Annotated in this window: 121 protein-coding genes, 2 tRNA genes and 1 pseudogene (2 of these 124 cut by a window edge); 70 read left to right on the top strand and 54 right to left on the bottom strand. The window is 68.8% G+C overall.

What is annotated here, in order from left to right; genetic code table 11:
• Positions 1-6: the 5' end (the start) of a ribulose-1-phosphate aldolase gene (locus HWV07_RS02155; RefSeq protein WP_178332722.1), read on the bottom strand. The gene continues 627 nt to the left of window position 1, outside the view; only the first 6 of its 633 coding nucleotides appear in the window; it begins with the start codon at positions 4-6; the stop codon falls past the left edge of the window.
• Entirely contained in the window at positions 3-704 is a 702-nt protein-coding gene (locus HWV07_RS02150) for a ribulose-1,5-bisphosphate 5-phosphatase (RefSeq protein WP_178332721.1), read from the bottom strand. The genes HWV07_RS02155 and HWV07_RS02150 overlap by 4 nt, the downstream gene beginning before the upstream one ends.
• 118 nt (positions 705-822) lie before the next feature.
• Between HWV07_RS02150 and HWV07_RS02145 the strand changes: the two genes are divergently transcribed.
• Positions 823-1,365, top strand: a complete 543-nt coding sequence (locus tag HWV07_RS02145; RefSeq protein WP_178332720.1) for a DUF8173 domain-containing protein — start codon at positions 823-825, stop codon at positions 1,363-1,365.
• Here HWV07_RS02145 and HWV07_RS02140 read toward each other — a convergent pair.
• The gene (locus tag HWV07_RS02140; protein ID WP_178332719.1) at positions 1,362-1,913 is read right to left on the bottom strand and encodes a hypothetical protein; all 552 of its coding nucleotides are present in this window, start codon (positions 1,911-1,913) and stop codon (positions 1,362-1,364) included. The two genes, HWV07_RS02145 and HWV07_RS02140, sit on opposite strands and share 4 nt — an antisense overlap.
• A gap of 89 nt (positions 1,914-2,002) precedes the next feature.
• Between HWV07_RS02140 and HWV07_RS02135 the strand changes: the two genes are divergently transcribed.
• Positions 2,003-4,666: an AAA domain-containing protein gene (locus HWV07_RS02135; RefSeq protein ID WP_178332718.1), complete on the top strand. Its 2,664-nt coding sequence runs from the start codon at positions 2,003-2,005 to the stop codon at positions 4,664-4,666.
• A 139-nt stretch (positions 4,667-4,805) separates the two neighbouring features.
• Here HWV07_RS02135 and HWV07_RS02130 read toward each other — a convergent pair whose 3' ends face one another.
• Together HWV07_RS02130 and HWV07_RS02125 are read right to left on the bottom strand one after the other, a co-directional pair.
• Positions 4,806-5,696 (bottom strand): beta-keto acid cleavage family enzyme, encoded by an 891-nt coding sequence (locus HWV07_RS02130; RefSeq protein ID WP_178332717.1) that lies wholly within the window; start codon positions 5,694-5,696, stop codon positions 4,806-4,808.
• A 29-nt stretch (positions 5,697-5,725) separates the two neighbouring features.
• Complete coding sequence (locus HWV07_RS02125; RefSeq protein ID WP_178332716.1) at positions 5,726-6,547, bottom strand: enoyl-CoA hydratase/isomerase family protein; 822 nt, start codon at positions 6,545-6,547, stop codon at positions 5,726-5,728.
• Positions 6,548-6,696: 149 nt separating this feature from the next.
• Here HWV07_RS02125 and HWV07_RS02120 point away from each other — a divergent pair, with 149 nt between their 5' ends.
• Positions 6,697-8,481 (top strand): acyl-CoA dehydrogenase family protein, encoded by a 1,785-nt coding sequence (locus HWV07_RS02120; protein ID WP_178332715.1) that lies wholly within the window; start codon positions 6,697-6,699, stop codon positions 8,479-8,481.
• 74 nt (positions 8,482-8,555) lie between these two features.
• Here the strand turns inward: HWV07_RS02120 and HWV07_RS19880 are convergent, their stop codons facing one another.
• A complete protein-coding gene (locus HWV07_RS19880; RefSeq protein ID WP_281362326.1) occupies positions 8,556-8,681 on the bottom strand; it encodes a hypothetical protein in 126 nt (41 codons plus the stop codon).
• Between the two features lie 189 nt (positions 8,682-8,870).
• Between HWV07_RS19880 and HWV07_RS02115 the strand changes: the two genes are divergently transcribed.
• From HWV07_RS02115 to HWV07_RS02100, 4 genes are all read left to right on the top strand, one after another.
• The gene (locus tag HWV07_RS02115) at positions 8,871-9,281 is read left to right on the top strand and encodes a nuclear transport factor 2 family protein (RefSeq protein WP_178332714.1); all 411 of its coding nucleotides are present in this window, start codon (positions 8,871-8,873) and stop codon (positions 9,279-9,281) included.
• Positions 9,281-9,517 carry a hypothetical protein gene (locus HWV07_RS02110; protein ID WP_178332713.1) on the top strand — a complete coding sequence of 79 codons (237 nt, stop codon included), beginning with the start codon at positions 9,281-9,283 and terminating at the stop codon, positions 9,515-9,517. The genes HWV07_RS02115 and HWV07_RS02110 overlap by 1 nt, the downstream gene beginning before the upstream one ends.
• A 66-nt stretch (positions 9,518-9,583) precedes the next feature.
• Positions 9,584-10,750: a thiolase C-terminal domain-containing protein gene (locus HWV07_RS02105; protein ID WP_178332712.1), complete on the top strand. Its 1,167-nt coding sequence runs from the start codon at positions 9,584-9,586 to the stop codon at positions 10,748-10,750.
• Positions 10,747-11,115, top strand: a complete 369-nt coding sequence (locus tag HWV07_RS02100; protein ID WP_178332711.1) for a Zn-ribbon domain-containing OB-fold protein — start codon at positions 10,747-10,749, stop codon at positions 11,113-11,115. The genes HWV07_RS02105 and HWV07_RS02100 overlap by 4 nt, the downstream gene beginning before the upstream one ends.
• Position 11,116: 1 nt before the next feature.
• Here HWV07_RS02100 and HWV07_RS02095 read toward each other — a convergent pair whose 3' ends face one another.
• Entirely contained in the window at positions 11,117-11,425 is a 309-nt protein-coding gene (locus tag HWV07_RS02095; RefSeq protein WP_178332710.1) for a zinc ribbon domain-containing protein, read from the bottom strand.
• Positions 11,426-11,513: 88 nt separating this feature from the next.
• Positions 11,514-12,455: a zinc-dependent metalloprotease gene (locus HWV07_RS02090; RefSeq protein ID WP_178332709.1), complete on the bottom strand. Its 942-nt coding sequence runs from the start codon at positions 12,453-12,455 to the stop codon at positions 11,514-11,516.
• 91 nt (positions 12,456-12,546) lie between these two features.
• Between HWV07_RS02090 and HWV07_RS02085 the strand changes: the two genes are divergently transcribed.
• Complete coding sequence (locus HWV07_RS02085; protein WP_178332708.1) at positions 12,547-12,744, top strand: hypothetical protein; 198 nt, start codon at positions 12,547-12,549, stop codon at positions 12,742-12,744.
• Positions 12,741-13,583 carry a beta-keto acid cleavage family enzyme gene (locus HWV07_RS02080; RefSeq protein WP_178332707.1) on the top strand — a complete coding sequence of 281 codons (843 nt, stop codon included), beginning with the start codon at positions 12,741-12,743 and terminating at the stop codon, positions 13,581-13,583. Before HWV07_RS02085 ends, HWV07_RS02080 begins: the two co-directional genes overlap by 4 nt.
• A gap of 96 nt (positions 13,584-13,679) precedes the next feature.
• On the opposite strand, the gene HWV07_RS02075 is transcribed toward HWV07_RS02080, so the two are convergent.
• Positions 13,680-13,943 carry a hypothetical protein gene (locus HWV07_RS02075; RefSeq protein WP_178332706.1) on the bottom strand — a complete coding sequence of 88 codons (264 nt, stop codon included), beginning with the start codon at positions 13,941-13,943 and terminating at the stop codon, positions 13,680-13,682.
• 120 nt (positions 13,944-14,063) lie between these two features.
• Here HWV07_RS02075 and HWV07_RS02070 point away from each other — a divergent pair, with 120 nt between their 5' ends.
• The 4 genes from HWV07_RS02070 (at position 14,064) to purF (ending at position 17,224) form a co-directional block, all read left to right on the top strand.
• Positions 14,064-15,128, top strand: a complete 1,065-nt coding sequence (locus HWV07_RS02070) for a M20/M25/M40 family metallo-hydrolase (protein ID WP_178332705.1) — start codon at positions 14,064-14,066, stop codon at positions 15,126-15,128.
• Between the two features lie 44 nt (positions 15,129-15,172).
• On the top strand, positions 15,173-15,358 hold the full coding sequence (locus HWV07_RS02065) for an LSM domain-containing protein (protein ID WP_178332704.1): 186 nt from the start codon (positions 15,173-15,175) through the stop codon (positions 15,356-15,358).
• A complete protein-coding gene (locus HWV07_RS02060) occupies positions 15,355-15,528 on the top strand; it encodes a 50S ribosomal protein L37e (protein WP_178332703.1) in 174 nt (57 codons plus the stop codon). The genes HWV07_RS02065 and HWV07_RS02060 overlap by 4 nt, the downstream gene beginning before the upstream one ends.
• Positions 15,529-15,748: 220 nt before the next feature.
• Positions 15,749-17,224, top strand: a complete 1,476-nt coding sequence (purF, locus tag HWV07_RS02055; protein ID WP_178332702.1) for an amidophosphoribosyltransferase — start codon at positions 15,749-15,751, stop codon at positions 17,222-17,224.
• 90 nt (positions 17,225-17,314) lie between these two features.
• On the opposite strand, the gene HWV07_RS02050 is transcribed toward purF, so the two are convergent.
• Together HWV07_RS02050 and HWV07_RS02045 are read right to left on the bottom strand one after the other, a co-directional pair.
• Positions 17,315-17,512 carry a XapX domain-containing protein gene (locus HWV07_RS02050; RefSeq protein ID WP_178332701.1) on the bottom strand — a complete coding sequence of 66 codons (198 nt, stop codon included), beginning with the start codon at positions 17,510-17,512 and terminating at the stop codon, positions 17,315-17,317.
• A gap of 46 nt (positions 17,513-17,558) precedes the next feature.
• Complete coding sequence (locus tag HWV07_RS02045) at positions 17,559-18,233, bottom strand: hypothetical protein (protein ID WP_178332700.1); 675 nt, start codon at positions 18,231-18,233, stop codon at positions 17,559-17,561.
• A 162-nt stretch (positions 18,234-18,395) separates the two neighbouring features.
• Here HWV07_RS02045 and HWV07_RS02040 point away from each other — a divergent pair, with 162 nt between their 5' ends.
• On the top strand, positions 18,396-18,983 hold the full coding sequence (locus HWV07_RS02040; protein WP_178332699.1) for a DNA-3-methyladenine glycosylase family protein: 588 nt from the start codon (positions 18,396-18,398) through the stop codon (positions 18,981-18,983).
• Positions 18,984-18,987: 4 nt separating this feature from the next.
• Here HWV07_RS02040 and cysE read toward each other — a convergent pair whose 3' ends face one another.
• From cysE to HWV07_RS02025, 3 genes are all read right to left on the bottom strand, one after another.
• A complete protein-coding gene (gene cysE, locus HWV07_RS02035) occupies positions 18,988-19,545 on the bottom strand; it encodes a serine O-acetyltransferase (protein WP_178332698.1) in 558 nt (185 codons plus the stop codon).
• A 243-nt stretch (positions 19,546-19,788) separates the two neighbouring features.
• Entirely contained in the window at positions 19,789-21,747 is a 1,959-nt protein-coding gene (locus HWV07_RS02030; protein ID WP_178332697.1) for an AMP-dependent synthetase/ligase, read from the bottom strand.
• Positions 21,748-22,012: 265 nt separating this feature from the next.
• Entirely contained in the window at positions 22,013-22,402 is a 390-nt protein-coding gene (locus HWV07_RS02025) for an Hsp20/alpha crystallin family protein (protein ID WP_246279810.1), read from the bottom strand.
• 173 nt (positions 22,403-22,575) lie between these two features.
• Here HWV07_RS02025 and HWV07_RS02020 point away from each other — a divergent pair, with 173 nt between their 5' ends.
• Both HWV07_RS02020 and HWV07_RS02015 read left to right on the top strand, forming a co-directional pair.
• The gene (locus HWV07_RS02020; RefSeq protein WP_246279809.1) at positions 22,576-23,190 is read left to right on the top strand and encodes a protein sorting system archaetidylserine decarboxylase; all 615 of its coding nucleotides are present in this window, start codon (positions 22,576-22,578) and stop codon (positions 23,188-23,190) included.
• A gap of 108 nt (positions 23,191-23,298) precedes the next feature.
• The gene (locus tag HWV07_RS02015) at positions 23,299-23,472 is read left to right on the top strand and encodes a hypothetical protein (protein ID WP_178332695.1); all 174 of its coding nucleotides are present in this window, start codon (positions 23,299-23,301) and stop codon (positions 23,470-23,472) included.
• 632 nt (positions 23,473-24,104) lie between these two features.
• On the opposite strand, the gene HWV07_RS02010 is transcribed toward HWV07_RS02015, so the two are convergent.
• Positions 24,105-24,179: transfer RNA gene (locus HWV07_RS02010), tRNA-Glu, on the bottom strand.
• A 104-nt stretch (positions 24,180-24,283) separates the two neighbouring features.
• The gene (locus HWV07_RS02005) at positions 24,284-25,252 is read right to left on the bottom strand and encodes a ferritin family protein (RefSeq protein ID WP_178332694.1); all 969 of its coding nucleotides are present in this window, start codon (positions 25,250-25,252) and stop codon (positions 24,284-24,286) included.
• Between the two features lie 158 nt (positions 25,253-25,410).
• Between HWV07_RS02005 and HWV07_RS02000 the strand changes: the two genes are divergently transcribed.
• Positions 25,411-26,469: an NAD(P)/FAD-dependent oxidoreductase gene (locus HWV07_RS02000; RefSeq protein ID WP_178332693.1), complete on the top strand. Its 1,059-nt coding sequence runs from the start codon at positions 25,411-25,413 to the stop codon at positions 26,467-26,469.
• Positions 26,470-26,537: 68 nt separating this feature from the next.
• Positions 26,538-26,822 (top strand): DUF7545 family protein, encoded by a 285-nt coding sequence (locus HWV07_RS01995; RefSeq protein ID WP_178332692.1) that lies wholly within the window; start codon positions 26,538-26,540, stop codon positions 26,820-26,822.
• Positions 26,823-26,867: 45 nt separating this feature from the next.
• Here the strand turns inward: HWV07_RS01995 and HWV07_RS01990 are convergent, their stop codons facing one another.
• On the bottom strand, positions 26,868-27,527 hold the full coding sequence (locus tag HWV07_RS01990; protein ID WP_178332691.1) for a 2,5-diamino-6-(ribosylamino)-4(3H)-pyrimidinone 5'-phosphate reductase: 660 nt from the start codon (positions 27,525-27,527) through the stop codon (positions 26,868-26,870).
• A gap of 162 nt (positions 27,528-27,689) precedes the next feature.
• On the opposite strand from HWV07_RS01990, the gene HWV07_RS01985 reads away from it, so the two are divergent.
• The 3 genes from HWV07_RS01985 (at position 27,690) to HWV07_RS01975 (ending at position 30,057) form a co-directional block, all read left to right on the top strand.
• Positions 27,690-28,517, top strand: coding sequence for a manganese catalase family protein (locus HWV07_RS01985; RefSeq protein WP_178332690.1), 828 nt, complete (start codon positions 27,690-27,692; stop codon positions 28,515-28,517).
• Positions 28,507-29,265, top strand: a complete 759-nt coding sequence (locus HWV07_RS01980) for a hypothetical protein (RefSeq protein ID WP_178332689.1) — start codon at positions 28,507-28,509, stop codon at positions 29,263-29,265. Before HWV07_RS01985 ends, HWV07_RS01980 begins: the two co-directional genes overlap by 11 nt.
• Before the next feature lie 111 nt (positions 29,266-29,376).
• Positions 29,377-30,057, top strand: coding sequence for a halocyanin domain-containing protein (locus HWV07_RS01975; protein WP_178332688.1), 681 nt, complete (start codon positions 29,377-29,379; stop codon positions 30,055-30,057).
• A 6-nt stretch (positions 30,058-30,063) separates the two neighbouring features.
• On the opposite strand, the gene HWV07_RS01970 is transcribed toward HWV07_RS01975, so the two are convergent.
• Entirely contained in the window at positions 30,064-30,543 is a 480-nt protein-coding gene (locus tag HWV07_RS01970) for a DUF309 domain-containing protein (protein WP_178332687.1), read from the bottom strand.
• Between the two features lie 38 nt (positions 30,544-30,581).
• A complete protein-coding gene (locus HWV07_RS01965; protein WP_178332686.1) occupies positions 30,582-31,031 on the bottom strand; it encodes a hypothetical protein in 450 nt (149 codons plus the stop codon).
• Positions 31,032-31,183: 152 nt separating this feature from the next.
• Here HWV07_RS01965 and HWV07_RS01960 point away from each other — a divergent pair, with 152 nt between their 5' ends.
• Entirely contained in the window at positions 31,184-31,795 is a 612-nt protein-coding gene (locus HWV07_RS01960) for a GNAT family N-acetyltransferase (protein ID WP_178332685.1), read from the top strand.
• A 71-nt stretch (positions 31,796-31,866) separates the two neighbouring features.
• A tRNA-Leu gene (locus HWV07_RS01955) sits at positions 31,867-31,950 on the top strand.
• A 192-nt stretch (positions 31,951-32,142) separates the two neighbouring features.
• Here HWV07_RS01955 and HWV07_RS01950 read toward each other — a convergent pair.
• Positions 32,143-32,451, bottom strand: a complete 309-nt coding sequence (locus tag HWV07_RS01950) for a DUF3006 domain-containing protein (protein WP_178332684.1) — start codon at positions 32,449-32,451, stop codon at positions 32,143-32,145.
• Between the two features lie 51 nt (positions 32,452-32,502).
• Positions 32,503-32,763, bottom strand: a complete 261-nt coding sequence (locus HWV07_RS01945; protein WP_178332683.1) for a DUF8072 family protein — start codon at positions 32,761-32,763, stop codon at positions 32,503-32,505.
• Between the two features lie 65 nt (positions 32,764-32,828).
• Between HWV07_RS01945 and HWV07_RS01940 the strand changes: the two genes are divergently transcribed.
• The 3 genes from HWV07_RS01940 (at position 32,829) to HWV07_RS01930 (ending at position 35,148) form a co-directional block, all read left to right on the top strand.
• Complete coding sequence (locus HWV07_RS01940) at positions 32,829-33,614, top strand: inositol monophosphatase family protein (RefSeq protein ID WP_178332682.1); 786 nt, start codon at positions 32,829-32,831, stop codon at positions 33,612-33,614.
• A 66-nt stretch (positions 33,615-33,680) separates the two neighbouring features.
• Positions 33,681-34,826: a DUF63 family protein gene (locus HWV07_RS01935; RefSeq protein ID WP_178332681.1), complete on the top strand. Its 1,146-nt coding sequence runs from the start codon at positions 33,681-33,683 to the stop codon at positions 34,824-34,826.
• 70 nt (positions 34,827-34,896) lie between these two features.
• The gene (locus HWV07_RS01930) at positions 34,897-35,148 is read left to right on the top strand and encodes an MTH865 family protein (protein WP_178332680.1); all 252 of its coding nucleotides are present in this window, start codon (positions 34,897-34,899) and stop codon (positions 35,146-35,148) included.
• Between the two features lie 68 nt (positions 35,149-35,216).
• Here HWV07_RS01930 and HWV07_RS01925 read toward each other — a convergent pair whose 3' ends face one another.
• Positions 35,217-36,476 carry a cation:proton antiporter gene (locus HWV07_RS01925; protein WP_178332679.1) on the bottom strand — a complete coding sequence of 420 codons (1,260 nt, stop codon included), beginning with the start codon at positions 36,474-36,476 and terminating at the stop codon, positions 35,217-35,219.
• Between the two features lie 94 nt (positions 36,477-36,570).
• On the opposite strand from HWV07_RS01925, the gene HWV07_RS01920 reads away from it, so the two are divergent.
• Positions 36,571-37,167, top strand: coding sequence for a DUF8159 domain-containing protein (locus HWV07_RS01920; protein WP_178332678.1), 597 nt, complete (start codon positions 36,571-36,573; stop codon positions 37,165-37,167).
• Positions 37,168-37,212: 45 nt separating this feature from the next.
• On the opposite strand, the gene HWV07_RS01915 is transcribed toward HWV07_RS01920, so the two are convergent.
• Together HWV07_RS01915 and HWV07_RS01910 are read right to left on the bottom strand one after the other, a co-directional pair.
• Positions 37,213-38,886, bottom strand: a complete 1,674-nt coding sequence (locus tag HWV07_RS01915; protein WP_246279808.1) for a class I adenylate-forming enzyme family protein — start codon at positions 38,884-38,886, stop codon at positions 37,213-37,215.
• Positions 38,887-38,987: 101 nt separating this feature from the next.
• Entirely contained in the window at positions 38,988-39,470 is a 483-nt protein-coding gene (locus HWV07_RS01910) for a metal-dependent hydrolase (RefSeq protein ID WP_178332677.1), read from the bottom strand.
• A gap of 97 nt (positions 39,471-39,567) precedes the next feature.
• On the opposite strand from HWV07_RS01910, the gene HWV07_RS01905 reads away from it, so the two are divergent.
• The 3 genes from HWV07_RS01905 to HWV07_RS01895 all read left to right on the top strand — a co-directional run bounded on the left by HWV07_RS01905 (position 39,568) and on the right by HWV07_RS01895 (position 41,500).
• Entirely contained in the window at positions 39,568-40,143 is a 576-nt protein-coding gene (locus tag HWV07_RS01905) for a peroxidase-related enzyme (RefSeq protein ID WP_178332676.1), read from the top strand.
• 166 nt (positions 40,144-40,309) lie between these two features.
• Positions 40,310-40,483: a hypothetical protein gene (locus HWV07_RS01900; RefSeq protein ID WP_178332675.1), complete on the top strand. Its 174-nt coding sequence runs from the start codon at positions 40,310-40,312 to the stop codon at positions 40,481-40,483.
• Between the two features lie 165 nt (positions 40,484-40,648).
• The gene (locus HWV07_RS01895; protein WP_178332674.1) at positions 40,649-41,500 is read left to right on the top strand and encodes a M14 family metallopeptidase; all 852 of its coding nucleotides are present in this window, start codon (positions 40,649-40,651) and stop codon (positions 41,498-41,500) included.
• Between the two features lie 6 nt (positions 41,501-41,506).
• On the opposite strand, the gene HWV07_RS01890 is transcribed toward HWV07_RS01895, so the two are convergent.
• The 3 genes from HWV07_RS01890 to HWV07_RS01880 all read right to left on the bottom strand — a co-directional run bounded on the left by HWV07_RS01890 (position 41,507) and on the right by HWV07_RS01880 (position 43,242).
• Entirely contained in the window at positions 41,507-42,277 is a 771-nt protein-coding gene (locus tag HWV07_RS01890) for an SDR family NAD(P)-dependent oxidoreductase (RefSeq protein WP_178332673.1), read from the bottom strand.
• A 37-nt stretch (positions 42,278-42,314) separates the two neighbouring features.
• Positions 42,315-42,764: a UPF0179 family protein gene (locus HWV07_RS01885; protein WP_178332672.1), complete on the bottom strand. Its 450-nt coding sequence runs from the start codon at positions 42,762-42,764 to the stop codon at positions 42,315-42,317.
• A gap of 85 nt (positions 42,765-42,849) precedes the next feature.
• The gene (locus tag HWV07_RS01880) at positions 42,850-43,242 is read right to left on the bottom strand and encodes a DUF5820 family protein (RefSeq protein ID WP_178332671.1); all 393 of its coding nucleotides are present in this window, start codon (positions 43,240-43,242) and stop codon (positions 42,850-42,852) included.
• Positions 43,243-43,603: 361 nt separating this feature from the next.
• Between HWV07_RS01880 and HWV07_RS01875 the strand changes: the two genes are divergently transcribed.
• The 8 genes from HWV07_RS01875 (at position 43,604) to HWV07_RS01840 (ending at position 53,541) form a co-directional block, all read left to right on the top strand.
• Positions 43,604-45,679: a PrkA family serine protein kinase gene (locus tag HWV07_RS01875; RefSeq protein ID WP_211694203.1), complete on the top strand. Its 2,076-nt coding sequence runs from the start codon at positions 43,604-43,606 to the stop codon at positions 45,677-45,679.
• Complete coding sequence (locus HWV07_RS01870) at positions 45,676-47,955, top strand: PrkA family serine protein kinase (protein WP_178332670.1); 2,280 nt, start codon at positions 45,676-45,678, stop codon at positions 47,953-47,955. The genes HWV07_RS01875 and HWV07_RS01870 overlap by 4 nt, the downstream gene beginning before the upstream one ends.
• Positions 47,946-49,274, top strand: a complete 1,329-nt coding sequence (locus HWV07_RS01865; RefSeq protein ID WP_178332669.1) for a YeaH/YhbH family protein — start codon at positions 47,946-47,948, stop codon at positions 49,272-49,274. Before HWV07_RS01870 ends, HWV07_RS01865 begins: the two co-directional genes overlap by 10 nt.
• Entirely contained in the window at positions 49,271-51,256 is a 1,986-nt protein-coding gene (locus HWV07_RS01860; protein ID WP_178332668.1) for a SpoVR family protein, read from the top strand. Before HWV07_RS01865 ends, HWV07_RS01860 begins: the two co-directional genes overlap by 4 nt.
• A gap of 57 nt (positions 51,257-51,313) precedes the next feature.
• Positions 51,314-51,862 (top strand): DUF7344 domain-containing protein, encoded by a 549-nt coding sequence (locus tag HWV07_RS01855; protein ID WP_178332667.1) that lies wholly within the window; start codon positions 51,314-51,316, stop codon positions 51,860-51,862.
• Complete coding sequence (locus HWV07_RS01850) at positions 51,859-52,251, top strand: secondary thiamine-phosphate synthase enzyme YjbQ (protein ID WP_178332666.1); 393 nt, start codon at positions 51,859-51,861, stop codon at positions 52,249-52,251. Before HWV07_RS01855 ends, HWV07_RS01850 begins: the two co-directional genes overlap by 4 nt.
• A gap of 129 nt (positions 52,252-52,380) precedes the next feature.
• Positions 52,381-53,034 (top strand): helix-turn-helix domain-containing protein, encoded by a 654-nt coding sequence (locus HWV07_RS01845; RefSeq protein WP_178332665.1) that lies wholly within the window; start codon positions 52,381-52,383, stop codon positions 53,032-53,034.
• Positions 53,035-53,205: 171 nt separating this feature from the next.
• The gene (locus HWV07_RS01840) at positions 53,206-53,541 is read left to right on the top strand and encodes a DUF7344 domain-containing protein (RefSeq protein ID WP_178332664.1); all 336 of its coding nucleotides are present in this window, start codon (positions 53,206-53,208) and stop codon (positions 53,539-53,541) included.
• Positions 53,542-53,626: 85 nt separating this feature from the next.
• Here HWV07_RS01840 and HWV07_RS01835 read toward each other — a convergent pair whose 3' ends face one another.
• Positions 53,627-55,324 (bottom strand): acyl-CoA carboxylase subunit beta, encoded by a 1,698-nt coding sequence (locus tag HWV07_RS01835; protein ID WP_178332663.1) that lies wholly within the window; start codon positions 55,322-55,324, stop codon positions 53,627-53,629.
• Positions 55,325-55,493: 169 nt separating this feature from the next.
• On the opposite strand from HWV07_RS01835, the gene HWV07_RS01830 reads away from it, so the two are divergent.
• Together HWV07_RS01830 and HWV07_RS01825 are read left to right on the top strand one after the other, a co-directional pair.
• Positions 55,494-56,660, top strand: coding sequence for an acyl-CoA dehydrogenase family protein (locus tag HWV07_RS01830; protein ID WP_178332662.1), 1,167 nt, complete (start codon positions 55,494-55,496; stop codon positions 56,658-56,660).
• A 102-nt stretch (positions 56,661-56,762) separates the two neighbouring features.
• Positions 56,763-57,053, top strand: a complete 291-nt coding sequence (locus HWV07_RS01825; protein WP_178332661.1) for a DUF5779 family protein — start codon at positions 56,763-56,765, stop codon at positions 57,051-57,053.
• 63 nt (positions 57,054-57,116) lie between these two features.
• On the opposite strand, the gene HWV07_RS01820 is transcribed toward HWV07_RS01825, so the two are convergent.
• Positions 57,117-57,815, bottom strand: coding sequence for a VOC family protein (locus HWV07_RS01820; RefSeq protein WP_178332660.1), 699 nt, complete (start codon positions 57,813-57,815; stop codon positions 57,117-57,119).
• Between the two features lie 100 nt (positions 57,816-57,915).
• On the opposite strand from HWV07_RS01820, the gene HWV07_RS01815 reads away from it, so the two are divergent.
• Both HWV07_RS01815 and HWV07_RS01810 read left to right on the top strand, forming a co-directional pair.
• Positions 57,916-58,584, top strand: a complete 669-nt coding sequence (locus tag HWV07_RS01815; protein WP_178332659.1) for a hypothetical protein — start codon at positions 57,916-57,918, stop codon at positions 58,582-58,584.
• A gap of 936 nt (positions 58,585-59,520) precedes the next feature.
• Positions 59,521-60,759: a hypothetical protein gene (locus HWV07_RS01810; RefSeq protein WP_178332658.1), complete on the top strand. Its 1,239-nt coding sequence runs from the start codon at positions 59,521-59,523 to the stop codon at positions 60,757-60,759.
• Positions 60,760-60,818: 59 nt separating this feature from the next.
• On the opposite strand, the gene HWV07_RS01805 is transcribed toward HWV07_RS01810, so the two are convergent.
• A complete protein-coding gene (locus tag HWV07_RS01805; RefSeq protein WP_178332657.1) occupies positions 60,819-60,971 on the bottom strand; it encodes a DUF7503 family protein in 153 nt (50 codons plus the stop codon).
• A gap of 133 nt (positions 60,972-61,104) precedes the next feature.
• Between HWV07_RS01805 and HWV07_RS01800 the strand changes: the two genes are divergently transcribed.
• On the top strand, positions 61,105-61,515 hold the full coding sequence (locus HWV07_RS01800) for a JAB/MPN domain protein-containing protein (protein WP_178332656.1): 411 nt from the start codon (positions 61,105-61,107) through the stop codon (positions 61,513-61,515).
• A gap of 13 nt (positions 61,516-61,528) precedes the next feature.
• Here the strand turns inward: HWV07_RS01800 and HWV07_RS01795 are convergent, their stop codons facing one another.
• A complete protein-coding gene (locus HWV07_RS01795) occupies positions 61,529-61,738 on the bottom strand; it encodes a ribbon-helix-helix domain-containing protein (RefSeq protein WP_178332655.1) in 210 nt (69 codons plus the stop codon).
• A gap of 101 nt (positions 61,739-61,839) precedes the next feature.
• On the opposite strand from HWV07_RS01795, the gene HWV07_RS01790 reads away from it, so the two are divergent.
• The gene (locus HWV07_RS01790; protein WP_178332654.1) at positions 61,840-62,169 is read left to right on the top strand and encodes a DUF5789 family protein; all 330 of its coding nucleotides are present in this window, start codon (positions 61,840-61,842) and stop codon (positions 62,167-62,169) included.
• Between the two features lie 39 nt (positions 62,170-62,208).
• Here the strand turns inward: HWV07_RS01790 and aglJ are convergent, their stop codons facing one another.
• The gene (gene aglJ, locus HWV07_RS01785) at positions 62,209-63,144 is read right to left on the bottom strand and encodes an S-layer glycoprotein N-glycosyltransferase AglJ (protein WP_178332653.1); all 936 of its coding nucleotides are present in this window, start codon (positions 63,142-63,144) and stop codon (positions 62,209-62,211) included.
• A 108-nt stretch (positions 63,145-63,252) separates the two neighbouring features.
• On the opposite strand from aglJ, the gene HWV07_RS01780 reads away from it, so the two are divergent.
• The 6 genes from HWV07_RS01780 to HWV07_RS01755 all read left to right on the top strand — a co-directional run bounded on the left by HWV07_RS01780 (position 63,253) and on the right by HWV07_RS01755 (position 69,313).
• Positions 63,253-66,147 carry an oligosaccharyl transferase, archaeosortase A system-associated gene (locus tag HWV07_RS01780; RefSeq protein WP_178332652.1) on the top strand — a complete coding sequence of 965 codons (2,895 nt, stop codon included), beginning with the start codon at positions 63,253-63,255 and terminating at the stop codon, positions 66,145-66,147.
• Entirely contained in the window at positions 66,147-67,082 is a 936-nt protein-coding gene (locus HWV07_RS01775) for a DUF368 domain-containing protein (RefSeq protein ID WP_178332651.1), read from the top strand. Before HWV07_RS01780 ends, HWV07_RS01775 begins: the two co-directional genes overlap by 1 nt.
• 26 nt (positions 67,083-67,108) lie before the next feature.
• Positions 67,109-67,717: a rhomboid family intramembrane serine protease gene (locus tag HWV07_RS01770; RefSeq protein ID WP_178332650.1), complete on the top strand. Its 609-nt coding sequence runs from the start codon at positions 67,109-67,111 to the stop codon at positions 67,715-67,717.
• A gap of 2 nt (positions 67,718-67,719) precedes the next feature.
• Positions 67,720-67,944: a DUF8028 family protein gene (locus HWV07_RS01765; protein WP_178332649.1), complete on the top strand. Its 225-nt coding sequence runs from the start codon at positions 67,720-67,722 to the stop codon at positions 67,942-67,944.
• An 84-nt stretch (positions 67,945-68,028) separates the two neighbouring features.
• A complete protein-coding gene (locus HWV07_RS01760; protein ID WP_178332648.1) occupies positions 68,029-68,724 on the top strand; it encodes an RNase P subunit p30 family protein in 696 nt (231 codons plus the stop codon).
• Positions 68,708-69,313 (top strand): class I SAM-dependent methyltransferase, encoded by a 606-nt coding sequence (locus HWV07_RS01755; RefSeq protein ID WP_178332647.1) that lies wholly within the window; start codon positions 68,708-68,710, stop codon positions 69,311-69,313. The genes HWV07_RS01760 and HWV07_RS01755 overlap by 17 nt, the downstream gene beginning before the upstream one ends.
• Positions 69,314-69,479: 166 nt before the next feature.
• Here HWV07_RS01755 and HWV07_RS01750 read toward each other — a convergent pair whose 3' ends face one another.
• A complete protein-coding gene (locus HWV07_RS01750) occupies positions 69,480-69,866 on the bottom strand; it encodes a HEPN domain-containing protein (protein ID WP_178332646.1) in 387 nt (128 codons plus the stop codon).
• 89 nt (positions 69,867-69,955) lie between these two features.
• Between HWV07_RS01750 and HWV07_RS01745 the strand changes: the two genes are divergently transcribed.
• The 6 genes from HWV07_RS01745 to HWV07_RS01720 all read left to right on the top strand — a co-directional run bounded on the left by HWV07_RS01745 (position 69,956) and on the right by HWV07_RS01720 (position 76,742).
• Positions 69,956-70,441, top strand: coding sequence for an Rpp14/Pop5 family protein (locus HWV07_RS01745; RefSeq protein ID WP_178335960.1), 486 nt, complete (start codon positions 69,956-69,958; stop codon positions 70,439-70,441).
• 2 nt (positions 70,442-70,443) lie between these two features.
• Entirely contained in the window at positions 70,444-71,214 is a 771-nt protein-coding gene (psmA, locus tag HWV07_RS01740; protein WP_178332645.1) for an archaeal proteasome endopeptidase complex subunit alpha, read from the top strand.
• Positions 71,215-71,379: 165 nt separating this feature from the next.
• The gene (locus tag HWV07_RS01735; protein WP_178332644.1) at positions 71,380-74,250 is read left to right on the top strand and encodes a S8 family serine peptidase; all 2,871 of its coding nucleotides are present in this window, start codon (positions 71,380-71,382) and stop codon (positions 74,248-74,250) included.
• Positions 74,251-74,349: 99 nt separating this feature from the next.
• Complete coding sequence (locus HWV07_RS01730) at positions 74,350-75,075, top strand: ribosome assembly factor SBDS (protein WP_178332643.1); 726 nt, start codon at positions 74,350-74,352, stop codon at positions 75,073-75,075.
• Positions 75,076-75,178: 103 nt separating this feature from the next.
• Positions 75,179-76,486 carry a GTPase HflX gene (gene hflX, locus HWV07_RS01725; RefSeq protein ID WP_178332642.1) on the top strand — a complete coding sequence of 436 codons (1,308 nt, stop codon included), beginning with the start codon at positions 75,179-75,181 and terminating at the stop codon, positions 76,484-76,486.
• Between the two features lie 91 nt (positions 76,487-76,577).
• Positions 76,578-76,742 carry a hypothetical protein gene (locus HWV07_RS01720; protein ID WP_178332641.1) on the top strand — a complete coding sequence of 55 codons (165 nt, stop codon included), beginning with the start codon at positions 76,578-76,580 and terminating at the stop codon, positions 76,740-76,742.
• A 60-nt stretch (positions 76,743-76,802) separates the two neighbouring features.
• On the opposite strand, the gene moaC is transcribed toward HWV07_RS01720, so the two are convergent.
• The 9 genes and pseudogenes from moaC to HWV07_RS01680 all read right to left on the bottom strand — a co-directional run bounded on the left by moaC (position 76,803) and on the right by HWV07_RS01680 (position 85,142).
• Positions 76,803-77,285, bottom strand: coding sequence for a cyclic pyranopterin monophosphate synthase MoaC (gene moaC / locus HWV07_RS01715; RefSeq protein WP_178332640.1), 483 nt, complete (start codon positions 77,283-77,285; stop codon positions 76,803-76,805).
• 58 nt (positions 77,286-77,343) lie between these two features.
• Positions 77,344-79,392: a bacterio-opsin activator domain-containing protein gene (locus HWV07_RS01710; protein ID WP_178332639.1), complete on the bottom strand. Its 2,049-nt coding sequence runs from the start codon at positions 79,390-79,392 to the stop codon at positions 77,344-77,346.
• Positions 79,389-79,841: a response regulator gene (locus tag HWV07_RS01705; RefSeq protein ID WP_178332638.1), complete on the bottom strand. Its 453-nt coding sequence runs from the start codon at positions 79,839-79,841 to the stop codon at positions 79,389-79,391. The genes HWV07_RS01710 and HWV07_RS01705 overlap by 4 nt, the downstream gene beginning before the upstream one ends.
• Positions 79,834-81,645 (bottom strand): PAS domain-containing protein, encoded by a 1,812-nt coding sequence (locus tag HWV07_RS01700; protein WP_425487812.1) that lies wholly within the window; start codon positions 81,643-81,645, stop codon positions 79,834-79,836. The genes HWV07_RS01705 and HWV07_RS01700 overlap by 8 nt, the downstream gene beginning before the upstream one ends.
• Positions 81,646-81,774: 129 nt before the next feature.
• Positions 81,775-82,083: pseudogene (locus HWV07_RS20055) on the bottom strand (hypothetical protein); the annotation flags it as partial.
• A 90-nt stretch (positions 82,084-82,173) separates the two neighbouring features.
• Positions 82,174-83,610, bottom strand: a complete 1,437-nt coding sequence (locus HWV07_RS01695) for an NAD(P)H-hydrate dehydratase (RefSeq protein WP_178332636.1) — start codon at positions 83,608-83,610, stop codon at positions 82,174-82,176.
• A 54-nt stretch (positions 83,611-83,664) separates the two neighbouring features.
• Positions 83,665-83,943 carry an acylphosphatase gene (locus tag HWV07_RS01690; RefSeq protein ID WP_178332635.1) on the bottom strand — a complete coding sequence of 93 codons (279 nt, stop codon included), beginning with the start codon at positions 83,941-83,943 and terminating at the stop codon, positions 83,665-83,667.
• A gap of 68 nt (positions 83,944-84,011) precedes the next feature.
• Positions 84,012-84,152 carry a hypothetical protein gene (locus HWV07_RS01685; protein ID WP_178332634.1) on the bottom strand — a complete coding sequence of 47 codons (141 nt, stop codon included), beginning with the start codon at positions 84,150-84,152 and terminating at the stop codon, positions 84,012-84,014.
• A gap of 69 nt (positions 84,153-84,221) precedes the next feature.
• Positions 84,222-85,142: a DNA-3-methyladenine glycosylase family protein gene (locus HWV07_RS01680; RefSeq protein ID WP_178332633.1), complete on the bottom strand. Its 921-nt coding sequence runs from the start codon at positions 85,140-85,142 to the stop codon at positions 84,222-84,224.
• A 111-nt stretch (positions 85,143-85,253) separates the two neighbouring features.
• Here HWV07_RS01680 and HWV07_RS01675 point away from each other — a divergent pair, with 111 nt between their 5' ends.
• The gene (locus HWV07_RS01675) at positions 85,254-85,730 is read left to right on the top strand and encodes a DUF555 domain-containing protein (protein ID WP_178332632.1); all 477 of its coding nucleotides are present in this window, start codon (positions 85,254-85,256) and stop codon (positions 85,728-85,730) included.
• Positions 85,731-85,784: 54 nt separating this feature from the next.
• Here HWV07_RS01675 and HWV07_RS01670 read toward each other — a convergent pair whose 3' ends face one another.
• Positions 85,785-86,021 (bottom strand): UPF0058 family protein, encoded by a 237-nt coding sequence (locus HWV07_RS01670; protein WP_178332631.1) that lies wholly within the window; start codon positions 86,019-86,021, stop codon positions 85,785-85,787.
• A gap of 165 nt (positions 86,022-86,186) precedes the next feature.
• Here HWV07_RS01670 and HWV07_RS01665 point away from each other — a divergent pair, with 165 nt between their 5' ends.
• Positions 86,187-86,591, top strand: coding sequence for a translation initiation factor IF-2 subunit beta (locus HWV07_RS01665; RefSeq protein ID WP_178332630.1), 405 nt, complete (start codon positions 86,187-86,189; stop codon positions 86,589-86,591).
• On the opposite strand, the gene HWV07_RS01660 is transcribed toward HWV07_RS01665, so the two are convergent.
• The 6 genes from HWV07_RS01660 to HWV07_RS01635 form a co-directional block, all read right to left on the bottom strand.
• Positions 86,592-86,765, bottom strand: a complete 174-nt coding sequence (locus HWV07_RS01660; RefSeq protein WP_178332629.1) for a DUF7836 family putative zinc-binding protein — start codon at positions 86,763-86,765, stop codon at positions 86,592-86,594.
• A 156-nt stretch (positions 86,766-86,921) separates the two neighbouring features.
• On the bottom strand, positions 86,922-87,905 hold the full coding sequence (locus tag HWV07_RS01655; protein ID WP_178332628.1) for a transcription initiation factor IIB: 984 nt from the start codon (positions 87,903-87,905) through the stop codon (positions 86,922-86,924).
• Positions 87,906-88,231: 326 nt separating this feature from the next.
• On the bottom strand, positions 88,232-88,537 hold the full coding sequence (locus HWV07_RS01650) for a DUF8036 family membrane protein (protein ID WP_246279807.1): 306 nt from the start codon (positions 88,535-88,537) through the stop codon (positions 88,232-88,234).
• A gap of 56 nt (positions 88,538-88,593) precedes the next feature.
• Positions 88,594-88,869, bottom strand: a complete 276-nt coding sequence (locus HWV07_RS01645) for an ArsR/SmtB family transcription factor (protein WP_178332627.1) — start codon at positions 88,867-88,869, stop codon at positions 88,594-88,596.
• A 49-nt stretch (positions 88,870-88,918) separates the two neighbouring features.
• Complete coding sequence (locus tag HWV07_RS01640; RefSeq protein ID WP_178332626.1) at positions 88,919-89,203, bottom strand: DUF357 domain-containing protein; 285 nt, start codon at positions 89,201-89,203, stop codon at positions 88,919-88,921.
• A 219-nt stretch (positions 89,204-89,422) separates the two neighbouring features.
• A complete protein-coding gene (locus tag HWV07_RS01635; RefSeq protein ID WP_178332625.1) occupies positions 89,423-90,577 on the bottom strand; it encodes an acyl-CoA dehydrogenase family protein in 1,155 nt (384 codons plus the stop codon).
• A 131-nt stretch (positions 90,578-90,708) separates the two neighbouring features.
• Between HWV07_RS01635 and HWV07_RS01630 the strand changes: the two genes are divergently transcribed.
• Together HWV07_RS01630 and HWV07_RS01625 are read left to right on the top strand one after the other, a co-directional pair.
• A complete protein-coding gene (locus tag HWV07_RS01630) occupies positions 90,709-92,676 on the top strand; it encodes a 3-hydroxyacyl-CoA dehydrogenase/enoyl-CoA hydratase family protein (RefSeq protein WP_178332624.1) in 1,968 nt (655 codons plus the stop codon).
• An 85-nt stretch (positions 92,677-92,761) separates the two neighbouring features.
• On the top strand, positions 92,762-93,028 hold the full coding sequence (locus tag HWV07_RS01625) for a hypothetical protein (RefSeq protein ID WP_178332623.1): 267 nt from the start codon (positions 92,762-92,764) through the stop codon (positions 93,026-93,028).
• On the opposite strand, the gene HWV07_RS01620 is transcribed toward HWV07_RS01625, so the two are convergent.
• Positions 93,025-94,206, bottom strand: a complete 1,182-nt coding sequence (locus HWV07_RS01620) for an AI-2E family transporter (protein ID WP_178332622.1) — start codon at positions 94,204-94,206, stop codon at positions 93,025-93,027. The genes HWV07_RS01625 and HWV07_RS01620 overlap by 4 nt on opposite strands.
• Positions 94,207-94,282: 76 nt before the next feature.
• On the opposite strand from HWV07_RS01620, the gene HWV07_RS01615 reads away from it, so the two are divergent.
• The 4 genes from HWV07_RS01615 to HWV07_RS01600 all read left to right on the top strand — a co-directional run bounded on the left by HWV07_RS01615 (position 94,283) and on the right by HWV07_RS01600 (position 98,165).
• The gene (locus HWV07_RS01615; RefSeq protein WP_178332621.1) at positions 94,283-95,548 is read left to right on the top strand and encodes an MgtC/SapB family protein; all 1,266 of its coding nucleotides are present in this window, start codon (positions 94,283-94,285) and stop codon (positions 95,546-95,548) included.
• A 64-nt stretch (positions 95,549-95,612) separates the two neighbouring features.
• A complete protein-coding gene (locus HWV07_RS01610; RefSeq protein WP_178332620.1) occupies positions 95,613-96,947 on the top strand; it encodes a class-III pyridoxal-phosphate-dependent aminotransferase in 1,335 nt (444 codons plus the stop codon).
• 68 nt (positions 96,948-97,015) lie between these two features.
• Entirely contained in the window at positions 97,016-97,219 is a 204-nt protein-coding gene (locus tag HWV07_RS01605; RefSeq protein WP_178332619.1) for a hypothetical protein, read from the top strand.
• A gap of 109 nt (positions 97,220-97,328) precedes the next feature.
• A complete protein-coding gene (locus tag HWV07_RS01600; RefSeq protein ID WP_178332618.1) occupies positions 97,329-98,165 on the top strand; it encodes a DUF4399 domain-containing protein in 837 nt (278 codons plus the stop codon).
• Positions 98,166-98,198: 33 nt separating this feature from the next.
• Here the strand turns inward: HWV07_RS01600 and HWV07_RS01595 are convergent, their stop codons facing one another.
• Genes HWV07_RS01595 through tenA form a run of 3 tightly spaced genes read right to left on the bottom strand, consistent with a single transcriptional unit; the run spans position 98,199 to position 99,985 of the window.
• Positions 98,199-98,534 (bottom strand): ribbon-helix-helix protein, encoded by a 336-nt coding sequence (locus HWV07_RS01595; protein ID WP_178332617.1) that lies wholly within the window; start codon positions 98,532-98,534, stop codon positions 98,199-98,201.
• A 51-nt stretch (positions 98,535-98,585) separates the two neighbouring features.
• Positions 98,586-99,323 (bottom strand): TenA family protein, encoded by a 738-nt coding sequence (locus HWV07_RS01590; RefSeq protein ID WP_178332616.1) that lies wholly within the window; start codon positions 99,321-99,323, stop codon positions 98,586-98,588.
• Positions 99,320-99,985 carry a thiaminase II gene (gene tenA / locus HWV07_RS01585; protein ID WP_178332615.1) on the bottom strand — a complete coding sequence of 222 codons (666 nt, stop codon included), beginning with the start codon at positions 99,983-99,985 and terminating at the stop codon, positions 99,320-99,322. The genes HWV07_RS01590 and tenA overlap by 4 nt, the downstream gene beginning before the upstream one ends.
• Before the next feature lie 104 nt (positions 99,986-100,089).
• Here tenA and HWV07_RS01580 point away from each other — a divergent pair, with 104 nt between their 5' ends.
• Positions 100,090-101,055, top strand: coding sequence for an A/G-specific adenine glycosylase (locus HWV07_RS01580; RefSeq protein WP_178332614.1), 966 nt, complete (start codon positions 100,090-100,092; stop codon positions 101,053-101,055).
• A gap of 93 nt (positions 101,056-101,148) precedes the next feature.
• Entirely contained in the window at positions 101,149-101,736 is a 588-nt protein-coding gene (locus tag HWV07_RS01575; RefSeq protein WP_178332613.1) for an NADPH-dependent FMN reductase, read from the top strand.
• Here the strand turns inward: HWV07_RS01575 and HWV07_RS01570 are convergent.
• Positions 101,733-102,623 (bottom strand): type IV pilin domain-containing protein, encoded by an 891-nt coding sequence (locus tag HWV07_RS01570; RefSeq protein WP_178332612.1) that lies wholly within the window; start codon positions 102,621-102,623, stop codon positions 101,733-101,735. The genes HWV07_RS01575 and HWV07_RS01570 overlap by 4 nt on opposite strands.
• Before the next feature lie 93 nt (positions 102,624-102,716).
• Between HWV07_RS01570 and HWV07_RS01565 the strand changes: the two genes are divergently transcribed.
• The 4 genes from HWV07_RS01565 to glmU all read left to right on the top strand — a co-directional run.
• The gene (locus tag HWV07_RS01565; protein WP_178332611.1) at positions 102,717-103,352 is read left to right on the top strand and encodes a YIP1 family protein; all 636 of its coding nucleotides are present in this window, start codon (positions 102,717-102,719) and stop codon (positions 103,350-103,352) included.
• Between the two features lie 42 nt (positions 103,353-103,394).
• On the top strand, positions 103,395-105,566 hold the full coding sequence (locus HWV07_RS01560) for an OB-fold nucleic acid binding domain-containing protein (RefSeq protein WP_178332610.1): 2,172 nt from the start codon (positions 103,395-103,397) through the stop codon (positions 105,564-105,566).
• A 107-nt stretch (positions 105,567-105,673) separates the two neighbouring features.
• Positions 105,674-107,017, top strand: coding sequence for a RimK family alpha-L-glutamate ligase (locus HWV07_RS01555; protein WP_178332609.1), 1,344 nt, complete (start codon positions 105,674-105,676; stop codon positions 107,015-107,017).
• Positions 107,018-107,119: 102 nt separating this feature from the next.
• A protein-coding gene (glmU, locus tag HWV07_RS01550) for a bifunctional sugar-1-phosphate nucleotidylyltransferase/acetyltransferase (protein WP_178332608.1) crosses the window boundary here: on the top strand, positions 107,120-108,287 show its 5' portion. Its footprint extends 17 nt past the window's final position; 1,168 of the gene's 1,185 nt are visible here — the first part of the coding sequence; its start codon is at positions 107,120-107,122; the stop codon falls past the right edge of the window.

Here is a 108,287-nt window from a genome sequence, read left to right as displayed (position 1 = left end):
CCTCACAACGCCACCTCCAAGACGTCCGCCAGCGAGTCGACCTGGTGGTCCGGGACGTGTTCCGGAGGCGCCTCCTCGTCGACCGAGCCGTTGAACAGGACCGTCTCCAGTCCCACCGCGTTCGCGCCAGCGACGTCGCTCTCGGGCTTGTCGCCGACCATCACCGCGTCGGCGGGTCGGCACCCCAACCGCGAGAGCGGCAGCGAGAACATCACCGACCCGGGTTTCTCGCGGCCGGCCTCCTCGGAGGTGACGATCGCGTCGACCGCGTCGTCGATTCCGAGCTCGCGGAGCTTCCGCAACTGCAGACTGGTCGTGAGGTTGGTCGCGATACCGATTGAGACGCCCGCCTCCGAGAGGGATTTCAGAGTCTCCTGGAGGCCCTGGAACGGTTCCATCGCCTCGACGTAGGCGTCCCAGAACGCTTCGCCCAAGGCCAGGGCGTCCGCGGGGGCCGGCCGTCCCAGGTGGTCTCGCAGGCCATGCTTGAAGTAGAGCGTTCGACTGTGAGAGGCCGCCGTCTCTGCGGTGTCGCGCTTCGTCTCGCGACGGCCCCGCTGGTAGAGGGACTCGAACGCCTCGCGGTCGAGGTCGTAGCCCCGGTCGCGGGCCTCCTCGAAGGCCCCGCGTTTGCCCGCCTCGCGGCAGGGCGGGTAGGGATACAGCGTGTCGTCGAGGTCGAACAGCACGGCGTCGACGGTCATGGTCTGGCGTACGAACAGGAGGGGTATAAGTCGCCGTGTCGATCTAGCAGTGAGGCCGCACCGCCCCCGATCGCTCCGCGACTCCTGGTTATACGTCGGCCGCGGGAGAACGGCCACCGTGATCGAGATACTCACCACCGTCGACCCCGCTGTCGTCCTCCAGATGACGCCCGATCCCGGCGGGGGGATGGGTCCAGGCCCCGTACCGGGCGAAAACCCCGTCACCCAGGTTCTCGGAAGCGCGGTCAGCGCGTTCCTGACGACGCTCGTCGTCGGCGCGATACTGATCGCGGTCGCCGAATCCTACACCGAGGCTCGCATGGCCGATGTCCTGGAAGATCCCGTCGAATCGTTCCTCTACGGGCTGGTCTGTCTCGTGTTCCTGATCCTGGCGATCATCGTCCTCGCCTTCACCGGTATCGGCCTCGTCGTGGCCATCCCGCTGCTGCTTGTCTTGTTCCTCGTGTTGGTTATCGGCGCGTCCATCGCCTTCCTCGCCATCGGCGACCGACTGGTCGGCCACGACGACGGGTGGCTGAAGCCCCTCGTCGTCGGCGCGGCAATCAATGGCGCCCTCGCGCTGACCGGCATCGGCGGCCTCGTCTCCTTCGCCGTCGGCGCCGCCGGCTTCGGCGCGGTGCTGAAGCAGTACCTCGGCTAGTGGAACCCGCGGTCGACGTCGCTCTCCTCGACGAGGTCGTCGAGTTCCTTCGTCAGGAGCTCCTCGGCCTCCTCGAAGGTCTCCGAGAGGTTCTCGAGGCCCTCCGGCCGGTCGTACATGTCGTACTCCATCGGCCCGTGTGCCGGGCTGTCGAGGGCGTCCATCACGTCCTCGAAGAGCGCGTCGCCCGTTGTCGGCGCCTCGGCGTGCGTCTCGATGACGGTCTCGAGCTGTTTGGCGCGCTCCTTCGCCTCGTCCTCGTCCTCGAAGCCGTCGTTGACGCCGAAGCGGCCGCCGCTGTCCTCGCCGGGGAACAGTGGGTCCAGCTCGTCGTCGATCTTCCGGGCGACCCGGGCGCCGACGCCCTGGACTTCGAAGGGGTTCTTCGCGTACGTCTTCAGCTGGTAGACGCCGACCGAGGGGTGGCCCAGGAACATGTCCTCGCCCACGCCGCCGCGGCGGTCGCCCGCGACGGCCCGCCAGCCGCCCGCGTCGGCGTCCGATTCGACGACGTCCTCGAGGATGTCCTGCCAGTCGCGTACGCGCATTGCTACTCCGCTCTCTTCGGCGGACGGGAAAGAACCTGTCGGCCTCCGACGACCGATAGCGTTTTTCCGTCGAGGGCGCACTGGCAGATGTGAACCTGAGGGGCCCGGTCGTCGAAGCGCGCGACCCCCGGACCGTCGAGACGAGCCGTGGGACGTCCGAACTCGCCGAGGTGCTGCTCCGCCCTGAGCGCGGCGCGAGGGAGCCGGTCCAGGTGACGCTGTGGGGGAAGTGGACCGGGACCGCCGACCTGCTGGAGGAGGAGATGGACCTCCTCGTGACAGACGTCGAGGAGCGGGAGTTCCGCGGCGAGACGCAGTACACGACGACCGGCGACTCCGCCGTCGTCGTCGAACCGGACTTCCTCGTCGACGTGACCGACATCCGGGGGTGGGTGCAGTGCCCCCGCGTCTACTACCTGAACAAGCTCACCGGCGTCCCGCTGAAGTACCCGGTCGTCAAGGGGACCGTCGTCCACGAGGTGTTCGGCGACCTGCTCCGGGGCCGCGACCTCGAAGACAGCATCGAGGAGCGCGTCGCCGAAGCCGCCCTCGACATCGGCCTCCTGGGGGAGACCGCCGACTCGGTGGCCGACGACGTCCGGCAGAACGCCGCCGCCATCGAGGGGTGGCTCCAGCAGGGCATCCTCGACGACGACGCCGACTCCTGGCGCTCCGAGCAGACGCTCATCTCCGAGCGCTTCGGCATCAAGGGCCGCGCCGACGCCGTCCGCCGCGGGATGCCGGTCGAACTCAAGACCGGCAAGAACACCACCCGCGACCCCCGCTTCCAGGACAAGGTGCAGGCGGCCTGCTACGCGCTCCTCCTGGCCGACAGCGTCGCCGACGCGCCCGACACGGGCACCCTCCTCTACACCAAGAACACCGCGCTGGACCGCAGCGAGGCCTCCGGCGACCTCTCGCCCGCGAAGGAGTTCTCCATCGGCGGGGGCTTCCTGAAATTCGTCCTCAGGCAGCGCAACGAGATCGCGGCCGCCGAGTTCGATATGGCGGTGCCGACCGGCTACGAGGCCGACGCGAAGTGCGAGTACTGCTTCGAACAGGACACCTGCATGGTGGTCGCCGGTCGCCTCGACCAGGAGTCGAAGGCCGGCCAGATCGGCGAGTCGCTCCCGAAAGCGGAGCGGGACTACTTCGAGCGCTTCTACCGCGCCATCGAGGAGGAGCGCCGCGAGGTCCACCGCGAGTACCGGAAGCTCTGGGAGCAGTCCGCCGAGGAGCGGGCCGACGACGACCGCGCGCTGCTCGACCTGGAACCGCTCGACCGCGAGCCGGTCTCCGGCGGTCGGTGGCGGCTCCGCGCCCGCCGGACCTCCGAGGCCGTCTCGAAGATCCGAGAGGGCGACCGGGTCCTCGCCAGCGACGGTCACCCGACCCGAGGCACCGCCGAACTCGCGACCGTCGAGGAACTCGGCGAGGAGATTGTCGTCACCGCCGACGAGCCGTTCGACCTCCGGCGGCTCGACGTCTACCCCTCCGAGATCGGGGTCGACCGACAGCTCAACGGTCTGCACGACGCCATCCTCCGCGGCGACCCCGACCGGAAGGACGTCCTCTTCGGCCGCCGCGACCCCGAGTTCTCCGGGCCCCGGGAGACCTACATCGACAACAACGACGCTCAGGACGAGGCCGTCAACGCCGCCGTCCGGGCCGACGACTTTGCGCTCGTCCACGGCCCGCCCGGTACCGGGAAGACCTACACCCTCGCGCGGACCGTCCGCGCGCTGGTCGACGACGGCGAGCGCGTCCTGCTGTCGGCGTTCACCAACCGCGCGGTCGACAACGCGGTCGAGGCCCTCGAGGAGCAGGGCTTCACCGACGTCGTCCGCTGGGGGTCGGAGAACGGCGTCCGCGACGACATGCAGCAGTACCGGATGCAGCGCTCCGGCGACCCCCGGGAGCGCGCCGCCGAACTGCAGGACGCACAGGTCGTCGCCGCCACGACGGCCGCCTGCGGCTCCCGCGCGCTGAAACAGCAGCAGTTCGACGTCGCGGTCGTCGACGAGGCCGGCCAGCTGACCGAGCCGGGGACCTTCCTCGCCGCCAACCTCGCCCACCGGTTCGTCCTGGTCGGCGACCACGAGCAGCTCCCGCCGGTCGTCCGCGCGGAGAACGACCTCAAGGAGTCGCTGTTCGAGCGCCTCATCGAGACGTACCCCGAGGCTGGCGTCATGCTCGACCGCCAGTACCGCATGAGCCAGCGGGTCCAGTACTTCTCCAGCCGGGAGTTCTACGGCGGCGAGTTGCGCCCTGCGACCGGAGAGGTGGCCGCCCAGCGTCTCTCGGACCTGCCGGGCGTCAACGCCGACGCGTTACCGCCGGAACTGCGGGACCCAGTCTCCTTCGTCGACCCCGGCGGCGCGGCCGACGGGAACACCAACCCGATCGAGGCCGACCGGGTCGCGGGGATAGTCCAGTCGTTCCTCGACGCGGGCGTCGACCGCGAGGACATCGGCGTCATCGCGCCGTTCCGCGCCCAGGTGGCCCAGATCTCGCGACGGCTCCCCGACGTCACCGTCGACACCGTCGACCGGTTCCAGGGCTCCTCGAAGGAGGTGATCGTCATCTCGTTCGTGGCGACCGACGACCTCGGGAGTCCCATCTTCGAAGACTACCGGCGGGTGAACGTCGCGCTTACGCGCGCGAAGAAGGCGCTTGTCCTGGTGGGCGACGAAGGGGCGCTCCGGAGCGTGCCGTTCTACGAGCGGATGCTGGAGTGGGCGGACGGGAGCTAGCTGGATTAGCATCCGCGCGACCGTAGGGAGCACGGTTCTACGGCGGCGAACAGCGGGAGCCGCCGGGGAGTTTTCCCCAAGTTTTTGTGAAGAGCGGTTCCGCACCTCCGGCGCGGAACCCGAGGAGTAAAAAGTGGGTTTAGAGATGCGGCGCGTCGATCTCCATGATCTCGGCGGCCTCCTCGGGCGTGGCGGGCTCGCGGCCGACGTTGCGGGTCATCTCGGCGGCCTTGGCGACGAGTTCGGGGTTCGTCGACATCTCGCCGTTCGGGAGGTAGAAGTTGTCCTCCAGGCCGACGCGGACGTTGCCGCCCATAGCGAGGGCGGCCGAAACGAGCTGCCACTGCTCGCGGGAGATACCGATGACCTGCCAGTTGGCGCTGTCGGGGAGCTGGCGGACCTGGTGGGCGAGGTTCTCGATCGTCGGCGGGATGCCGCCGAGGACGCCCATCACCAGCGAGAAGTTGATGGGGTGTTCGAGGTCGCCGGACTTGACGAACGGCCGGATGTTCCCGATGTGGCCGGTGTCGAAGCACTCGAGTTCGGGCTTGACGCCCGAGCCGTTCATCGCCGTCAGGAACTCGCGGATCTCGTTGAACGGGTTGTCGAACACCATGTCGAAGACGAAGTCGTCGCGGCTCTCGCTGTACTTCGCGTAGTTCATCGAGCCCATGTTCAGCGCGGCGATGTCGGGCTGGACCTCCTCGACGTACTCGACGCGCGTCTCGACGGGTTCGTGGAGCGCGCCCGTCGAGAAGTTGATCAGGATGTCGGTGCGTTCGCGGACTTCGTCGTAGATCTCCTGGTAGATCTCGGTGTCGAAGGTCGGCGAGCCGTTCTCGGTGCGGGCGTGGATGTGCGCGATCGCGGCGCCGTTCTCGCGGGCCGCGGCGGCGTCCTCGGCGATCTCCTCGGGGGTGTACGGGATCGCCTCGCACTGGTCGCGGGTGGTGAGCGCGCCGGTGAGCGCCGCGCTGACGATCGCCTTCTCGGGGTCGTTGCCTTTGACGGATTCTTGTTCGATGGTCATCGGTGGGTGGTGTGGGGATAGTCGTCGGGTCAGTCGTCGGTGTCGGGTCGGCCCTTCCAGTCGGGTTCGGAGTCGGTGAGGAAGGAGTTGAACCCCTCCTCGGCGTCGTCGCTCATCGCGAGCATCGTCACCATCTCGCGCATGTAGTCGAGCGCCTCGGAGAAGCCCATCTCCCGCTGGTTGTAGAAGGACTCCTTGCCGATCTCGATCATGAACGACGAGGGGCCGGCGAGGTCGTCGACCAGCGAGTCCAGTTCGGCGTCGAACTCCTCCGGCGGGACGAGATCGGTCGTGAAGCCGATGTCGTGGGCCTCCCGGGCGTCGATGTGCTCGCCGGTGAACAGCAACTTCAGCGCCTGCTTCTCGTTGACCGTCCGCATGATGGGGACGAGCGCCTGCGCGGGGAAGATGCCGATGTCGACCTCCGGCGTCCCGAAGGTGGCCTCCTCGCTGGCGACGATGACGTCGCAGGCCGCGGCGAGGCCCATCCCGCCGGCGAGGCAGTAGCCCTCGACGGCGGCGACGGTGAGGGCGGCGGTGTCGACGGCGGTCTCGATGAGGTCCTTCATGCCGGCGAAGCCCTCGCGGTAGGCCTGCGAGCCCTGGCCGACTGCGCTGGCCATCGACTTGATGTCGCCGCCGGCGCAGAAGGTGCCCTCGGCGCCCCGGATCACGACGACCCGGGCCGGCCCGTCGTCGGCGTACTCGAGGACGCCGAGGAGCCCCTCGATGACGTTCTCGTTCAGGGCGTTGCGGTCCTCGGCCCGGTCGATCGTCGCCCGGACCACGAGGTCGTCGGCGGCGACCTCGACGTCCAGGTCCTCGTTGGAGAGTTCCTCGCTCGTAGCCATCCTGCCTGTGGCATGTGGGGGCATTCCTATCATGATTTCGGACGGTCGGAAACGAACAATTAGTTTAACCGTGAAATTGGGAACCGGAGTTCAACCGACCGATCCCGGCGGACGGAGATTTATGCTACCGCATCCCAAACCCCCAGGACATGTCGACCGACCCGATAGACTACGGGCAACTGGACGAGGGCCGGGACTGCAACTACTGGGAACTCGACCCGACCCTCCGGTTCGAGGCCCGACGCGTCTACCCGGACGACGAGTACGAGTGGGCCGAGGACGTCCTCTCGGAGTTCGGCGAAGTCCTCGGCCACCGGATGGCCGACACCGCCGACCGGATCGACGAGGAGGGCCACGAACTGAAGTCCTTCGACAAGTACGGCGACCGGCTCAACGGGGTCCGGTACCACCCGTTCGTCGAGGAGCAGGAGCGGATCGCCTACGAGGAGTTCGGCATCACTCACGACGCCTTCCACGCGCCGCCGGGCCGCGACGAACCGGTCGGGCTGAGCCACGTCCTGATGATGCAGACGCTGCTCTCCTACGTCGACGGCGGGTTCTGCTGTCCGGTCTCGATGACCACCGGTGCGGCCATCGTCCTCGAGAAGTTCGACGACGGCGACCTAGCGGAGTACTTCGAGGGGCTGACGTCACGCGACCTGGAGGAGCACATCGAGGGCGCGATGTTCCTGACCGAGGAGCAGGGCGGCTCCGACGTCGGCGCCAACGAGGTCCGGGCCGAGCGGACCGGCGAAGACGGCGTCTACGAGCTCTACGGCGAGAAGTGGTTCTGCTCGAACATCGACGCGGAGGGAGCCCTTGCGCTCGCCCGCACCCCCGACGCCCCGGAGGGCGTCGAGGGCCTGTCGCTGTTCCTCGTCCCGCGGACGAAGCCCGACGGGGAGGTCAACGAGTCGCACTTCCGCCGTCTGAAGGACAAGCTCGGCACCATCTCGGTCCCCACCGGCGAGATCGAGTTCCAGGGCGCCGAGGCGTACCTCGTCGGCGAGGAGGGCGAGGGCTTCAAGTATATGGCCGAGATGATGAACTTCGAGCGGCTGACCAACGCCACCGGCGCCATCGGCATCATGGGCCGGGCGCTGCTGGAGGCGAAGGTCCGCGCCGCCAACCGCGAGGCCTTCGGGAGCGCCCTCGAGGAGAAACCGCTGATGCGCCGCGACCTCGTCGACATGGCCGTCGACTACGAGGCCGCGAGCGTCTTCACCTTCGAGGGCGCCCGGTTGCTCGACGAACGGGAACGGACAGACGCAAAATCGGGCGACGACGCCTACCAGTTGATGCGGCTGTTCGTCCCGGTCGCGAAGTACAAGACCGCCCGCATGGCCGTCGAGACGACCTCCTACGCGATGGAGGTCCTCGGCGGCAACGGCTACGTCCGCGAGCACACCACCGAGCGCCTCCTCCGCGACGCGCAGGTCCTCCCCATCTGGGAGGGCCCCTCGAACATCCTCGCCCTCGACACCCTCCGGGCGCTGAATCGCGAGAACGCCCACGAGGCGTTGCTCCCCTACGTCCAGGAGAAGCTCGACGGCGTCGAGCACCCGCTGCTGGAGGACCTGGCGGACGAGGTCGAATCGGCGTTCCTCGAACTCCAGAACGCCCTCGGGACGCTGGCGACCGAGGACGGCGACTACGCGCAGTACCACGCCAAGCGGCTCTCGGACCTCATCTTCGACGTGGTCACGGCGGCGCTCCTGCTGGCGGAAGCCCAGTCCCAGATCGACGAGGCCGGGAACGGTCGGAAGGCGATGGTCGCCAAGCGGTTCGTCCAGACCCGGTTCGGGACGGAGGACGCCTACGGCGTCACCTCCGGCGAACGGTTCGGGATGGAGGACGACGCGTTCGCCGCCATCGCTCACCACGCCGCTGTCGACCCCGAGTCGCTGGTGGAGACGGCGCCGGCCGACGACTGACGGTCACGCCTTCCCCGACGTGCTGCAGCCGTCGCTCGCGGTTTCGCGAGAAGGTGCAGAAAGCCTGGAGAGCTTCAGAGCCGGTGGCTGAATACGGTCTCCTCGAGGGCCTCGTCCACGAGCGAGGACGGCGTGGACTCGTCCGTCTTGATCGGAACCATCGGCGCACCGGTGTTGGTCTCGTCGGTGTAGCGGGTCATCGTGGGTGGCGCGCTCTCGCGCTGTATCGGACGAAACCGGCGGAGGAGTATAAACCTAATGAACTATAATGTTAAAATTCCTCTTTCTCCTTAAGGTGGTCTAGTCGAGGACGTATTTCGGGTCCGACCAGCGGTCAGGTCCGGTCTCGATTCCAGTACCGGTAAGTCCGCCCGCGCCGAAGCCGGGACATGGACGCCGAATCGACGGTGCGCGCGTACTACGAAGCGCTCCGGGCGGGCGAACCGCTGTCCCCGTTCTTCGCCCGCGAGGAGTCGACCGTCAAGTTCGGCATCGGCGAGCGGCTGACCGGGTACGACGAGATCGAGTCGGGGCTCCGCGAGCAGACCGAGACGACCGAGGGATGGACCGTCGAGAGCGACCGACTGGTCGTCACCGAGCGAGCTGACCACGCCTGGTTCGCCGACGACGTGTTCATGGCCTGGAACGACACCGAACGGGGCATCCGCTACGAGTTCGAGACGCGCTGGAGCGGGACGCTGGAGCGCCGCGAGGACGCAGCCGATACCGACGGCGCGTCGACGCCCGACACGGACTGGCGCTTCGTCGGGATGCACGTCTCCACGGAGGGTGGGACCTGATGGTCGACCCCGTCACGGACGAGGACCGCGAGCGGACGATGCTGTACGTGAAGGTCGGGCTCACGCTGCTGGTCGGGCTCTCCGCCGGGCTCATCGCCTCGCAGGGCGACGGCTCCATCGAGGTCGTCGGCGGTGCCGTCCTCGCCGGACTGGTCCTCGGCGCCGTCCTCGCCTGGTACCTCGTGCCGGACGCGTCGGCCGTCTCGCCGGCCTCGAGGCGTCGCTACCGCAAGTAGTTCCGGGTCCGGCGGACGCAGTACCGGTTCCGTTTTCGTTATAAGCGCCAGGACCCACGTGTCTGTATGGCACGCGCAGCCGTCGTCGGCGCCGACATGACGGAGTTCGGCGTCCACGACCGATCCCTACAGGAGCTGTTCGGCGAGGCCGCCCTCGGCGCGTTCGCCGACGCCGGCGTCGAACCCTCGGCGGTCGACGCCTTCTACTTCGGCAACGCGATGGGCGGACAGACCGAGAACGACACCCACCTCGGGCCGAAACTCGCCTCCCACGTCGGCATCGCCGGCGTCCCGGTCCAGCGCTTCGAGGACGCCTGCGCCACCTCGGCCAACGCGTTCAAGAACGCCGTCGAGGCCGTCGAGGCGGGCATCCACGACGTCGTCCTCGTCGGCGGCGTCGAGCGGTGCACCCCCGAGACCGGCAAGGACACCGCGGAGATGACCCGCATCTTCGCCTCGGCCTCCCACCGGCAGTACGAGCAGCCGACGGGCCTCACCTTCCCGGGCGTCTTCGCGCTGTTCACCAAGCGGCACATGCACGAGTACGGGACGACCGAGGAGCAGCTCGCCGAGGTCGCCGTCAAGAACCACGGCAACGGCGCGCTGAATCCCAACGCGCACTTCGGGAAGGAGACGACCGTCGAGGAGGCCCTGGAGGGGCCGGTCGTCGCCGACCCGTTCCGCCTGATGGACTGCTGTCCGTTCTCCGACGGCGCGAGCGCGGTGGTCGTCGTCAGCGACGACGCGGCCGACTCCTACGACGAGCCGGTCGACGTCGGCGGCGTCGGCCACGCGACGGACGTGGTCCCCATCTGCGACAAGGAGACGCCGCACGTCACGCAGGCCGCCCGGGACGCGGCCTCCCAGGCCTACGACCAGGCCGGGACCTCGGCCGACGAGATGGACTTCGCCGAGGTCCACGACTGCTTCACCGGCGCGGAGATCCTCGCCAGCGAGGCCATCGGCTTCGTCGAGGACGGCCAGGGCGGCGCCGCCGCCGAGGAGGGCGTCACTGCCCGCGACGGCGAGCGGCCCATCAACCCCTCCGGCGGGCTGAAGGCGAAGGGCCACCCCATCGGCGCGACCGGGACCGGACAGATCGTCGAACTCGCGGAGCACCTCCGCGGGGACGCGGGCGAACGGCAGATCGAGGGCGCAGAGCGCGCCGTCGCGCACAACCTCGGCGGGGACGCCGCCACGACCGTCGTCACCGTCATGGAGGCACGAGAATGAGCGAGACACTGACCCACGGCGAGTGGAACCGCGCGGTACAGGAGGGCGAACTGCTCGGGCAGCACTGTGAGGAGTGCGACCACACCCAGGGGACGCCGAAGGCGGCCTGCCCCTACTGCGGGTCGACGGACCTCGAGACCGTCGAGCTGCCGACCGAGGGGGAGGTCTACACGGAGACGACCATCAACGTCCCGCCGGAGGGCATCGACGAGCGCGGCTACCAGGTCGCCGTCGTCCAGGTCGGCGACGCCCGGGTGATGGGCCGGCTCGTCGACCAGGAGATAGACATCGGCGACCGGGTTGTCCTCAGCGGCTTCGACGAGGACGACCAGGGCAACGCCACGCCGCGGTTCGAGGCGCAGTAACTCAGCTGCCGAGCCGCCCCGCGGCGACCTCGGCGGACGCGCGCTGTTTTCCGCTCAGGTCCGCGACGCAGCGACGGCAGAACTGGTAGCTCGGGTCGTTGGGAGCGCCGCAGGTGGGACAGGACACCGAGTCGTCCGGCACCTCCGGGGGTTCGTCCGTTTGCTGGACCGCTCGCTCGTCTGCACTCGCCTCGCGCTCGAGGAGCCGACCGTCCCCCGAGTGGGCCACCCGGTAGACGTAGGCGGCGACGACCGCGTGGAGGACGACCAGCAGGAGGGCGACCGCCGCGACGAAGGCGAGCGATTCCATGGTCAACGTGCATCTACGGGCCGACGGTACTTAGAGGTTCGTCGGCCGACCGGCTCCGGAGTCGGCCGGCAGTCCCGGCCGACCGCACTCACACCCGGGCCAGCCACTTCGCGGGGTCGTCCAGTTCCTCGTCGGTCGGGAGGTTCTTCGGGTCCTCCCAGACGACCGCCGCGCCGGCGACCCCTCGGGCGTCGGCGACCGCGTCGAAGAACGCCTTGCCGCGCTCGTACTGCTCGCGTTTCATGCCGAAACCGAGCAGCTTCCGGATGAGCTGGGAGACCGGGCCGACGTTCTGGCGGCGGGCGTCGAGCTTCTCGCGGAGGTCCTCGTACTCCTGGTCGAACGCCCGGTCCATGACCAGCTCGGCGTACCCCTCGACGGCCGTCATGGTGACGTTGAGCTCCTCGAGCGCACTCCGGTCGAAGCGTCCCGAGGCGAGCTTCGAGACCGCTTCCTCCATCGAGTCCTCGAGGTGGGGGCCGAGCCACGGCGCGGCGCCGAACTCGGCGGCGTGGGCGACCTCGTGGAAGGCGATCCAGCGGCGGAACCGGTCGCGGTCGACGTCCAGCGTCCCCGCGACCTTCTCGATGTTGGGGTGGACGAAGTAGAGCTCGTGGTCGGCGTCGCCGAGGAGGATGGGGTCGTACTGCCCGAGGACGTTGTTCGCGAGGAACCCGAGCGTCACCGCCATCGAGCCGGTGTTGGCGGCGCGGGCCAGCGACGGGGAGAAGCTGGCCTTCTCCTCGATGGGCGCCAGCAGGCGCTCGAACGTGGTGACGTTGGCGTCGATCCAGTGGTGTCGGTTCTGCACCTGGACGCGGTCCGGCAGGTCGAAGTCGACGCCGCCGGCCTCGCGGATGCCGTCGCGGGCGTCGGCGACGTCGTCGGCGTACCGTTGCTGCTCGGCCTCGGAGAGGGTCAGGTCCCCCGGGTCGGTCGCGGCGCGGGCGGCGGTGCCGACGGCGCTCCAGTCGACGGCCCCGTCGCCCTCGGCGTCGGCGACGGCGCGGACGGCGCGAAAGAGACTCACGGTCCCCCTTACCAACCACGCGACAAAGGCCTTCCGGGTGGTAACACCGCCGTCCGCGAACGGTTATGTGCCTGCCGGCCCTCTCTCCGACGTGACCTGCCCCTACCTGGAGTACCGCGAGGAGAGCGACGGGACGGCCTTCGAGACCGAACGGGCCTACTGCACCGCCGTCGAGTCGTTCGTCCAGCCGATGCGGGCGGACATCTGCAACGACCGGTACGACCTCGAGCACTCGACCGACTGCGAGTACTACCTCGCAGCCGAGGGGGAGCGAGAGCCGACGGAATGAGCTACCAGACGTACCTCGACGCCGAGCCGGTGATGATCACGGCGGCGCTCACCGGCGGCGTCCACGGCAAGGAGGCCAGCCCCCACCTCCCGGAGACGCCCGAGGAGGTCGCCGAAGCTGCGGCCGCCTGCGAGGCGGCCGGCGCCGCCATCGTCCACCTCCACGCCCGCCGCGAGAACGGCGAACGCGCCTTCTCCCGGGAGCGGTTTCAGGAACTGACCGAGGCGGTCCGCGACCGGACCGACCTCGTCGTCCAGCACTCGACCGGGGGGACCGGGGCCCCGGACGACCTGCGCCACGAGCCCCTCCGGACCGATCCCGCGCCGGACATGGCCTCCCTGGATATGGGTCCCCTGAACCGCTATCAGCACCTCACCTCCGAGAACACCCGTGGGCTGGTCGAGTCCCTCGCCGAGGAGATGCTGGACCGGGGCATCAAGCCCGAGATGGAGCTGTTCAACGGCGGCCACGTCAACGAGGTCTACGAGCTGCTCGAGCGCCGTCCCGGCCTGCTGGAGGAGCCCCTCTACGCGACACTTATCTTCGGCGGCGGCACGACGGAGCGACCGACGCCCGACAACTTCCGGCGGCTGATCGACCTGCTCCCGGACGGAACGCTGTTCAACACGCTCGGGTTCGGGCAGCACCAGCTCCCGTTCGCCGCGATGGCGATCGTCTTCGGCGGCCACGTCCGCGTGGGCCTGGAGGACAACCGCTACTTCCGGCGGGGCGAGCTCGCGACGAACGAGCAACTCGTCGAACGGGCGGCGACGCTCGCGGAGACGCTGGAACGTCCGGTGGCCTCACCGGACGAGGCCCGGGACATCCTGGGTATCTGAGTAATCCGATCGGTCGGCTCGAGTCGTAGCCGTCGCTGGGGATTCGATCACCAGCGAAAATCGTTCATCCGGAGACGGTTCCACAGCGCCGGTCGATCAGGCCTTCACGTCGGCGACCTCGAACTCCTCGCCCTCCGGGTCCTCGCCGCCGCCCGCGACCTTCTTGCGGACGACGAACGCCACGGCGGCGAGGAAGACAAGGCCGACCAGTGCGCCGACGAGCTTCCCCTTCGACGAGGACGATTCCGGCTCCGGCGGCTCGTCGCTCGCGGCGACCTCCTTCCGGCCGCTGCTGAACGGCGCGTTCGCGGTCAGGCTCGAATCGTCGAGGTGCAGCTCGAGGAACGTGATGTCCACCATGTCTGGACGTTCGCGGGTCAGCCACTTATAGCATGGCACGGCACTTGCACCCCGGCGAGCGGACTCGTGTTCTCGACGGCGGCCGGGACGTTCTTGTGCGACCCGACCCCGGTTCGACCCATGGACGACGACCAACGGCGGTTCCTCGACGACCTGCTGTCGACGGCGACGCCCTCCGGCTTCGAGACGGCCGGCCAGCGCGTCTGGCTCGACTACGTCGACGAGTTCGCCGACGAGACCCGCGTCGACGCCTACGGCAACGCCGTCGCGGTCCACGAGGGCGACCCCGACGCCCCCTCCGTCGCGGTGACCGGCCACTGCGACGAGATCGGCCTGATGGTCCGGGATATCACCGACGACGGCTTCCTGAAGCTCTCGAGCATCGGCGGGTCGGACCGGACGGTCACGCGCGGGCAGAACGTCCACGTCCACACGGACGACGGCGTCGTCGACGGCGTCATCGGCCAGGTGGCCATCCACCTGCGGGACGCGACGACGGACGAGTACGCCGACATCAACGAGCAGTACGTCGACGTCGGCGCCGAGGACGGCGACGAGGCCCGGGAGCTCGTCGACGTCGGCGATCCGATCACCTTCGACACCGAGGTTCGCGACCTCCGGGGCGACCGCGTGGCCGCCCGCGGGATGGACAACCGCGTCGGGATCTGGACGGCCGCCGAGGCGTTCCGTCGGGCGGCCGAGAGCGACCCCGCCGCGACCGTCTACGCCGTCTCGACGGTCCAGGAGGAGGTCGGGCTGAAGGGGGCGAAGATGGTCGGGTTCGACCTCGAACCCGACGTCGCGGTGGCCGTCGACGTCACGCACGCGACCGACCACCCGGAGGGGCCGGGCGACAAGGGCAGCGGGATCGAACTCGGCGAGGGAGCGGTCGTCTCGCGGGGGAGCGCGAACCACCCCGAGCTCGTGGCCCTCGCCAGGGACGCCGCGGCGGACGACGACGCCGACGTGCAACTGCAGGCCACCGGGAGCTTCACCGGCACCGACGCCGACGCCTTCTACACGACTCGGGGTGGCATCCCCTCGCTGAACGTCGCTATCCCGAACCGGTACATGCACACCCCCGTGGAAGTGGTCGACCTCGCCGACCTCGAGTCGGCGGCGGCGCTGCTGGCCGGCGTCGCCGCGAGGAGCGCGGAGGCGGCGCCCTTCGGCGTCGATATCTGACGACGGTCGGTGCGTTTATACTGCCGGCGCGTGCGACTTTCGGTATGACAGACCGACCCCTCGACGTGCTCGAAGAGACGCTCGGCGACGAGGTGAGCGTCACGCTCAAGGGCGGCGAGATGTACGACGGCGTCCTCGCGGGCTACGACCAGCACATGAACCTCGTCCTCGAGGAGGGCGACAACGTAACGATTATCCGCGGCGACAACGTCGTCTCGATACAACCATGACTGGAGCCGGGACCCCGAGCCAGGGCAAGAAGAACAAGACGACGCACGTCAAGTGCCGACGCTGCGGCGAGAAGTCCTACCACAAGCAGAACAAGGTCTGTGCGTCCTGCGGCTTCGGCAAGACCGCCAAGCGCCGCGACTACGCCTGGCAGTCGAAGCAGAACGAGTAATCACCGTTCTTCTCGCGCAGTTTCTCGAATCCCGACACGGCCGGTAGCCGCTGCTGTCCTCTCCGTTCGACGCCCTCCACGGCGATTCTGACCGGTCACCTCTCGGGATAGGGAGGCGACGGATCCGATTGCGCACGAACGTGCATATACACGTCCGTGCTTGTGGCCCGAGCACACACGATGGAGTGGGTTTTTACCGCTGGACGACTGACCCACATCCATGCCAGACGGCCGGCACCCGGAGGGGCCGACGGAGAAATGCGGCGTCGTGGGCGTCTCGCTGGACGACCGCGACGCGGCGCGACCACTGTACTACGCGCTGTACGCGCTCCAGCACCGGGGCCAGGAGTCCGCGGGGATCGTCACCCACGACGGCTTCCAGCAACACAGCCACGTCGAGATGGGGCTGGTCGGGGACGCCTTCGAGGAGGGGGACCTCGACGGCCTCACCGGCGCCACCGGCATCGGGCACGTCCGCTACCCGACCGCCGGCAGCGTCGACTCCTCCTGCGCCCAGCCGTTCTCGGTGTCGTTCAAGTCCGGCTCGCTCGGCCTGAGCCACAACGGCAACCTCGTCAACGCCGACGAGGTCCGCGAGGAGCTCGCCGCCAGCGGCCACGCCTTCACCAGCGACGGCGACACCGAGGTCATCGCCCACGACCTCGCGCGGAACCTCCTCGAGGCCGACCTCATCCGCGCCGTCAAGCGCACGATGGGCCGCATCCACGGCTCCTACTCGCTGACCATCACCCACGACGACACCGTCCTCGGAGTACGCGACCCCGAGGGCAACCGCCCGCTCTGCATCGGGGAACTCGAGGACGGCTACATGCTCGCCTCCGAGTCCGCCGCCATCGACGTCCTCGACGGCGACCTCGTCCGGGACGTGAAACCCGGCGAGCTCGTCGTCCTCGACGACGACGGCGCCGGCTTCGACTCCTACCAGCTCGTCGAACCCGAGAACACCGCCCACTGCTTCTTCGAGCACGTCTACTTCGCCCGCCCGGACTCGCGCATCGACGAGAACCTCGTCTACGACGTCCGCCGCGAACTCGGCCGCAAGCTCTGGGACGAGTCGGGCGTCGACAGCGACGTCGTCCTCCCCGTCCCGGACTCCGGCCGGGCGTTCGCCTCCGGCTACGCCGAGGCAGCGCAGGACGACGGCGCCGACGTCGAGTTCGCCGAGGGACTGATGAAGAACCGCTACGTCGGCCGCACGTTCATCATGCCGACCCAGGACGCCCGCGAACGGGCCGTCCGACTCAAGCTCAACCCCATCAAGGACGTCGTCGAGGGCAAGACCGTCACCGTCATCGACGACTCCATCGTCCGCGGCACCACCTCCACCCAGCTCGTCCAGCTGCTGAAGGACGTCGGCGCCGAGGAAGTGCACATGCGCATCGGCGCCCCCGCCATCGTCGCCCCCTGCTACATGGGCATCGACATGGCCTCCCGCGAGGAGCTCATCGCCGCCGGCCGCGACGTCGAGGAGATCCGCGCGGAGATCGAGGCCGACTCCCTGGCGTACCTCTCCATCGACGCCGTCGCCGACGCCCTCGGCGAGACGCGGGCCGACCTCTGTCTCGGCTGCGTCACCGGCGAGTACCCCTACGACATCGAGGGCGAGGCCACCGACCGCGACGTAGCCCGTCCCGATATCGAGGGTGCCCAGGCTGGCCTGGCAGGCGACGACTAGCCACGTTCTGCACGCGAAGATGGGTGGCGCTGGAGGCGAGACACCGCTCGCTGCGCTCGCACGGATGCTTCGTTCGTTCTCCCTCGAAGGCTACAATCCCAGTGCGCCGAGCAGGTCGAAGCCGACGTCCAGATACTCGACCACCTTGAAGCCGAGGTAGATGCCGACGATTCCGAGGAGGCCGGCGACGGTCGGGGGCGCGGGGATGGGGACGCCGACGTACGCGAAGACGGCGCCGGCGACGAACCCGGTCAGAAGCGCCAGGACCGCGATGCTCACGTCTGTCATGTCGGAAGGGCCGAGTGGCTGGGACAAAGGGGTTGTGCCGGGAGCGTCAGCGCTCCTCGTCGCCCATCATCCGCCGGTGGTAGGCGCGCTCCCAGGTCCGGAACGACCGGTACTCCTGGATGCCGTCCTCGCCGTCGCCGTGGACGATGATGGGGAACGCGTAGCGGATGACGGCCACGAACACGGAGACGTTCACGAGGAAGTAGCCGAACGCTGCGGAGACGAGGTCGGCCTCCATCGACGGCGGCGCGACGGCGACGCCGAGGATCGACACCGCGTACAGCAGCAGCGACAGGACCCCGAGGATGACGAAGAACCCGAGGTAGCCGAGGCGCTGGGCGTTGTGGTGGATGCGGTGGGCCGCCGGCGTGTCGCCGTCGCGGAGCCAGTTCTCCCAGGAGAGCACCGGGCCCTCCAGGTGCTCGTTGATCTTGTTCTCGAGGTGCGAGAGGTACCGCCCGGCGCGCATCATCCGGCTCTGCTCGACGATCCACAGCGCGATGGAGATGGTGACGACCGGCGGCAGTGTCGCGATGATGAGCTCGAACGTCGGGTCCTCTTCGGTGAGCTGCGGGAGCACGCCGCTGAACTGCAGCCCGTAGATGACGGCCACCACGACGGCGCCGCTGAGGATGACGCGGTTCTGGAACTGGATGCTCTGGAGGATCTCCGAGCGGAGCTCCTCGTGCATCCGCAGCATGACCTCGACCTCGTCGTCCATGGCCGTCCCTGCGAGCTGAGGGGATTAACGCTTTCGGACTGGATTCTTCTGGATGGTAGTTAGCTAGAACGGAGTATCGGCCGGCCGCTGTCTCCCCTCCCTCGAAGCGCCGGGACCGAGACGCTTTCCCCCGTACGGTCCCTTGGTTCTTCCAGCACAGCAATGATGGAGGAAGCCGAGTCCGTCCTGCGGAACGACCCCGTGATGGCCGAACTCGTCGACACCTACGACCCCTACACCGAGCGGAACTGGGGCGAGTACGAACGGCTCTGCGTCTCGATCATCAACCAGCAGCTGTCGACGGCGAGCGCGGCGGCCGTCCGGGGGCGCGTCTTCGACCTCCTCGGAGAGGTGACGCCGGAGACCGTCCTCGCCGCTGACGAGGCGGCACTCCGGGAGGCCGGGCTCTCGGCCTCGAAGGTCGAGTACCTCCGGAACGCCGCCCGCGCGTTCCAGGAACGAGACTACACCAGAGAGGGGCTGGCCGACCTCACCGACGAGGAGGTGGTGGACATCCTCACCGAGATCCGGGGCGTCGGCGAGTGGACCGCCCACATGTACCTCCTGTTCGTCCTCGAGCGGCCGGACGTGCTGCCGCTCGGCGACCTCGCCATCCGCCGCGGCATCGAGGCCCTCTACGCGGACGGGTCGGCGATGAGCCGCGACGAGATGCGCGAGATCGCCGAGGACTGGCGGCCCTACCGGTCGGTCGCCACGCGGTACATCTGGGCCGACTACGAGGCGGAGTAACGGATCACTCGGCCGGACACTCGGAGGGGTCGAGCCGGTCCGCGCCGGTCCCGGTGACCGGCTCGGCGGGGGAACCCGCGACGGTGATCTCCGGCGGCACGTCCTGGACGACGACGCTCCCCGCGCCGACGGTCGCGTTCTCGCCGATGGTGATGTCCCCGAGCAGCGTCGCGTTCGCGCCGACGGAGACGCCGTCCTCCAGCGTCGGGTGGCGCTTCTCGCGGCGCATCGTGTCGCCGCCGAGCGTGACGCCGTGGTACATCAGCACGTCGTCGCCGATGTCGGCGGTCTCGCCGACGACGACCGCGGCGCCGTGGTCGATGAACAGTCGCCGGCCGATGTCGGCCGCGGGGTGGATCTCCACGCCGGTCAGGAATCGGACGACCTGCGAGAGGAGCCTGGCGACGAAGGTGTGGCCGCGCTCCCAGAGGGCGTGGGCGATCCGGTACCCCCAGACGGCGTGGAGGCCGGGGTACAGCAGCGCGACGGTGACGGCGCTCGTCGCCGCGGGGTCTTTCGCGAGTGCGGTGCGGACGTCTTCTCTGATGTGGTCGAGTACCATCGTTGGATAGGGGGTCGGGGTCGACGGTCGTAGGCGAGACGGGCACGGGAGCCGGCCGTCACTGGCAGCGACGGCGGGAGGGGTCCGTCACCGGCGACACCCGGCCGCGGCCGCGACTGGTCGGCTCGCGGGCCTGTCCGGCGTCGCGACGCGGCTGTCAGACATGCTGTGGACTACTGTGCGACGGTTCGTCTAAAAGGTGTCGGCCGGCGGACCTGTCCGAGCGACGGGATTCCAGTGGGGTTACCGGTCGGTGTAGTCGTCGCCGTAGATTTTGCGGACCTCGCCCTCGAACCGCTCGAGGATGTTCCGGCGCTTCTTCTTCATCGACGGCGTCAGCAGGTCGTTGTCGGCGTCCCACTCCAGCGGGACCAGCCGGAACTCCTTGATCTGCTCGGACTTCGAGAGCGTCTCGTTGACCCGTTCGACCTCCGCCTCGATGTACGCCCGGACGCGGTCGTCCTCGCACATCGCCTCGGGGTCGTCGGGGATGGCGATCCCCTCCTCGTCGGCCCACTGCCGGACGGACTCGAAGTTGGGGACGAACAGCGCGGCGATGAACTTCTGGTTGTCGCCGACGACCATCGCCTGGTCGATGCGCTCGGAGGTGGCGAACTCGTCCTCGATGGGCTGGGGGGCGATGTTCTTGCCCGTGTCGAGGACGATGAGCTGCTTGAGGCGGTCGTGGTAGATCAGGTAGCCGTCGTCGCTCTGCTCGATGATGTCGCCGGTGCGGAACCACCCGTCCTGGGTGAACGCCTCCTCTGTCGAGCCCGGTCGCTCCCAGTAGCCCTCGGTGACGTTCGGGCCCTTGACGTGGAGTTCGCCGACGGGGCCGTCGGCCTCCTCGCGCTGGTCGTCGGAGACGACGGACTCGTCGAGGCGGACGTCGACGTTGACCAGCGGCGGGCCGAGCGTGCCGGCCCGGGAGTCCTCCGGCGGGTTCACGGAGACGACAGGCGAGGTCTCGGTGAGGCCGTACCCCTCGTAGATCGGCAGGCCCATGCCCTGGAAGAGCTGGGAGAGGCGCTTCGAGAGGCTGCCGCCGCCGCTGATGAACGCCTCGATGTTCCCGCCCATCTGCTCGCGGACGGTGGAGTACACCAGCTTGTCGAAGAGGGCGTGCTTGACGCGGAGTCCGAGGCCGGGGTTCTCGGTCGTCGCGTACTCGCGAGCGACGGCGACGGCGCGCTCGAAGACGGCCTCGGGCGCCTCCTCGCGGATGTTGTCGTAGATGCGCTCGTAGACGCGGGGGACCGACGACGCGCCGGTCGGCTGGACGAGTTCGAGGTCGTCGGCGACCGTGTCGGTCGACTCGGCGTAGGCGACGGTGGCGCCGGAGCCGAACTGGAGGAAGTGCCCGGAGACCCGCTCGAAGACGTGGGCCAGCGGAAGGAACGAGAGGACGCGGTCGGTCTCGTCGAAGACCGGGATTTCGGGGCCTTTGTCGGGCCGCGGGCCGACGCGCTTGCGGATGCCGTTGACGTTCGACCGGAAGTTGTGGTGGGTGAGCTTGACGCCCTTCGGCTGGCCGGTCGTCCCGGAGGTGTAGATCAGCGAGGCGAGGTCGGTGACGTCCCGCTCGCCCAGCCAGGTCTCGTACTCGTCGCGGTCGAAGGTCTCCTCGCCGCGGCGGTAGACCTCGGCCAGCGAGAGGACGTCGTCGCGGTCGTCGTGGCCCTGGAACTCGTCGATGACGACGATGAACTCCAGGTCGAGTTCGTCCTCGACCTCGAGGACCCGGCCGAGCAGTTCGGCGTTCTCGACGACGACGCCGCTGGCGTTCGGGTCGTCGAGCAGGTACTGGACCTGCTCCGGCGACGACTCGGTGTAGACGGTCGTGACGACGCCGCCGGCGGCGAGGATGCCGAAGTCGGTCTGGGCCCACTCCATCCGCGTGTCGGCGAAGATGCCGACGCGGGTGTCGGCCTCCACGCCGAGGTCGCGGAACCCCGCCGCGAGGTTGTGGACGACGTCCTGCATCTCGGCGTACTTCAGCGCGGCGAACTGGCCGTCCGGCGCCGCCGGGACGATCTCGGGGGCCAGCGACCGGTCGTAGACGCCACCCTTGTACCACTGGGCGTCCCGACTCGCGTGGCGGGCAGCGCTCTCCTCGAACAGTCGAGGGATCGTGTTGTCGCCGATCACCTCGTCCTCGTAGTCCTCCTCCGCCTGCATCCAGGCTGCCGTGTTGCCAGACATATCTACCTGTCAGTTGGGTAGCCTGCCACACATATTAATGCAGGCCATTCCGGTTCGAGCGTTACCCGGTAGACCCGCCGACACCGTGTAAAAGCCCGGCTATGTATGGTCTCGGCGGATTCGCAACGCTCCGACGATGGAGAAGGGAAACCGTTGAATCAGTCGTCGATAGAGTGTACTTCGGTCCTCGGCTCGACGGTCGTGGGGATGGGGGAGAAGGGGCGGTCCGATGGGTCGGACTGATTCCGGCTGCCACCCTGATCTCTCAGTCGATGTCGATGCGGTATCCGGACTCGGAGTCGGCCTCGACGGGGAGTCGCACCTCGAGGACGCCGTTGTTGTACTCGGCGGTGATGTCCTCGACGACGACGTTACCGGGGACGCGGACCCGTTCGCGAACGTGCCGGCTGTGCGAGCGGCTCTCGTCACCCGACTCGTGGGTACCCTCGATGGTGAGCACGCCGTCGGCGAAGCGGAGGTCGATCTCGTCGGTCTCGAACCCCGGCATGTCGGCGTTGGCGACGTGGGCCTCGTCGTCCGTCTCCAGTCGGACGTTGGCGCCGCCGAGGTCGGCGCGCGGCCGGCCGTCCAGCATGGAGCGTCGCATCTGGTCGAACAGGCGGTCCATCTCGTCGAAGGGGGTCGTTCGGTTCATGATACTCGGACGTACAGAGGCGCTACGAGGGAATAACCTACGCGTAACCTGTGATAACACGTAGCCGATGAGTCGCGGAACTAACCCGGCTCGACGATGGCGAATCTCCGAACTGAACTGCTGGACGGACGGCGAGCGCAACCCCCATGGTCCTCCGCCCGCACCCTCGAACCGTGATTCCGACCCCGACGCTCCCGGACTTCGCCCCCGGCGCGTGGCGATACGCGCGCGTATCGCTCGCTCTGGCCGTGCTGCTGGCCGTCCTCTTCCCGCCGCTGGCCGCGGTCTGCGTCGTCACAGCGTTGGTGGCGCTGTGGTTCCACAGAGACCCGCCGCGGTCGCCGCCGCCGTCGGGCGTCGTCGCCCCCGCCGACGGTCGCGTCTCCGTCGTCCGAGAGGAGGGCGACCGCGTGCGCGTCGCGGTGTTCATGAACGTCACCGACGTCCACGTCAACCGCGCGCCGATGGCCGGCACCGTCGAGTCCGTCGACCACACCCCCGGGCGGCACCTCCCGGCGTTCACCAAGGAGTCCGAGCGCAACGAGCGCGTCGAGATCGACTGCGGCGAGTACGACCTGACCCTCATCGCGGGCGCCGTCGCCCGCCGCATCCACCCCTACGTCGAGGCGGGCGACGACCTCGAGCGCGGGGAGAAGGTCGGCCACATCTCCTTCGGGTCCCGCGCCGACGTGCTGCTGCCCGAATCGTACGACCGGGAGGACGTCCGCGTCGCGAAGGGCCAGCACGTCCGCGCCGGCGAGACCGTCGTCGCCGCGACATCCGAGTAGTCGGAACGCTCGCTCGCCTTTTCGTACGGGTTTCGATATTCCCGCCCCGTCTTGAAATCTTGCACTGTCAGGCCCAGCGCCCATTGGGGAGCGCCGGGTCGTGTCAGTATGACATCAGCACGTCCCGACCGTCCCGAGGACCCGATGGACCGGACGGTCGCGCGTTGTGCGGGCTGCGAGGCGGTCTTCGTGGTCGGCAGGCGGGAGGACGGCGATCTGTACCCCCTCGGTCGGGACGAGAACTGCTGCGGCGACCCGGAGCTCGTCGCGCTCGAAGACTGAAAGGCGGCCGACGTACGACGTTCTACTTGCAGGTGGAGACGCCGCCCGTCGGCCGTATTCTGATACGTTCCGACGGTTGTTAAACTCATCACTCCATCGAGCGAACGGAGTGGGAATTCGGACGGAAGCACAGTCAGAGAGCATGTGTCCGGATTGAAATCGTCGATACGATGACGAGACGGGGCGTAGGGGTAGCGGATCCCCGTCGGGAGCGTCGAGCGCGTCGCTCCCTCCCGTGCCCGCGAGCGACCACTCCCACAGCGGCCAGGTCGGACGCCAGTGGTCCTCCGACGGGCCTGCAACGCGACGGCGTTTCCTGTCGTCCCCGATTCCGACTACCGACCGTCCCCAAGCCGGCTTCCGCTGCTGTCCCCCGTCGGTGTCTACCGCGACCATCCCTTTCGTTATCCACTCGCGATAATTTTCCGCCCGACGTTCGACAAACGTTACCGTCCCCGGAACTGGTCTCGGGAACGAGAGCGACGAAGGTATCGCCAGGGATATTGCCAGTAACCTGTGTGCCGACGCCGATTGCGGGTGATCCCTGACGCGGCTCGAGACAGGCGTCGCACGACCGTGTAGTGGTCCGGGAGAGAAACGCCTGGTTACTGGAACGTGAAGACGAAGTAGGATGCTCGCTAGGGGATTTGAACCCCTGTCCTCGGCTCGAAAGGCCAAGATGATTGGCCGGGCTACACCAAGCGAGCGACGTTATCGACTCGGCGAGGAACTCGTATAAATCCTGTCTTTTGGGCGCACGGCGCGGCGACCCCCGCAACGCGTGCCGGCGGTTCTGGCCCCGGCGGCGCCTTCAGTCGTCGCCCGCGGCGGCGTGGTCGTCGGCGCCCTCGATCTTCACCAGTTCCTCCACGGGCGGGAGCTCGGCTTCCGCGTTCGTGATGATCTCGATGCGCTTCGAGAGCTTCTCCTGGGCGTACTCGACGAGCGGCGTCGGGTCCGAGTCGGTGTCGAAGTCCGTCTGGACGGTCTCCGAGACCAGCGGCAGCAGTTCGGCGAGCGTCTGCTGGACGACGTCCGGGTCGACGCCCTCCTCGGCGACGAGCCGCTGGACCTTGTGCATCCCGAAGCCGACGTGGCGACCCTCGTCGCTGCGGATGCGGGTGATGCCCTCGATGAGGCCGTCGAGGTAGACGTCGTCGCCTTCGGTCTCGTTCCAGTTCTCCGGCGGTCCCTCGCTGAAGGTTGCCTGGAGACCCCAGTAGCCGGTCTGGGCGAGGACGGACTCGACGACGAGGTGGTAGTGGCAGAACGCCTTCGCGCGGTTCGTCGGCGTGTCCTCGCCGTCCTCGAGCAGCCGGTGCATCGCTTCCTCGGTGCGGTCGAACAGTTCGACGTACCCCTCCGGGAAGTACCGCTGGTCGGTCGGGCTGGTTACCTCCCAGCCCTTCGCCTCGGCCACCGGGTTCACGACCTCCCGCCAGTAGCGGTCGAAGAACTGGGTATGCTTGGCCTCCTCGTAGATCTGGCTGGAGATGAACATCTGGTCGTCGATGTCGTCGAAGACGAGCATCAGCGGCGCGAGGTCCTCGGTGACGGCCTCCTCGCCGGCGCCGAACTTCGCGACCGAGGCGCGGAAGGCCTCGAACTGCTCGTGGCCGATGTCGGATTCGATCAGCCGCTGGCGGTCCTGCTCCAGCAACGACTGGGGGATGTCCTCGTAGGGGTCCCAGTGGCGGTAGACGGCGTTGCGGAAGTACCCGCCCGCGAAGGACTCCGGGTCGATGCGCATCTCGCGGCTGGTGTCCTCGATCTGCGTCATACCACTCCGGTAGTCGCGTTCGCACATACCCCTTCCGCCGTCCTTCGACGCCCCGTTAAGTACGCCGGCGGCGTCCGCGGGGCCGTCTCCGACCGTTCGCGGCCGAGCGGGTTTCCCACAGCACAAGCTACATACCGCACGACTGGTAAGGTGCGGGCATGACTGACGACGCCGAACACCGTCGCCTCATCGTCGCCGGTTCCGGTATCGCGGGGCTGACAGCCGCCATCTACGCGGGCCGCTCGAACAACGAGCCGCTCGTCATCGAGGGCCCCGAACCCGGCGGCCAGTTGACGCTGACGACCGACGTCGCCAACTACCCGGGCTTCCCCGACGGCATCGGCGGCTCGGAGCTCGTCAACGACATGAAGGAGCAGGCGACGCAGTTCGGCGCGGAGATCGACCACGGCGTCGTCGTGGACGTCGACCCCGGCAAGCCCCACCGGGTCGAACTGCGCGACGGCACCGTCTACACCGCCGACGCCTTCGTCGCCGCCTCGGGGGCCTCCGCCCGCACGCTGGGCGTCCCCGGCGAGGACGAACTGATGGGCTACGGCGTCTCGACCTGCGCGACCTGCGACGGCGCGTTCTTCCGCGACGAGGACATGCTCGTCGTCGGCGGCGGCGACGCCGCGATGGAGGAGGCCTCGTTCCTCACGAAGTTCGCCGACACGGTCTACGTCGCCCACCGCCGCGAGGAGTTCCGCGCCGAGGACTACTGGGTCGACCGCGTCCACGAGCAGGTCGAGGCCGGCGACATCGAGATCATGAAGAACACGGAGTTGCTCGAGATCAACGGTGACCCCGACGGCGGCGTCGACGACGTCACGCTCGCCGAGCACCCCGAGGGCCACCCTTCGGAGAAACTCGAGGCACCCGAGACAGAGCAGTACGATATGGACGTCGGCGCCGTCTTCCTCGCCATCGGCCACACGCCCAACACGGACTACCTCGAGGGGACCGACGTCGAACTGGACGACACTGGCTACATCGTCACCCAGGGCAGCCGCGGCGGCGGTGAGGGTTCGGGCCAGACCCGGACCGGCGTCCCCGGCCTCTTCGCTGCGGGCGACGTCGTCGACCACTACTACCAGCAGGCGATCACCGCCGGCGGGATGGGTTGCAAGGCGGCCATCGACGCCGACGAGTACCTCGAGGAACTCGAGCGGGCCGGCGAGACGGCCGCCGACACGGCCGCGGCGGACGCCGACGACTGAACGGCCGCGACCCAACCGCCGACGCGGACGACCGGAAACCCCTTCCGTCGGCGCCGGGAAGCCCGAGTATGGCGAACGACACCGTCACCCTGACGATCGACGGCCCCGACGGCGACGACGAGGTCACGCTCCCGACCGAGATGCTCGACCTGATGCGCGAGAACGACGAGTCCGACGCCCAGATCGTCGGCGACCTCGCGCTGTTCTCCTGCGCCCAGCGCATCCACGCGACGGTCCACCACGCCGAGGGCGGCGACACCGAGGAGTACGAGGAGATCGAGGAGCAGACGATGGAGCTCTTCGAGGAGCGATTCGGCGCCTCCTACGCGGAACTGACCGGCCACCAGCACTGAACGGCCGACCCGTTCGCTCCGTTCTCCGTTACCGATCAGCGGCGGCTACTCGACAGTCCAGCTCAGGACCGCGCCGTCGTCGAGTCGCTCGACGCCCTCGAGTGCGAGCTCCGGGAAGTCGGCGACGAACCCCTCGCCGTCGGCCAGCGTCGGCGCCTCGCGACCGCCGATGATCGTCCCGCCGACGAAGACTGAGAGCTCGTCGACGAGACCGGCCTCGAACAGCGAGAATATCAGTTCGCCGCCGCCCTCGACCATGAGCCGGTCGATCCCCTCTTCCTGCAGGGCGGCGAGGGCAGCCTGCAGGTCGACCCGCTCCTCACCAGAGACGACGAGCCTGGCCCCCGCGTCCTCCAGGGCGGCTCGCCGCTCCTCCGGCGCCGCCTCGCTCGTGAGGACGTAGGTCTCGGGGTCGTCGGCGAGGACGGCCGCGCCGGCCGGCGTCCGGCACCTCGAATCCGCGACCACGCGAGCGGGCGGGGCAGCCGACTCGCCGCGCTGTTCCGCGCGGTGGGCCTCGTCGTGGCGGACGAGCGAGGGGTCGTCGGCGAGGACGGTGCCGACGCCGACCATCACCGCGTCCGTCTCCGCGCGGAGCCGGTCGACGCGAGCGAAGTCCGCCTCGCCGCTGATGGCGATCTGCTCGCGGCGGCGCGAGGAGAGCTTCCCGTCGGCGCTGACGGCGGCGTTCACCAGCACGTGCATAGCGGTAGGTGCGACGGGGCGTGGGAAAACGATTGGCCATCGCAGGGGACGACCCGGTGGTAGCTAACCACAGTCACTCGGTCGCGTTACATCACCCAATTTCACCCGCATCGTAACAATATTATTTCACTTCGCCGGCGTACGTTGAGACGGAGTACCACAGTGTTCTACCACGAAGACAAGCTTCAGTACGAGGTCGAGGTCGAGGAACCGAACCCGGCGTTCGCGAAGATGCTCCAGCAGGCCATCGGGGGCCTCGAAGGGGAGATGCGGGTCGCTTTGCAGTACTTCTTCCAGGCCGCGGCCGTCCCGGACGAGCACGCGGAGTACCGGGAGGTGCTCCGGGACACCGCCGCCGAGGAGCTGAACCACATCGAGATGCTCGCGACGGCCGTCAACAAGAACCTCGAGGGCGCCGAGGTCTCCCTGGACGATGGCCTCGACGCCTTCGCCTGCCAGAACCCCCGCCAGTTCCTCTCGGCGGGGATGCACGCGATGCCGACCGACGCCAACGGCGCCCCGTTCGACGGCAGCTGGATCGTCGCCACCGGCAACCTCGCCTCGGACATGTACGCCAACATCATGGCGGAGTCCGGGGGCCGGCTGCTGGCGACGCGGCTCTACGAGATGACCGACGACCCCGGGATGAAGGACATGCTCGCGTTCCTCATCGCCCGGGACACGATGCACCAGAACCAGTGGATCTCGATCCTGAAGGACCTGGGCGACCCCGAGGAGCTGCTGGACGTCCACCCCATCCCGGACAGCTTCCCCGACGAGGTCGAGAACCAGGAGTTCAACTACCAGTACCTCTCGACGAACCTCGACCCCCAGGACGACCCCGGGAAGCCCTGGACGTCCGGGAAGTCCCCCGACGAGGAGGGGGAGTTCGAGTTCCAGAACCAGCACGACCTCGAGGGGGCCCCGTTCAGCGTCCCCGAGACGGACCCCAGGACGCACAACGATCCGGCGCCACAGGATGAGGACTGAACGAGCCACGGACGGCGAGGCGACCAGCGACGCGTCGCTGTCCCGGCGTTCGTTCGTGGTCGCCGGCGGGACCACCGCGGGAACCGTCGTCGTCGGTGGCGTCGCGTCGGGGGACGACGGGGGCGCCCCCATCGTCGGGGCCACGGAGCCGTACGTCCCGGCCGCTCGCGAAGCGGCCAGCGACGCGGCGAGTCCGGTCCAGGTCCGACCGGCGGCGTCGCTCGACGACTCGCCCGACGTCCTCGTCTCCGGTCATCCCGAGGCGGGAGATGGAGGCCACGATGTCCACGAGGCAGTGGTCGACGGACAGGGCGCGTTGACGAACCCGGAGGGAACCTGGCGGAGGGTCCTCTCCCGCAGCGACGTCCGGGACCGCTGGTCCTCAGAATCCGCCGTCGAGACGTTCAGCGAGGTCGACGGGCACGGCGCCGGCGGAATCGGAAGCCTCGAGCGACCCGGCGGGAGTGCCGATGATGCCGCGGCGCTCGTCCGCGGGACGCGGGCCTACCAGTACGCGGAGGGCCGCGGCGGGGTCGGGTACTACGACGTCGACGCGGAGGCGATCGCCGACGCCGCGGACGGAACGGAAGACGAAGCGGCAGTGCAGGTCGTCCGTCTGGGATACGTCCACGCCGACCCTGACTCGGTCGACGACGAGCGGGTCTCGACGTTCCTGGACAGTTACGGGACGCGGGTCCCCGAGGCGAACGGCGGTTCGAGCAGTTTCGTCGACCCCGCGGTCCAGTAGGGACGGGCGGTGGCACGGCGCCCCGTCGGCGAGCGGTTTTTCGCCGAGGGGAATCCCGACGACTGGGACTCGGCCTCCCCATTTATCCTTCTGCCGCGACGAGGTGGGACCATGAGCGCCGGAACGGAGCAATCGAGCGGCGGAGCCGCCATCGAAGACGGGACGGAACCGACTGTCGGGCGCAGAGCCTTCATCACCGGGACGGTCGCCGCGGCGACGGCGGCGGGTGCGACGGCGGCCGGCGGCACCGCCGCGGCCCAGGGCGAGGCCTACCAGGGCTGGTTCGACGACGTCGACAACTACGAGGGGACGGTCGACTACCGCGGCGAGGACGAGGTCACCGTCGCGGTCGGGGCCGGCGACGCGGGCGTGCTGTTCGACCCCCCGGCGATACTGGTCGACCCCGGGACGACCGTCGTCTGGGAGTGGACCGGCGTCGGGGGCACCCACAACGTCGTCCACGAGCCCGGCGAGGAGGGCGAGGCGGCCTTCGAGTCCGACATGTACGAAAGTGAAGGGGAGACCTTCGAGTTCACGTTCGACGTCGAGGAGGGCATCTTCCCGTACTTCTGCTCCCCGCACAGAGCCGTCGGCATGAAGGGCGCGGTCGCGGTCGGGAACGTCGACGACGAACTCATCGAACCCAGCGGGGGCGGGAGCGGCGGGGACGGCGGTGGTGGGCAGCCGCTGACGACGGTCGACCGGATTCTCGCCGGGTCCGGCCTCCTCATCGGCGTCGCGCTCATCCTGGCGGTCGTCCGGCCGGACACCCTGAACCCGGACAGGGACTGACCGTCGCTAGTCGAAGGCCTCGGCGTACTCCACGTCGACGGCTCTGGCCTCGAGGTACCGGCCGTCGAACCGTATCTGCCAGCCGTGCAGCGCTGCAGGGTCGTTCAGCGCGTTCGTCAGCGTCGTCCGGACGTCCAGGAGGTCGACGCCGTAGAAGTCGTTCGGGACGCCCTGGAAGTACTGGAGGGCGGTCCGGAACAGCGACCGCATCCCGTCGTCGTCCTCGAAGTCGAAGTGCTTGTACGCGCCGGCGGCGACCTGCACCATCCCGTGGAGGAACTTGCTCTCCGTGGACCCGCGGCCGTAGTTGTACCACTCGTGCTCGAAGCAGTCGTGGGACTCGTGGAACTCGCCGCTGTTGAACAGGCGGACGCCGTGTTCCGTCGCCCGGCGGAGGGTGGCGTGCTCCCACTGGCCGTCGTCGCGCCACCCGGTCGGGTCGCCGCGGGGCGGGTCGACGCTCGGGTCGCGGGTGTGCTCGTCCATCGGGCGTGGGTAGGTGCCGGGGGACCGTAACCCCTCGGCTACAGGTCCTTCGCGATGCCGCGGAGCCCGTTCATCCGCTCGCGCTTGCTCCGGACGTCGTCGGGGTCCACGAACTCGGAGAGCCGCGTCTCCCTGACGTGTTCCTTGACCGTCTCGACGGCGTGCTGGTCGATCTCCACGCTCTCGAGGTACTCGGCGAGGTGGCGGACCTCCGCTTCGGAGGCGTCGGCCCCGCCGTCGGCGCCGGTGAGGCTCCAGGCGAGGTCGCGGACGTCGGTCTTCTCCTCGCGGAGGTAGAGGCCGCCGGCCAGCGCCAGCGTCTTCGTCGTGAGCCACGGGACGACGTCGCGGTTGCCGTAGCCGAGGTTGTCGACCAGCAGCGTCGTCGCGCGGTCCGAGAGCGCGAACTGCTGTCGACCCGACTGTCCGACCGAGACGTCGAGCTTCAGTTCGTCGCCCTCACGGACGAGGTGCGGTGAGATCGCCATACCCCGTCTTCGTACTCGAGGTACTTCGGTCGCGCGCTTTCGTGGCCTTCCTTCGATCCGTACGTGTCTGGCCATTAACAGGTATTCGACTGGTCACTATGGTTATTCTGACGCGCGTCAGACATCTGTACGACGAATCACTCGGCAGAATCATGGCAACGACAACCACCCCGGACGTCATCGAGCGGTTCTTCGATATCAGGAGAGAGAACGCCGTCTACAGGCATGCCGGGGAGGTGCCGGAACTGGACGTGCCGGACCAGTCCGTGCGGGTCGAACGGGTGACGAAATCGCTGTTAGACCGCATCGACCTGCCTACGGAGGCCTACGTGAAGTTCCGCCGGTTTCTGGAGGAGGGCCACCAGGGATTCATCGCACACGACGACGGCGAACTCGTCGCCCGGGGGTGGACCCTCACGCCCGAGTCCACCCACGTTCCGTACAACCTGCCGGATTGGGTGGCGGACCTCGACGTCTACTGGCTCTTCTACGCCCGGACCTACGAGGGCCACCGCCGCAAGGGGTGGCACAAGTACCTCATGCGTCGCCGGCTTGAGCAGATCTACCAGCGGGAGCCCGACGCGTGGGTCTACACCGACGCCGTGCCCGAGAACGTCTCCCGGTACACGTTCCTCTCGTTGGGTTTCGAACCCGCCGGGATGATGGCCACCTACCGGCTCGGACACCCGTCGGTGGCTGTCAAGCAGGTCGGAACGTGGGACCGCAACGCCGACCATCCGCCGCTACCGGGAGACGACGACTGAGTGGGCGGGTTCCGTGGGACCTATATCCGACGCGGGCGCAGACCGAACTGCAGTCCCACAGGTACATCCGTGCGAGGGTAGCCAAGCCTGGAAACGGCGGCGGACTCAAGATCCGCTCCTGTAGAGGTCCAAGGGTTCGAATCCCTTCCCTCGCATGGCGAGGTCCCGTCCGCGACGAGGGACCTCGGACGCGAACGGGGACGTCGTCCCCGTGCGCCCGGCGGCGTGCGACCGGGTTCGCCGGTCGCGCCCGACCGGGCCCATGCGGAAGACCGCTTCGGAGCGGCCTTCCCTCGCAACACTTCGACGCCGACCACCCGATAGCTGCGGCTACACCGCCGTCACGGTCACACGACGGTACCGGCGTACGTCCGCGAGTTCGCGGTCTGTCGGCGCCGGGTCTCGGCCTCGTCGTAGACGTAATCACCGTCGACGACGCGGTGGACCGCACCCTCGTATCGCCCCTCGGCATCGAGCTCCGCGGGGTCGACGACGCGCTGGTCGGTCGTCTCGCCGTCCTCCTCGATGAGCAACACGGCGTAGTCGTCGCCGGTGCGGTCGACTACCGCCGTCGTCCCCCCGTCGGCCGCGGCGACGCCGGCCAGCAGCGCGGTCGAGAGCAGTACTACCGTCCCGAATGCGAGTATCGAACGCATCGCGGCTACCTGGCCGCGTTCTGGTACATAAACCGTCGGGCGCCCCGCGTGCTACTCGGCCCGTTCGACCTCGGCGACGACGCCGGCGGTCGCCCAGCCGTCGTCGGTCTCCCGCCCCGCGACGAGCGGGTCGTCCTCGCCGTCGGTGACGAGTCGGTAGACGGTCCCCGAGTCGTCGACGCCCTCCGCCTGGAACGACTCCTGGAAGAACTCGGCGGAGCGCATCTCTAAGTCGACCGTCGAGCCGTCCTCGAACGTCAGTCTGACCGCCTTCGGCGTGATGTTGTGGATCCGTTTCGCGAGCGTGTGCATGCCGGGACGTCGCCGGCCGGGGTGCAAATCGGTGCCGCTTTCCGGCGCGTCGGCGTACCGACGCTATGAGCAGACGAGGGGAGTGCGCCCGACGGGCGGCGAACGCCGGCGCCGCGGTCGCACTCGAGTCCTTCCGCGAGGACGTCGCAGTCGAGACGAAGGGGGCGAAGACCGACGTCGTGACCCAGGCCGACCGCGACGCCCAGCGCGAGGTCGTCTCGACGATCCGCGAGTCCTATCCCGGCGACCCGGTCGTCGGCGAGGAGGACGAGGAGCGCTCCGCACTCCCCGGGGCGGGGCCTGCGTGGGTCGTCGACCCCATCGACGGGACGAACAACTACGTCCGGGGCATGCGGCAGTGGGCCACGAGCGTGGCCGCGACCGTCGACGGCGAGACCGTCGCGGGCGCGACCGTCTGTCCGGCGCTTGGCGACACCTACACCGTCGACGCCGAGACCGCCGTCCGGAGCGGCGAGGAACTGTCGGTCAGCGACCGCACTGACCCCGAGGAGTTCACCGTCGTCCCGACGATCTGGTGGGACTTCGACCGCCGCGAGGAGTACGCCGCCGCCTGCCGCGGCATCGTCGAGCGGTTCGGAGACATGCGCCGCCTCGGCGTCGCACAGCTCGAGTTCGGCCTCTGTGCGGCCGGCGCCGTCGACGCCGTCGTGACGAACGTGCGGGCGAACCCCTGGGACACCGTCGTCGGCGTCGCGCTCGTCAGGGCCGCCGGCGGCGTGGTCACGGACATCCACGGCGACCCCTGGCGGCACGACAGCCGGGGCGTCGTCGCCTCGAACGGCGAGGCACACGACGTCGTCCTCGAGGCGGCCAGGGAAGCGGAGCCGTAGGCCGCCGTCCCGGGTCGCTGCGACGCGACCGGAAGCGTGAAACCGCCCCCGACCGGGGAGTCGGACATGCAGTTGTCCGATGGAGTCGACTCCGCTCGCGCGTGGCTGGCGGCGTTCGTCGGCGGCGTGGCCGTCCTGGTCGCGGGCGCGGGCGCCTTCCCCCGCCAGGTGTACGACGGCTTCCTGTGGCGCTACTTCTGGGGTCCCGTCGACGCCGACGCCCACGGCGCCTCCTGTGCCGTCCGCTCCGGCGGGACGACAGAACGGCTGTACAGCCAGGCGGCCTGCCGCGGCGCGGAGGGAATCTACGCCGAACCCGGTTACACGGCCGTCTCGACGGTGAGCTACGCGGTCGTGCTGGTCTTCATGCTGATCGGCGTGCTCCTCCTGCTCCGGAAGCTGGACGTCCGCATGTCCAAGCGGTTCTACTTCGCGCTGTTCCCGTTCATGCTGCTGGGCGGGGCCCTCCGGGTCGTCGAGGACGTCAACGCCACGTTCGTCAGGGAGAACCTGGGGATGCTCGTCCCGTTCCCGTCGGTCGCGGTCATCATCAGCCCGTTCATCTACTTCACCGTGTTCGCGTTCACGCTGGCGGCGCTCGTCGGGACCATCTCCCTCGCCCGCCGCGGCGTGGTCGAGGACTTCGAACCCGTCCTCGGGGGCGTCGGCGCGGCAGCGCTGGTCGCGACCGTCGGCTACCTGCTGTACGTCTCCGCGACCTCGGCGGTCGTCGGGTTCTACCCCGCCGTCGCCGTCATCACCCTCGGACTGGCGTCCCTCATCGCCGCGGTCTACTGGTGGGCGTCCGAACGGTACGCCCCCTACATCAACGAGGGAACCGGCGAGATGGGCATCCTCGTCGTCTGGGGCCACTCCGTCGACGGCGTCGCGAACGTCCTCAGCCTCGACTGGACGGACGCCCTCGGCATCCCGGTCTCCTACGGCTCCAAGCACGTCGTCAACCGGGCGACGGTCCGCTACACGGGCGAGTTCTACGAGGCCATCGGGCAGGGGTGGCTCGCCGACGCCATCGGCACGGCGTGGCCGTTCCTGCTCATCAAGGTCGCGGCCGCCGTCGCCGTCGTCTGGGTCTTCGACCGCCAGATCTTCGAGGAGAGCCCGCGGTACGCCTACCTCCTGCTGATCGCCATCCTCGCGGTCGGGCTCGGACCCGGGACGCGGGACTTCCTCCGGGCGACGCTCGGCATCTGACCGCGGTCGCGCCGACGGCGGCCGCGTCCGCCGTCGATGACTCTTTACCGGCGACGACCTTACGCCGCTCATGGTCGACAAAGACGAACTCCGCCAGCAGATGCTCGACGCCTTCGAGGGCGCCGACTACCCGATCAACAGCCCGATGGACCTCGTGCCGGCCCTGCCGAACGGGCCCGGCACGACGTTCGAGTCCGACGACTTCTCGATGACCGCTATGGAGCTCAACACGAAGCTCGGCGGCGGGGACTTCCCGTACGACTCCGCGGAGGCGTTCGTCGACGACGTGATGGAGCAGCTCGAGGACCAGGAACTGGTCTGAACGGCTCGGCCTCGCCCGACTCTTCTGGAGCCCGACGCACGCCGCCGGCAGCTCGAAGCACGTCCGCGTCAGCCCGGAGCGAACCGCTTGACGGCGGGCGCGGCGGTGATCCCGTGGACGACGATCGAGATCAGCACGACGGCGCCGACGACGGCCCACAGCAGGTCGGCGTCCGTGAACGCCGCCTCGTTCAGTCCGTGTGCGAGGTAGTAGAAGGACCCGACGCCGCGGATGCCGTAGAAGGCGATCACGCCGCGCTCGGACCAGTCGCGGTCGAACCCGAGGAGGCCGACGATCCCCGCCAGCGGCCGGACGACGAATACGATGGCGACGGCGGCGACGAGCGCCTCGCGGGTCAGCGGGGCGAGCAGGCCGCCGGCGATGGCGCCGCCGAAGAGCAGCATGACGAGCCCCATCGCCGCCTGCTCGGTGAGTTCGCTGACCTCGTGGAGCGACTCGTTGTACTCGTGAGTCCGCTCGTAGTGGCGGAGCTGGAGGGCCGCGACGAACACCGCGATGAAGCCGTAGCCACCGACGACCTCCGTCGCGCCGTAGACCAGGAGGGTCCCGGCGATGGCCTCCAGGCCCTTCACGGACTTCGCGATGGAGGTCTCCGACTCCATGAGGAAGACGCCGCGGGCGAGGAGCCAGCCGAGCACCGCGCCGACGACGGTGCCGACGCCGATGCGGTAGGCCACGTCGACGAGCAGCCACTCGCCGACCCAGTTGCCCGGCGCGAGGCCGACGAGTGCGACGGCGATGGCGAGGTTCGTGAAGGGGAACGCGAGGCCGTCGTTGAGGCCGGCCTCCGAGGAGAGCGCGAACCGGACCTCGTCCTGCTGTCCGTCGACCTCCGGCATCGGCTCCTCCTCGTCGCCCTCGCCGGGGTCCTCGACCTGCACCTCCGAGGCGAGGACCGGGTCCGTGGGGGCGATGCAGGCGCCGAGCAGGAGGGCCGTCGGCGCGAGGAACCCGACCGCCCACCAGCCGATCAGCGCCGCGCCGGCGATGGAGAGCGGCATCGTGATCGCCAGCAGCCGCCAGGTCGACCACCAGCCGGCGACGTCGAAGGGCCGGTCGATCTTGAGGCCGACGCCCATCAGCGCGACGATGACGACGAACTCGGCGAGCCGTTCGGTGAGGTGTCCCTGCTCGAGTGGGTCCGGCGCCGGCAGGCCGAGCGGGGCGCCGAAGATCAGGATCCCGAACCCGACGAAGAACAGCGGCATGGAGACCGGCTTGTCGGAGACGAACCGCGGGAGGATCGCCACCCCGAACAGCGCCAAGCCGACGACGACGAACCCGATGTCGTACAGCTCGATGGCCATCTAGTCACCAGTACAGACGCACAGCCCCCGGTTCAGGGCGGCGCCTGCAGCTGCAAGTCAGCCGGTTTAGGCGCCCGCGCACGGACGTCCGAACATGGACGCGCTCGACGGTGGATCGGACCGGTCGCGGACGCGGCGCGACCTGCTGCGAGGGGCGGGGGCGGCCGGCGCCTTCCTGCTGGCCGGCTGCACCGAGGACGTCGGCAAGGAGTTCCCGCCGAACAAGGAGTGGCCGGTCGCCGAGTACCTGCCCGAACTCCCGGTCGAGGAACGGACGGCGATGATGGCCGAACGGATCGAGGAGACTGCCGGGTCCGACGTCGAAGAGCCCGGAGACCTGGAGGGAGCGGTGCCCGACGACCTGTCGGTCGAGACCGTCGAGGAGGAACGGGAGGTCCTGCACGTCGAGTACCGGAGCACCGAACGGCGGACGACTGGGATCGTCCACCACGTCGGGTCCCTCGCGGGTGCGTACGCGTCACTGGTCGAGTCCGGATACGACGCCGTCGCCCTCTCGATCGCGGTCCTCGACGACGCGCCCGCGTCGTACGGCGTCGCGACGGTCGAGACACCCTGGGCCGAGGAGTACAACGCGGACGAAATCACCGCCAAGGAGTACGGCGAGCACGTCTCCGGGACGATAGAGTCGAAGCGGCACTCCCCCGACGTCGGCATCTCGCCGGACGAGTGACGCGGAGGACGGTCGTCGACGGAGGAATCTACGACGACGCGGCCGTTACAGCTCCTCGCTGGAGCCGAGCGGACCGTCGAGGCGCTCCTCGGCCTCCTCCTCGAGTTTGTAGCGCTGGACCTTCTGGGTCGCGCTGCGCGGGAGTTCGTCGAGGAAGAAGACCCGCCGCGGGTGGGCGTACGTGGCGACGTGGTCGAGGCTGAACTCGCGGAGGTCGTCCTCGCCGGCGTCGCTGCCCTCCTCGAGGACGACGAAGGCGACCGGCGCCTCGCCCTTGATCTCGTGGGGGACGCCGACGACGGCGGCCTCGGCGACGTCGGGGTGCTCGTAGAGGGCGTCCTCGACCTCCGCGGGGTAGATGTTCTCGCCGCCGGCGATGATCATGTCGTCGGCGCGGTCGACCATCCAGAAGTAGCCGTCCTCGTCGACGCGGGCGATGTCCTCGGTGTAGAACCAGCCCTCGTCGTCCATCACCGCGCTGGTCTTCTCGGGGCGGTTGTAGTAGCCCTCGAAGACGTTCGGGCCGCGGATGGCGATCTCGCCGGTGACCCGGTCCTCGTCGGAGAAGTCGATGTCCTCGTCGGGGTGTGGCTCGAGTTCGTCCGCGGAGATGCGCGTCTCGCGGGTCTCGGGGTCGACGAGCTTCAGTTCGATGCCGCGGAGCGTCGGCCCGATGCAGCCGGCGGACTTGCGGACGCCGCGGGACGGTTCGACCGTCCCGGCCGGCCCGGTCTCGGTCATCCCCCAGCCCTCGGTCATCGGGACGCCCCAGGCCTCCTCGATGGTGCGGCGGGTGTCGTCGGCGAGGGGCGCGGCCGCACAGACGACGTCCTCCAGGGACTCCATGTCGAAGGCGTCGGGGTTCTCCCGGTAGACCTGCCACATCATGTTGTAGAGGGCGGGGACCCCGGCGAAGTTCGTCACGTCGTTGCTGGAGATGGTCTGGAGGATCATCTCGGGGTCCGGTCGCGGGATCATGTGCATCTTCGCGCCGTTGTAGAGGTAGGTGCCCTGGATGGCGTTCAGCGCGTAGATGTGGAACAGCGGGAGCACGAGGACGATGCTGTCGTCGGGGTCGATGGACAGGCCGCCCTTCGCGTAGGCCTCGATGGTCGACAGCAGGTTCTCGTGGGTCAACAGGACACCCTTCGGCTTGCCGGTGGTCCCGGAGGTGTACGGCTGGCAGGCGACGTCGTCGTAGGCCCGCTCGACGGTCGCGAAGTCGTCGTCGGCCTCGGCGACCGCCTGCGAGTAGTTGACGACGCCGTCGTCGCTGACGCCGGAGACGTAGACGTTCGAGACGCCGGCGCCCTCGGCGAGCTCAGTCGGCCCGACGATGCGACCCTCTTCGGTGTCCATGCCGCCGGCCAGCAGCGGCGAGCCGATCATGTGGTCGACGTCGCCGTCCTGGAGGACGAACTCCAGGGTGTTGGGGTCCATCCGGAGGTTCAGCGGGACCGGGATGGCGCCGGCCTTGATGGTCCCGAAGTACGCCTCGGGGAACTGGTCGGTGTTGGGGATGTACAGCCCGACCCGGTCGCCCGGTTCGACGCCGTTGTCGACGAGGACGTTCGCGACGCTGTTGGCCGAGGCCTCCAGTTCGTCGAACGACGTCTCCTGTCCCATGAACGAGATGGCCGTCTTGCCGCCGTAGCGGTGGGCGGCCATCGACGGCAGGTCGCCCATGTGCCGCAGCGGGCCTCCGTTGTGGTACTCCATGACGTGCGAATCTCCGGAGGGCCCGTATTAAAGATTCGCCCGGTGAAATCCGGCACGGAAAGGGCGTTCCCGGCCGTTTATTCCGTCGTACCGCCGGACCGTCACGCCCGACCGGCCACGTACCCCGCCGCGACGGTCGCGGCGATGCCGAGAACCAGGAGCCCGTAGTTGGCGACGGGGCTCGTCGACGGCGCCAGCGAGACGGAGTACCGCCGCCCCGTCAGCGGCCACAGCAGCGGGACCCCGTACGGGGTGAGGGCGTCGGCGATGAGGTGCGACCCGACGGCGACGACGGCGACCAGGACCCCGAGGCCCGCGGTCTGCACTTGGTTCGTCCCGAAGTGGCCGGCAAAGAGGTGGCCCAGGCCGCCGAGCGTCCCGGCGACGAGGACGAGGAACAGCAACGTGTGCGTGATGCCCCGGTGTTCGATATAGGGTACCTGGAGGTCGTAGTCGGGGAGTCTGGCCAGCGCCACGGCGCTGACGCCCCCCAGGAGCGCCAGCCCCGGATCGACCGACAGCAGGTGGAACCCGGCGGGCGCGTACAGCATCAGCGCCGCGCCGTAGTGTCCCGCTTTCAACATGTCATTCTCTCGTTCGGCATCCGACTTGAAGCTGTACATCCGCGCCGGGTGGCGATTCCGGGGAACCTGTTTTGGTGGGTGGGCCCCAACGGACCGTATGAACGACGCGGCGATGGGCCGGTTCCCGGTCCCCGACCGGTCGGACCTGCCCGACGACCTGCTCGAGCGCATCGACGAGGAGACGGAACGTGCGGGCTTCACGCCGAACGTCTTCCCGGCGTTCGCCTACAAGCCGAGTCACTTCCGGGCGTTCTTCGACTACCACGACGCGCTCACGGAGGACACGACGCTGGAGCGCGAGGAGATCGAGATGCTGATCGTCACGGTCTCCGGCGTCAACGACTGCCTCTACTGCGTCGTCGCCCACGGGGCCCTGCTCCGCATCTTCGCGGAGGCGCCGAAGCTCGCCGACCAGCTGGCGACCAACCACCGCTCGGCCGACCTCTCCGAGCAGCACCGCGCGATGCTCGACTTCGCGGTGAAGCTCACCGAGGAGCCCGGCCGCGTCGGCGACCGCGACGTCGCCGCCCTCCGGGAGGCGGGCTTCTCGACGGAGGAGATCTGGGACGTCGGGAGCGTCGTCTCGGTGTTCAACCTCTCGAACCGGATGGCCACGCTGGCCGACATGCGGCCGAACGACGAGTTCTACACGATGGGCCGATCCCAGGAGTAGCGGCTCGTACCGCCGAGAAAGCGCGTTTCCACAGCAAGTATTGTCACGCGATAGCACCAAACAGATGGCTAATATATTGGCCATCCATACTATGCCCGTGTACGGCCCAGGGGTATACGAGATGTTGGGTGAGAAGGTACGAAGCGTCTGGGCAGACGTACAGAGTATGACCGAGACGAGTTCGCCCTTGGCGGACGAGGAGACGGAGGCCACGGAGCCGAACTCGTCGCTCTTCCAGTGTTCGGAGTGCGACGTCGTCTACATCGCCCTCGAGAAGGACCGCTGCTCGAGCTGTCGCGAAGAGGTGACCGAGGTCTCGCCGACCCTCTCGCGGGCGTGACGCCGAGGTCGAACTCCCGCTGCGGCGAATTCTGAATCGCTTCTACTCCACGTGACGCGCCGACCAGCGCAGGGTGGGTCGTCGACGGACGTCAGTCGTATCCCACAGCACCCGCGCTGAGCGAAACGCGGGGTTCATACACCCGGGGATGTAATCTCGGGACAGATGCGCGTCGAGACGCTGGGCGACGGCGAACCCGAAGTCGCCATCGTCGGCGGGATCCACGGCGACGAGCCGTGCGGTCCCGCCGCCGTCGAGGCGCTGCTCGACGCCGACCTCGACGTCGAACGGCCCGTCAAGCTCGTCGTTGCCAACGAGAAGGCCCTCGCGCAGGGCGTCCGCTACGTCGGCGAGGACCTCAACCGGGCGTTCCCCGGCGCCCCCGACGCCGACACCCACGAAGGCCGGCTGGCCCACGACCTCCTCAACGAGATCCGCGGCTGCGAGATCTGCTCGCTGCACTCGACGCGGTCCTACGCGGCGCCCTTTGCGCTCGTCCAGGAGACGACCGGGTACGCGCGGTCGGTCTGCTCGTACCTCTCCGTCGAGGCGCTCGTCGAGACCGTCCAGTTCAGCGAGGGCCGACTCCTCGGCTACCCGGACGTCGTCGAACTCGAGTGCGGCCTCCAGCGGTCGGCGACCGCCGCGGAGAACGCCAAGCGACTCGCCCGGGAGTTCCTCGTCGCGACCGGCGTCCTCTCGGGCGACGAGGAACCCAACCGGCGGCACCCGCTGCCGGTGTTCCGGATGGACAAGCAGATCCCCAAGCCGGAGGCCGAGACCTACGAGGTGTTCGTCGACAACTTCGAGCGGGTCGCCGAGGGCGAGCGGTACGCCGCCGCGGACGGCGAGTCGATGTACGCCGACCGCCCCTTCTACCCGGTTTTACTGTCGGCGTACGGCTACGAGAAAGTGTTCGGCTACGCCGGCGACCTCGTCGGCCGCCTGGACGGCGAGGAGTCGGCCGTCCCGTCGAGCGACGGAACCTCGGCGACGGCCGACGGACCGACCCGCTGACGGCGCCTAGAAGGGGGTCCCGCCGGCGTCGACGGCGATCTCCTGTCCGGTGATCTTCCGAGCGTGCGGCCCGGCCAGGTACGCCACCTGTTCGGCGACGTCCTCCGGCGGGATGGTGTAGTCGGGCAGGGCGAAGTCGTCCGGCCCGATGCTCGCCGGTTCGGCGTCCTCGACGTCGGCCAGTTCGGCCTGCTTCGCGACGACGTCCTCGATGCGGGGACCTTCGACGGGACCGGGGAGTACCGTGTTGACGGTCACGTCGTCGCGACCGAGTTCGTACGACAGGGTCCGGGTGAGCCCGATGAGTGCCATCTTCGAGGCGGCGTAGGGCGTCCGGTTCGGGTAGGGGCGCTTCCCGCCGATGGAGCCGATGTTGACGACGCTCCCCCGGTCGCTCTCCCGGAGGTGCGGGGCGGCGTGCTTCGCACAGACCAGCGGCCCGGCGACGTTGACGTTCTGGACGTGGAGGAACTCCTCGGGGTCGACCCGGTCAAAGGGCTGGACCGGCCCCGCCACCCCGGCGTTGTTGACCACGCAGTCGAGGCCGCCAAATGCGTCGACGGTCTCCTCGACCGCGGCCTCGACGCTGGCCTCGTCGGTCACGTCGGTCTCGACCGGGAGACCCTGGTCATCGTCGATGCGCTCGGCTGTCTCGTATATCCCGTCGCTGCGCGCGGCGAGCGTCACGTTCGCGCCGTGGTCGGCGAACGTCTCGGCGATCTCCGCGCCGATCCCCTGGCTGGCGCCGGTTACGAGGGCAGTGATGTTCGATAACACACGACAGTACGCGGCGGCGTCGAGTAAAAGCGTTCGCCTAGGCGTCCTCCTCGGCCGCGAACTCCACGAGCTTCAGGTCGCGGTCGAGCATGCAGAAGTCGTGCGGCGGGTCGCCGACGACCTCCGTGATCTGCCGTTCCTCGTCGAACTCGACGCCGGCGGGTTCGCAGTACTCGTGGCTCGGACACTCCGTGTAGGGGCACGACCCCGCGAGTTCGGCTTTGCTCCCGGCGTAGGCGGCGTTGGCGGGCACGTTCGCGAGCACAGGCGCCGGCTCGACCTCGACGGCGGTGACGCCGGTGTCGTGGACGGCGCACTCCAGAGTGCCGGAGTCGCGCTCCCCCGTCACGCGGTAGCGGCGCCCCTCGACGAGGTTGAGGCACTGCCCTCGGTACGGACAGCCCTCGCAGGCGGACGACTCGCCCCCGTAGACGAACTCCGTCCCCACGTCCGCGAGTCGTTCGCCGATGAGCGTGATCTGGGACATACCCGTTGTTGGCGAGGGGGGCGTGTTAAGGTCGTCGGCGGTCGAGTCGCTCCGCATCGTCGGTGGTTCGACGTCGGCGACGGTGCTACGGCTCGCGCCCCGTCAGTTCGTCGAGCCTCTCGAAGTAGTCCTCCCGCGGGACCTGGTAGAGGTCCCGGTAGTCGACCTCGCCGTCGGCGAAGCGGTGGCTGAGTTCCGCCGCGCCCTCGGCGGCCGCCGCAGGCGTGTCGTAGGCGTCGGGGTCGCGGTTGACCTCCGGTTCCAGGAAGAGCGTCACCATCCACGGCGCGTCCGGCGGGAGGTTGCGGTTCCCCTCGGGTCGGCGGGTCCGCCGCCCGCGGGTCACGTAGATGGTCGGCAGGCACGGCGACGGGAACTCGGCGCCGTTGAAGACGTCCGGCCGGTACGCCAGGATGACCCGGTCGTCCTCGGCGTTCCACACGGTCCAGCCCTCCCCGAGCGCCGCCTCGTCGAGCATATCCCGACTTGCCGCCGGGGGCCCATCAGCCTCCCGGTTTATAAACGGTGCAAGCCGGGCGTCGGACGGCCGGCTGCCGGTCCCCCGAGACCCCGATTACGTCCGGTGGTTTGCCCCTACCTAACGTGCGGCGTGGCATGTGAAACCGCAACAAAGCTTATACGATGGTGGCACACATGTATAAGATAGTATCGGTGGCGTCGCCCCCGCGGCCGGTCCCCGCCCCGCCTGACGTCGTCCTCGCGACGGCGTCCGTCGCGCGGTCGGTGTGGTCCGTGTTCGCGTGGCACGTCGTCGAGACCACGGCCAGACGGCCAGCCCGGCCCCGCCGGGTGGGACGCTCGCGCGTCTCCGTGATAGAATGAGTGATATGGAAACCCTCGAGGAACTCAGCAAGGAGTACAGAAGCTCGATCCCGTCGGACCTCCGCGAGACGCGGTCGTTCGACTGGTACCTCGAAGAGCTGTACGAGAACCCGAAGATCGCCCGCAACGCCCACCAGCGCGTCGCGGACATGTTCGACTACTACGGGACGTCGTACGACGAGGACGACGGCGTCGTGGAGTACGAACTCGCGTCGGAGGACCCGATCGGCGACGGCGAGAACACCTTCTACGGACGGGTCATCCACGAGGCGATCCACGAGTTCGTCAACAAGGTGAAGTCCGGCGCCCGCGGCCTCGGCCCCGAGAAGCGGATCAAGCTGCTGCTCGGGCCGGTCGGCTCCGGGAAGTCCGACTTCGACCGCCAGGTGCGGCGCTACTTCGAGGACTACACCACCCGCGACGAAGGGCGGATGTACACCTTCCGGTGGACCGGACTCTGCGACGTCCTGAAGGACCAGGACCCCGCCGACGACGTCGTCCGGTCGCCGATGAACCAGGACCCCATCGTCCTGCTCCCCCAGGAGCAGCGCGAGCGGGTCATCGAGGACATCAACGAGCGCCTCGACGCGCCGTACACCATCCGGAACGAGCAGGCCCTGGACCCGGCCAGCGAGTTCTACATGGACCGGCTCCTGGAGTACTACGACGACGACCTCGAGCGCGTCCTCGACAACCACGTCGAGGTCATGCGGCTCGTCGCCGACGAAAACAAGCGACAGGGCATCGAGACCTTCGAGCCCAAGGACAAGAAGAACCAGGACGAGACGGAGCTCACCGGCGACGTCAACTACTCGAAGATCGCCGTCTACGGCGAGAGCGACCCCCGGGCCTTCGACTACTCCGGGGCGTTCTGCAACGCCAACCGCGGCATCTTCTCCGGCGAGGAGCTGCTGAAGCTCCAGCGGGAGTTCCTCTACGACTTCCTGCACGCCTCCCAGGAGCAGACGATCAAGCCGAAGAACAACCCCCGGATCGACATCGACCAGGTCATCGTCGGCCGGACGAACATGCCCGAGTACCGCGACAAGAAGGGCGACGAGAAGATGGAGGCGTTCAACGACCGGACCAAGCGCATCGACTTCCCGTACGTCCTCCAGTACGAGGAGGAGGCGCGCATCTACCGGAAGATGCTGAAGAACGCCGACGTCCCCGACATGAACGTCGAGCCGCACACCCTGGAGATGGCGGGGCTGTTCGGCGTCCTCACCCGCATCGAGGAGCCCGACGGCGGCAACATCTCGGTCGTCCAGAAGGCGAAGGCCTACAACGGCGAGATCGACGAGGCCGAGGACATCGACGTCAAGAAGCTCCGCGACGAGGCCGCCGAGACCACCGACATCGGCGAGGGGATGGACGGCGTCTCCCCGCGGTTCATCGGTGACGAGATCGCCGAGGCGCTGATGGACTCGATGCACCGCGAGCGGATGTTCCTCTCGCCGCTGACGACGTTCAACCACCTCGAGGAGAACCTCGAGAACCACGGCTCCATCCCGCAGGAGAACTTCGAGACGTACTACCGCTACCTCGAACTCGTCCGCGAGGAGTACAAGGAGCGGGCCATCGAGGACGTCCGCCACGCCCTCGCCTACGACCTCGACGAGATCCAGCGGCAGGGAGAGAAGTACATGGACCACGTCATGGCCTACATCGACGACGACACCGTCGAGGACGAGATCACGGGCCGCGAGCAGGAGCCCGACGAGAAGTTCCTCCGCGACGTCGAGGAGAAGCTCAACGTCCCCGAGGACCGCAAGGACGACTTCCGACAGGAGGTCTCCAACTGGGTCTCCCGACGCGCACGCGAGGGTGACACGTTCAACCCGCAGGACAACGACCGCCTCCGCCGGGCCCTGGAGCGGAAGCTGTGGGAGGACAAGAAGCACAACATCAACTTCTCGGCGCTGGTCTCCAGCGGCGAACTCGACGACGACGAGCGCAACGCCTGGGTCGACGCCCTCGAGGAGCAGGGCTACAGTACCGAGGGGGCCAAGGAGGTGCTCGAGTTCGCCGGCGCCGAGGTCGCCAAGGCCGAGATGGAAGAGGACGAATGAGCGGCGAGAAGTACATCGCCCGCGCCGACGACGCCCTCCGGGAGACCTACGAGCCGCCGATGTCGCTCGGGGAGTTCGTCGAGTCGATCTTCGAGAACCCGGGGTCGGCGGCCCACGCCTCGAAGTACCTGCTGGAGGCCATCGAGGCCGCGGGCACCCGCACGGTCGTCGAGGAGGGCGAGCGCAAGGAGCGCTACCGCTTCTTCGACGACCCGCACAACGACGGCGAGCACGCCATCCTCGGGAACACGGAGGTGCTCAACGCCTTCGTCGACGACCTCCGGTCGATCGCCGCCCGCCGCGGCAAGGAGGAGAAGATCCTCTGGCTCGACGGGCCGACGGCCACCGGCAAGTCGGAGCTGAAGCGCTGTCTCATCAACGGGCTCCGGGAGTACTCGAAGACCGACGAGGGTCGGCGTTACACCGTCGAGTGGAACATCTCGGGGGTGGACTCCTCGCCGGGGATGACCTACGGGGACACGTCGGCGACGCCGGACGAGGACGACTGGTACCCCTCGCCGGTGCAGGCTCACCCGCTGTCGGTGTTCCCCGAGGACGTCCGCAAGGAGTTGCTCGCCGAGCTCAACGAGGAGCTCGACGACCACATCCCCATCCACCTCGACGCCAAGCTCGACCCGTTCAGCCGCGAGGCCTACGACCACCTCGAGGAGCAGTACCGCCGCGACGGCGTCGAGGACCTGTTCACGGCGGTCGCCGACGACCGGCACCTCCGGGTGAAGAACTTCGTCGTCGACGTCGGGCAGGGCATCGGCGTCCTCCACAGCGAGGACGACGGCTCCCCGAAGGAGCGGCTCGTCGGCTCCTGGATGGCCGGCATGCTCCAGCGGCTGGACTCCCGCGGCCGGAAGAACCCGCAGGCGTTCAGCTACGACGGCGTGCTCTCGCAGGGCAACGGCCTCCTCACCATCGTCGAGGACGCCGCCCAGCACGCCGACCTGCTGCAGAAGCTGCTGAACGTCCCCGACGAGGGGACCGTGAAGCTGGACAAGGGCATCGGGATGGACATCGACACCCAGATGATCATCATCTCGAACCCGGACCTCGAGGCCCAGCTCAACAAACACGCCAACCGCGAGGGGACGGACCCGCTGAAGGCGCTGAAGCGCCGCCTCGACAAGCACGAGTTCACGTACCTGACGAACCTCTCCCTGGAGGCGGAGCTCATCCGGCGGGAGCTGACGAACGAGACCGAGATCTGGGAGGCCGACGCCTACGAGCAGCTGGCCGAACTCATCTCCGAGCCGGTCACCATCTCGGTCCGCGGCGGCGACGGCGTCGTCCACGACCGGGAGCTCGCGCCGCACGCCGTCGAGGCGGCCGGGCTGTACGCGGTCGCCTCGCGGCTGGACGCCGAGTCGCTCCCGCCGGGGCTGGACCTCGTCGACAAGGCGCTCATCTACGACCGCGGCTACCTCCAGGACGGCGACGAGCGCCGGTACAAGGAGGAGTTCGACTTCGGGGAGGCCGAGGACGGCGACGGCGGCATCCCGGTGACGTACACCCGCGACGTCATCGCCGACCTGCTCCACGAGGAGACCGACCGCCACCACCCCGAACTGAACGTCGAGGACGTCATCATGCCGCGGGACGTCCTGAACGCGATGGCTGAGGGGCTGGAGGACGCGCCGGTGTTCTCCGGTAACGAGCGGACGGAGTACGAGAACCGGCTCGTCCCCGTGAAGAACCACGTCTTCGGCCAGCAGGAGGAGGACGTCATCGACGCCATCATGCGCGACAAGCGCGTCGACGAGGAGACCGTCGAGGAGTACATCGAGCACGTCTACGCCTGGGTCGAGGGCGAGCAGATCGAGAACGAGCGCGGCGAACTCGAGGCGCCCGACCCCCTGAAGATGAAGGTCTTCGAGATCGAGCACCTCGGCCGCTTCGACGAGGACGACTACGACGGCGCCACCCCCGCAGACGGCGTCGAGGAGTTCCGCGCCGACAAGGTCATCACCGCGCTGAACCGCCACGCCTGGCGGAACCGCGACGAGGACTTCCGCGTCTCCGACGTCGACCCTCGGGAGATCCCCGTCATCGAGACCGTCCTCGGGAGCCACGACTGGGACGACGTCCGGCGGGCCCACGAGGACCTCGAACCCAGCCTCTGGGACGACCCGCCGACGGGCACCGACACGGCGCGGATCAAGGCGGAGACCATCGAGAACATGCAGGAGATGTTCGGCTACACGGCCGCGTCGGCCGAATTGACCAGCCGCCACGTCATGGGCCAGGTGAGCTACAGATGGGACTGAGAGACGACCTCGACAGGTACCGGGAGGTCGGCGAGGAGCGCCGCGAGGACCTCTCGGAGTTCATCCAGTACGGCGACCTCGGGCAGTCCCGGCCGGACGAGGTCCGCATCCCGATCAAGATCGTCGACCTGCCGGCCTTCGAGTACGACCAGCGCGACATGGGCGGCGTCGGGCAGGGCCAGGGCGGCACCCCCGACGTGGGCGACCCCGTCGGCCAGCCGGAGCCGCAACCCGGCGACGGCGACGACGACGGCGACGGCGACGAGCCCGGCGAGGAGGGCGGCGAGCACGAGTACTACGAGATGGACCCCGAGGAGTTCGCCGAGGAGCTCGACGAGGAGCTCGGCCTCGACCTGGAGCCGAAGGGCAAGCAGGTCGTCGAGGAGAAGGAGGGCGACTTCACGGACATCACCAGGTCGGGGCCCGCCAGCACGCTCGACTTCGAGCGGCTGTTCAAGGAGGGGCTGAAGCGGAAGCTCGCGATGGACTTCGACGAGGAGTACCTCGAGCAGGCCCTCCGCGTCGACGGCTGGGGGCCGGCGAAGGTCTTCGAGTGGGCGCGGGGCCAGAGCGTCCCCGTCTCGCGGGCGTGGATCGAGGACGCCTACGACGACGTCCCGGACGCCGAGAAGGGCCGCTGGGACTCCATCGAGGAGATGGAGGCGAACGTCGACCGCGAGGAGACGGCGACGCGCATCCGCCGGGAGGGGGTCGACCAGATCCCGTTCCGCCGGGAGGACGAGCGCTACCGCTACCCCGAGATAGTCGAGGAGCGCGAGAAGAACGTCGTCGTGGTGAACATCCGCGACGTCTCCGGGTCGATGCGGCAGTCCAAGCGCGAACTCGTCGAGCGGACGTTCACGCCGCTGGACTGGTACCTGACCGGCAAGTACGACAACGCGGAGTTCGTCTACATCGCCCACGACGCCGACGCCTGGGAGGTCGACCGCGACGAGTTCTTCGGCATCCGGTCTGGCGGCGGCACGCGCATCTCCAGCGCCTACGAACTGGCCGCGGAGATCCTCGAGCAGGAGTACCCGTGGGCGGAGTGGAACCGCTACGTCTTCGCGGCGGGCGACTCCGAGAACTCCTCGAACGACACCGAACAGAAGGTCATCCCGCTGATGGAGGAGATCCCGGCGAACCTCCACGCCTACGTGGAGACGCAGCCGTCGGGCAACGCCATCAACGCGACCCACGCCCAGGAGGTCGAGGAGCACTTCGGGGAGTCGGACAACGTGGCCGTCGCCTTCGTCCAGAGCCAGGACGACGTCGTCGACGCCATCTACCGCATCCTCAGCACGGAGGACGAATCATGAGCACCGACGACAGGATCGAGAAGCAGCGCATCGCCGACGACCTCGAGGAGCCGGTCCGCGAGGCGAACGAACTCGCGGAGAAGCTGGGCCTGGACCCCTTCGACGTGAACTACTGGGTCGTCGACTACGACGAGATGAACGAGCTCATCGCCTACGGCGGCTTCCAGCACCGCTACCCGCACTGGCGGTGGGGGATGGGCTACGACCGCCAGCAGAAGCAGACGCAGTTCCTCGGCGGGAAGGCCTTCGAGATCGTCAACAACGACGATCCCTCGAACGCGTTCCTGCAGGCGTCCAACGAGATGGCCGACCAGAAGGCCGTCATCACGCACGTCGAGGCCCACGCCGACTTCTTCAAGAACAACGAGTGGTTCCGGATGTTCGGGACGGCGCCCGACGCCGCGGCGATGCTCGAGCGGCACTCCGAGACGGTCGCCGAGTACATGGCCGACCCCGAGATATCCCGGGAGGCTGTCGAGGAGTGGATCGACCACGTCCTCTGTCTGGAGGACAACATCGACCAGCACCAGCCGTTCTCGACGGCCGAGGAGTGGACCGAGGCGGCGCCGACCCCCGAGGACCTCGCCGAGAAGCTCGAGGAGATGGAGTTCTCCGAGGAGGTCCGCGAGCAGGTCTTCGACGAGGAGTGGCTCGACGCGATGGACGACGACGAGGACGGCCCGACGTTTCCGGCCGAACCCGAGAAGGACCTGCTGGCGTTCCTGCGGGCCCACGGGAAGGCCTACGACGAGGAGTCCGAGCGCGCGGACGACTACGAGGAGTGGCAGCGGGAGATCCTCGAGCTGCTGCGGAAGGAGGCCTACTACTTCGCCCCCCAGAAGATGACGAAGGTGATGAACGAGGGGTGGGCCGCCTACTGGGAGTCGGCGATGATGTCCGACGAGGCCTTCGCCGGCGCCGACGAGTTCGTCTCCTACGCCGACCACATGGCGCAGGTCCTCGGGTCGCCGGGGCTGAACCCCTACAAGCTCGGCTTCGAGCTGTGGCAGTACGTCGAGAACCGGCGGAACCGCCGGGAGGTGATCGAGCAGCTGCTCTGCGTCGAGGGCGTCACCTGGCGGAACTTCGACGAGACCGTCGACCTCGACCGCGTCCAGGAGCTGCTGGAGCCGGCGCCGTTCCTCGAGGACCCGGTCGCTCACCTCGACGACCTCGATACCGAGGACCCGCGCGTCGACGCCGAGGCGGTCGAGCGGGCCCGCGCTGGTGACCTCGACGTCGAGACGTACCCCTGGAAGCTCCTCACCTACGAGGGGCTCGCCGAGCGGCACTACTCGCTGGTGAAGCCGCAGAACCGCGGGTTCCTCAAGCGCGTCTCCCAGAACGAACTGGAGCGGACCTCGCGGTACCTCTTCGACACGGAGCGGCACGACGCCCTCGAGGCGGCCGTCGCCGAGGTCGACCGCGCGGCCGGCTGGGACCGGATGCGCGAGATCCGGGAGAGCCACAACGACGTGACGTTCCTCGACGAGTTCCTGACCGACGAGTTCGTCGACGAGAACGACTACTTCACCTACGAGTACACCCACACGACGCGCGACTACCGGGTGACGTCGACGGAGGCCGCCGACGTCAAGAAGAAGCTGATGCTGCAGTTCACCAACTTCGGGAAGCCGACCATCTCGGTGGTGGACGGCAACTTCCGGAACCGCAACGAACTGCTGCTCGCCCACCACTACAACGGCGTCCAGCTGGACCTACGGCAGGCCAAGCAGACCCTCGAGCGCGTCTTCGAGCTGTGGGGGCGGCCGGTCGCGGTGAAGACCATCGTCAAGGAGCTCGACGAGCACGACATCGAGGTCGCGCGCCGGCGCGACCGGGAGCCCGAACCCAGCGAGCAGGGCCGGCTCATCCGGTTCGACGGCCGCCAGTTCGAGGAGGAAGACCTCGACGACGAGGAGGTCGAGGACATCGCCGCAAGCGACGTCGACTACGACACCAAGCCGGACGACTGGCTCTGAGGGGCCGCCCCTCGGGCCAGGAGGTATCTTCTTGTCACATGCGTCGCTACGTGGGGTGTGTCCAGCACTGGGACGACGACCACCGCCGACGACGCCCTCGAGGAGGCGGAGATCCACGAGGTCCTCCGGAACGACCGGCGGCGGCTGGCCCTCGAGGCCCTGCGGGAGAGCGGCGGCCGGTCGACGGTCAGGGACCTCTCGGAGACGGTCGCGGCGCGGGAGACCGGCGAGGAGCCGGCGCCGCGGAAGAAGCGGCAGTCGGTGTACGTCTCGCTGCACCAGACCCACCTGCCGAAGCTCGACGAGCTCGGCATCCTCGAGTACGACGGCGAGACGAAGGAGGTGACCCTCCAGCAGAAGATCGAGGAGGTCGAGGTCTACATGGAGGTCGTCCCGGAGTACGGCCTCTCGTGGGGCGAGGCGTACTTCGGCCTCTCGCTACTGGGGCTGCTGACGGCGCTGGCCTCCATCCTGGAGGTGCCCGTCGTCTCCGCCGTCGACCTCGGCTACCTCCTGGCCGGGTACTTCCTGCTGTTGCTGGCGGTCTCGGCCTACCACGTGTACAGCCACCAGGAGCGGACCGTCGTCCACCGACTGCTAGAATGACCAGGTTCACCGTCGAGACCGAGCGGCAGACCCACGCCGTGGACGTCACCGACCGGGTCGAGGAAGCCGTACCGGCGGCCGCCGACGGGACCGCGACGGTCTTCGTCCAGCACACGACCGCCGGCGTCACGGTCAACGAAGCGGAGTCGAACCTCCTCGACGACGTGGAAGCCTTCCTGGAGGGCTCCGTCGACGACCACGGCTGGGACCACGACCGCCTCGACGGCAACGCCGACTCGCACCTCCGGGCCCTTCTGGTCGGGCCCTCCGTCACGATACCCGTCACGGACGGGCGCCTCGATCTCGGCACGTGGCAGTCGGTGCTGCTGGTCGAGTGCGACGGCCCCCGCTCGCGGACGGTATCGGTGGCCGTCGACGGCGACGGCTAAGGGAATCATAACTTGACTCGGTGGCGCCCCGAACGGGACGCATCCGGCCGTAACGTATCGAACTGTGCGACAGCCGAAAGCCCTAAACAGGTAACATCAGTCTATACTGGTACTGATACGGCTCCGAGCATGCGATACTTCGATTTCACGGTGACCCCAGAGGACGGCGCACTCCACCCGGTGGATAGGCTCATCGCCGACACGCCGTCCGTGACCAGGGTCTCCATCATGCACTTCGACCTGCTCGGAGACGGGACCGGGGTGTTGCTCTACCGGCTCGAGGGCGACCCGGACGGCCTCGTCGGAGACATCGACGAGCACCCGGACGTCATCGCCCACGACGAACTGGAGGCCGACGGCGACCAGTTCCACCTTTACCTCCACGTCGGCCCCGGGGAGCCGGTCGGCTCGGTGATGCAGCTCGCCCAGAAGTACGCCCTGATGATCGACACGCCGATCGAGTTCACCGGCCGCGGGTCGGTCCGGATGACTGTCATCGGCGACCACGACATGGTCAAGCAGGCCATCGACGAGCTACCGCCGACGGTGCAGGTGAGCGTCGACCAGGTCGGCGCCTACACCCCCGACCGCCGCGACATGCTCTCGATGCTCACGGACCGCCAGCTCGAGGTCTTCCAGAAGGCGGTCGAACTCGGGTACTACGAGATTCCCCGGCGGACGACCCACGAGGAGATCGCCGAGAGCCTGGAGTGTGCTCCCTCGACCGTCGACGAGCACCTACGGAAGGCGGAGTCGCGGGTCCTCCGCGGCCTGGTCGGGTGACCGGTCGCGAACCGCACGTGGCTCTCTCGTTTCGGTAGGGCGCCAGTCGTATCCGTAAGGATGTAGTTACCTACGATTTGGCTCCCCAGAACCATCCAGGCGCCGCCGGTTTGCGACCACCTAATATGATTGGAACGGGACTTAACCCCCTTGGGGTACTCCACTCTGGTAATGGAGATCGACCTGAGCGAGACGGATGCGGCGGAGGAACGTTGCTACGAAGCGCTGGCCGACGAGGACCGACGGACGGTCCTCTCGGCGCTCTGCGAGTCGGGGACGGCGCTGTCGCTCTCGGAACTGGCGATCGAACTGGCGCAGGCGGAACCCGGACCGACCGAGATCGGCGGCGGCGACGCCGTCGAGCGCCACGAGATCGAACTGTACCACCGACACCTGCCGAAGCTCGACGACATCGGCCTCGTCGACTTCGACCAGGACCGACGGCTGGTGTCGCTGACCGCCGAGTTCGACGACGCCGACGACGCGACCGAGCTGCTCGTCGCATAAGCCCCTCCGAACTCGCGGAACGGTCCCGTTTCTCGCCAGTAAGCCGCGAGTAGCCGCCGGATAGCCGGGCCTGACCGGCCGGCTCTCAGAAGAAGACCGTCCCGTGGTGGCGCGGCCGGTCGTCCCGCTGCTTCGTCCGGTAGGTGTCGAGGCGGACCTCGAGTTGTTCGCGGAGGTCGCCGGCCGGGATGAGTTCGTCGACCTGCATCTTGCCGGCCTGCTTCTCGATGTCGATGTACTTGTCGAACTCCTGCTTGGCGGACTCGATGAACGCGTCCTTCGCGTCGCCGTCCATGTCCTCTATCTGGCCGCCGAACAGCGCGTGGACGGCGGCGTCGGGACCCATGACGGAGATCTCGGCCGACGGGAGCGCGATGGTGGCGTCGGGGCCGAAGGAGGGGCCGGCCATCGCGTAGATGCCGGCGCCGTAGGCCTTCCGCGTGATGACGCAGAACTTCGGCACCTGGGCGTTCGACGTCGCGTAGATGAACTTCCGGCCCTTCCGGAGGACGCCCTCCTTCTCGACCTGCGAGCCGATCATGAAGCCGGGGGTGTCACAGAGGTACACCAGCGGAATGTTGTATGCGTCGCAGGTCCAGACGAAGCCGGCGCCCTTGTCGGCGGAATCGGGGAAGATGGCGCCGGAGATGTGCTCGGGGTTGTTGGCGACTACTCCGACGACCTGGCCGTCGATGCGGCCGAGGCCGGTGACGAGTTCCGGGGCGAAGTCCGGCTTGAGTTCGACGAAGGAGTCGCGGTCGACGACCCGGTCGATGACCTCACGGACCGGGTAGGCCTTGTTCGGCTCGTCCGGGATGACGTCGTCCAGGCTGTAGGGATTCTTCTTCGGCGGCTTCGGCGTCTCGTCCGGCGGGTCCTCGGCGTAGTTCTGCGGCAGGAACCGGAGGATCTCCCTGGCCTTCTCGGCGGCCGTCTCCTCGTCGGGGACGACGAGGTCGGCGCTGCCGGAGTGCTCGGCGTGGACCTGCGGGCCACCGAGCTGCTGCATGTCGGTCTTCTCGCCTGTCATCGCCTCGACGATCCGGGGCGAGGCGATGGCCATCCCTGCTATCTCCTCGACCATGATGAGGTAGTCGCAGAAGACGGGCGTGTACGCGGAGCCCGCGACGTCCGGGCCGTAGAGGACGCCGATCTGGGGGATCTCGCCGGACATCCGGCACTGGTTGTAGAACATCTTCCCCCCGCGGTAGCGGTCCATGTGGGTGTCGCCGGGCTCCCGCTCCTCGGCGTTGAGTCGCGCCCCGGTGGAGTCGACCAGCCGGAGCATCGGGATGCCGAGTTCGAGGGCTCGCTCCTGGATGCGGATGACCTTCTCGACGCCCATCTGGCCGAGCGAGCCGGCCTTGACGGTGTAGTCGTTGGCGGTGAACGCGACCTTCCGGCCGTCGATGGTGCCGACGCCGGTGATGAGGCCGTCGGCGGGGAGCTCGTCGTCGTCGCCGTGGCGGGCGAAGGTGCCGTCCTCGTACTCGATCTCGTCGAAGATCATGTCCAGGCGGTCGCGGACGAACACCTTCCCCAGGTCCTCGATCTTGTCGAACCCGCGGTCGGGACCACCGGACATGATGTCCTGGACCGCCTCCCGGATGGCCGCCTCACGCTCGGTGACGACCGCGCCCTCCTCGCCCCAGTTCTCGCCGGCCTCGGCCAGCGTGCCGTCGTTGCCTACCAGTTCGACGCCGCGGCCCAGGTGCTCGGACACTGCCGTGGCGATGGCCTGTGCGATCTCCTCGTCGGTGTTGTCGTCTATCTTGATCTCCATGTTGTCGTTCGGAAACTCACTATGCGTTCAGAGTTTCCGCACCTCTCGTATGGCGTGATATACCAACGCAGAGTAATAACGTTGTGGGTGCCGCGGCCGGCGAGAACGTTCCGCCGATATCGGACGGGCGGCCCGGAAACTCTTTCTTAGTGGACTGTTTACACAGGCCATGGCACGAGGCGAGACCGACCTGCACGAGATGATCCGGGAGTCCGTCCGGGGCATCGCGTCGGACTTCGACAAGACGTACTGGCGGGAGCACATCGAGGAGGAGGAGTTCCCCGAGGAGTACTGGCAGGCGCTGGCGGACGACGGCTGGCTCGGCGTCACCATCCCCGAGGAGTACGGCGGCGAGGGCCTGGGGATGCTCGAGATGTCCATCATCATCGAGGAGCTCTCCAGAGGCGGCGGCCAGGGCGGCATCATCTTCGTCCTCACGCCCGTCTTCGGCGGCATCGGCATCCAGCGGCACGGCACGGCGGAACAGAAGGAGGCGTACCTCCCGAAGATCGCCGACGGCGAGATGAAGTTCTGCATGGCGCTGACCGAGCCCGCCGCCGGGACGAACACGCTCAACATCCAGACGTTCGCCGACCGGGAGGGCGACGAGTTCGTGGTGAACGGCCAGAAGACGTTCATCAGCGGCGTCGAGAACGCCGACGCGATGCTGCTGGTCTCCCGGACCTCGGAGTTCGACGAGTCGAACCCCACCGGCGGTGTTACGCTGTTCCTCGTCGACGACCCCGTCGAGCGCGACGGCATCTCGCTATCGGAACTCGACACCGCCGTCCCGTGGTTCGAGAAGCAGTACCAGATCCAGTTCGACGACCTCCGCGTCTCGGAGGAGGACATCCTCGGGACCGAAGACGGCGGGCTCTACCTCCTTTGGGACACCCTGAACACCGAACGGCTCGCCGGCGCCGCGTCGGCCCTCGGCGGCGGCCTCCGGGCCATCGACCTCGCGGTCGACTACGCGAACGACCGGAACGTCTTCGGCCAGCCCATCGGCGCCCACCAGGCCATCCAGCACCCCATCGCCGAGTCGTACGCGAAGCTCATGGCCGCCCGCGAGATCCTCTACAAGGGCGCGAACAAGTGGGACGACGACGAGGACTGCGGCCTGGAGGCGAACGTCGCCAAGTTGCTCGCCTCCCGCGCCGGGACCGAGGCCGCCGACCGGGCTATCCAGGCGCACGGGGGCAACGGCTTCACCCACGAGTACGAGGTCTACGACATCTGGCAGAACCTCCGGCTCACCCAGACCGCGCCGGTCTCCAACGAGATGGTGCTCAACTACATCGGCGAGCACGAACTCGGGATGCCGCGGAGCTACTGACGGCGGCTATCGGTCGGCCGTCGGCTGTCGCACGTCGTCCCGCGCGGCGACTCCCGCACCGAGGCCGGCAGGCTTTTTCTCCGCCGGCCGGTGGAGGGAGGTATGAGCGACTTCGACCTGGACCTGCAGACCGCCGAGGGCGAACTGGACGAACTCGACACCGGTGGTCGGGTCGTCCTCGGCGTCCTCGACGGGACCACCGACGACGAGGAGTGGATCCAGCACGTCTCCGCCGGCGACGTCGTCGTGCTGAACGTCGAGGGCGACCTGAACGAACTGGCCTCGGGGTTCGCCCGAGAGATCCGCGACATGGGCGGCGAACTGATGCACTTCCGGGACTTCCTCGTCATCTCGCCGCCGGGCCGGGAGATCGACACCGACCGACTGGACTAACGGTCCATCGGGATTCCGTCACGGCACTCGGAAGAATCGGCTCGATCGCGGCCACCAGCGGGATCATCCCACGAGCGTCAGGTAGTGACCGTCGGGGTCGCGGACGCGCACGCCCTCGTCCACGCGCTCTCGTCTCGTGATGCGGTCGGCGACTGCGTCCGCCGCTTCCGTCGGGTCGTCCGCCTCGAATCCGACGTCCACGTGGACGCCGCCGCGCGCGTCGGCGAGGCCGAGGTGCGGCTCCCACAGTTCGACGTCGAACGGGCCGGTCGTCAGCCGGGTCCGCTTCCGCTCGTCGCCGCGGTTCACCACCTCGAAGCCGAGGTCGGTGTAGAACGACTCCGCCGCTGGCAGGTCCTCGACCTCGAAGACCACCTCGAAGACGCCCTCGAGGGTCGGCTCGTCGGCGCCGCGCTCGTCGGCCGCGCTGCCGATCTCGACGCAGTTGCCCTCCGGGTCGTAGAAGTACAGCGAGGTCATCCCGCCGAAGTCGACCTCCTGGAGGTCGAAGTCGTCCTCGAGTCGGTCCCACCAGTCGTCGTAGGCGTCGGCCGGACAGGCGAAGGCGTAGTGGGTGTGGAGCCCGCCGCGGGGGACGCCGTCCGGGCGTCTGAGCAGGAGTTCCGTGCCGCCGCCGACGTCGAGGGCGACCTCCCGGTTTGTCTCGCGGGCCACCCGGACGTCGAGGTGCTCCCGGTAGAAGTCGACGACCGGGTCGGTGTACTTGACCTCCAGGGCCAGCCAGCGACAGGTTCCGAGCATGGTCGACTGTGGGGCTGGCGCGGCGATAAACCCGGGGGACGGTCGACCCAGTGCTGCCGGAACTCCGAGTTTTATGCGTCTCGGCGCCCCACGTTCACGTATGCCGATGAAAGGCTCCGGGGAGGCCGATCTGACCGTCGTCGACCGGTTCGACGGGGGCGCGGGCTGGATCGCATATCCCGACGAGGCGATGCAGCGGGCGTCGCACGTCGTCGAGAGCGACGGCGAACTGTGGGTCTTCGACCCCGTCGACGCCGCGGGTGTCGACGACCTGCTCGCGGAGTTCGACGAGGACGTCGGCGGGGTCGTCGTCGGCCTCGACCGACACAGCAGGGACGCCGCGGCGGTCGCGGGTCGTCACGACGTGCCGGTGTACCTCCCGGCGTGGATGAACGACGTCGCCGGCGACCTCGACGCGCCGGTCGAGCGGTTCGACGGCGAGCTCGCGGGGTTCGCCGTCGAGGGCATCGTGAACAACACCTTCTGGCAGGAGGCGGTCTTCTTCGACGGCGAGACGCTACTCGTCCCGGAGGCGCTGGGGACGGTCGACTTCTTCCGGTCGCCGGGCGAGACGGTCGGCGTCCACCCGATGCTCCGGTTGCTCCCGCCGAAGTCGCTCCGCCAGTACGACCCCGAGCGGCTCCTGGTCGGCCACGGGTCGGGGGTCTTCGAGGACGTCCGGTGGGCCATCCAGGACGCCGTCGACGGCTCGCGGAGCGGCGCGCCGTCGCTGTACCTGCGGAGCCTGAAGTCGATGCTCCCCTGGTGAAATCGTACCGCTGGCGATACGCTTTTCGCCGTGAGGCGAATTGAGGGACCCGATGGGTGTCGACGGGACCGGTGGCGGGCGACGGGGCGTCGACAGGCTCTCCATCCGCCCGCTTGACGACGGGGCGGGCCTCAAGATCGACGACCGGATCGAGCGACGGCACTGCGAGATAGCCACCGGCGGGACAGTCTCGCCCGCCCCGCTGCCGGGGAACCCGTTCCGGTACCCGGTCGATTCGTCCGTGCAGGTCGAGACCGACCGGCTCGCGTTCGGCGGGTTCTCGCGAACGTTCGTGCACGGAGCGGAGCCGACCGTCGAGGTCGGACACTTCGACGAGCGGACGTTCGGGCCCGGACGTTTCGAACTGGAGCTCTCCGGCCCAGTGAAGCTGTACGTCGACGTGACCGGACCGATGCGGGTGGAGACGTCCGTCACGGACGTCGAGCTATCCCTGGCCGAGTCTCGCACGGTCAGCATCGGCGCCCGGTCGTACCACGAACGGCCGGCGACGACGGTCCGGACCACCGACGACCCGACCGACGTGATGGCAGCGGTGTCGTCGTTCGGGAGCGCGCTGAAGACCGCGCGGAGCGAGCGGTCGTACCCGACGCTCCGCGGGCATCCACCCGCACTGGAACTGGCCGACGAACTGGCCGTTCCCGACGGTATCGAACCGCCGTCGCCGGACGTCGCGATCGAAGTTCCGCCGTCGCTCCGCGAGATCATGGTGGTCTCGCCGCTGGCCTACTACCTGGGGGCACGCGTGGAGGAAGGTCCGGAACCCCGTCTCGTCGTCGACGGCGAGTCCGCCGGCCTCGAGAGCGACCAGGGGTTCGAGGCGGCCGTAGAACGGACGCTGAAGAAGACCTTCCTGCTCGACTGTCTGGTGCGCACGGCCGGCCCGCGCAGACCATCCCGCTCCACGAGCGACGCGAGTTGGAGGGGTCGCTCGACGTCGACCTGGACGACCTCTACGGCCGGCCGGGAGCCGAACGGCTCCGTGCCTACGCGGATGTCCCCTACGACGCGATCGCCGAGTACCTCCCCACCTGGAAGCTGACCGCCCACGTCGAACCGACCGCCGCCAGCCTCGAGGCGCTCCCGTTCCTCGTGGCCGATCTCGCGGTGGTCCGGACCCGGAAGGACTCCGAGACAGGCGTGGACGGTGCGTCGATCGATCCGGTGGCCGTGTCGACGACCGACTCGCTGCAGGTGGAACCAGAGTCGGCCACACTCGCGGAAGCCGCGTCGGATCACTACGTTCAGATCGGGTCGGACGACTCCCTCGAACAGGCCTGGGTCGGGCGCGGGACGCCGATCGGCGCCAGCAAGGCGTTCCCGGCGGCCTACCGGAACCGGCTCGACCGAATGGCGCGGGAGGAGGAGATCGAGATCGTGGTCGTCTGCAACGACGACTCGATGCTCGACGAGCGCGACGGCGTCGAAGCCGCCTACGGCACCCGCGAGGAGTTCCCCGTCGACGTGACGTTCTACGAGGACCTCACGGCGGCCCAGCTGTCGCTCGTCCTCGAATCGGACGTCGACTTCCTCCACTACATCGGCCACGTCGACGACGACGGGTTCCGGTGCCGCGACGGGATGCTGGACGCGGCGTCGCTCTCGACCGTCGGTATCGACATCTTCTTCCTGAACGCCTGTCGGTCCTACCGGCAGGGCCGGCGGCTCATCGAGCGGGGGGCGATCTCGGGGGTCGTCACGGTCGAGGAGATCACCAACAGCGGCGCGATCCGGATCGGGAAGACCCTCGCGGAACTCCTCGACTACGGCTTCCCGCTCCGGTCGGCGCTCAACGTCGCACGGGACCGGAGCGTCGTGGGGTCGCAGTACCTCGTCATCGGCGACGGGAACGCCGACATCGCGCAGGCGGAGACCGGCAGCGCGCTCCTGGCGGACGTCTCGACCGGCGGGGACGGGGACGACTACGAACTCGATGTCACGACGTTCCCGACGAACCAGGGCGGGATGGGCTCGCAGTTCCGCCCGGCGGTCCCGGGGGTCGACGAGGTGTTCCTCTGTCCCGGGACCCTGCCGACGTTCGAGGTCTCCCGGGCGACGCTCCGGGAGTACTTCGAGACGTCCGTCTTCCCGGTCCGGTTCGACGGCGAGTTCACCTGGACGGACAGGGTCGACCCGTCCGACACTCCCCGGCAGTAAGGAATCTGCGGTCCGAGAACGATCGACGACGCCCTCGGTACCGCCAACGTGATGCAGCCTTACGGGCCGTGGTACGTTCCACCGCCGGCGGCCACCTGTCCGGCCTGGGCCAGTGCCAGGAACATCGCGAACAGGACGCCGGTCATCCGCGGGTGGGCTGCGAGGAATTCGCTGACGGTACCTGAGGTCGACTGGGATCGATCAGTCGTCATTACGTCCTCCAAAACTGCCCAGTAAGGATTATATTTATTCCCCAATTCATTCCTCGGTATCTATTGTTGAATGCCTCGAGAAAGAGTGGAAAAATATGGTAGCTATTATCCCTGGCGTCCTCCTAACCGGTACGTGGTCTACATCACGAGCGGGCTGTTGACGGCGCTACTGGACGTCGCCGCCGACCGCGATCCGGAGTCGGTCACGATCGCGCTGGACGTGATGCCCGCCGACGAACTGGACGCCGATCTCCCCGCAGATGCGTCCGTCTTCACCGACATGTACCTCCCCGAGACCGGCCAGTCGCTCACCGCCGTCTTCGGGATGGACCTCTCGACGCCGGGTGCCGCGGGGCGGTTCGTCTCCCACCCGGGCGGGAACCTGGCGCTGACCAAGGCCGACGACCTCCACGAGGTCGTCTTCGTCGCCATCCCGCCGTACGACGACGACAGCGTCGCGGCCTTCGACCGCTCCGGCGAGGAACTCCCCTTCGAGACGGTCGACGCCGAGCCGCCGCACGGGAGCCTCGAGGACCCCTCGTAGCCTCCCGGCGCGCTCACTCCAGGTAGCCGAGGTCCTGGAGCTGGTCGGTTATCTCGTCGAACTCTGCCTCGGTCAGCTCGCCCCGCTGCTGGTGCTGGATGACGATGCTGCGGAGCAGGAACCTGACGAGGTCGCTCGTCGACGAGAAGCTCGTCCCCTCGATGGTCTCCTCGACTCTGTCGGCCAACTCCTTCGGGATGGAAACCGTCGTGTAGTCGGTCACGGTCGCCCGAAGGTCGCGCGACCGGATAGGCGTTGTCCAACTCCGTGCGCTTGTCCAAGTTCGGGAGCCTTTAGGGTGATGTAGCCACAAGCCGACACACGATGGGAGTCCGGCCACCACAGCAGGGGGACGACGACGTGCCCGAGACCGTCGCGTTCGGCATCGCCGCGCTCGACGAGCACCTCAACCGCCGGGACGTGAACTTCCCGACGACCGACGCCGAGCTGCTGGAGACGCTCGACGACCCGGCGATCCCGTACGACGCGAAGGGCAACGAGATCCAGCTGTCCTCCGTCCTGGAGGAGGCTCACGCCACGCAGTTCGACACCAGACAGGAGCTGCTCAACGCCCTCCACCCGGTCTTCGAGGCCAAGCGCGAGCGGGCGAACAACAGCATCGTCGGGCAGCTCCGTTCCCTGCTTCCCTTCTGATTCTTACGACGAACACACCGGTCTACGAGGTACTCTGCGCTACTCCTCGACGTCGCGGAGGCGATCCGAGATCTCCTCGAGCCGCCGAGTCTGCTCCCGGTTGACCGAGACGATCACGTCAGAGAGCACGCCGAACATCAGCAACTGTACGGAAAGCAGGATGAAGAACGTCGCGAGAACTGCGAGCACCTCGTGGGAGATCCCGTTTACGAAGTAGTCGTACCCCACGTAGGCGCCGACGAGCGTCCCAGCGAGCGTCCCGAGAACGGCCACGCTCCCGAAGTAGTAGATTGGGTTGTTCGTCTTCGTGAGCGCGTACAGCGTCAGGAAGATCCGCCCGCCGTCCTTCAGCGGGTGGAGGTTCGTCTCCGAGCCGCCGGGCCGCTGCTCGTAGCGGATCGGGACCACCTCGGTTGGGATGCCCATCCGGACGCACTCGACGGCCAGTTCCGTCTCGATGCCGAACCCGTCGGCCCGCAGGCTCGACCGTTCGAACGACTGCCGGGAGAAGGCGCGGTACCCCGAGAGGATGTCGACCATCTCGCGGCCGTGGACGACCCCGAACATCCGGTTGATGATCCGGTTGCCGACCCGGTTCAGTTTCGTCATCGCGCCGTCCTCCATGTCGGCGAAGCGGTTCCCGATCACGTGCTCGGCGCGCCCCTCGAAGAGCGGTTCGAGCATCTGGTCGGCGTCCTCCGGTCGGTAGGTCCCGTCCCCATCGGCCATGAGGACGTAGGGCTGTTCGATGTGTTCGATCCCCTGGCGGACCGCCTGTCCCTTCCCGCTGCCGTCCTGCGTGACGACACGCGCGCCGTGGTCGAGCGCGATCTCCCGGGTCCCGTCCGTCGAGTCGCCGTCGACCACCAGGACGTGCTCGAACCCCTGCTGGCGGAAGCCTTCTATCACGTCGCCGATGGTGTTGGCCTCGTTCAGCGTCGGCAGGAGGATGCAGACGTCCGCGCGGTCGGGCATTGTCGAAGGCTGTGCGACCGAGCGGTAAAAAGTCTGAGTTTCCCTCACGCGAGGGTTTCGACGTACAATGGAAAAGGCTTATGCGCGTTTTGACAGTTGGTGAGGTCAATGAGTCAGCGGTGGGACCAAGTCGAAGAGCGACTCGACGAGTACGAGTCGCAACTCGACACCGTGTACCGACTGTACCACATCCCCGTCCTCGCAGTTCTGATGGCGTTCATGCTGTGGATCCGGGTGCGAAACTACGAGCGGTACCTGACCGACGACGGCATCCTCCTCGGCGGCAACGACGCCTGGTACCACTACCGGACCACGAACTACGCGATCCGGAACTTCCCGTTCAACCTCCCGTTCGACCCCTGGACGGGCTTCGACGTGGGACAACGGACGGGGCAGTTCGGGACGCTGTTCGACCAGCTCATCGCCTTCGCTGCACTCGTCGTCGGCCTCGGCAGCCCCTCGCAGTCGACCATCGACATGACGTTCCTCGTCGCGCCGGCCGTCTTCGGCGCCCTCTGTGCGATCCCCGTCTTCTACGTCGGCAAACGCCTCGGCGGCCGGTTCGGCGGTATCGTCGCCGTCCTCGTCCTCGCGATGACACCCGGGGCGTTCCTCTCGCGGAGCGTCGTCGGCTTCACCGACCACCACGTCGCGGAGACGCTGTTCCAGGCGTTCTCGCTGGCTGCGGTGATGGTGATGGCGACGGTCGGACAGCGCGAGAAACCGATCTACGAACTCGTCGAAGCCCGTGACTTCGACGCGCTACGACGGCCAGCGATCTGGGGCGCCCTCGCCGGCGTCGCCATCTCGCTTCACATCTGGGTGTGGCCCCCGGCGGTGTTCTTCCTCGGCCTGTTCGCCCTCTTCCTCTTTGCGGTCCTCTCCCTCGACTACCTCCGCGGCCACAGCCCGGACCACGTGGCGATCCCGTCGATCGTCGCGATGCTCGTCGTCACCCTGCTCACCGGCGTGAAGGTGGTCACCTTCGAACTGACCGCGACCGACTTCTCGATCCTCCAGCCACTGCTCGCGCTGCTGGTCGCCGGCGGCGCACTGTTCATGGCCGCCGTGGCGCGCCTGTGGGACGACACCGACTTCCCGCGGTTCGGATACCCCCTCGCCGTCCTCGCAGTCGGCGCCGTCGCCGCCGGCCTCGTCGCGGTGATCAGCCCCGAAACGTTCGACTTCTTCGTCACTCAGCTCACCCGCGTCGCCGGCCTGACCGCGACGGACTCGGCCCGGACGGTCGGCGAGATCTCCTCGCCGTGGGCGGTCGCCGACGGTCCGATCGACTTCTTCGCCAACTCCTACATGCTGGCGTTCTACACGGCGATCGTCGGGTTCGGCCTGATGCTCTTCCGCGTGCTGACGGACGAGCGACCCCGGGCCGAGCAGGTGCTCGTCCTGATCTTCGCGGGCTTCACCCTCCTGATGACGTTGACGCAGGTCCGGTTCGACTACTACTTCGTCATCGCCGTCGCGGCGGCCAACGCCTTCCTCGTCCGCGAGGTCTACCGGTTCGTCGACCTGGACGACGTCAGGCGCGACGTGACGAACATCAAGCCGTACCAGGTGCTCATCGTCGTCGCCATCCTCTTCGTGGTCGCCGGACCGCTCGTGGTGACCGGATCGACGATGCAGGCCGCCGACCAGAGCGCCAACCCCGGCGAGAGCCAGCTCTGGGACGGCAGCCTCGAGTGGATGGAAGAGAACACGCCGGCGCCCGGAACGTACGGGTCCGGCGGCGACTCCGACCTCGACTACTACGGGACGTACGAGATCACGGAGGACTTCGATTACAGCGACGGGGCGTACGGCGTCATGTCGTGGTGGGACTACGGCCACTTCATAACGACGGGCGCCGAGCGTATCCCGGTCGCGAACCCCTTCCAGCAGAACGCCGACGAGGCGGCCGACTTCCTGCTCGCCGACGAGGAACAGGAGGCACTCGAGATCCTCGAAGAGGACAGCGGCGAGGCGTCGGGCACCCGGTACGTCATGGTCGACTACCAGCTCGGGTACGCCGCGACGCGGAAGTACAACGCCCCGTCCGCCTTCGAGACGAGACACGGCGTCTCGGGCGGCGACCTCGGCGTGACGGTGTTCAACCAGGGCGGCCAGAACATCGGCGTCCACACCCAGCGCGGCTTCGAGAGCATGCGCGTCCGCCTCTACCAGCACCACGGGTCCGCCCAGGAGCCGGCGGAGTTCGTCACGCGGTTCGGCGGCTACAACCAGACGCGGGGCGTCGCCGTCCCGCCGGAGGAGGGGATGGGCGCCCTCATCGAGCGGTACAACTCGAGCGAGGAGGCCCGTCAGGCCGCCGAGCAGGACCCCAACGCGATCCACGGCGGCATCCTCGGCCAGCCGGGCGAGCGCATCGAGGCCCTCCAGCACTTCCGGCTGGTCCACGCCAGCGCCGCAACCACGTCGCACGCGAGGATCAGCCTCCCGGGCAACCAGCGGGAATCGTGGGTCAAGACCTTCGAGCGCGTCGACGGCGCGACCGTCCAGGGGACCGGGCCCGCGAACTCCGAGGTGGAGGCCAGCGTCGTGATGGAGGTGAACTCGACGGGCGAGACGTTCGTCTACCGACAGTTCGCACAGACCGACGAGAACGGGAACTTCGAGATGACCGTTCCGTACTCGACGACCGGCTACGACGAGTACGGCACCGAGGCGGGCTACACGAACGTCGACGTTCGCGCCAACGGCAGCTACCAGTTCACCGCCATCGACCAGGCCGAAGCCACGGCCTGGGGCGGGACCGCGGACGTGACCGAGGGACAGGTCCTCGGCGAGGAGGAGGGCCCCGTACAGGTCGAACTCGAGGAAGGTGAGGCCCCCGAAGGCAGCCAGAACCCCGGAGCGGGTAACGAGACCGAGGGGTCGACCGACGGCGGCTCCGCCGACGGCGGGAACGCCACGCAGAACTCGACGAACGAGACCGGCGGAGCGAACGGGTCGGACGACCAGCAGCGACAGGCCGCCCGCAGACCCTGATGAGCGGCCCGACCGGCCTGCGCGCGTGGTTCGCGGTGTACCTCAAGGGACTCTGTATGGGCGCCGCCGACACGGTCCCGGGCGTCTCCGGTGGCACCATCGCCGTCATCGTGGGGGTGTACGAGCGGCTCATCACCGCGCTGACGTCGCTGGACCCGAGAGCGGTCCGGCACCTGGGTGCGATCCACACCCGCCAGGGGCGCACCGAACTCTCGCGGGACCTGGTCCGGATGGACGTACCCTTCCTGTTCGTGCTCGGCGCCGGCGTGATCACCGCGGCCGCGTCGATGGCCACGGTGATGCACTACGCGATCGACCAGTACAGGGTGCCGACCTACGCCTTCTTCTTCGGCCTCATCGCGGCGTCGGCGGTGGTCCTGTACGGACACGTCGACGCCGGGACGCCGCGTCGCGTCCTGGTCGGTATCGCCGGCTTCCTGCTCGCGTTCGTTGTCACGGACCCCTCGACGACGGGGTCGCTGGAGGCGACGCTCCCGGTGCTCTTCGTCTCGGGCGCGATCGCCATCTCGGCGATGGTCCTGCCGGGGGTCTCGGGGTCGTTCCTCCTGTTGGTGCTCGGCCAGTACGAGTTCATGAGCGACCTGCCGAGCGACGTCGTCGAGTACGCCCTCGCCGGGAACACCACGGCGCTCGCCGACACGTTGTCGTTCTTCGCGTCGTTCATGGTCGGCGCCGTCGTCGGCGTCTTCACGGTCGCCTACGCGGTCCGGGCCGCGCTGGACCGGTACCGGGAGGCGACGCTCACCTTCCTGGTCAGTCTGATGGTCGGCGCGCTGCGGCTCCCCGCGACCGAGGTGGCGACCAACGTCGAGGCCCTCTCACCATTTGTGGCCGGCCTCGTCGTCGTCCCGGCGGTAGTCGGCGCGTTCGCGGTGTTCGGTCTCGACTACTACACGGACGATCTCGAATACTGATAGGGGCCCGTGTCGTACCGCGGCGTATGGGCAGGCCGACACTGACGACGCTCGCGCTGTTCGCCGTCGTCTTCGCGGCCCAGGTGACGGGCTTCTCCTACGGGTTCGAGGCGACCGCCTTCGCGCTCGCGCTGCCGCTGGACCACCGGCCGTGGACGGTAGTCCTCAGCGTCTACGCCCACGCGAGCCCGGCGCACCTGGTGGCGAACGCCGTCGCGCTGCTCGTCGTCGGCCCGCTGGTCGCCTACCAGTCGACGTCGATCCGGTTCCACCTCTTCTTCGTCGTCTCGGGTGCGCTCGCGGGCGTCGCGCAGGTGCTGGCGACTGTCCCCTACGGGAGCCGCCCGGTCCTCGGCGCTAGCGGCGCGATCTTCGCGTTATTCGGCTACCTGCTCGTCGGGAACCGGGCCTCCGAGTGGGCGCTGTCGTGGATCCCCCTTGGCCCGCTGGGTCGACTGATCCTGTTCGCCGTCCTCGCGGCCGCTGTCACGCTGGCCACCGCCGCGCCGGGGGTCGCCCTGGTCGCGCACTTCACCGGGTTCCTGGTGGGCGTCGTCGCCGGTCGGTTCCGACTCCTACATAAGAGCCGGAGCACGCCGGCACCGGAGTCAAGGGTGGAACGACCCAATCGGTAATCATGTGGTTAGGACGGATCGAACACGAGATGGACGCCGGACGGCGGTTCGAAGCGCTCTACGAGTCGATGGAGGCGGGGGCGTTCTGGGCTGCCGTCGTCTTCCCGGTCGGCTACGTCCCCTTCCTGACCGCCGGCATCGGCGGCACCGAACGGGCGCTGGCGTTCGCCGGGCTCGTCACGGCGCACCTCCTCCTGCTGACCGTTGGACACGCCTACGAGCGCTGACGGACGCGCCGGGTTCGTCGGTCGTCGTCCGGTGAGCGCTCGCGAGGCGGAACACAGAAGGGTGCGCCGGGCGGACGGTGCGCCATGTACGAGGGCGTCCACGCGCACCCCGACGGCGAGGCCACGGCCGCCCGGCTGGCGAGGACGGCCGCCGACTACGGCTTCGACGGCGTGGTCGTTCGCAACCACGGCGACGCCCGGACCGACTACGACGCCGACCGGATCGTCGACGCCTACGACGTCGACGTCGTCTCGGGCATCGAGATCCGCACCGACGACACCAGCCAGGCCAGCGGACTCGTCGGGAACTACCGGTCGAAGGTCGACGTCGTCTGCGTCCACGGCGGGCCGCTGAACCGCTTCGCCGTCGAGCAGCCGAAGGTGGACGTCCTCGCCCACCCGATGCGCGACGGCGACGTCAACCACGTGCTGGCGAGAGCCGCCGCCGAGAACCGGGTCCACCTGGAGTTCAACTTCGGGCGCGTGCTTCGGGACGACGGCGGCCCCCGCGTCCAGGCCATCCAGGGACTCCGGAAGCTCCGCGAGCTGGTCGAGCAGTACGACGTGCCCTACGTCGTGTCGGCCGACGCGCGCTCGCACCTCCAGTTGCGGGCGCCGAGAGAGCTCTTCGCGCTCGCGGAGACGATCGGCTTCGAGCGCGGCGCCGTCGAGGCGGGGCTCCGGGCCTGGGGGGAAATCGCATCGCGGAACCGGGACCGCCGGTCCGAGGGGTTCATTGAGCCTGGCGTGCGTATCGACGACCATGAAGAAGACGCATGAGGAGCACGCGGCACGGTTCGACGAGAAGGCCTCGGAGTACGACGACTCCAAGAGCGAGGAGTACCGCGCCTGCGTCTCGCTGGTCGTCGACTACGCCGACCCCGGCCCCGAGGACGTCGTCCTCGACCTGGGCTGTGGGACCGGCGCCATCGGACTGCGCCTGGCCGAGCGGGCCGCCGAGGTGATCGGCCGCGACATCAGCGAGGGGATGATGGAGGAGGCCAGACGGAAGGCCGAGGGGGCGGGCTACGACAACGTCACGTTCGGCCGGGGCTCCTTCCTGGAGCCGAACTACGACGGCGAGGTGGACATCGTGGTCTCGAACTTCGCGATGCACCACCTCTCGGACGAGGAGAAGCGCGAGGCTATCCAGGTTATCGCCGACCTCGGGCCGCGGCGGTTCGTGCTCGGTGACGTGATGTTCTTCGACGAACCCGACCCCGAGGAGCCCTTCTACAGCCCCGAAGTCGACGACCCTTCGACCGTCGGCATGCTGGCGGACGCCCTCACCGACGCCGGGTTCTCGCTGACGGCCGTCGAGATGGTCCACGACCAGGTCGGCGTCCTCGTCGCCGAGCGGTCGGCGTAACGACGGCGTCGCTCGGTAGTACGACCGTTCTGCGTGACGTCGCGAAGAAAAACCCCGACCGGTCCGGTCCAGACTGATTCGGCCCAGTCCGGTCCGGTCCGAATCTCCACCCCGGCCTGCATGCCGCACGGCCCGTTCGTCGTCTCGTCCGCTACCTGTCGTTCGGTCAGCAGAACTCGGCCATGTCCTCGATGAACCGGTCCGCCCGGGCGATCTTGGCCTCGACGTCGAGGTCGAGGGGCTCCTGTTCGAAGTCGCCCCGTTTCCGGTAGGCGCGCATCTGGTTGAGGAACTGCGCGTCCTCCATCGACGTCTCCTCGGCGATGACGACGTCCTCGGCGAACTGCGCGGGGACGTGGTCCTCGTCCTCTGGGAGCGACCCGCGGACCGACAGGACGGCGCGGGCGGCGTGGAACGCCGCGTAGTAGATGCGGTCGACGGTCCCGGCCGTGGACCCGCCGCCCTCCTGGAGGATCCGTGCGTCGGCCAGCGCCTCCCGGGCCTTCTGTAGCTCTGCGTCCGCAAATTCGGTGGATCGGGTCTCATGCGACATGCGTGTTGGCAATGCTCACGGAATCGTATCAATCCCGGGGTCGGACGCGTTCCCCGGAAGCTATGACCCGGGCGGTCGAACCGGGGGCCGTGAAGCACCTCCCGAAGCACCTCCGGCCGCGGTGGCGCTACCTGGCGGTCGGCCTGGCGTCGTGGCCCGACGCCGCCCTCGACCGCCGGACCTTCCAGCGCGAGCTGTGGTTCGCCGCCCAGAACCTCCTGGGCGACGCCGGCAGCGCCGACCTGGACGGGAGCGTCCTCCACTTCCGGTTCGAGGACGGCGACGGCGAGGCGGTCGTCCGCGCCCGGCGCGGGGAGGTCGAGCGGCTCCGGGCCGTCCTGGCGACGATGGACGCCGTCGACGGCCAGCCGCTCGGGGTCTCCGTGCGGGGCGTCAGCGGCACGGTGCGGGCCTGTGAGGAAAAGTATATACGGCGCCCGGGGGAAGATTCGCAGGAGAGAACCGTCGCGTTCGCCGACGCCGACCGGCCCGCCCTCGTCCGGGACGACCGGGTCGACGTGCGTCTCTCCGGCGGCTACGTGGGCGCGACAGCACTCGAGTTTCCCGATACCTGACAATGCAAGGACAATCGCAGCAGCAGGCGTACGACCGGGGGATCACCATCTTCTCCCCGGACGGACGGCTGTACCAGGTCGAGTACGCGCGCGAAGCGGTCAAACGAGGGACGGCGTCGATCGGCATCCGGACGGCCGACGGCGTCGTGCTGGCGGTCGACAAGCGCATCCGTAGTCCGCTGATGGAGCGGACCAGCGTCGAGAAGATCCACAAGGCCGACGACCACATCGGCATCGCCAGCGCCGGCCACGTGGCCGACGCCCGCCAGCTCATCGACTTCGCCCGCCGGCAGGCGCAGGTCAACCAGCTCCGCTACGGCGAACCGATCGGCGTCGAGACGCTGACGAAGGCCGTCACCGACCACATTCAGCAGTACACCCAGGTCGGCGGCGCCCGCCCGTTCGGCGTCGCGCTCATCATCGGCGGCATCGAGGACGGCGAACCGCGCCTCTACGAGACGGACCCCTCCGGGACGCCCTACGAGTGGCAGGCGCTGGCCGTCGGCGCCGATCGCGGCGAGATCGAGGACTACCTCGAGGAGAACTACGACGACGACCTCGAACTCGACGCCGGCGTCGGCCTCGCCCTGGAGGCGCTCGCCTCCGTCAACGACAACTCGCTGACACCGCAGGGTATCGGCCTCGCGACCATCTCGGTCGGCGACGACGGCTTCCAGGAGCTGTCCGACGACGAGATCGAGACCCACCTGGCGGACCACGACCTGCTGGCCGACGAGGACGAGGACGAGGGCAACGAGGCCGACGAGGAGTAACGCCGACAGCTGTTTTTCCGGGGGTCGAGATGGAGGTACTCGGTTTAGAGACGAACGCACGTAGCCCTGGGCGCGACCGACCCCTGTCGCGTCGCCGGCCCCGACCTTTGGACGGGTCTGTCAGAAACCCCTTTTAGAGGAGGTCCGTCCGCTCGAGCGTCACAGATGAGCAACGACAACTACGACGTCTCGCGGCGGACCTTCATGAAGGCCGCCGGCCTGACGGCCGCCGCGGGCGCGGTGGGTGCGAGCGCGAACGGCGTCGCAGCGCACGGTGGGTTCCACTCCGAGTTCGCCAACTGGCGGGTTCGCGAAGCGGAGAAGGTCTGGGAGCGCGGCTACCGCGGTCGCGCCGACCGGACGCTCGGGCTAACGGACTCCGGGATCGACGCCCGACACCCCGACCTCGGCCCCTGGAACGGCGTCCGGGTCGTCAGCGAGGCCGACGGCAGCCTCCGGCTGATCGACGGCGAGGACGTCCCCGAGGAGACCGAGACCGGCGAGACCGAGAACGCCTCCGGGACCGCCACCGGCGGGACGTTCGCGACGGGCAGCGAGGAGGTCGCCGCGGAGTTCACCGCGCCGGCCGCCGACCGTCTCCACGCCGATCTGTACTGGTCGCCCGACGCCGCCGAGGTCGAGGCGGTCGCCGAGGAGGACCTCTCGGGGCCGAACGACTACGAGTTCCGCATCGACCGGCGGGTCGACGACGGCTGGGAGGCCGTCGGCAGCGCGGCGACCGCGACGATGCCCGAGTCGGTCACCGTCGACGTCTCCGAGGGCGAGACCTACCGGTACGTCATCGAGCACTACGCCGCCGTCGCCGCACAGTACGAGATCGAGGGGCGGTACACGGTCCTGGAGGGCGAGTTCGTGGACCTCGACGCCCAGGCAGTCTTCGAGGACGTCGACACAATCTCTGCCGGGACGCCGAAGACCCTCGGCTGGTACAACGAGACGGACCAGTACGGCACGTTCGGCGAACCGAGAGACGAGAACGGCCACGGGACGCACTGCGCGTCCATCATGGCCGGCAGCGGCCGGGCGAGCCACCCCGACCCCGGGACGGTCCAGGAGGCGGAGCCGAACGCGGTGTTGACGGCCGGCGACGTGCTCTCCTACGAGGTCGAGGTCACCGAACCGCGCAGCGGCGTGTTCGCCTCCGCATACGGCGACGCCATCGAGCTCGTCGTCGAGGGGCCGGACGGGCGGCAGGTGGCCGCGGCCGAACTCGCCTCCGACACCGGCGAGTGGGACAACGTCCTCGCCGTCGGACCCGCGGAGACGGCGGGTACCCACACCGTCTACGTCCGGCCGACCGGCGGCGAACTCGTCTCGACAGGTCGCGTCGAGTCGGTCAGCGTGGGCGCACTGAGGGACGCCGAATCGACGGCCGGTGACAGGACGGCCGACGGGGACGCCACCGTCCACGCGGGCGTCGCGCCGAACGCCGGAATCGTCGGCCTGCAGGGACTCAGCGGCCCGACGGCGGACCTCGGCGAGGACGCGGCGTTCTTCGCCGAGACGTTCAACATGCGGGCGGTGAACATGTCGTGGGGGTACGCCGGCGGCCTGCCGCTCGGCGCCTTCGGCGGGCAACTCGACGACACGATCGGCAGTATCGCGAGCATCGCCGAGGCCGGGATCCTGCCGGTGGCCGCGGCTGGCAACGCCGCGACGCCCGCCAACGGCAACGGCGCGCCAGGAGTCGCCGAGGAGGCCGTCTCCGTGGTCGCAACTGGCGCCCTCGACGGCATCGCCGCGTACTCCTCCGGCGGCATCGGCGGCTTCGACGCCGACGGCGAGTTCCACGGCAAGCCCGACGTGACCGCACCCGGCGGCACGCTGACCACGCAGGCCTTCGCGGCCGACATCGGCGAGGACCCCGAGGACGACGAGGCGGTCCGCGGTTACACCGGGAAGTCCGGGACGTCGATGGCCTCGCCGTACGCCTGCGGCGTCGTCGGGCTCCTGGCGGAGGCGATGGAGAGCGACGACGCGCCGGATAGCATCTGCCTCCCAGAACCGGCGGACGCCGACCGCGCCGACGCGATGCGGCTGAAGGCCGCACTCCTGTCGACCGCGTCGACGACGGCGTTCACCGCGGCGCCGTACCACCGCGCGAAGGCGCCGACGTACACCCACGCCGAGCGCGACCCCTTCGAGGGGTACGGCCGGGTCAACCCCGACGCGGCCGTCGACGCCGTCACCCGTGAATTGCTCGACACCGACGGCCTGGCGCCGAACGAGACCGTCTCGGCGTCCAGCTCGGAGACCGTCGGGCTCGACCGGCCGACGGACGCCCGCGCGGTCGCCGGCTACGTCGACGCCGACGGCACCCTGGAGGCCTCGGTGTCGTTCAGTCACTACGGGGGCGGGAACGCCGCCATGGCGAAGGGCGACCCGCACGTCGACCTCTTCGTCTACGACGCGGCGACGCCGGCGGGCAGCGGCGAGCCGAACGTCCTGGCGAGCGACCAGGGCGTCCAGGGTTCGGCGTCGGTCTCGGTCGACGTCGAGGACGCGGTCGTCTACGTCGTCGCGAAGCTCGTCAACGTGCCCGGCGCCGTCAACGGCTTCGACGTCCAGGCGCACTTCGACCTCGACGTCTCGCTCACGGCGCCGGACCTGCCCGCCTTCTTGGCAGCCGGAACCCGTGAGGGCGACGGGTCGGTCTTCACCGGCGGGCAGACGAACAGCGTCACGGTCTCCCTGGAGGACGTCACCGAGGTGGACCGCGTTCGCGTCACCGACCGCATCCCGGACGGGTGGCGATTCGCCGAGGAGTACAGCGACGGCACCGAGTCCGACGGCCTCGTCAACTTCGGCGAGGTCGACGTCTCGTCGCTGAGCGACGGCGACGTCGCGTTCACCTACTTCGTGGAGGCGCCGAGCGGTCTCGAGAACACCGCCACCTACGACTTCGGTCCGGCCCGGGTCGAGGTCGTCGAGGGCGGTGAGGGCGTCCGCAACGACGAGGCCGGGTTCACCGGGACCCAGACGGTCGCGGTGGTCGGCCAGGATACCAGCCTCTAGAGAACCGCTCGTCGTCCGACCCGCGGACCGCGGCGGGACGAGGCCAGCCCCACTGCGGTTCCGAACACCTTTTAGCGTCGCCCGCACGTACCGGGACGCATGATATCCCTTGACGAGGCCGTGACCGCCCGTCTGGAGTCCCACGGCGAACGGTTCGAGGTGCTCGTCGACCCCGACGCGGCGCTGGCCATCAAACGCGGCGAGTTCGACGGCGAACTCGAGGAGGTCATCGCCGCGGAGGACGTCTTCGAGGACGCCTCCTCCGGCGATCGACCGCCCGAGGAGGCCCTCGAGGAGGTCTTCGGGACGACGGACCCCCTCGAGATCATCCCCCAGGTCATCGAGCGCGGGGAGATACAGATCACCGCCGACCAGCGCCGGGAGATGCAGGAGCAGAAGCACCGGAAGCTCGTCAACCAGATCGCGCGGAACGCGGTGAACCCGCAGATGGACGACGCGCCGCACCCCCCGGAGCGCATCGAGCGCGCCCTGGAGGAGGCGGGCTTCCAGGTGGACCCGATGGAGCCCGTCGAGAACCAGGTCGACGAGGCCCTCGACGACCTCAGGCCGGTCATCCCCATCCGCTTCGACGAGGTCGTGATGGCGGTGCAGGTGCCCGCGGAGTACGCCGGCAGCGCGCAGTCCCAGATCCGCCAGTTCGGCGACCTCCAGCGGGAGGAGTGGCAGGCCGACGGCTCCTGGGTCGGCGTCATCGAGTTCCCCGCCGGCCTCCAGAACGAGTTCTACGACCTCGTCAACGAGCACACCAGCGGCGAGGCCGAGACCCGCGTCGTGAAGGACGAGGACGAGATCGGGACGCGGTAGCCGCCGGGCGCCGCCGTCGGATCGACCGTTGCCCGTCGGTCGGTGTCAGAAACTAGCACAGTTGCCGGACGCTTAAATACGGCGACCACCTATCACGAGGCGAGTGACAGGGACCAACGGCAAAGCCGTCGTCGCCAAGCGGGTCGACGACGGTCACCCGGACACGGAGGAGATACGCGACCTCGCGCACGCGGCCGGCTACGCGGTCGCCGGCGAGGTGACCCAGACCCGGACCGAGGACCCCGCCTTCTGCCTCGGCGAGGGGAAGGTCGACGAGCTCGCGACCACCGTCGCCGCGACGGACGCGACGACGGTGATCTTCGACAACCAGCTCGGGCCCTACCAGACGTACAACCTAGGGACGAAGCTCCCGGAGGGCGTCGAGGTCGTCGACCGCTTCAAGCTCATCCTCGACATCTTCGGCCAGCGCGCCCAGACGAAGAAGGCCCAGCTCCAGGTGGAGCTCGCGGAGCTGCGCTACGAGCTCCCGCGCGCGGAGGCAAAGACCTCGCTGGCCAAGCGCGACGAGCGCCCCGGCTTCATGGGGCTCGGCGAGTACGACGAGTCCCGCGAGCAGGACATCAAGGCCCAGATCAGCCGCATCAGCGACGAACTCGAGCGCATCGAGCGGACGGAGGCCCACCGCCGCGAGCAGCGCCGGGAGTCCGGCTTCGACCTCGTCGCGCTGGCGGGTTACACGAACGCCGGCAAGTCGACGCTGCTGCGCCGCCTCGCCGCGGACGTCGACATCGACGAGAACGAGGGGCTCCACCCGGACCTCGACGCCACCGCCGAGTCGGAGAACCGGCTGTTCACGACGCTCGGGACGACCACGCGACGCGCGGAGTTCGACCGCCGGAACGTGCTCGTCACCGACACCGTCGGCTTCATCTCGGATCTGCCCCACTGGCTGGTCGAGTCGTTCAAGTCGACGCTCTCGGAGGTGTACCGCGCCGACCTCGTGCTGCTGGTCGTGGACGTCTCCGACCCCATCGAGGAGATCCGGGAGAAGCTGGTGACGTGTCACGACACCCTCTACGAGCGCAACGAGGCGCCGATCGTCACCGTCCTCAACAAGATCGACCAGGTCGACGACGAGGAGCTCCGCGAGAAGCGGGAGGCCCTGGAGGCGCTGGCGCCGAACCCCGTCGCCATCAGCGCGAAGGACGGCGAGAACGTCGCCGAGCTGCGCGAGCGCATCGACGCCGAGCTCCCGGAGTGGCGCCGCGAGCGGCTGGTCGTCCCGATGACCGACGAGACGATGAGCCTCGTCTCCTGGGTCCACGACCACGGCGACGTCGAGTCGGTCGACTACGGCGACCAGGTCACCATCGACTTCGAGGCCCGCCCCGCCATCGTCGAGCAGGCGCGGGCGAAGGCCGGCGAACTCACGGCCGCGCCGGCCGAGTGACCGGCGTCGCCGCCGTCGCGGCCGCTCGGCGTGTTCGACGCACCTGGTAACTACAGATATACGCGCACTGCTGTAACTCCCGGGGTGACACATGGGTGAACAAGAGGAGCGGCGACGGGAGGCACGGGTGGAGTGTCAGGACTGCAACTTCACGGCGGTGGTGACGCCGAACGACGACCGGCTCCCCGCCGACGTCGTGGTCGAGCACGGACGTGAGTCGGGGCACAAGCTCTCGGTCCGACGCGTCGAGGACTGACGCAGCCGAACACGTCTTCGGCACCGACCGGGTCTCGACGGACGGCCGGCAGCGGTTCGCCTACAGTTCCCGCTTTTCCTTGGAGACGACCTCGACGTCGGAGATGCGCGTCCCGGGGTACTGGCCGTCGTCGTCCTTCTCGGCGGCCTTGACCATGTCCCAGACGACGTTGAGACCGGTCGTGACGCCCTCGAGGGCCTCCATCTCGCAGCCCGTCTTCCCGGTCGTCTCGACGGCCACCTCCAGGGTCACGCGTTCGTCCGCGACGTCGAAGGCGACGTCGACGTTCGTGACGGGGATCTGGTGACACATCGGGATGGTCTCCCAGGTGTGCTTGACAGCCTGGATGGCGCCGATCCGGGCCGTCGCGAGGACGTCGCCCTTCTCGACGGCGTCGTCCTCGATGGCCTCGACGGTGGACGCCGAGAGGTGGATCTCCCCCCGGGCGACCGCCCGGCGGGCCGTGTCGGGCTTGTCGCCGACGTCGACCATCTGGGCGTCGCCCTCGTCGGTGACGTGCGTGAGGTCCGACTCGTCGCTCATGTGCGGCTACTCGCGTGGGCAGGGCGAAGAAACCTCCGACCGTCGCCGGAGCCGCGGCCTAGGTCTCGTCGAAGGACGAGTCCTCCAGCAGCGCGCCGAAGATCTTCTTCTCGGCGGCCCGGACGTGCTGGTGGAACGTCGGCGAGGAGACGCCGAGGGACTCCGCGACCTCCTCGCCGGAGCTGTGCCGGGGCCACTCGAAGATGCCCGAGAAGTAGGCGGCCTCGAGGGCCGTCCGCTGTCGGTCCGTGAGGTCGTCCATCCACGCGCGGGTCAGCCGACGGGCGGGGTCGTCCGAGCGGGTCACCTGCCGCCGGGCGAGGGCGTTGGCCTGCGGGTACGTCTCCTGGATGCGGTTGAGCACCCCCTGGACGTCGGTCCCCTGCGGGAGGTGGATGGTCAGCCGGTAGTCGCCGCCCTCGATGACCGCCTCCTCGACGGAGCCGCCGACAGACGCGACGACCGAGAGGACCGGCGGCTCCGAGAGTCGGAGCTCGAACCGGACGCCGTCCGGCGTCTCGCTGACCGTGGTCACCTCCTCCCACCCGGGCTCCTGCTCGGCGTACGCCACCATCTTCTCGACGGCGGCCTCCGAGGTCGTCCCGTAGAGGAGGAACTCGTCGTCGGTGACCGGCACCGCGCGCTCGATGCGGATGGGGTCCTCCGCGAGGCCGCCCTCGCCCGCCCGGAAGACGTCCGGGATGCCGATCTCGAGCTCGACGACGGCGTCGCTCATCAGGGCCTGCTTGCGCTCGGCGGCCACGATGGCGTGGCCGACGATCTCGCCGAGGTGGTCGATGACCGTCCGCTCCTCGCCTCGGAAGGCGTCGGGCCGGTCCGCGTAGATGTTCAGGACGCCGTAGATGGTGTCCTCGTGGCGGATCGGGACGGCGGCCGACGACTGGAAGCCGTACTCGTCGGCCGTCTCTCGCCAGGGTTCGTACGACGGGTCCGACCGGATGTCGAGGGTCGTCTGTATCTCGCCCGTCTGCAGGGCCTTCCCCGTCGGTCCCTTGCTCGTCTCGTCCTCGGGGTTCGTCGAGATGTCGACCTCGTCGAGGTAGCCGTCGACGCCAGCGGAGGCGCGCACGGTCACATCGGAGCCCGAGCGCTCGCCGATCCAGGCGAACTCGTAGGAGTCGGAGGCGGCGAGGCGCTCGCAGGCGACCTGCTCGATCTCCTCGCGAGTCGACTGTTCGATGACCGCCTCCGTGATTCCCTGGACGACGCCGTTGAGCTGGTTGAGCGCCTCCAGTCGCTCGCGCTGCTGTTCGAGCTGGCGCTCGTACTCCTTCAGGTCGGTGATGTCGTGGGTGTAGACGACGACGCCCTCGATGGAGGGGTCCGACATCAGGTTCCGGCCGCGGGCGTGGAGGACGACCCAGTCGTCGTCGGCGTCCCGGAACCGGAACTCCGCGCTCGCCCGGTACCCGGGGTCGGTCACCGTCTTCTCGAACTCGGACTTCGCCTCCTCGGCGTCCTCGGGGTGGATGTACTCGAAGGCGTCCTCGTCGACCATCTCGTCCTGGTCGTAGCCGAGGACGTACTCGACGGACGGCGTGACGTAGCTGATCGATCCGTCGGTGTCGAGGATGGCGTTGACGTCGGTGGACTCCTCGATGAGCGTCTCGTAGCGCTTCTGCTCGCGCTCGTGGGCCTTCCGCTCGATGGCGTGGTAGATGGAGCGGACCAGCAGCCCGGGGTTGATCTCGTCCTTCACGAGGTACTCGTCGGCCCCCTGCCGGAGCGCCTCCAGGCCCATCTCGCGGTCGCGGAGGCCGGTCAGGACGACGATCGGGATCGTCTCCACCTGGTCGCGGGCCGCCGTGAGGGTGTCGAGCCCGGCGCTGTCCGGGAGGTTCAGGTCGAGCAGGACGACGTCGAACGGTTCGGACTCGAGGCGCTCGAGCCCGGCGCCGAGTTCCGTCTCGTGGACGAGCGTCTCGTCGCCGTGGTCGGCGTCGACCGGCCGCTCGGCGAGCATCCCGCCGCCGTCGAACCGCCGCTCGGAGACGTCCTGGGCCTCCTGGAGCAGCTCTCTGATGTAGCGGGCGTCGCCTGGGTTGTCCTCGATGAGCAGCGTGTGCGGGGAAGTTTCCTGTGTCATTGGTTACTCGGTGGAAGTTCGACGAGCGATAGCCAGAAGTCCTCGAAGGAGCCGACGAGGTCGACGAACTCCTCCGGATCGATGGGTTTGGTCAGGTAGGCGTTCGAGTGGCGGTCGTAGCTCTCGACGATGTCCTCCTGGGCGCCCGAACCGGTCAGGACGACCACGGGGATGCGCCGGAGCTCCGGGTCGGTCTTGATCTCGTCGAGGACCGTCATCCCGTCGATCTTCGGGAGGTTCAGGTCCAGCAGGACGAGATCGGGCCGCGGCGCGTCCTCGTGGGCCCCCCGCTGGTTGACGAAGTCGAGGGCCGTCTCCCCGTCGTTCACCACGTAGAGTGCGTCCTCGAGGTCGAGTTCGGCGAACGCCTCCTGCGTCAACCGGACGTCGCCCGGGTTGTCTTCGACGAGGAGGATGTCGACCGACTCCCCCGTACGGCGGCTAGCCATCACGTTCCACCCCTACGGGGAGCGTAAAGTAAAACGTTGAACCTTCGCCCGGAGCGGATTCGACCCAGACGTCGCCGCCGTGTCGCTCGACGATCCGACGGGTCAGCGCCAGGCCGATGCCCGTCCCCTCGTGTTCGTCGCGGGAGTGGAGCCGCTGGAACACCTCGAAGACGCGCTCGTGTTGGTCCGGCTCGATGCCGATGCCCTCGTCGGCGACGGAGAGCACCCACTCGTCGCCCGACCGCTCGGCGTCGACGTGGATCCGCGGCGGCTCCTCGCCGCTGTACTCGAGGGCGTTGCTCAGCAGGTTCTGGAACACCTGCCGGAGCTGGCTGGGGTCGCCCCGGACCGTCGGGAGGTCCTCGGCGGTGATCTCGGCGTCGGTCTCCTCGACCCGAACCTGGACGTCGCGGGTCACGTCCTCGAGGGCCTCGTCGAGGTCGACGGGTTCGAACGGGTCGCCGCGGGTCTCGACGCGGGAGTACTCCAGGAGCGCGTCGATCATCTCGCGCATCCGCTCGGCGCCGTCGACCGCGAAGTCGACGAACTCCTGGCCGTCCTCGCCCAGTTCGTCGCCGTACCGTCGTTCGAGCAACTGCAGGTAGCTCGTGACCATCCGGAGGGGCTCCTGGAGGTCGTGGGAGGCCGCGTAGGCGAACTGCTCGAGGCGCTCGTTGGACTCCTCGAGTCGCTGCTGGTACTCCCGGCGCTCGGTGATTTCGGTCAGCGTGACGACGCCGCGGGTCACCCGCCCGGCGTCGTCGCGGATGGGCCGTCCCTCCAGGCGGACGACCCGCCGCTCCCCGTCGAAGGCGTCGATCTCGTAGACGTCCGGTTCGGTCACCTCCTCGCCGTCGATGACCCGGGCCAGGGTCATCTCCTCGGGCGGGACCGTCTCGCCGGAGTCGGCCTCCCGGACCGGGTACCGCTCGTACTCGGCGACGGAGTCGACGTCGAAGACGTCGCCGCCCCAGATCTCCTCGGCGGTGTCGTTCGCCTGGAGGATCCGGCCGTCGGCGTCCGCCACCACGACCCCGACCGGCAGGACGTCGAACAGCGTCTCCAGTTGGGCCTTGGCGGCGCGGAGCCGCCGTTCCTGGCCCTTCTGTTCGGTCACGTCCTGGGAGATCCCCATCGCGGCGAAGACGTCGCCGTCGTCGTCGCGGACCGGCACCGTGTGGAACCGGTAGACGAAGTCGCCGGACTCGTACTCGAAGGAGCTCGACTCCCCGTCGAAGGCGGCCTCGTAGGAGGCGGACAGCTTCTCGGCGAGCGCCGGCGGCAGCGCGTCCTGGACTCGTTCGCCGACCAACTGGTCGGTCGTGAGTTCGATCCCCTCCGGCGGCGTGCCGCCGACCGTCTGGTAGCGGAACTCGTCGTCGACGAGTGCGACCGCGCCGTTCGGGAAGTTCTCGACGAGCGTCCGGTAGCGCTGCTCGCTCAACTCGAGTTCACGCTCGCGCTCCTTGCGGTCCGTGACGTCCTGGACGATGATGACGCCGCCGCTGACCTCGCCGTCGTCCTCGATGGGGTGGGTGTGGGCCATCCAGACGCGGTCGTGGAACTCCAGTTCGAAGTCGCTGGCCTCCCCCCTGAGCGCGGCCTCGAACCGGGGTTCCAGCTTCTCGGCCAGTTCCTCCGGGTAGCGCTCCCAGATGGTCTCGCCGACCACCTCCGCCTCCGAGTCGTCCAGGTCCGAGAACGCCCGACCGCCGGCCGCCGTGTACCGAAGGTCCTCGTCGAACAGGCCGACGGCGCCGTTCGGGAAGTTCTCGACGAGCGTCCGGTACCGGCGTTCGGCCACCTGGGAATCGTCAGATCCCGCAGTGGAGCCGGGACCCGTCTCGGGCGCTACAGACCCGAGGATCCCGACGCCCCCACGACCGCCGCCGTCCAGGGCGACCGGCGAGGCCCGGAGTGTCGCGGCAAGCCGTTCGCCGTCGGCGGTCTCGACCGTCACGTCGAGTCGTACCGGGTCGGTCCCCGCATCGAGTTCACGAACCAGCGCCGCGGCCGAGTCCTCGTCGAAGACGTCCGACGCGCGGGCCCCCACGAGCGCCGACCGCTCGTACCCGGTCCGCGCCGAGAACTCGTCGTCGACGTCGGTGAATCTCGCGTCGCCGGCGACCTCGACCTCGAAGACCGCCCCGTCGATCACGGAGAGAAGCGACCTGCAGCGTCGCGCCGCCACCTCGTCGTCGCGCCAGATGGCGCCGGCGTCTCCCCCCGCCTCGTTGTCCATGTACCGTTACAGAAGGCTGGCACTGTTAAATCCATCACCTCGCTGCAACGTTCTGGCGGCCCGGACGACGGGTGGAGGAGGCCGGGACCGTCAGTCGTCGTCGGGCCACAACGCGTCTGGGACCGCCTCGAGCAGGTCCGTCGCGACGAGGCCGTACCCGTGGTCGTCGACGACGATGTCGCCGGAGCGGCCGTTGACGTAGGCGCCGAGGGCGGCGGCCTCCGTCGGGTCGAGTGCGCAGGCCAGGGCCGCCGTGACGCCGGCGAGGACGTCTCCGGTGCCGCCGACCGTCATCCCTGGGTTGCCGGTCCGGTTGGCGCGGGTCGTCTCCCCGTCGGAGATCACGTCGTAGGCGCCCTTGACGAGCACCGTCTGGCCCAGGTCGGCGGCGAAGGACTCGACGAGGTCGGCCCGCTCCGCCCAGTCGTCGGCCGTCTCCCCGCCCATGCCGACGAGTTCGCCCTGGTGGGGGGTGCAGAGCAGCGTCGCGTCGGTGTCGACCTCGGGGACGACCTGCAGCGCGTCGGCGTCGACGACAGCCAGCCCGTCGAACGAGCCGAGGAACTCCCGGACCGCCTCCAGACTGCCCTCTCGGCCGCCGAGGCCCGGACCCAGGACGACGCAGTCCATCTCCGCGGCCTGCTCGAGCAGGTCGTCGACGTGCTCCGGCGCCAGGTGGTCGCCGGAGAGCGACCTAGTGATGAGGTTCTCGCTGTACCCCTGGATCTCCCGCGTGACGTTCTCGGGGGCGGCGACGAAGGCGAGGTCGGCGCCCGCCCGCAGCGCCGCCTGTGCGGACAGCGCCGGCGCCCCGGTGTAGGGGCCGCCCCCGACGACGAGCACCCGGCCGAAGTCGCCCTTGTGGGAGTGGGGGTCACGGGAGAGCCGCAGGAGGTCGCCGCGCTCGACGAACCGCTCGGCCGCCTCGGGGATGCCGATGTCGGCGACCGTCACCTCGGCGTCGAGGGATGCGAGCCCGGGTTTGGCGTCGTGGAACGTGACGACGCGGTCGGCGTCGACCGCCACCCCTTCGGCCTCGCCGGTGTCGGCGTCGACCCCCGAAGGGACGTCCACGGCGACGACGGTCGCCCCGGAGTCGTTGATGGCCTCGGCGGCCGAGGCAGCGGGCTCGCGGAGGGCGCCGGCCACCCCGGTCCCGAGCATCGCGTCGACGACGACGTCGGGGTCGCCCAGATCGAGGTCCGCGGAGTCGCGGACCTCCTCGGCGTCGATCTCGGCCGACTGCAGGGCCTCCCAGTTCTCGCTGGCGATGTCGGTCGTGATGGTCTCCTCGCGACCCAGCAGGTGGACGGCGACCTCGTACTCCGAGAGGAAGCGAGCCGTCACGAACGCGTCCCCGCCGTTGTTCCCGCGGCCGCAGACGAGCGAGACCTCGGCGCCGGGATCGACGACCTCGCGGACGGCGTCGGCGACGGCGCTGCCGGAGGACTCCATCAGCTGCTTGCGCGGGACCCCCAGGGCCTCGGCGTTGGCGTCGACGACGGCCATCTCGTCGCTGGTGATCATGGCCGTGGCTTCGCGCGGCCGGTCGGTAATAGTTCCGCCGACGGCCGGCCACCCTCACCGACGGATCTCGAACCCGTCGACTCCCTCCGGGCCCTCGTACTCGGCCTCGACGTCGTCGACGGACGCCCGCGGGCTGCCGGTGTGGCACCACTCGACCATCGCCTCGACGTCGGTCTCGTCGCCCTCGAAGACCGCCTCGACGCGGCCGTCCTCGAGGTTGCGGACCCAGCCGTCGACGCCGCGCTCGCGTGCGGTCTCGCGGGTGTTCGCCCGGTAGTAGACGCCCTGGACCTTGCCGGTGACGAACACGTGCGCGCGTGTGCGGTCGCTCATGGGCGTCCGTACTCGCGTTCGGACAATAAAATCCGGTCCGCTTGCCGGTGGGGATGCCGCCCGCACTCTCACCTGATGTCCTGGACCTCGCCGCACTCCCGGCACTCCCAAACGCCGTCGTCGACCTTCTCGAACTGCGACCGCTCGAAGGTCCCGCCCAGGCTGTTCTCGCAGTCGGGGTTCGGGCATCGCGACGGCGCTCTGACCATACCCCCCGAACGGACGCCACCGTCATGAGTTGTCGGGTGGTATCGCGTACCGAACGGCGGGGCCGGCGCTCACTCCTCGTATCCGGTCCGGAGGTAGTGGAACACGTACGTCTGTGCGTATCCGGCGTACTCGCCGCCGAACTGCTCGCGGATGGCCCGGGAGGTGTTGACGTAGTTGCCGCGCTCGCAGTGCGGGTAGTGCTCCTCGATTGCCGTCCGGATCCAGGTGTCCAGCGGGACGGCCTCGAGGTAGCCCAGCGAGAACAGGAGGACGCAGTCGGCGACCTTCTGGCCGACGCCGACGAACCGGGTGAGCGACTCCCGGGCGGCCTCGTACTCGAGACCCCGCGCCTCCTCCGGGGTCGCCTCGCCGGTCGCGACCATCTCCGCCGTGCGCTGGACGTACGGCGCCCGGTAGCCCAGCGAGAGGCCCCGGAGTTCGGACTCGCTCGCGGCCGCCAGCTGCTCGGGCGTCGGAAACGCCCGGTAGGTCTCGCCGTCGAACTCGACCGCATCGCCGTAGGCGTCGGCGAGCGCGACCTGCATCCCGTGGATGCGGGCGACCCGCATCTGCGCCGAGCAGATGAACGAGATCAGGCAGGCGAACGGCGGGTCGCGGACAAGCCGGAGGCCCCTGTAGGCGTCGTAGGCGCGGTCGACGAGGTCGTCCGGCGGGGTCGCGTCGATGATCGCGTCGAGGTCGTCGTCGAGCCGGAGGAGGTGCTCCAGCAGCTCGTAGGCGTTCGGGGTCGAGGACTCCCACTCGAGGCACCCGTCGGCCTGTCTGACGCGAAGGACCTCCGGCTCGTTGGTCCGTGTGGCCGTCGCCGGGAGCACCGTGTGGTACCAGGCGTCGCCGCCGGAGGCGTACGGCTGCTCGTACATCCGGCCGTCGGCGCGCCGCCAGAGGTAGGACTGCCCGCTCTCGACGGTGGCCTGCAGGTCGAGACCGCCGTCGAACGACTCGATCGGACGACTCCCCGTCTCCATACGCCGCGGGAGGGGCCGGGGCGCTTTCGGCCTTTCGAGTTACGACGCTGACGTTTTCGTTCACTCAGACGCAGGCGAAACTTCTTGTCGCTGCGCACGTAATGTGCTAACATGGACTGTCGAGTCGTCGTGGAAGCGGCCGTCCCCGTGTACGACGTGGAGACGGCCGACGAGGCGGTGCGCATCGCCATCTCGAAGACGGGGGAGATGCTGAACCCGGACCTCAACTACGTCGAGATAAGCATGGGAGAGCGGTGCTGCCCTGAGTGCGGGGCGGAGTCGGAACCCGCGTTCATCGCCGCCGACGAGGGCCTCGTCGCACTCGACCTGGAGATGACGGTCTTCAACGTCGAGCGCGACGAGCACGCCGCGCGGATCGCCCGCAAGGAGATCGGCCAGCGGCTCCAGAACATCCCGCTGGAGGTCGACGAGGTCGAGGTAATCGAGGAGGGCGAGGAGGCCGACAACGAGTCGGACGAGGACGACCTCACGGAGGACATCTCCGTCGAGGAGGCGAACGTCGAAGACGGGCAGGGTGAAGGCGAGGACGACGCGCTGCCGGAGTTCGAGGACCTCATCGACGAGTGATCGGCGCGGCCGCTAGGTAGTCTGGGGAAACGGAGAACTGCAGTTCGTCGAGAGTCAGTCGGCAGCGGCGGAGACCGCCGTCTCGGTCTCGCTCTCCATCTCTTCGGTGATACCGTCTGCCAGCGCGAAGACCGCGGCCTTGTGGTCGGTCTTCGACTTGTGGATCGATGTCGGTCGGACGCCCAGTTCACTGTACTTCACGTGCTCTACATCGCACTCGGCCAGCTGCTCGTAGTGGTTACATACCTCGGCAAGCAGGCCGTGGAGATGAATGAGCTCCTGCTTCTTCATGGTCACTCGCGCATAGCGACTCGGGACATATAGAACTATCCCGACACGGGTTAACATCCACCCTCAGGCCCGCTCACGTGGTTACCGTTCACAAGGAATCGGTACCTTCCGGTTCGCCGAGAGGTAGCTGGAAGTTTTTTCGTCCGGGCCGCCCAACGCGCCCCCATGGACTACGAGGAGCACCTCGACCGCGCTCTCGAGGAGACGCCGGACATCCAGGGGTCGGCCCAGCGGTTCTCGCTGCCCGACCCGGAGGTCCGACAGGAGGGGAACGTGACGGTCTACGAGAACCTCCAGTCGACCCTCGACACCCTCGACCGCGAGACCGACCACGTGATGAAGTACCTCCAGAACGAGCTCGGGACCAGCGCCACCATCGACGAGCGGGGCCGGCTCCGACTGACCGGCGAGTTCCGCCAGTCCCGCGTCCAGGAGGCCATGGAGGAGTACGCCGAGCGGTTCGTCATCTGCTCGGAGTGCGGCCTGCCCGACACGCGCCTCGAGAAGGAGAGCGGCGCCGAGATCCTCCGGTGTGAGGCCTGCGGCGCGCAGTCGGCGACGGGAGCGTAGTCAGAACTGCTTGAGGTTCTGGAGGTCGTGTTCGGTACGGGCGAACTCGGAGAGCGGCCGGCTCGCGTGGCAGCCGGGACAGTGGAACGTGCGCGCGGGCTTCGGTAGCTCGCCGGGAGAGGCCTGCCAGTTCTTGCCACATTCGGGACACAGCAGTCGAACGTACGTCTCCATACACCCGCATCGTCGGGAAGGTATGAAAACCTTTGTCACGGTTCTCCGGACGATAGCCGCGCGGCGGTCGCGGCGACCGTCGGCGGTGCGGCCGCTAATCCGTGTTGAAAACAGAGAACAGTTCGTCACCCGAACTGAGCGACACCCGAACGCGTTCTAGGCCGTGACGACGTCGCCGGCCTCGAGGAGCTCCTTGTACCGGTTGCGGATGGTGACCTCGGAGATGTCGGCGACCTCGCTGACGTCGCTCTGCGTCACCTTCTCGTTGCAGAGCAGCGCGGCGGCGTAGACGGCGGCCGCCGCGAGCCCCACGGGCGACTTCCCGGAGAGGATGCCGTCCTCGCGGGCGGCGTCGACGAGTTCGCGGGCGCGGCGCTCGACCTCGTCGGAGAGGTCGAGGTCGCTGGCGAACCGCGGGATGTAGCTCTCGGGGTCCGCGGGCTGGACCTCCAGGTTCAGCTCCCGGATGATGTAGCGGTACGTCCGCGTCAGCTCCATCTTGTCGACGCGGGAGACGCGTTCGACCTCGTCGAGGCTGCGCGGGACGTTCGCCTGTCGGGCGGCGGCGTACAGCGACGCCGTCGCGACGCCCTCGATGGAGCGGCCCGGCAGCAGGTCCTCCGAGAGCGCGCGGCGGTAGATGACCGACGCGGTCTCGCGGACGTTGTCCGGCAGCCCCAGGGCGGAGGCCATCCGGTCGATCTCGCCGAGGGCCTGCTTGAGGTTGCGCTCCTTGGAGTCGCGGGTCCGGAACCGCTCGTTCCAGGTCCGGAGCCGCTGCATCTTCTGGCGCTGACGGCTCGACAGGGAGTTGCCGTAGGCGTCCTTGTCCTGCCAGCCGATGTTCGTCGACAGCCCCTTGTCGTGCATCATCTTCGTGGTGGGGGCGCCGACGCGGGACTTCTGGTCCTTCTCGGCGCTGTCGAAGGCCCGCCACTCGGGGCCGCGGTCGATCTCGTCTTCCTCGACGACGAGGCCGCACTCGCTGCAGACGGTCTCGCCGTGCTCGGTGTCGTTCTCGAGCCGGGCGCCGCACTCCGGGCAGGTCGACGTCGACTCCTGCTGCTCCTCCGACTCCGTCTGTTCCGTCGATTCGGTACGGTTCTCTTCCGTGTACGTTCGGATGCTTGTGTCGCTCATTGTGATGGGTTACTCCGGGCTCCGGAGGTGGGAAAACCAAGAAATCCCGGAGCCGCGTTTCGTAACAGTACGTTAGTCCGAAAGCTACTTAAAGGTTTCGCCGGATATTTGCCTGGAACGGCCGAATTCGTGGGTCTCGGACCGTACCACTTGTTACCACACGTCGGATGATTACCCCACGACAACCATTATCGATAATAAACGTTTCCGTGGTGTCGGGAGCTAAATCAGCTCCGTCCACGAGCTACCAGAAGGGCGGCCACGATCGACAGCACGTCCACGGTCAGTCGACTGTCGGCTCGGAGTGGAGCCCCGTCGACGCCGGGTCAGTCCCAGGTGACCCAGGTCAGGAACACCAGCCCGAGGAACTGGAGGACGCGGAAGCTCGCGAGGGCGATCTGCGCCGGCCGCGGCACCATCTGGTCGTGGTGGATCCAGACGTTCAGCGTCGGGTCGAGGATGAACAGGTAGGCCGCCAGGGCGTTCTCCCCGAGGAGGAACGCGCTGAACAGGACGAGCCCGAGGGTGTGTTTCGACCGCAGTTGCCACCAGTTCCGCCCCCACACGTAGAGCAGCGCCGCGAGCAGGAGGACGTTCAGGACGGCGAATACCTGGACGATGCGGACGAGCACTATGCGTCACCTTTCCCGGTCACGTATATATTGTCTTTCCCAAATTCGGCCAGCATTCAGATCACCTTCTCGAGCACCTCTTCGACGGTGTCCCAGTGTGCGCGGGCGGCTTCGCTGGGGAGGTACACCTTGCCGTAGTCGTCCCCGCTGTCGGTGACGACGTTGTTCTCCTCCAGGACGTCGAGGTGGTGGCGGACGGTCTTGTAGTCGAGGTCGAGGTCCTCGGCGAGTTGGTTGGCGTTCCGCGGCCGCTCGTCGATGGCACGCAGGACGCGGGCGCGGTTCGCGCCGCCGCGTGTCCCCGTCAGCACGTACCAGAGGGCCGCCTCCATTGCTGGGTGCCACTCACCCGACCGACGTAAAGTGGGGGGATGAGAAAGGTCAGACGGTGAAGAGGTGCCCCTCAGTCGGTACCTCGAAGACGCCGATGCGGGCACCCGCGTCCATCCAGCCGTGACCGTAGGAGAACGACGCCAGCGCGTTGACGAGGTCGTCGTCCTCCCGGAAGTGCCGGCCGTCCTCGAGGTACGAACGGGCCATCTCCTCGTACTCCAGGGCCGCGTCGTGCAGCGGCGTCCCCTCCTGCGGCGCTATCTCGGCGGCCTCCAGCGCCTCCGCCAGCAGATCCTCGTAACGGTCCGTCTTCTCCTCCAGGTCGGCGGTCATACCACCTGTGTAGACTGGCGAGCGTAAAAGAATAGGAGCATCCGCGAGCGAACGAAGTGAGCGAGGGGTTCTCGCTGGCGAGCGGAGCGAGCCAGCGTAGCGAGCGCCGACTAACGCCGAGCGAACGGAGTGAGCGAGGCGGCTGGAGGCGCTCGCGCATATTTTCCCCACGTTTTTGCCGGTCGCCGAGCGTAGTGAGGCGACCGTGCAAAAAGTGGGCTAGAACCCCTTCCCCTGCAGCTCGCGGGCGATGATCATCTTCTGAATCTCGGTGGTGCCCTCGTAGATCTGGGTGATCTTCGCGTCGCGGTAGAGCCGCTCGGCGTCGAAGTCGTTCACGTAGCCCGACCCGCCGTGGATCTGGACGCACTCGTTGGCCGTCTTGACGGCGATCCGGGAGGCGAACTCCTTGGCCATCGACGCCAGCTGGGTGTTCGGCGAGCCGCCGGAGTCGACCTCCCACGCGGATTTGTACGTGAGATTTCGGGCGGCTTCGGTCTCGGTGTGCATGTCGGCGAGCTTGTGCTGGATTGCCTGGAAGTCGCCGATGGGACGGCCGAACTGCTCGCGCTCCTGGGCGTACTCCAGGGCGCGCTCCGCCGCACCTTTCGCGATGCCGACGCCCTGGGCCGCGACGCCGGTCCGGGTCGCGTCGAAGAACTGCATCTGCTGGTAGAAACCGGCGCCCTCGCTCCCGACGAGGTTCTCCTCGGGGACGCGGACGTCGTCGAGGATGAGTTCGGCCGTGTCGGACGCGCGAATCCCCATCTTCCCCGTGATCTTGTCGGCCTCGAAGCCGTCGCGGTCCGACTCGACGATTATCTGCGAGAAGCCGTTGTAGCGGCCCTCGGCCTCGGGGTCGGTCTTGCACAGTGTGACGAAGAAGTCCCCGACCGAACCGTTGGTGATCCACATCTTGTTGCCGTTGATGACGTACTCGTCGCCGTCCTTCTCCGCGCGCGTCGAGACGCTGGAGACGTCAGAGCCGGTGTCCGGCTCCGAGATGGCCGCCCCGGAGATGGCTTCGCCCTTCGCGACCGGCTCGAGGAACTCCTCCTTCTGGTCCTCGGTGCCGTACTCGCGGATGGCCTCGGTCCCGAAGCTCGTCGCCAGGATGGAGAGGGCGATGCCGGGGTCGGCGGCGAACAGCTCCTCGGCGATGAGGACCGAGTCGACGGCGCCGTAGCCGGCGCCGCCGTACTCGATGGGGATGGAGGCGCCGCAGAGACCCATATCGGCGGCGTCGTCGACGATGTCGTGGGGGAACTTCTCCTCGACATCGTACTCCTTGGCGTTCGGCCGGACCTCGTTGTCGGCGAAGCGCTTGACCTCCTCCTTGAGCTGTTTCTGCTCGTCGGTTAGCTCGAAGTCCATGGTTGCTCAAGGTGCGTGCTACCCCATAACACTTCCCAATTCCGTAGAAACAGATTGGGCGTTGAAACCAGTGTGTCCGTGGCCAGAAGGAAACGTTGAAACGGACTCCGGAAGACCGTTAGCCTGTCACAATGGAATTCGAAGATATCGAGACCATAGCGGTGCTCGGGGCCGGGAACATGGGCCACGGCATCGCCGAGGTCGCCGCGCTGTCGGGCTACGAGGTCAACCTCCGGGACATCAAGGAGGAGTTCGTCCAGAGCGGCTACGACGACATCGAGTGGTCGCTGAACAAGCTCGCCGAGCGCGAGCAGATCTCGGAGTCCGACGCCGAGGAGGCCCTCGACCGCGTCACCCCGCTGGTCGACGTCGAGGAAGCCGTCGGCGACGCCGACTTCGTCATCGAGGCCGTCCCCGAGCAGATGGACATCAAGAAGGACGTCTACGGGGACGTCGAGCAGCACCTCCCCGAGGACGCCATCATCGCGACGAACACCTCCTCGCTGTCCATCACGGACCTCGCCGAGGTCACCGAGCGGCCGGAGCAGTTCTGCGGGATGCACTTCTTCAACCCGCCGGTCCGGATGCAGCTCGTCGAGGTCATCTCCGGGGCTCACACCGCCGAGGAGACCCTCGAGGTCACCGAGCAGCTGGCCGAGGACTTCGACAAGACGCCGGTCCGCGTCCGCAAGGACTCCCCCGGCTTCATCGTCAACCGCATCCTCGTCCCCCTGATGAACGAGGCCTGCTGGATGGTCTCGGAGGACGACGCCACCGTCGAGGAGATCGACTCCACGACGAAGTTCGACATGGGCCTGCCGATGGGCTCGTTCGAACTCGGCGACCAGGTCGGCCACGACGTCACCTACCACGTCCTCGAGTACATGAACGAGGTCCTCGGCGAGGCCTACGAGCCCGCGCCGTTCCTCGAGGAGCTCATCGAGGAGGAGCGCTACGGCAAGAAGACCGGCCGGGGCGTCTACGACTACGAGGACGGCGACGGCGCCGACGTCCCGACCGACGCCGGCAGCGAGGAGGTCGCCAGCCGACTGGTCGCCGTGATGGCCAACGAGGTCGGCAACCTCGTCGGCAAGGACGTCTCCGACCCGCCGGCCATCGACGAGGCCGTGATGCTGGGCGCCGGCTTCCCGGACGGTCCCGCGAAGATCGCCGACGACCGCGGCCTCGAGGGCCTCGTCGAGACGCTCGACGAGCTCCACGAGGAGAAGGGGCACCCGCGCTACGAGGTCTCCGACGGCCTCCGCGAGGCCGCCGAGGAGGGCGGCTTCCACAGCGGCGACGACGAGGAGGGCGTCGACTTCACGAACATCGAGGTCCGCTACCCCGGCGACATGGTCGGGCAGATCGTCCTCGACCGCGAGGCCCGGATGAACACCATCAACCCCGCGCTGATGGACGAGCTGAGCGAGGCCATCGACCTGTTCGAGGAGGACGACGAGGTCCGAGCGCTCCTCATCACGGGCAAGGGCGACCGCGCGTTCTCCGCCGGCGCCGACGTCACCGCGATGGCGTCGGGCGCCGACCCGATCGAGGCGATCGACCTCTCCCGGAAGGGCCAGCGCACCTTCGGCAAGCTCGAGGAGTGCGACATGCCGGTCGTCGCCGGCATCGACGGCTTCGCCCTCGGCGGCGGCTTCGAGCTGGCGCTGTGCTGTGACTTCCGCATCGCCTCCGAGCGCTCCGAGCTCGGCACCCCCGAACACAACCTCGGCCTGCTGCCGGGCTGGGGCGGCACCCAGCGGCTGATGCGCATCGCCGGCTTCGGCCGCGCCAAGGAGATCGTCTTCACGGCCGAGCGGTTCGACCCCGAGACGATGTACGAGTACGACGTCGTCACCGAGGTCGTCCCGACCGAGGAGTTCGAGGACCGCGTCCACGAGTTCGCCGCCGACCTCGCCGCGGGCCCGCCGATCTCCCAGAAGCTCACGAAGCGCGCGATGCTCGCGGGCTGGGAGGACATCGACGCCGGCCTCGAACTCGAGGCCCAGGCCTTCGGCCACCTCATCAACACGGACGACCTCATGGAGGGCATCACGGCCTTCATGGGCGACGGGGAGCCGAACTTCGAAGGCAAGTAACGCCGACTCGCGTTCTCCGTTCTTTCGCGTCCCGCCAGCGACGGCGCCGCAACGTCCAACCGCCCGGAGCGCGTAGCACGACTCGATGGTCGGCTCACGCACGCTGACGGCACTGCTCGGCATCGGCGTCAGCCTCGCGATCAGCGTCGTCCTCTACCTCTACACGGGGTGGCTGCTGTTCTTCCTCTTCGTGCCCTTCGTCCCGTTCCTGTTCCGCGCGGGCGGGAGCGGCGCGACGCCCGTCGAGCGCCCGGTGGTCAGGGAGTGCCCGCGGTGCGGGTTCCGGACCCGCGATCCCGAGTACGAGCACTGCCCGCGCGACGGGAACCGCCTGCAGGAACCCCGCGATTAGTGAGGGCCGGGGTCGTCGGCGCCACCGGTCGACCCGCCGCCCTCCGTCCCGGCGCTATCGTCGGTCGCGACCTCTCCCTCCAGGTACTCGTCCGGGGCCGTGGCCTCCGTGAAGGCCGGCACCGGCCGGATCGGCCCGTCGTCCAGCAGCGCCGGCAGGACGTGCCGGGCGAAGTGGAACACCAGCACGAGCAGCAGCGGGCCGAGGAACAGCCCGTACCAGCCGAAGAACACCGGGCCGACGATGTAGGCGATCATCACGAGACCGACGTGGAGGTTCCGGCCGGAGACGTACGGCCGGAGGACGATGTCCGGGATGAAGTCGATGATGACCACCGAGACGAGGAAGAACGCGACGGGGAACCACAGCGGGTCGCCCTGCGAGACGGCCTGGGCGAACAGCAGTATCGCGACGGGCGGGTAGACGATCTTCATCCCGACGACGGGGATGAGGCTCGCGGCGCCGATGAGCATCCCCAGCAGCGCCGGGTACGGGATGGCCCCGCCCGCCGGCGCCAGGAGGTTCAGGGCGTGGTACGCGATGGCGGCGATGATGGCGGCGAGGACCGCGTTGAGGATGTTGCCGAAGTAGACGCTCGAGAGGTCCTCGTCGACGGCGCGGGCGTAGGTGTCAAAGACGCCCGTGTCGTGGCCGAACGTGTGGCGGATCCAGCCGGCGAGCTTGTCGCCGTCCCGGAGCAGGTAGAAGGTGACCGCGAGGGCGATGAAGAGGTTGAGGAGGAACGTGAGGACGAGCGGCAGGTAGCTGAACGCCCCCTCGATCACGACGTTCAGTGCGGACATGAAGTCGGAGTTCTGCAGGAGGCTCGCGGGGTCCTGGACGACGCTCGAGATGTCGAAGTACGGCGAGACGACCTCCTGGAGGGGACCGAGGTCGACGTTCTCCGCGAGCGTCTGGATCTCCTGGATGGTGATCGCGACGGTGTAGGTGACCAGGAGGACGATGGGGATCGCGAGCGCGATCATCGCGCCGACGGCCGCGAGGTTCCGGCCGACGCGGGGGCGGAGCCGCCGGTAGACCGGTCGACAGACGTAGTAGAGGAACAGCGCGGTGACGAGCGTGCCCGTGAACGCGAGCAGCGCTGTCCCGACGACGAAGGCGAGGACGGCGCCGACTGTCCACCACGCGAGCCGGGGGCGGGAGACGTCCCTGAGCATACGTGACCTGCGGCCGCGAGCGGGATAAAGCCGCCCGCCGACGCGTTTATTCGACGGCCCCGCGAACGCCGATGCGATGACCGAGTTCGGCGTGTCGCTGCTCGACGACAACGTCGTCGCCCTGGTGCTGGCGGCCGCACTGGGGATGTTCCTCGGGTTGGAGCGCGAGTGGTCCGACAAGACGGCCGGCATCCGGACCTTCTCGCTGGTCAGCCTGCTGGCGGCGGCGTTCACCATCCTCGACTCGCAGCTGCTGTTGCTCTCCGGAGCGCTGCTGGTCGTCGTCTTCGGGATCATCCTCGGCGTCCAGGGACTGCTCGGCCAGGTCGGGACGCTCTCGCTGACGACGTCGGCCTCGCTGCTCGTCGCCTACGGCGTCGGCGCCCTGGTCGGGTCGGGCCTGGTCCTCGAGGGGGTGACCGTCGCGGTCGTCTCCTCGCTGCTGTTGGTCCTCCGGCAGGAACTCCACGGGGTCGCGGGCGCGCTCTCCAAGGAGGAGGTGCAGGCCGGCGCCGAGTTCGCCATCCTGGCGTTCGTCCTCTACCCCCTGCTGCCGCCGGAGGAGCGGACCATCACCCTCGCGGGGCTCTCCGTCGACATCGAACCGCGGGTGGTCTGGCTCATGGTCGTCTTCGTCGCCGGCATCGGCATCGTCAACTACGCCATCGTCCGGCTGTACGGCGGCCGCGGCATCGCCGTGACCGGCTTCTTCGGCGGCCTGGCCTCCTCGACGGCCGTCGTCGGCACCATGCTCGACCACGTGAACCAGCGGCCCGAGGCCGCCGCCTACGGCGTCGCCGCCGTGCTGCTGTCGAACGCCTCGATGGCCATCCGGAACCTCGCCATCGCGGTCGTGTTCACGGTCGGCTCCGGGGTGCTGCTGGAGGCGGTCGTCCCGCTGGCGTCCGTCGTCGTCGTCGCCGTCGCCGTCGCCGCCTACTCCGCCGACTGGTCGGAGTCAATCGAGATCGACCTCGACACGCCGTTCACGCTCCGATACGCCCTCGGCATCGGCGCGCTGTTCCTCACCGTCCTGCTCGTCGGCGGGTTCGCCGAGGCGGCCTTCGGCACCTCCGGGCTCTACCTCGCCGCGCTGTTCGCGGGGCTGGTCAGCAGCGCCGGCGCGACGGCCTCGGCGGTCGTCCTCTACGCGAACGGGTCGATCACGGCCGTCCAGGCGACCGTCGCGGTGCTGCTGGCCTCCGCCGCCAGCATCGTCGTCAAGGTCGGGCTCACACTGCCGTCGCCGAACCGGGACTTCTCGCGGGGCGTGCTCGTCTGGAGCGCCGTCCTGCTGGCCAGCGCCGGGGCCATCACCGCGGCCTTCGTGACGATGGTCTGACCGCGAGCCCCCTTCGCGGCCGATCGCTGTCAACGCTTAACACGACGGTGCCCCTACGCCGGGCATGGATCGCGAGACGGTGACGCCGCAGGTCGACGAGCTGCCCGGCCCCCGGGCGCGAGAGCGCGTCGAGTACCACGGCTCGTTCGCGGCGCCGAGCACGTACGTCTACGAGTTCGTCTGGGACGTCACGGCCCCGGCGATCGGTCCGTTCTGCACCGACGCCGACGGCAACGTCCTCCTGGACTTCACCGGCCACGTCGGCGCCGCGCCGCTGGGCTACAACAACCCCGAACTGCTCGAGCGGATGGAGGCCTTCGACCTCGTCGACCCCCTGAAGATCGCCGGCCAGGACTTCTACACGACCGCCGGCGACCCTGGGAACCCCGAGTTCCCCGGGCCGGGGGAACTGATGGAGCGGCTCGTCGACGTCACGCCGGACGGGATGGACACGGTCTTCCTGTCGAACTCCGGCGCAGAGGCCGTCGAGAACGCCCTGAAGATCTGCTACGACCGGACGGGCGGGAAGTACGGCATCACCTTCGAGGGCGCCTTCCACGGCCGCACTCTCGGGGCGCTGTCGCTGAACCGCTCGAAGGAGGTATACCGCCGGCAGTTCCCCGAACTCGGGAGCATCCACGACGTCCCCTTCTGTCGGGACCGGCAGTGTACGCCGGGGACCTGCGAGTGCGGGTTCTTCGCCGGCGACACCTCGCAACTTCGGCGGATGCTGGACGACGAGACCGGCCACGTCAACGCCGACGAGGTCGCCTACCTCGTCATGGAGCCGATCCAGGGCGAGGGCGGCTACTACGCGCCGAGCGACGCGTTCATGACGGAGGTCGCCGAGGTCTGCGAGCAGCACGACCTCCTCCTGATCGCCGACGAGATCCAGTCGGGGCTGGGACGGACGGGCGAGTTCTGGGCCTCGGACCACTATCCCATCGAACCGGACGTCATCTGCGCGGCCAAGGGCGCCCGCGTCGGCGCCACCGTCGCGAGCGAGGACGTCTTCCCCGACGAGGAGTCCCGGCTCTCCTCGACGTGGGGCGCCGGCGACATCGTCGCGTCGCTGCAGGGCGCGCTGACTATCGACGTCATCCGCGAGGAGGACCTGCTGGGGAACGCGGTTCGGCGCGGCGAGCAGGCGACGTCGGAACTCGCCGCGGCGGCCGTGCCGAACGCCGTCGACGTCCGGGGGCGGGGGCTGATGCTCGGCGTGGAGTTCGACTCGAAGGAGCGACGCGACGACGTCCAGGACGAGGCGATGAAGCGCGGGCTGCTGACGCTCGGCTGCGGGCACAGGACCCTCCGGTTGCTCCCGCCGCTGGACGTCCGGGAGCGGGAGATCACCATGGCCGTGGAGTTGCTCTCCGAGGCGGCCGACGCCGCGGCCTGAGCCGACCGCCGCGAGCACCGATCGATGTCTGACGAAGATTTACATGGTGTGGTGTGATACCTGCCCACATGTCGACGGAGCCGGCTGACGGGCGGGCCCGGACGTTCGAACTGGACAGCGAGAACACGTTCACCTTCCTCCCCGGTCCCATGGCGGGCGTGGCGTGTCCGGCCTGCTTCAAGGACATCCTGCTGAAGGACGTTATCGCCGAGGGCGAGTGCAACAGCTGCGGCGCCGACCTCGAGTTGACGCTCACCGCCAGGTCCGAGTGACGCGACCGCGGAACCCGGGGCAGGCGTGGGGTTCGGTACCGGACCGAATGACGTAGATACCGCCGGAAGATTTCCTTTCTTACATCCGCCCCGCAAGCACTCGAATCGTATGCCAGAACGGGTTTCCCGACGGAAGTTCGCAGCGCTCGCAGCGAGTACGACCGCCGCCGCCATCGCCGGCTGCTCGGACGGAGAGCAGGATGACGACGCCAGCGGCGACCAGAACGGCAACGGGACCGCCGAGGGGACCGGGACGCCCGCCGAGGGCGAGGCCTCCATCGACGTCGACGAGGAGGCGTCGGTCTCCTTCGAGGCGCCCGAAGACGGCGCCACGGCCGCCAACGGCGTCACCGTCTCGATGCAGGCGGAGAACTTCACCATCGAGGAGGCCGGCGAGGTCAACGACAACGCCGGCCACTTCCACGTCATGATCGACGAGGGCGCCGTGGCGGTCGGCGAGGAGATCCCCAACGACGAGACGCACCTGCACTTCGGTGACGGCTCCTCCCGGACCGTCCTCGACCTCGAACCCGGCACCCACGAACTGACACTGCAGGCCGCCGACGGCCAGCACCGTGCCCTCGACCTGACCGACACCGTCGAAGTTGAGGTCGAGGAGGCGTCCGTCTCCTTCGCCGCCCCCGAGGACGGTGCGACGGTCCAGAGCCCGGTCGCCGTCGGGTTCGACGCCTCCGAGAACCTGCAGGCGGAGGAAGCCGGCGAACTCGGTCAGACCGGCGGCCACTTCCACGTGATGGTGGACGCCGAGGCCGTCGCGGTCGGCGAGGAGATCCCCAACGACGACGCCCACCGCCACTTCGGCGACGGGTCGACCGAGGCCGAACTCGAACTCGAGTCCGGCGAGCACGACCTCGTCCTCCAGATGGGCGACGGCGAGCACCTCGCGCTCCCCGAGACCGACGAGATCAGCGTCACCGTCGAGTAATCGACCCCGCCGCTCTCGTTCTTCGCCTGCCCGTCAGAACTGGTAGCGCCGGGCGTTGTCGTCCGGCGTCTGCTGGGGGAACGACTGGCCGCCGCCGGTCATCTCCTCGAAGGTCATTCCCGAGAGATACTCGTCGTAGGTCACGTCGTAGCCGCTCCGGAGGTGGAAGTCGAGGTTGCCGGTCTCGACGGCCGACTGGAACAGCATGTGGATCGCCCGCCGGACGAGTTCGTCCGTCTCGTCGGGCTCGTAGGCGCTCTCGAGCATCGCCAGTTCGTTCCGCGTCTCGGCGTCCAGTTCGACCGCCAGCTCGTCCCCGAGGGCGCCGTAGGCGTCCTCCACGTCGGCGGAGAGTTCGTCGAGTCCCATACCCGCCGTCCGGCTGGACGGGGGAAGTGGGTTTCGCTATGTTCGACCCCGCTACTCCTCGACGGCGCCGCTCGCGGCCGGCGCGTCGCCGTAGGCGGCGTCGAAGAAGGCCGCCTCCAGGTCGACGGTCCGCTCGAACAGTCGAGCGACCTGGCGCTGCCGCCGCGGCGAGAGCTCCGGCCCTACTGCGTCGAGTTCGCCGCGGAGCCACGTCACGAACTCGACGAACGACTCGTCGGCGTGGAGGTCGATCCACTCCCGGTGTGTGAACGGCAGGTCGGCGGCGACGCGCTCGGCTGTGCGCCGCCCCCACTCCAGGTAGACCCACTCGGCCGGGACGAAGACGGCCAGCGACTCGGCGTAGCCGCCCTCGCTCGCGGCCCGGTGGACGAGGTCGAGGAACGCCTCGGTCGTCGGCGTCAGGTCCGGCGACTCGAACTCGGATTCCGGGACGCCGAGGGCGCCGAAGGCCCGCCGGAAGTAGTCGTTCTCGTCGCTGCACAGCATCGCGAGGAACTCGGCGATCTCGCCGCGGGACTCGACGTCCGGGGCGTCGGCCGCTGCGCTGGCGACCAGTCCGGTCGCCTCCCGGAGGAAGACGTAGTCCTGCAGTAGGTACCGCTCGAGGACCGCCTCGTCGAGCGACCCGTCGGCCAGTTCTTCGGTGAAGCGGTGTTCGGTCGCGGCCGCCCAGCGGTCGCCGGTCCTGGCCCGGAGCCACTCCGTGAACCGGTCCTCATCGGCCGCGGCGAAGGGATCCGACCCGACCGTCTCCGATTCGGGTGTCACGCCGACCACCCCTCCTGTCGCCAGGCCGCGTCCCAGAACCTGTACTCGTAGCGCATCGAGGTCGTGAACAGGTCGCGGTAGCGGTCGCGGGTCCGGGGCGCCGCGTCCGCGGCGACGTCGTCCAGCAGGCCGATGCACCATTCGGTGAGCTCCGTGAACTCCTCGCCGGCGTAGGTGGCGATCCACTCCGCGTAACGCTCGTCGTCGGGGCGGCCCCGCTCGTCGAGGCGCCGGCCGACCTCGTTGAACCCCCACATGCAGGGGAGCAGCGCGGCGACGAGGTCACCGAAGGAGCCGTGCGAAGCGGTCCTGACGAGGAAGTCGGTGTACCCCTGCGTCGTCGGGGAGGGCGCGGTGGTCTCGAGTTCCGCCTCCGAGATGCCGAACTCGGCGGCGTACTCGCGGTGGAGGTCCATCTCGGTGTGCAGCGTCTCGTCCATCAGCGTCGCGAACGTGCGCATTCTGTCGAGGTCCGGGGCCTTCGCCGCACCGAGCGCGAAGACGCGGTTGTACTCGACGAGGTAGCGGTAGTCCTGCCGCACCCACTCCTCGAACGGCTCCTCGTCCAGCGTCCCGTCGCCGAGGCGCGCGACCATCGGGTGTTCGAGCGTCTCCGCGACGATCCTGTCCAGTATCGGCTCCAGTTCCTCGGTGAATCCCATGGGCGTCACTCCGCGGCGTACCCACTTGTATCTCTAGGTTGTACAACCCGGTTGTTATCCCGCAACCGTCACACACAAACGCCGCCCCCGGGTACGGTGTGGCGATGACCGACGCCGCCGAGTACCTGCCCGACGACGCCGACGCGGTCCGGACGGCGCTCGTCGAGTGGTACGAGGACGACCACCGCGAGTACCCCTGGCGGCGGACCGACGACGCCTACGAGATACTCGTCTCCGAGGTGATGAGCCAGCAAACCCAGCTCGACCGCGTCGTCGCCGCCTGGCGGGACTTCCTCGAGGCCTGGCCGACCGTCGAGGACCTGGCGGCGGCCGACCGAGCCGACGTCGTCGGCTTCTGGACCGACCACTCGCTGGGGTACAACAACCGCGCGAAGTACCTCCACGAGGCAGCCCGACAGGTAACGGAGGGAGAGGTCGGTCCGCAGGACCGACCTCGCGAAGGCGGTGAAACCGCCGGAGCCGGCGGCGAGTTCCCCGAGTCCCCCGAGGGCCTCCAGGAGCTGATGGGCGTCGGTCCCTACACCGCCAACGCGGTCGCCTCCTTCGCGTTCAATAACGGGGACGCGGTCGTGGACACGAACGTCAAGCGCGTCCTCTACCGCGCCTTCGACGTCCCGGACGACGACGCGACCTTCGAGGCGGTCGCCTCGGAACTCATGCCCGAGGGGGAGTCCCGGGTGTGGAACAACGCGATCATGGAACTCGGCGGCGTCGCCTGCGGGAAGAAGCCCCGCTGCGACGAGGCGGGCTGTCCGTGGCGGGAGTGGTGTCGCGCCTACGAGACCAACGACTTCACCGCGCCGGACGTCCCGACCCAGCCGGAGTTCGAGGGCTCGCGCCGACAGATGCGCGGCCGGGTGGTCTCGACGCTGAAGGAGTTCGACGAGCTACGGCTGGACGACCTCGGCCCGCGCGTCCGCGTCGACTACGCCCCTGAGGGGGAGTTCGGCCGCGAGTGGCTGCGGGGCCTCGTCGACGACCTCGCGGAAGACGGGCTCGTCGACGTGACGCAGCGGGACGGCGAGACCGTCGCGATGCTCCGGAAGTAGTCCGACGGGAGGCAGTAGTCACCGGACGACTCGCTCGGCCGAACACCCATCCGGTACCACGCGTTCTTTGTCGGGCGAGGTCCAATCCCGACCATGAACGAGGTACGCGTCGCCGCGATCGTCGGCAGCCTCCGCGACGAGAGCTACACGCGGCTCTCCTGCCGACGGGCGCTCGAGGCGGCGGGCAACTACGACAACGTCACGACGGACTGCGTCGACCTCCGGGAACTCGACCTCCCCGTGCTGGACGCCGACGACAAGGACGCCGGCGATGGCGAACACCTCCGCGAGCGGATCCAGCGGGCCGACTCGGTCGTCCTCGGGACGCCAGTCTACCACGCCTCCTACTCGTCGGCGCTGAAGAACGCCCTGGACTACTGCGGCTTCGACGAGTTCGAGAACACGACCGTCGGACTGCTCTGCGTCGCCGGCGGGTCGTTCCCGACGACGACGCTGGATCACCTCCGGTCGGTCTGCCGCGGGCTCAACGCCTGGGTCGTCCCCCACCAGGTCGCCGTCCCCCGGGTGTCGAACCACTTCGAGCGCGGCGAACTCGCCGACGAGAAGGTCGCCGACCGGATCGACGTCCTCGGCCGGCGGATGGTCGAGTACGCCACCATCGAACCCGACCCCCGGACCATCGAGGCCGAGGAGAACCCCGGCGCCGAGCACGTCGACTAGGCGTCGGGGGCGTCCCACTCGGCGAGAACCGACCGCCTGGAGCCGTCCGACGACGCCCAGACGATCTGGACTGTCGCACCGCTCGGTACCTCGACCGTCACACGGTCGCCCGCCGTCACCTTCCCCTCGAAGGGCGATTCAACCGTCCGCTCGCCGGCCTCGACGACGACGCGGAGGTCGCTGCCCTGGACCGAGTCACCGCCCTGGTGGGTGATCTCCAGGGTCTCCGATTCCGAAGCGTAGTCGAACGCGAACGAGACCTGCGGCGCGGGACTACCTGATCCGCTCTCGTCCGATCCGCCCCTGATCAGTACACCGGTGACGTTCGTCCCGCCGTTCCGGGCCTCCTCCGGCGGGACGTCGATGATGCCGGCCGTCAGGGCGTCGACGGGGCCGACGACGAACCGGGAGACGGTCCCGCCTAGCGATTCGAAGGAGACCTCCCCCGTGTCCTCGGGGTCGGTCGACGGCCCCGCCACGTAGTACCAGTCGGCGTAGTCGACGAACGCCTCGTTCGCGAAGACGTGGTAGGCGAACGCGTCCACCCCCTCGTCGTAGACCGGGGCGACGAACGCCGCCATCCGCTCCCCCGAGAGGTCCCGGCCGACGTGCAACTGCTCGGGGTCGGCGGTGTCGCCCTCGTAGGCGTACTGGAACGCGAAGGTCCGCTCCGGCTCGTCGTAGGCGATCTCGCGTTCGTCGCCGGAGACGGTGGCTCCCCCGTCGACGATCCCCGGGTAGTCGACGACGGCGTCCCCCCGAAGCGGGCCGTCGGAACCCCCGTCGTCGCCGTCGGTGGGAGCGCCGTCGAGACAGCCGGCGAGGGACCCCGCTGCCGCGAGCGTCCCGAACGTGCGTAGCAACCGTCGTCGCTGGAGGACTGGCATGGTTCGCGGTCTGCGGGCCGTGGCAAAAACGTTCGGACGATTCGGGAACTCGACCTCGGAACGCTGATGGCACACCCCCGCCAACGGTCGGACGTGACGCAGTGGGTCGAGAACCCCGCGGGCGGGCGGGACCGGGGGCCGTCCGGGCTGGCGCGCGCGTGGGTCGAGGTGCTGGTCCGCCCGCGGCGGTTCTTCGAGAACGGGGTGTCGCCCGGCGACCAGGCGCCGGGACTGACCTTCGCCATCGCCGTCGCGTTCGTCGCCGTCGCCGGCAGGCTGCTCCTGGCGCCGTCGTCGCTGTCGGGGTACGAGCGCGTCGCCGCCGCGACCGGTTCGCCGGTGGCGACGGCCGTCGTCGTCCTCGGCGCCGCCTGCTTCCTCGTCGCGCCGATCGTGCTGCACCTGGCCGCGGCCCTGGCGACGCTGTCGCTGATCCCCGTCGTCGACGACCGCGCCGGCGTCGGCGAGACCGTGCAGGTGATCGCCTACGCCGCCGCGCCCGCGGTCTTCACGGCCGTCCCGGTCCCGGCGGTCCGCCTCCTCGGAGCCGCCTACGGAGCGATTCTGCTCGTCGTCGGCCTGGCGGTCGTCCACGAGACGTCCCTCCCCCGGGCGTTCCTCGCCGGGGCGGTCCCGGCGCTGTTCGTCTTCGGCCTCGCCCTCGGGGGGATCGCGGCACTCGAGGGCGTCCTCGGCCTCGAGGTGACCCGGGAATCCGGCGGCGCGTAGAATCCGACAACCGTTTTAAGGTCGGCCCGTACGTTTCCTGTAATGGGTAACTGTATCATCTGCGGTACGTCGACCGACGGGCCGATCTGCGACGTCCACCAGGAGGACGTCCTATTCGAGTTCGAGGGCGATAAACCATCACAGCTGACCCCGGGTCGGTTCTACCGGGGCACCGTCGACGGCTACGCCGAGTTCGGCGTCTTCGTCGACATCGGCAACGTGACCGGGCTGCTCCACCGGAGCAAACTCGACCGCCGCCTCGAGAGCCTCGACTGGGAGGTCGGCGACACGGTCTCCGTCCAGGTCAACAACATCCGCGACAACGGCGACATCGACCTCGGGTGGTCCATCCGGCAGACCCCCGACGAGTTCCGCGGCCTCCTCGTCGACGCCCCCGACGGCGACTACCTCGCCGACGAGTACGGCGACGACGATTCGGGTTCGAGTTCGGAGTCCAGTTCCTCGTCAGAGTCGCAATCAAGACCCGAGTCCGCTGCCGCCTCCCGAGCCCAGTCCGACGCCGACACGTCTGCCGACGCCACTGACGAAGAGGACGACTCGGAGTTCGAGTTCGACGACGAGCAGTCCGCCGAGACGGCCTCCGAGTCCACCTCGACGGACGAGGACGCTCAGCGCGGCGCCGACGAGCAGACCGGCGGCACTCCGAGCGACGCCGACCTCGCCGAGACGACCACCGACAGCGACGAAGCGGAGGGCACCGCCGCCGACTTCGACCGCGTCGCCGTCGAGGAACTCCGCGACCGGGTCGGCGACACGGTCCGCCTCGAGGGCGAGGTCGTCTCCGTGCGGCAGACCTCCGGCCCGACGGTCTTCGAACTCCGCGACGAGACCGGGGTCGTCGACTGTGCGGCCTTCGTCGAGGCGGGCGTCCGCGCCTACCCCGAGATCGAGGCCGACGACGTCGTCCGGCTGGACGGGGAGATCCGCCTCCGCCGCGACGAGATCCAGGTCGAGACCGAGTCCCTGGTCGCCCTCGAGGGCGACGAGCGCGACGCGGTCGTCACCCGGATGGACGAGGCACTGGACGACCGCGCCTCCCCCGACGAGTTCGAACTGCTGGCCGACGACGACGCCCTCGAGAACGTCTCCGACGACGTGACGGACGCCGCCACGGTGATCCGCCGGGCGGTCCTCGAGTCCCGCCCGGTCGTCGTCCGCCACGACGCGACGACGGACGGCTACGTCGCCGGCGCCGCCATCGAGCGGGCGGTCCTGCCGCTCGTCGAGGAGGAGCACGCCACCGCCGACGCCGTCTACCACTACTTCGACCGCCGGCCGCTCGAGGACGGCGTCTACGACATGAACGACGCGACGAAGGACGCCACCCGGATGCTCGGCGACCGCGAGCGCCACGACGAGAAGCTCCCGCTGTTCGTCTTCGCCGCCGCGGGCTCGACGGCCGCCTCCACCGACGGCCTCGAGCTGCTCGACATCTACGGCGCCCCGCGGGTCGTCCTCGACGGCCGGCGGGCCGACGACGAGGTCGTCGACGAGATCGACTCGCTCGTGACGGCCGAGGAGCGTTCGGCCGCGACGGTCGCCGCCAACGTCGCGGCGGCGGTCAACGAGGACGTCCGCGACGACGTCCGGCACCTGCCCGCGGTCAGCTACTGGGACGACGCACCGAGCGCGTACGCCGACCTCGCCGAGGACGCCGGCGTCGACGCCGAGACGGCCAAGCAGCTCCGCGAAGCCATCGCCCTGGAGGCGTTCTACCAGTCCTACGAGGACAAGCGGGAGCTCATCATCGACCTCCTGTTCGAGAAGCGGACCGGCCTCGCGGAACAGGTCTCCGAGCAGTTCCGGACGAAGCTGCAGGCCGAACTCGACACCGCGACGGCGAACCTCGAGGAACGCGAGGTCGACGGGGCGACCGTCACCGTCCTCGACACGGACGCCTACACGCACCGCTACGACTTCCCGCCGACGCGGCTCCTGCTCGACGAACTGCACCGCCGCCTCGACGCCGACGCGATCGTCGGCGTGGCGACCGACGAACTCCACGTCCGCTCGCGGGCCGACCTCGACGTCGACGCGGTCGTCGCCGCCCTCGAGTCCGCGGCGCCGAACGCCGGCGTCTCGGACCCCGGCGCCCGCCAGCCGAAGCTCGAGTTCCTGCGCGGCGAGCGCGACGCCGTCCTCGACGCGGTCGTCGACGCCGTCGCCGAGCAGGTCGTCGCTCCATCCGCGTAAGTTCCACCGGCGTAGTCCGTCCCTTCTCACGGTTCGCTCCGCCTGCGAGTCCCGCCGCCGGCGTGGAGCACCGCCACGGTTTTGGGTCGACCGAACGGAGTTGACGTATGGCCTCTGACCTGACCGTCGGCGTCCTCAGTCTCCACAGCTCGAAGGAGTCGAAGGCGATCCTCAACGCCGTCGACGGCCTCGGATACGACACGGAGTGGCTGCGCGGCGAGAACACCGTCGTCGACATCCAGGACGGCGAGGTCCGGCTGGAACCGGAGGTCGACATCGTCGTCAACCGGCTGTTGCTCTCGAAGGAGGAACAGCCCGCGGAGGCCCTCGGGCTGGCGCTGACCATCGACCGGGCGCGGCCGATGCTGAACAACCCGACCGCGACGATGACGGCGATGCACAAGTTCGCGACCGGGACCGCGCTGGCGGAGGCCGGCCTGCCGGTGCCGGACGCGCTGCTGGCGCTCTCCAGCGACACGCTGAACTCCCGCCGCGAGCGGTTCGGCGACGAGGTCGTCTACAAGACGGCCATCGGGACCCACGGCGGCGGCACCTGGAAGCTCGACACCGACGACTCGGTGAACCCGATGGTCGGCTCCAGGCAGGCGTTCCTCCAGGAGCTCATCGAGCACGACGAGCAGCGGCACCACGACCTCCGCGTCTACGTCGTCGGCCAGCGGGTCGTCGGCGCGATGAACCGCTACGCCCCGGAGGGCGAGTGGCGGACGAACGTCGCGCTCGGCGGCTCCGTCGAGGACGCCACCGAGGGGCTCGACCAGGAGGTGATCGACATCGCCGAGCGAGCCTCGGACGTGGTCGGCCTCGACTACGCCGGCGTCGACGTCGTCGAGGGCGAGGACGGCTACCACGTCCTCGAGGTCAACCCGACGGCCGGCTTCAAGGGCCTCTTCGAGGCGACCGGGCGCTCGCCCGCACCGCACATCGCCCGCCTGGCCATCGAGCGCGCCGGCGGCGAGGTCGACGAGGAGCGCGTCCGCGAGCTCTCGGCTTCGCTGGACGACTCCCGGCCGGACGCGATGCCGCGCAAGCAGCAGACCCAGCAGGGCGAGCCGCCGAACATCGGCTACATCGAGGAGGTCGTCGTCATGGGGACCAAGGGCCGGAAGACGGTGCTGGCGAAGTCCGACACCGGCGCGACGCGGACGAGCATCGACGCGCGGCTGGCCGCCGACATCGGCACCGGCCCGATCAAGGACATCGTCAAGATCCGGTCGGGCAGCGTCAAGTCGGGGAAGTCCCGGCCGGTCGTCGACGTGGTCGTCGGCATCGGCGGCACCCAGCACACCGTCACCGCGAGCGTCGAGGACCGCAGCCACATGGACTACCCGATGCTGCTCGGGCGGGACATCCTCGAGAACTACCGGGTGGACGTCCGGCGCCGGGCCGACGAGGACGAATCGTCGAGCCGCGAGAAGGAGCTCGAGGAGTAGGGGGAACCCGCCGTTAGGGGCGGGTTTCCGTGCGACGGCCTGACGGACGCCCGCCTGTTATCGACCAGATACCTTTTGCCCTCCCCGGGCGAGTCGCGAACCATGCAAACCGTCATCCTCGCCGCCGGCGAGGGCACGCGGATGCGACCCCTGACGGAGACCGTCCCGAAACCGATGCTGCCGGTCGCCGATCGGCCGCTCTGTGCCCACACGGCCGACGCGGCCGTCGAGGCGGGCGCCAGCGAGCTGGTCTTCGTCGTCGGCTACGAGGCCGACGCGGTCCGCGAGCACTTCGGCGCCGAGTACCGCGGCGTCGAGGTTTCCTACGCGGTCCAGGAGGAACAGCTCGGCACCGCCCACGCCGTCGACGCGGCGAGCGACCAGCTGGACGGCGACTTCGTCGTCCTGAACGGCGACGACCTCTACGACACCGCAGCCGTCCAGGCGCTCTTCGAGAACTGCCCGGCCGTCGGCGCCTACCAGGTCGAGGACCCCCGACCGTACGGCGTCTTCTCGCTGGACGGCGACGTGGTGACCGACGTCGTCGAGAAGCCCGAGGACCCGCCGAGCGACCGGGTCAACGTCGGCCTCTACCACTTCCCCGAGGCGGCCATCGAGTGGCTCTCCGACGTCGAGATGAGCGAGCGCGGCGAGTACGAGATCACCGACGTCGTCGAGCGGCTGGTCGCCGAGCGGGAGGTCCGGGCCGTCCCCGTCGAACGGTGGCTCGGCGTGGGCCGACCGTGGGAGCTCCTCGAGGCCAACGAGTGGAAGCTCGACGAACTGGAGGGGCGGGTCGACGGCGAGGTGAAGGGCGACGCCGACCTCCGCGGCGACGTCGTCGTCGAGGAAGGTGCCACAATCGAACAGGGCGTCGTCATCGAGGGGCCGGCGCTCGTGAAGTCCGGCGCCGACGTCGGGCCGAACGCCTACGTCCGGGGCGCGACGCTCGTCGGCGAGGACTGCCACATCGGTCACGGCGTCGAGATCAAGAACTCCGTCGTCATGCAGGGGTCGAACGTCCCGCACCTCTCGTACGTCGGCGACAGCCTCCTGGGGACGGACGTCAACTTCGGCGCGGGGACGCAGGTCGCGAACCTCAGGCACGACGGCGAGCCCGTCGCCCAGACGGTGAAGGGCGACCGCGTCGAGACCGGCCGCCGGAAGTACGGCGTCGTCGCCGGACCGGGCGCGAAGACGGGGATCAACAGCAGCCTATCGCCCGGGCTCGTGCTGTCGGCGGAGGCGACCACCGAACCCGGCGAGTCGG

Source organism: Natronomonas salina (assembly GCF_013391105.1).
GTDB classification, from domain to species: Archaea; Halobacteriota; Halobacteria; order Halobacteriales; family Haloarculaceae; genus Natronomonas; species Natronomonas salina.
The sequence above is the reverse complement of the archived record's forward strand: the minus strand, read 5'-3'. Positions and strand labels throughout refer to the sequence as shown.

Coding starts and splice junctions, on each gene's coding strand:
- HWV07_RS01720 (WP_178332641.1), top strand. CDS start 76,578: ATGGGTGAACAAGAGGAGCGGCGACGGGAGGCACGGGTGGAGTGTCAG.
- HWV07_RS02140 (WP_178332719.1), bottom strand. CDS start 1,913: ATGCGCGTACGCGACTGGCAGGACATCCTCGAGGACGTCGTCGAATCG.
- psmA (WP_178332645.1), top strand. CDS start 70,444: ATGCAAGGACAATCGCAGCAGCAGGCGTACGACCGGGGGATCACCATC.
- HWV07_RS02105 (WP_178332712.1), top strand. CDS start 9,584: ATGGCACGCGCAGCCGTCGTCGGCGCCGACATGACGGAGTTCGGCGTC.
- HWV07_RS01580 (WP_178332614.1), top strand. CDS start 100,090: ATGACCGACGCCGCCGAGTACCTGCCCGACGACGCCGACGCGGTCCGG.
- HWV07_RS01755 (WP_178332647.1), top strand. CDS start 68,708: ATGAAGAAGACGCATGAGGAGCACGCGGCACGGTTCGACGAGAAGGCC.
- HWV07_RS01625 (WP_178332623.1), top strand. CDS start 92,762: ATGGTCGGCTCACGCACGCTGACGGCACTGCTCGGCATCGGCGTCAGC.
- HWV07_RS01975 (WP_178332688.1), top strand. CDS start 29,377: ATGAGCGCCGGAACGGAGCAATCGAGCGGCGGAGCCGCCATCGAAGAC.
- HWV07_RS02075 (WP_178332706.1), bottom strand. CDS start 13,943: ATGGTGGACATCACGTTCCTCGAGCTGCACCTCGACGATTCGAGCCTG.
- HWV07_RS01770 (WP_178332650.1), top strand. CDS start 67,109: ATGGGCAGGCCGACACTGACGACGCTCGCGCTGTTCGCCGTCGTCTTC.
- HWV07_RS01920 (WP_178332678.1), top strand. CDS start 36,571: ATGGACGCGCTCGACGGTGGATCGGACCGGTCGCGGACGCGGCGCGAC.
- HWV07_RS01760 (WP_178332648.1), top strand. CDS start 68,029: ATGTACGAGGGCGTCCACGCGCACCCCGACGGCGAGGCCACGGCCGCC.
- HWV07_RS01870 (WP_178332670.1), top strand. CDS start 45,676: ATGAGCGGCGAGAAGTACATCGCCCGCGCCGACGACGCCCTCCGGGAG.
- HWV07_RS01570 (WP_178332612.1), bottom strand. CDS start 102,623: ATGCCAGTCCTCCAGCGACGACGGTTGCTACGCACGTTCGGGACGCTC.
- HWV07_RS01940 (WP_178332682.1), top strand. CDS start 32,829: ATGAGCAGACGAGGGGAGTGCGCCCGACGGGCGGCGAACGCCGGCGCC.
- HWV07_RS01815 (WP_178332659.1), top strand. CDS start 57,916: ATGCCGATGAAAGGCTCCGGGGAGGCCGATCTGACCGTCGTCGACCGG.
- HWV07_RS01845 (WP_178332665.1), top strand. CDS start 52,381: ATGCGATACTTCGATTTCACGGTGACCCCAGAGGACGGCGCACTCCAC.
- aglJ (WP_178332653.1), bottom strand. CDS start 63,144: ATGCCCGACCGCGCGGACGTCTGCATCCTCCTGCCGACGCTGAACGAG.
- HWV07_RS01575 (WP_178332613.1), top strand. CDS start 101,149: ATGAACGAGGTACGCGTCGCCGCGATCGTCGGCAGCCTCCGCGACGAG.
- HWV07_RS01735 (WP_178332644.1), top strand. CDS start 71,380: ATGAGCAACGACAACTACGACGTCTCGCGGCGGACCTTCATGAAGGCC.
- HWV07_RS02025 (WP_246279810.1), bottom strand. CDS start 22,402: ATGAACCGAACGACCCCCTTCGACGAGATGGACCGCCTGTTCGACCAG.
- HWV07_RS01945 (WP_178332683.1), bottom strand. CDS start 32,763: ATGCACACGCTCGCGAAACGGATCCACAACATCACGCCGAAGGCGGTC.
- HWV07_RS01790 (WP_178332654.1), top strand. CDS start 61,840: ATGGGAGTCCGGCCACCACAGCAGGGGGACGACGACGTGCCCGAGACC.
- HWV07_RS01635 (WP_178332625.1), bottom strand. CDS start 90,577: ATGGACTTCGAGCTAACCGACGAGCAGAAACAGCTCAAGGAGGAGGTC.
- HWV07_RS01775 (WP_178332651.1), top strand. CDS start 66,147: ATGAGCGGCCCGACCGGCCTGCGCGCGTGGTTCGCGGTGTACCTCAAG.
- HWV07_RS01640 (WP_178332626.1), bottom strand. CDS start 89,203: ATGACCGCCGACCTGGAGGAGAAGACGGACCGTTACGAGGATCTGCTG.
- HWV07_RS01830 (WP_178332662.1), top strand. CDS start 55,494: ATGGCACGAGGCGAGACCGACCTGCACGAGATGATCCGGGAGTCCGTC.
- HWV07_RS01615 (WP_178332621.1), top strand. CDS start 94,283: ATGACCGAGTTCGGCGTGTCGCTGCTCGACGACAACGTCGTCGCCCTG.
- HWV07_RS01645 (WP_178332627.1), bottom strand. CDS start 88,869: ATGGAGGCGGCCCTCTGGTACGTGCTGACGGGGACACGCGGCGGCGCG.
- HWV07_RS01780 (WP_178332652.1), top strand. CDS start 63,253: ATGAGTCAGCGGTGGGACCAAGTCGAAGAGCGACTCGACGAGTACGAG.
- HWV07_RS02115 (WP_178332714.1), top strand. CDS start 8,871: ATGGACGCCGAATCGACGGTGCGCGCGTACTACGAAGCGCTCCGGGCG.
- HWV07_RS01910 (WP_178332677.1), bottom strand. CDS start 39,470: ATGTTGAAAGCGGGACACTACGGCGCGGCGCTGATGCTGTACGCGCCC.
- HWV07_RS01995 (WP_178332692.1), top strand. CDS start 26,538: ATGGCGAACGACACCGTCACCCTGACGATCGACGGCCCCGACGGCGAC.
- HWV07_RS01980 (WP_178332689.1), top strand. CDS start 28,507: ATGAGGACTGAACGAGCCACGGACGGCGAGGCGACCAGCGACGCGTCG.
- HWV07_RS02120 (WP_178332715.1), top strand. CDS start 6,697: ATGTCGACCGACCCGATAGACTACGGGCAACTGGACGAGGGCCGGGAC.
- cysE (WP_178332698.1), bottom strand. CDS start 19,545: ATGGTACTCGACCACATCAGAGAAGACGTCCGCACCGCACTCGCGAAA.
- HWV07_RS01860 (WP_178332668.1), top strand. CDS start 49,271: ATGAGCACCGACGACAGGATCGAGAAGCAGCGCATCGCCGACGACCTC.
- HWV07_RS01665 (WP_178332630.1), top strand. CDS start 86,187: ATGGACTACGAGGAGCACCTCGACCGCGCTCTCGAGGAGACGCCGGAC.
- HWV07_RS01935 (WP_178332681.1), top strand. CDS start 33,681: ATGCAGTTGTCCGATGGAGTCGACTCCGCTCGCGCGTGGCTGGCGGCG.
- HWV07_RS01880 (WP_178332671.1), bottom strand. CDS start 43,242: ATGCTCGACGAGGCGGCGCTCGGGGAGGGCTGGACCGTGTGGAACGCC.
- HWV07_RS01820 (WP_178332660.1), bottom strand. CDS start 57,815: ATGCTCGGAACCTGTCGCTGGCTGGCCCTGGAGGTCAAGTACACCGAC.
- HWV07_RS01605 (WP_178332619.1), top strand. CDS start 97,016: ATGTCGACGGAGCCGGCTGACGGGCGGGCCCGGACGTTCGAACTGGAC.
- HWV07_RS01730 (WP_178332643.1), top strand. CDS start 74,350: ATGATATCCCTTGACGAGGCCGTGACCGCCCGTCTGGAGTCCCACGGC.
- HWV07_RS01655 (WP_178332628.1), bottom strand. CDS start 87,905: ATGAGCGACACAAGCATCCGAACGTACACGGAAGAGAACCGTACCGAA.
- HWV07_RS01825 (WP_178332661.1), top strand. CDS start 56,763: ATGAGCGACTTCGACCTGGACCTGCAGACCGCCGAGGGCGAACTGGAC.
- HWV07_RS01885 (WP_178332672.1), bottom strand. CDS start 42,764: ATGTCCCAGATCACGCTCATCGGCGAACGACTCGCGGACGTGGGGACG.
- HWV07_RS01560 (WP_178332610.1), top strand. CDS start 103,395: ATGGGTAACTGTATCATCTGCGGTACGTCGACCGACGGGCCGATCTGC.
- HWV07_RS01805 (WP_178332657.1), bottom strand. CDS start 60,971: ATGACGACTGATCGATCCCAGTCGACCTCAGGTACCGTCAGCGAATTC.
- HWV07_RS02095 (WP_178332710.1), bottom strand. CDS start 11,425: ATGGAATCGCTCGCCTTCGTCGCGGCGGTCGCCCTCCTGCTGGTCGTC.
- HWV07_RS02100 (WP_178332711.1), top strand. CDS start 10,747: ATGAGCGAGACACTGACCCACGGCGAGTGGAACCGCGCGGTACAGGAG.
- HWV07_RS01840 (WP_178332664.1), top strand. CDS start 53,206: ATGGAGATCGACCTGAGCGAGACGGATGCGGCGGAGGAACGTTGCTAC.
- HWV07_RS01595 (WP_178332617.1), bottom strand. CDS start 98,534: ATGGGACTCGACGAACTCTCCGCCGACGTGGAGGACGCCTACGGCGCC.
- HWV07_RS01970 (WP_178332687.1), bottom strand. CDS start 30,543: ATGGACGAGCACACCCGCGACCCGAGCGTCGACCCGCCCCGCGGCGAC.
- HWV07_RS01630 (WP_178332624.1), top strand. CDS start 90,709: ATGGAATTCGAAGATATCGAGACCATAGCGGTGCTCGGGGCCGGGAAC.
- HWV07_RS01670 (WP_178332631.1), bottom strand. CDS start 86,021: ATGAAGAAGCAGGAGCTCATTCATCTCCACGGCCTGCTTGCCGAGGTA.
- HWV07_RS19880 (WP_281362326.1), bottom strand. CDS start 8,681: ATGACCCGCTACACCGACGAGACCAACACCGGTGCGCCGATGGTTCCG.
- HWV07_RS01960 (WP_178332685.1), top strand. CDS start 31,184: ATGGCAACGACAACCACCCCGGACGTCATCGAGCGGTTCTTCGATATC.
- HWV07_RS01930 (WP_178332680.1), top strand. CDS start 34,897: ATGGTCGACAAAGACGAACTCCGCCAGCAGATGCTCGACGCCTTCGAG.
- HWV07_RS01555 (WP_178332609.1), top strand. CDS start 105,674: ATGGCCTCTGACCTGACCGTCGGCGTCCTCAGTCTCCACAGCTCGAAG.
- HWV07_RS02040 (WP_178332699.1), top strand. CDS start 18,396: ATGATGGAGGAAGCCGAGTCCGTCCTGCGGAACGACCCCGTGATGGCC.
- HWV07_RS01620 (WP_178332622.1), bottom strand. CDS start 94,206: ATGCTCAGGGACGTCTCCCGCCCCCGGCTCGCGTGGTGGACAGTCGGC.
- HWV07_RS01965 (WP_178332686.1), bottom strand. CDS start 31,031: ATGGCGATCTCACCGCACCTCGTCCGTGAGGGCGACGAACTGAAGCTC.
- HWV07_RS01915 (WP_246279808.1), bottom strand. CDS start 38,886: ATGGAGTACCACAACGGAGGCCCGCTGCGGCACATGGGCGACCTGCCG.
- HWV07_RS01925 (WP_178332679.1), bottom strand. CDS start 36,476: ATGGCCATCGAGCTGTACGACATCGGGTTCGTCGTCGTCGGCTTGGCG.
- HWV07_RS02000 (WP_178332693.1), top strand. CDS start 25,411: ATGACTGACGACGCCGAACACCGTCGCCTCATCGTCGCCGGTTCCGGT.
- HWV07_RS02050 (WP_178332701.1), bottom strand. CDS start 17,512: ATGACAGACGTGAGCATCGCGGTCCTGGCGCTTCTGACCGGGTTCGTC.
- HWV07_RS01695 (WP_178332636.1), bottom strand. CDS start 83,610: ATGATCACCAGCGACGAGATGGCCGTCGTCGACGCCAACGCCGAGGCC.
- HWV07_RS01905 (WP_178332676.1), top strand. CDS start 39,568: ATGAACGACGCGGCGATGGGCCGGTTCCCGGTCCCCGACCGGTCGGAC.
- HWV07_RS01865 (WP_178332669.1), top strand. CDS start 47,946: ATGGGACTGAGAGACGACCTCGACAGGTACCGGGAGGTCGGCGAGGAG.
- HWV07_RS01610 (WP_178332620.1), top strand. CDS start 95,613: ATGGATCGCGAGACGGTGACGCCGCAGGTCGACGAGCTGCCCGGCCCC.
- HWV07_RS01685 (WP_178332634.1), bottom strand. CDS start 84,152: ATGGTCAGAGCGCCGTCGCGATGCCCGAACCCCGACTGCGAGAACAGC.
- HWV07_RS01705 (WP_178332638.1), bottom strand. CDS start 79,841: ATGGCTAGCCGCCGTACGGGGGAGTCGGTCGACATCCTCCTCGTCGAA.
- HWV07_RS01900 (WP_178332675.1), top strand. CDS start 40,310: ATGACCGAGACGAGTTCGCCCTTGGCGGACGAGGAGACGGAGGCCACG.
- HWV07_RS02060 (WP_178332703.1), top strand. CDS start 15,355: ATGACTGGAGCCGGGACCCCGAGCCAGGGCAAGAAGAACAAGACGACG.
- HWV07_RS02080 (WP_178332707.1), top strand. CDS start 12,741: ATGAGCTACCAGACGTACCTCGACGCCGAGCCGGTGATGATCACGGCG.
- HWV07_RS01850 (WP_178332666.1), top strand. CDS start 51,859: ATGACCAGGTTCACCGTCGAGACCGAGCGGCAGACCCACGCCGTGGAC.
- HWV07_RS01835 (WP_178332663.1), bottom strand. CDS start 55,324: ATGGAGATCAAGATAGACGACAACACCGACGAGGAGATCGCACAGGCC.
- HWV07_RS01950 (WP_178332684.1), bottom strand. CDS start 32,451: ATGCGTTCGATACTCGCATTCGGGACGGTAGTACTGCTCTCGACCGCG.
- HWV07_RS02030 (WP_178332697.1), bottom strand. CDS start 21,747: ATGTCTGGCAACACGGCAGCCTGGATGCAGGCGGAGGAGGACTACGAG.
- HWV07_RS01990 (WP_178332691.1), bottom strand. CDS start 27,527: ATGCACGTGCTGGTGAACGCCGCCGTCAGCGCCGACGGGAAGCTCTCC.
- HWV07_RS01750 (WP_178332646.1), bottom strand. CDS start 69,866: ATGTCGCATGAGACCCGATCCACCGAATTTGCGGACGCAGAGCTACAG.
- HWV07_RS02005 (WP_178332694.1), bottom strand. CDS start 25,252: ATGACGCAGATCGAGGACACCAGCCGCGAGATGCGCATCGACCCGGAG.
- HWV07_RS01875 (WP_211694203.1), top strand. CDS start 43,604: ATGAGTGATATGGAAACCCTCGAGGAACTCAGCAAGGAGTACAGAAGC.
- HWV07_RS01895 (WP_178332674.1), top strand. CDS start 40,649: ATGCGCGTCGAGACGCTGGGCGACGGCGAACCCGAAGTCGCCATCGTC.
- HWV07_RS02045 (WP_178332700.1), bottom strand. CDS start 18,233: ATGGACGACGAGGTCGAGGTCATGCTGCGGATGCACGAGGAGCTCCGC.
- HWV07_RS02110 (WP_178332713.1), top strand. CDS start 9,281: ATGGTCGACCCCGTCACGGACGAGGACCGCGAGCGGACGATGCTGTAC.
- HWV07_RS01710 (WP_178332639.1), bottom strand. CDS start 79,392: ATGACACAGGAAACTTCCCCGCACACGCTGCTCATCGAGGACAACCCA.
- HWV07_RS01600 (WP_178332618.1), top strand. CDS start 97,329: ATGCCAGAACGGGTTTCCCGACGGAAGTTCGCAGCGCTCGCAGCGAGT.
- HWV07_RS02130 (WP_178332717.1), bottom strand. CDS start 5,696: ATGACCATCGAACAAGAATCCGTCAAAGGCAACGACCCCGAGAAGGCG.
- purF (WP_178332702.1), top strand. CDS start 15,749: ATGCCAGACGGCCGGCACCCGGAGGGGCCGACGGAGAAATGCGGCGTC.
- HWV07_RS01680 (WP_178332633.1), bottom strand. CDS start 85,142: ATGGAGACGGGGAGTCGTCCGATCGAGTCGTTCGACGGCGGTCTCGAC.
- HWV07_RS02065 (WP_178332704.1), top strand. CDS start 15,173: ATGACAGACCGACCCCTCGACGTGCTCGAAGAGACGCTCGGCGACGAG.
- HWV07_RS02070 (WP_178332705.1), top strand. CDS start 14,064: ATGGACGACGACCAACGGCGGTTCCTCGACGACCTGCTGTCGACGGCG.
- HWV07_RS01765 (WP_178332649.1), top strand. CDS start 67,720: ATGTGGTTAGGACGGATCGAACACGAGATGGACGCCGGACGGCGGTTC.
- HWV07_RS01675 (WP_178332632.1), top strand. CDS start 85,254: ATGGACTGTCGAGTCGTCGTGGAAGCGGCCGTCCCCGTGTACGACGTG.
- HWV07_RS02125 (WP_178332716.1), bottom strand. CDS start 6,547: ATGGCTACGAGCGAGGAACTCTCCAACGAGGACCTGGACGTCGAGGTC.
- moaC (WP_178332640.1), bottom strand. CDS start 77,285: ATGAGCGACGAGTCGGACCTCACGCACGTCACCGACGAGGGCGACGCC.
- tenA (WP_178332615.1), bottom strand. CDS start 99,985: ATGGGATTCACCGAGGAACTGGAGCCGATACTGGACAGGATCGTCGCG.
- HWV07_RS02150 (WP_178332721.1), bottom strand. CDS start 704: ATGACCGTCGACGCCGTGCTGTTCGACCTCGACGACACGCTGTATCCC.
- HWV07_RS01690 (WP_178332635.1), bottom strand. CDS start 83,943: ATGAGCGACCGCACACGCGCGCACGTGTTCGTCACCGGCAAGGTCCAG.
- HWV07_RS02015 (WP_178332695.1), top strand. CDS start 23,299: ATGACATCAGCACGTCCCGACCGTCCCGAGGACCCGATGGACCGGACG.
- HWV07_RS01660 (WP_178332629.1), bottom strand. CDS start 86,765: ATGGAGACGTACGTTCGACTGCTGTGTCCCGAATGTGGCAAGAACTGG.